The sequence below is a fragment of the Pseudomonas sp. BNK-7 genome (assembly GCF_048072025.1).
In the GTDB taxonomy this organism is placed as follows: Bacteria; Pseudomonadota; Gammaproteobacteria; order Pseudomonadales; family Pseudomonadaceae; genus Aquipseudomonas; species Aquipseudomonas danubii.
In genome coordinates this window covers 4,439,714-4,555,056 of the sequence record NZ_CP182252.1, presented here as the reverse complement: position 1 = coordinate 4,555,056, position 115,343 = coordinate 4,439,714, and the positions used below count along the sequence as shown (strand labels likewise).

Below are 115,343 nucleotides of genomic sequence, written 5' to 3'. Positions count from 1 at the left end.
GTCTGGACGGCAGTGAGTTGCGGGCCTTGCAGGGGCAGATCATGGCCCGTACCGGCAAGACCCTGGCGGACGAAGAACCCCAGCGCCAGGGACTGGGTTGCGAGGATCAACCATAGTCCCGAAACCGGTCTGCATCAGGCCGCAGCGCTCAGGTGCAGGACCGTAAAATAGGCCGCCGTGCCAATCGCCGCGGTGCTGATCAGGCCCAGGCTGTTGCTCAGGGCAATGAGCCCCACCAGCAACAGGGACACCGAGGCTGCCAGGGGCTCGCGGCTCATCTCGCTGAAGGCGATGTACACCGCAAAGTTGATGAACACCGCCACCGGCAGCACCCGCTCCAGGCAACGCTGCAGGCCGGGTTGCAGGCGGATGCTGACGAACGCCGGAATGATCCGTACCAGGCAACTGGTGGCCAGTAGCGCAGCGATGGTGACCCAGGCCGAATCGCTCATAGCTTGGCCCTGGAAAGCAGGACAGTGCTGAGCAGCACACTGGGAATCCAGAAGTACAGGGTGCCCAGGAGCATGATCAATACCAGGGTCACCGCGACACAGAGCGCCACCATCGACAAGACGGCCAGACGACGTTCGTGCGCAAGGCTCAAGCGGCTGCGCAACTGCGCCAGCGACAGGTACATCAGCACCACGCTGGCCGGGTAACCCAGGTTGACCTCGGTGCCGATCCACTGCAGCGGCAGCCATTTGCCCAGCCATGCCCCCAGCACCCCGGCCAGTGCCCAGGTCAGGAAGATCGTTGCGCGTATCACCAGCACCGTGACCGGATTGTCCCGTTCGTGCTCGGTGGCGTAGGCCTCGTCCCCTAGCATATGGGCCGCCCCGGCCTTTTGCAGGAACCCCCGGGGCAACCGTGGGCTGGAAGTGAAGGCAATGGGCAGGTAACGGCTGTTGATCGAAGCCGAGACCAGCAGCAGGGTGAAGAACCCGGCTCCCGACTGGGCCAGGGGCAGGGCGGCGAACTGACCGCTGCCGGTGAATCCCAGCAGCCCCACCAGTGCCACCTCCAGCAGTGACCAGTCGGCGCGACCTGCCAGCAGGCCGAACAGCATGCTCACCGGGACAATGGCCAACGCGGCCGGGGCCACCCTGCGCAGAGCACCTGACGTGCTTTGTGTGAACGGCATCTGTTGCTCGACCTGCATAGGTTTGCTCGCCTTTTGCTCATTACCGACGGAGCGGCGCCCCAGTCATTGGTCGATGGAGTCTAGGAAAGGCAGCGGGACAGCGTCTTGTACGATTGTGCGAGTTTGCCGGGGCTCAGAAGCGGTAGCCGACGTTGACCATCACTGCGGCAGCGCCCAGCACCACCAGCTCGGTGCCCACCGGCCCGTAGTGCACGCCCACCGCCGGAATCAGCACCGGTGCCACGCCAAAGTGGTTCAACGGGATCTTGTCCTTGTAGTCGCCCTTGTAACCCTGGATCAGCCCGCCGCTGAGCTTGGCGTAGACCGGCCAGTCGGCGTGTTCCCAGGCCTTGCCCACGTAGGCGTAGTAGGAGCGCTGGGAGAAGGAGTTGCGAAAGGTGCTCACGCCCCACAATTGACCGTCGGCGTAGTTGCGCTCCAGGCCGATCAGATCCTGGTGGTTGTTGTGGTCGGGATCATTGCTCCAGTGGTTGGTGTAGACGCTGGTCTGCACGTACCAGTAGTCCTGTTGCGCGGCGGCTTGCAGCGTCTGGCTGGCGGCGGCCAGCAGCAGGGCCAGGCCTGCGGCTTGGGTTCGAAGCATTGCTTTCATCAGGGTTCCCTGCCATCGCGGCAGTCGTGCCCCCTCGGAAATCAAGGGGGGGGGAAAGGGGGCAGACGCTAACATCCGGCTATTCAGCGAATCAATGATTGAACTGTTGCTTGATCTATATCGGCTTCGATGCGCTGGATCAGGTAGGGGAAGAACGGGTTGGCGGTCAGGCGCATCAGCTCCTCCATGGGCACCACCAGCACGCCGCGTTCACCGCGGGCGGCGATGGTGCCCAGGTGCACGCCGAAGTCTTCTCCGGGAGCGGGCTGGGTCCCGTACAAGCCGTCGTCCACAGGGAACGGCAAGGCCACGTGGGACAAGGAAAACACCCCCGCCGGATAGGCCAGGTCCAGGGGCCGTCGCTGGCTGTCCAGGCTCAGGGCGGGGGTGCTGACTTCGGCCAGGGTCGCGCCGCCGCTGCCTTCATTGGTCAGCACCCGGGTGCTGTAGTTGCGCGGCGCTGCCGGCAGCAGGCTGGCCAGGGAGGTGAGGCTGGCGGGGTCCAGCAGGCCTTCGAAGTCCCGGTCCCGGTTGAGGTCGAAAATCACCAGTTCACTGCCGTTGGCCGGCAGTTGCCGGTACAGGCCGGTGACCAGGGCAGGGGTACTGACCGTGGCATCGGTCAATGACTGGAAGCTGAGGATCGGCGGTAACCGGTTCAGGCGCGGGTCGCCCACCAGGGCCAGCAACTGGCTTTGCAGGGCATCGGTCAGCAGCCACGACTGGCGCGCGGCATTGACCGGAAACGAGTTGTACTTGAACGGGTTGTACTCAGGGCGCAGGTTCAGCCAGGCCGCCTTGCTGAAGGCCGGAAACACCGCCGGCCAGCCGGCCACACCGGCAAAGCGCGCCGACGGGGCCACGCCGATCATCGGCGAAATCAGCACCAGGCGCTGGGCCTGGGGCAACTGCGGATTGTCCAGGGCGTCCAGGGCGTACTTGACCGCCAGGGCACCACCGTTGGAGTAACCGACCACATGCAAGGGTGCCGGCGCCGGGACTTCGGCTCGAGCGGCACGCAGGGCCAGGCGGGTGGCGGCCAGCCAGTCCTGCCAGTGGGCGTCGGTCAGGCCGGCCGGCACGGTGCCGTGGCCGGGCAGGCGCAGGCCGATGGCCAGGTAACCGTGCTCGACGTAGCGCCGGGCAACGTGGCGCAAGCTGTAGGGCGAGTCGGTCAAACCATGCAGCAGCACCACCACGCCCCGTGGTGTGCCTGAGGGCCGCAGCAGGTAGGAGCGGTTCCAGTCAGTGGCAAAGCGGGGCGGGTAGACCCGGCTGTCCACACGATAACGGTTGAAGGGCGGGACCTGGGTCGGGTCCAGGCGGTCGCTGACTTCACGCCGGACTTCGGCAAACAAACGCTCCTCGGCCTGCAGCCAGACCGCCCAATCGGCGCTATCGATCTGTTCGATGCTCAGTTCATGGGGCACCCGCAGGTGCCAGGGTTGCAGCGCCGGACCCCGCTCGCTGTCGTAGGCACGCCAGGCCAGCAGGGTGAGTGCGGCAACGCCGAGGATCAGCGCGCCACCCTTGAGCAGGCGCGACAGGGTCGGGGCGATCACGGGCAGGGACTCGGTTGGAGGGCGCTGATGCGATAAACGCAGCGTCGACCGCCAGTGATCAGGTGCTCCACGCGCTGCACCTGCCCAAGGTCGCCTATGGCGGCCTGGAACACTTGCAGTTCGGAGCGGCAGAAGCCCTGGCACTGCTGGGCCGCGACACAGATCGGACAGTGGCTCTCGATCAACAGCCAGCCCTCGCCGTCGGCCTCGACACTGGCCATGTAGCCGGCGACTTCACGGATCTGCGCCAGGGCCCGGACCCGTTCTTCCAGGGTCGGTAGCGGCGCGCAGACGTCGAGGTACTGCGCGGTGTTGACCCGCTCCATGTCAGTGACGATGCGTTCCACGCCGTCGGCCCCATAGACCGCGCGAATCGAATCGATCAGTTGCAGGGTCAGGTGGGCATGGGTGTCGGGAAAACGGGCCTGGGCCTGCTCGGTCAACACCCATTTCTGCGACGGCCGCCCAGCGCCCTGGGCCGGCATCATCTGCCCGGCGATCAGTTCAGCGTCCAGCAGTTTCTGTAGCTGCTGGCGGGTGGCTTCCAGGGACACCTTGAGCAGCGGGGCCAGGTCGGCGGTTTTCAAGGGGCCGCGGGTTTTCAGCAGAAACAGAATTCGCTCGGCGGTGGCGCCGGGGTTCTTCTTCTCGGCAGGGGAGGATATCGAGGACATGCTGGGCCATTAACCAATGTGTAAGTGGGGTATCGAGAGCGTGCAGGACGCGGCTTACTGCGCAAGCATAACAGGCTCCGGCCAAGGGGCCCGGCGATTGTCGCGCTTTGAACGGCGGATTGGGCAAGAGAGCGAGACAATGAAAAATTAATTATCAAAGTGTTTGCTTGTGTAATACAGTGCGGCTTTATCGAACACCCTAAGGGAGCAAGGCATGGCTTCGACAAGCGGATGGTCAGCACTGTTACTGGGCAAGAACGGACTGCGCTCGGCAGCCCTGGCCGGTGGCGTGGCGCTGCATGCAATCAATGTGTACCTGGTCACCACGCTGTTGCCTTCGGTGGTCAAGGATATCGGCGGCCTGGACTACTACGCCTGGAATACCACCTTGTTCGTGGTGGCCTCGATCATAGGTTCGGTGCTGTCCACCCGGGCCCTGGGGATACTGGGGCCGAAGCTCGCCTATGCCCTGGCCGGCCTGGTGTTCATGCTCGGTTGCGGCCTGTGTGCCCTGGCCCCGGACATGGGCTGGCTGATCATCGGGCGCAGTGTTCAGGGCCTGGGCGGAGGGCTGCTGTTCGCCTTGCCCTACGCGATGATCCGCCTGGTGTTCGACGAGCCGCTGTGGCCCCGGGCGATGGCGCTGATTTCCGCCATGTGGGGCGCGGCCACCCTGATCGGCCCTGCCGTGGGCGGGGTCTTCGCCGAACACGGAGCCTGGCGTGCGGCGTTCTGGGTGCTTGTGCCCTGCACCTTGCTGTTCATGCTGCTGGCGATCGCCCTGTTACCGGGCAAAAGCCGCGAAACGGCGCCGCGCAGTCCTATTCCCGGGCTGCAACTGGTGTTGCTGACCGCAGTGGTGCTGGCGATCTCCATCGGCAGCATCACAACTTCGCCCGGGTACAACGTCCTGGGGCTGGGCGTCGGTCTGGGCCTGTTGCTGCTGGTGGTGGTGCTGGAGAACCGTTCCGGCAAACGTCTCTTGCCCCGCGACAGCCTGAAGTCCGGCAGCCCCTTGCTGGCGCTGTACATCTCCATGGCGCTGCTGGTGGTGGGCATGACCAGCGAGGTCTTTGTGCCGCTGTTCCTGCAAGAGCTGCATCAGCAGACGCCCTTGCTGGCGGGTTACATCGCCGCGCTGATGGCGGCCGGCTGGACCCTGGGGGCGATCTTCAGCTCCGGCCTGAGCCCCCGGGGCGCGGCCCGGGCCATCGCCAGCGGGCCGTTTCTGGTGGTGGCCGGCCTGCTCCTGGCCTGTCTGTTCATGCCTGCCACGGCCACGCCGCTGCTGAGCCTGGGGGCGGTGTGCCTGGCCATGTTGCTGGTGGGCACAGGGATCGGCCTGGCGTGGCCCCATCTGTTGTCCCGAGTCCTGGAAAACGCGGCCGATGACCAGAAGGAGTTGGCGGGCGCTTCGATCACCACGGTGCAACTGGTGGCCACGGCCCTGGGCGCGGCGCTGGCGGGGATGATTGTCAACCTGGCCGGACTCAGCTCCAGCGCCGGTGTTGCCGGTGCAGCCCAGGCCGCGGCCTGGTTGTTCGGTCTCTACGCCGGGGTATCGGCCCTGTTGTTTATCAGCATGCGTCAGGTCCGGCGCCACCATACCCGGGCGCTGGCCGAGGCCTGAGGCCTGCCTGACTCATCACACTTCAAGGACATACAGATGAACAGCCTCAATACCGCTTGCCAGGAACAGGGCTTCCTTTTCGATCCGGGAGTCGCCCCATTGTTCGCGCACCTGGACCTTCGCCTGCTGGGGGGGCGCGCCATCGGCATTGCCGACAATCAGTTCACCGATCTGCTCAGCGTCCTCGGCGGCCCCGGCTGCGGGGTGTGCAATGGCAACCCCCGGGACCTGCGCCGGGAGAACCTGCGCCAGTTCAGTTATCGCCTGGACGGTTCGGGCGAACTCAGCAGCGCTACGCCGGTGCTGCGGGAACTGCCCCGGCAGTTGCATCAGCGACTGGCGCCCGGCGCAGGTGTTGCGCCGCTGGAGCTTGGCTTGCAACCCTGGCGCCTGGGGCCCCACAGCCCCTATGGATTCCTGCCCCTAGGCCAGACCCACAGACGATCCAATATCTCCCTGGATTCCATCGACAATCCGGCCACCGTGCTGACCCTGTCCCATTGGCCGGCCAACAAGACCCCCAGCGCCTACAAGGCCAACCTGTCCACCACCAGCGCCCTGATCTTTCTCCAACAAGGGCTGAGGGTGGAACAGGCGCAGGTGATCACCAGCGATCATTTCGATCTTGACGGGCTAGCCTCGGTCTACGCCTTCCTGGCCCCCGAGCAGGCCCTGCGGCACCGTCAATTGCTGATCGATATCGCACGACTCGGCGACTTCACCCGGGGCACTTCGCCCCAGGCCCTGCACTGCGCCTTTACCCTGCATGCCCTGGCCGCCCGGGTGCGCAGCGACAGCCAGGGTGGCAACGACCGGCAACTCATGGCGCGTTTCACCGCACTGCTGCCGCAACTGGCCGATGTGCTGGATAACACCCGGCGTTACGCCGAACTGTACGACCCGGCCATGCAGGAGCTGCAGCGCAGCACGGCGCTGGTGGAGCATGCCGCCACACGGATCGAAGAGTACCCGGGCATCGATCTGGCGATCTTTCGCCTGCCTGACGGCGCATGGCAGGGCGAGGGCGAGTACTTCGGCCTGTCGCCGGTGGCGTTGCACAATCGCACCCGCTGTGCGGTGCTGGCCATCGTCAATCAGGGGCGTATCGAAATCCGCCAGCGTTATGAAAGCTGGGTCGAGCGCAGCAGCGGCATTCCCCGGGCCCGTCGGGACCTGGCGATCTTCGCCCGGGCCTTGCAGGAAACGGAGCGCACTCCTGGGCAGTGGCACTACGACGGGGTGCAGGCAATCATGCCGGGCCTGAGGTTTGTCGCCGACCGGCCCAGCAGCCATTCCAGCGACAAGCTGCTGGCCGAACTGCGTCAGTTCCTCGGCCAGGCCCCGGTGGCCTGGGATGCCAACGGCCAGGCCACATAACGCCGTACCGCCAACTTCGCTTTGCCTGGCGCCCTTGTGCTGTAATCCGCGGCCACCAAACAGCACAAGGAAGCCTGTGGATGCACGAATCCGCACGTCACATCGTCGATCTGTACCAGCGTCATGCCCAGGCTTGGGACCAGGCGCGCCGGGTCAACACCCAGGCATTTCACAGTGAACAAGCCTGGTTCGAACGCTTTCGCCAGGTCATGGGGGCTGGCCGGCAGGTACTGGACCTGGGGTGTGGCGGTGGCGAGCCGGTAGCGCGCTATCTGGTGGAACATGGATACGCGGTCACGGGCGTCGACAGCAGCGCCGCCTTGCTGGATCAGTGTCGCCAGCGCTTTCCCGAGCAGCAGTGGATCAATGCCGACATGCGCGGTCTGGCCCTGGATCAGGACTTTGCCGGCATTCTGGCGTGGAACAGCCTGTTCCACCTGAGCCCGGACGATCAGCGCGCCATGTTCGCCGTGTTCGAACGCCATGCCGGCCCAGGCTGCGCCCTGATGTTCACCAGCGGACCTGCAGCAGGGGAGGCCATCGGCGAGTTCGAAGGCGAGGCCCTGTACCACGCGAGCCTGGACCCGGGGGAATACTGCACCTTGCTCGATACCCACGGTTTCGAGGTGGTGCAGCAGGTCAGTGAAGACCCGGAGTGCTGCGGGCTGACGGTGTGGTTGGCGCGGGGGATTTACTGAGGCTCAAAGCGCCTTGAGGTTTTTGGCGATATCCAGCAGGCAGATGCCCAGAGCACGTTTTTCAACGTCATACGGGGCGAAACCAAGGATGAACAACGGACGTATCATCAACTTTTCAAGGACATCATCACTTTCCTCCAGGATCTGGATGCGCTGGAGCATGTCGTTCATTTCGGCGCGATGCCATTGATAACGCTCTTGCAGGCGAAAGAATTCGGCGAAATTCTGCCAGGCGCCATCGCCGGTGACACTCAGTCCGAGCTCTTCATCAGTGAGTCCGTGTATTCCCAGTGCGGAGCCCTCCACCTTGAAACTCATCCTGAGAGCGGAATCGTCGAATGGGTGCGGAATCGTCTGCTTGGGGTCCTTGGCGCCCTTGATCGTCGTGGAGTTGCAGCGGTCACAACAGGGGATGAGGTTGTACAGCGAAACGGCCAGGTACGGGTAGATCGATTGAGGCAGGAAATGATCCAGAGGTGGGCGCAGCTCCAGCTCCCCTGAGTTCTTTGCCCGTTGTTCGTGGTAGTTCACATGGTTCATATGGCAATAAGGGCAGATACGGAGAGAGTGCTGAGCTACCAGCTTGTAGGCATTCCATCCGTCATCCTTATCGTCGAATTTCGCGTAGTTGAATAGTTCATTGAGCTTCTTAATCAGAAGCTCCATTTGCGGATGATCTTTCCTTTTCTTGCCTCGAGGACGCTTTACTAAATACTTCAATAGATCTGGCGCATCGTCTTCGACTTGATCAATCACACTCCGGAGTTCCTGCACGCCGCCGATGAGAATATCCCGGCGCCTGTCTTTCAACCTTTCGCGCAATTTAGTGGCACAGGCCGGGTAGTCGTCGAGTTCCGTCCAGTGATTGAGTACCTCGTCGAAACGTTTTCCCAGGGTTTTCAAGTGCAGCTCTTCGACCTCGCGAGAGAGGGCCTTAAACTTGAGCATCTGATTTCATCCCCAGCACCAACAGTTGATCCATGACGTGGGATTGCAGCGTTTCACTGGCCAGGGTTTTGGTGATACTCAAGGCCCTGTTCATTTGCTGGGAGTCGAGCCTGCCCCGGTTGAGGAGGCTGGACAATTCGCTCAGTCGCTGGGCGTTGCAGGAACCGGTGAAACTGTCGACCTTAAACACCTTCGTCAGGGTCTGCTTGGCGGTGTACCCGAACGCATTGTCCAATCGCTTGCAGTCCAGGTCGAAGAGGCGATTGGCGGGGGTGTCCGCTACAACAAGCAACGAGTGGGTTGAAATGAACAGGTGGGTGCGTTTGGCAACGCTTGCGAACTGCTGAATGAATTCCAGCAAATCGTGAACGTAAAGGCTCTGCCATTTGGGGTGCATGAACAACTCGGCTTCATCCAGGCATAACACCAGGCTGCTGGCTTCAGACTGGAGCTCGAACTCACCGATGGCCTTGGCCACCGAACAGTAGAGGGACATCATGCTGGCCTGGCCGCAGCTCAGTGCTTCAAAGGAGAGCTCCAGCAGACCGAGTGCCGCGACTTCAGAAAGCAGGCCTTCATGCCGGCGGATCTGCCGACCGATCTGTCGATTCAGGTATGACAGGCTTGCTCTGCGGTTCCATTGGCGAAGACCGTCAAAGAGTTTCGCGACCACCTCCAGGGCCTGTTGTGCCTCGAATAACAGTTCCATCAGCAATGGGTCGTTCGAAAGCAGGTTGAGCTGCTCGAGGTTGGATGTCAGGTGATCATCCAACCAAGGCTGGTTTTCTCGGATCATCGTTACCAACGCATCTATCAACTCATGACGTTGATGTTCATAAAACCTGTCGGCAGCCCTCAACAGGGTAAAGGACAAGATGAACTTGGTTGCGAGCGAAGCGCTTCGATCCAACTCTTTCATATAGGACTTGAGTTCTGGCTGCAGATCGCTGTACGTCCGAGTACCGCGCCTGCCGTAGGTCCTGAGCGCTTCTACCAGAGAGATCGGCTTGACCGTTATGTTGACCTGGGTCTTGGAAACAAAATCGGCTCGCCCCTTGAGGTAGGGATAGGCACTGAATGCTGCGATCGGGTCCGATTGCCTGGCCTGCCACGCTTGGGTGCTGAGGTTCTTGACTCCCCGCGCCTTCAAACGATTCAGTCTGGCTCTTTCAAAAGGAGAGGTCGTATAGAAGGCCGTGAAAAAATCAGGCATCGCGGATCTGTTGAGCTCTTTCATCACCTCACCAGCTTGCAGTTCGACGCCTTGAAGCGAGGTGCCTTTTGCCAGGTGCAGGCCAGTCCGGTCCTCCCAAAGCACACTGATGTTCGAGTCGTTACTCCAGTTGACCAGGCCCTCGCACAACTCAAGCAGCATCGCGGTTTTGCCACTGCCATTTTCGCCGTAAAGCGTGGTGAATGACGCAACGCTCAATTCGGCAGAGACTGCCGGCGTCGACCGCCGAGCAATCTGCAGGCAGTAAGAAGGCTGGTCGGTGATCGGAGATGTTTTTTCAAAAGCCACTTCATAGTCGTCGGTGAGCGGCAACACCACCGGTTGCCCTGGCTTATCGGCGAAAAAAAGCACATGAATCACTGTGCGGTCTGGCGACATATCGAATCCTTGATGGTGCTTGCCCAGGTCGTGGCGTGCTCGATGATCGATCGGGTCAACACGGGGAAATGGCTTTTAGCCATGTTTTTTGGCGAGTGGCGCGTAGAGTGGCATACGGATCGGCGTGGGGAAATAGCTCCGCGCGGTTGAGATCCAGGCAAAAAAAAGCCGCGCTTGCTGTCTCTGGCGCGGCTTGTTTATGGCCCGGGGGCCTGTGTTTCAGCTCACTTTAGTGCTTCATCATGCCGTGATCCGGCGCATTCAGCGCCCGGGCTTGGGCTTGGACCTTGATCGACTCCTTCTCGCCCTGGGCGTTTTCCACGATCAGGGTCAGAGGCACGGTGTCGCCGGCCTTGATCTGGCCGGTGAGCTCCATGAGCATCACGTGATAGCCGTGGCTGTCCAGGCTGACCTTCTTCCCGGCCGGCAGGGCGATGGCGTCTACTTGCTGCATGCTCATCACGTCGTTGTGCATGCTCGACTGATGGATCTGCACGTTCTTGGCCACGGGCGACTGCACTTCAACCAGCTTGCTGTCGCTGCTGGCGGTGAGGTCCATGAAGGCGCCGCTGGCGTGCTGGCCAGGGACGGTGGCGCGGACCCAGGCGTTGTCCACTTGGGTCGCGGCGCTGGCGGTGCCGGCCAGGCCCAGCAGGGAGAGCATCAGCAGGGCGGATTTGATCCGGGATGGGCGACGTTGCGAGTTCATTAACAGACCTCCATGACGGTGAGCAGATCTTCCGCGCACTCTTGGGCGTTGAGGGACTGGGACAGACCCAGGCGCAAGGTGCCCCGGGAGTCGTAGACGAAACTGGTGGCGGTGTGGGACAGGGTGTAGGTCGAGCCGCTGGGGATCTTTTCGTAGAACACGCCAAATTCCTTGGCGGTGGCCGCAGTCTCTTCCAGGCTGCCGTACAGCGCCTCGAAGCTCGGGTCGAAGGCCTTGACGTAGGCGTCCAGCACCTCGGGCGTGTCGCGCTCGGGGTCCAGGGTGATGAACACCACTTTCAGGCGGTCGCCGTCGCGGCCCATGAGTTTCTTGGCCTGGGCGGCGCGGGCCAGGGTGGTGGGGCAGACCGCCGGGCACTGGGTGAAGCCGAAGAAGATCATCGGCATCAGGCCACGGTAGCTGGACAGCGACTTGGTTTCGCCCTGGGAATCGGTGAGTTTGAAGGTGCGGCCGAGAATCTGATTGCTCAGGTCCTTGCCATATTTGAAGGACAGTCGGGGACTGTTGTCGCAACCGGCGAGCAGGCCCAGGCCGAGCACCCCGGCGCTGGTAAGCAGGGTGCGGCGAGTCAGCAAAACACTCATGAAATAACGCCCTTTGAACAGCCAGACAGGCAAAAACCTGCGCATGGTAGCAAACAGACGAAAGCAGCGGCGGGCTAATTAGACCAATGCCTGCGGCCATCGGTCGCAGTCTGGGTGGTGGATCGAGCCGGACTCACAGCCAAGTGTCGAGCGCTGCCCGGAGGCGGGTCCTGCGGTTGCAGCCATGCCCCGGACGATCAACCTCTGGGCCTTGGGTGATATGCGCGTTCAATCTTCCAGCGCCGCGATCTGCACCAGCGCCCGCACGGCAGCGCGGGTGGCCAGGGTCAGGGGCTTGGGCAACCGGTCCAGCTCGAACCAGGCGATGTCGCTGTGCTTGTGCGGCTCGTTGTTACGCGGCGCCATGGCCGGGGCGGAGGCCAGGTACACCGGGCAAACCCAATGTTCCTGCCGTTCGGCGTCGATCTGGTCTGCCACGCATAACAGGCTGACGCCTTGCAGGGTCAGTCCGAGCGCTTCGAGGATTTCACGGCGCATGGCCTGCTCCACCGGCTCCAGCCAATCGACCTTGCCTCCGGGCAAGCCCCAGCAACCGGCCTCGGGGTCCCGCAGGCGCTTGACCAGCAGTAACTGGCCATCGCGGACGATAGCGGCGCCGCATCCCAGGCGAGGCTGTTGTGGCATGGCTGTACTCCTGTGCGTTGGGGAGAAGGGCAAGCCCCGTGGTCCTGCCCGGCAGTTGCTGTGGGCTTCGCACACTATCGACTGTCAAGGATGACAACCGCGTGTTGCTTTGTTGTTTATTTGTAACTTTCAACGTGCAGGACGGCCGTCGATCTAGTGCCCGGTTCAAAACCTGACTCAAGTGCCCGGCTCAGTGGCGCAACAAGGTGGCCGCGATCACGGCCAGTGCCATGAGGATCAGGATCACCCCGGTGATTCGTTCCAGCCAGGGCAGGGCGCGGGAGAAGCGCCGCCGCACCCGGTTATTGCCAATGGCCAGCGCCACCAATACATCCCACAGCAGCACCACGCTGAACATCCATACGCCATAGACCAGCTTCCAGGCGGTGCTGGTCTGGGCGCCCACCAGGGACGCCAGGCTGACATAGAACAGGGCGTTCTTCGGGTTGAGCAGGCCCGAAAGCAGACCCGCGCCCAGGCCGCGCCACCAGGTGGCCCGGTGCAGCGCCAGGCTGTCGTCCTGGGCAGCCACCGCAGCCAGGGAACGGGTGCCAGCGTGACGGATGAACAGCCAGCCCAGGTAAAGCAGGTAGCCACAACCGGCCAGTTGGATCGCCAGGAACAGCCAGCTGTCGGGGCGCAATACCGAGACCCCGCCAAAGGCCAGGACAATGAACAGACCGTTGGCCAGGGCGATGCCCAGGCAGGCGCCGGTGGCCGGTTTCCAGCCGCTGGCCATGGACAGGCGCGCCACCAGGAAGAAGTCCGGTCCAGGGGAGAGCAGGGCGAGAAAATGCGCGGCGGCGACCAGCAGGAACTGTTGAATCATGAAGGCAGACTTCCAGAGGCGAGAAGGGGCTGGAAGTCTGCCGGGCGTCAGCACTGGGGTATTGAAGAAAATTGCGCGACCTTCAGCGCTTGTACAAACCCGGGGTGACCCCGACGTGGGCCTTGAACACCCGCTGGAAGTGCGCTTGATCGGCAAAGCCCAAACGCTGGGCCAGGGCCGCCGGGGCCTCGCCGGCCTGCAGCGAGGTGCGGGCCTGGATGATGCGCTGGTTCAATTGGTAGGCGTGGGGCGTCATCCCGGTAGCAGCGCGAAAGGCCCGGATCAGTTGGTAGCGGCTGAGGCCTGCCAGCGTTGCCAGGCGCTGCAGCGGGTGAGCCTGTTGCGCCTCCTGTTGCAGGAATTGCATGACCCGCCGGACCCCGGCGCCGGCCAGGCCCGGATCGGCGGCCAGGGCAATCACCGGCTGCCCCTGCAGCGGAAAGTCGCCAATGAACTCGATCAGCGCAGCTTCCTTGTCTTGCCAACTGGCGGTGGAGAACAGCAGGTCGTTGAGGCGGCAAAAGCACTGGTACAGATCCCCGTCGTGACTCAACAGCACCTGGCCAGGCGCCAATGCCGCCTGCTGCTGTGCTTCCAGGCGCACGCCTTCGACCCAGCGCGGCTCCAGGTGCAGCATCTGGTAGCTCCAGGCCGTGTCGGGCTGGGGATTGCAGGCATGGGCGCAATGGGCCGGGACGAACACCACGCTGCCGGCCTGGATCAGGGTGGGTCCCTCGGCGCCGCCACTGAACAGGCTGATGCCACGGTCCACGGCGCCGATGGACACTGTCGGGTGGCTGTGGGCCCTGTAGTTGGCGCGGCTGTCACAGGCTCGGCGGCTTTCTACGTAAGGCAGGTTCGGGTCGCGCCAGAATTGCGCTGAGGGCGTCATGCTGCAGCTCTGTGGTAAGGGGACGGATGAGCAGGCTAACAGGGTGGATTGCAAGGGTGCCAGTTTGCGCTGAGCGCGGATGCCGGACGGGAGCGCGCGCCAGGGCTGCCTATACTGCACTCGGGTTTTGCTCAACCGCGCCACGACCTGCAACAGGAGCTGCCATGAACTTCAAGGAAATCGCCTACGAGCAGCACGGACCCGTAGTGGTCATCCGCTTCAATCGCCCCGAGCAGCGCAACTGCATCGGCCCTGTGACCCACCTTGAATTGATCGACGCCTGGACGCGTTTTCGCGACGATGACACGGCCCTGGTAGCGATCATTACCGGCACCGGCGATCGGGCCTTTTGTGCCGGCGGCGACCTCAAGGCCGCCGCGCAACTGGTGCCGTCGAGCGCCGAGGAAATGGCCGCCCATGATCGTGGCGAACGCCCCGGAATCATCGGCCCCAGCCGTTGGGTCGACGTCTATAAACCGGTGATCGCGGCCGTCAATGGCGTGGCCTATGCCGGTGGCCTGGAGTGGGCCTGTTTTGCCGATATGCGCATTGCCGAAGAGCATGCCTCGTTCGGCGTTACCTGCCGCCGCTGGAACATCGGCCTGGCGGACGGCGGCACCCAGCGCCTGCCGCGGATTGTCGGCATGGGCCGGGCCATGGAATTGATTCTGACCGGCAAGGTGATTGATGCCCAAGAGGCCTACCGTATCGGTCTGGTCAACGAAATAGTGCCCAGCGGACGCTCCCTCAAGCGCGCGCTGGAATTGGCCCAGGTGCTGGCCGGTCTGCCGCAACCGGCGATGCGCTCGGACAAGGAAGCGGCTATCCGCGGTTACGGATTGCCCTTGGCCGAAGGTTTGAAGATAGAAGCCCAGTGCTTCAATCGCTCAATCCATGCCCCTGAAACCCAGGAAGGACTGCGCCGCTTCATCGAGCGCGATCACCCTGATCGTGGAGGCCGCCCCGCGACAGGCATGGTCAAGCACTGAGCCCCGTCCAGCCCCGGGACTCAGGCCTGGCCGCGCAATGGCCGGCAGGCTTCTTCCAGGGCGGCGCGCAACGCCTGGCACAGACGCTGGGGATCGCCGCCCTGGCGAAACCCCGCGACCTGGCGTTGTAGTTCGGCGAAACACCGGCCCTCGGCACTGCGGGCCAGGCTCAGGCGCGGATCGGGCTGGACGTAGCGCGGATCGTCCGGCGCCAGGTACAGGCCGTTGAGGTTCTGGTAATCGGCGTCGATCCAGGCATACAGGTGATGTTCGAATCTTTCGGCAAACCGATAGCGGCCAAAGTCCATCACCTGCAGTTGCAACGGCGCCACGCTGGACACCCCCGCCAGTTGCACATTGACCCCATCGATCAGTAACGGCACCCCCCGGTTGGCGCTCAACAAGCGGTGCAGCGTCTCGGCCACCTGAGCACTGACCGCCAGCCTTTGCTCATCGCGCCTGACTTGCAGTCCGCCGTTCTCCTGGCACAGGTGAAAGCGCACCGCGCCGCAGCTGCTGGCGGTCAAGCCATAACGCCGCAGCAGAAGCTCGGCCTGCATCAGGGCCCCGGCCAGTTCGGGGCCCTGCCAGTAGCGCTGCCACTGGCAGCGCGGACGGGTGCAGGCCCGACGCAACAGCAGCACCGCCGGTTCCGCCGCACGCCCGTCATGCCACAAGGCATCGAAGCCCAGGTCGATCAGGGCATAGGCCGGCAATGGCGTGATCGCCGCGCCGGCGTGGTTCATGGCGGCGAACACCAGGTGCTCCATCAGTACTTCATGCACCGCCTCGGCCAGGGTCAGCAAACCGTTGGAATGGGGCAACTGCGGGGCTTCGTCCGGCGGCACGCCAATGCCCTTGATGTCGAACAGCACCTGCTCGCTGGCCGGCGCGCACAGCACCGCGGCGCGCCCATAACGCGGCGGACGCCAGGCCGTTACCCGCCGGTCGTCCAGGGTAATCGGGGTGTTGATGCCCTGGGCCGCTGCCTGGCTGGTGGATATAAAAGCCGCGTGGTCCAGCAGCCAGCGATCGATGGCCGCCTCCGTGGCTCCCTCCCAGGGCGCGTCGAAGTCGGCGCGCAGCACCGGGTAGTTGGCGAACAGCACCCGCGCACCGGCCACCCCGAGCAGTTGTTCCGTGCTCAGCGTCTGACCGCTCTGGGCGTAGTCGGCCAGTTGTTGCACCCGTGGGCCCGGGGCAAAAGGCTGGTTCAGATCGTGCTGGGGTTGCCAGGCGGCGGGACTGTTCATCGAGTGTCTCCGGCCCAGGCATCCAGGCGCCCGGGGTAGTCGAGGGCGGCGATCGGGTCCAGCAGGACCCAGTTGCGGCGCAGTTCCAGGCTGGCTTGCGGCCCCTGGGCCACCTCGCCACGGCCGCGCAGCATGGGCAGCTCCCGCAGCGCGCCAGGCGCCGGGGCGCAGACTCCCAATGCGTCGGCATGGGGGCTGTGGCGCAGGCGCTCGAACAACTGCGGTTCGCGGGTGCGGATCGCCAGGTATTGACCGTTGGGCGGCGCCGATCCGGCCGGTGCCCAGGGCTCAAGGCCGGCATCGCGCAAGCGCGCCAGCAGCCCGGGCATCTGCTGCCGCAGGCGCTGGCTACGGGCCTGGGCCCTGGCGACAGCAGGCATCAGCGCCGGCAGGGCATGAATCGACAGGGCCGGGCTCAAGGCCGGGCAGGCGCGGGAACGCTGGCCGGGCGACCAGACGTCGATGTCGCCATCCACCGGCAGATCGCCGAACAGCGCGCCACCGCCGCCAATGTCCAGGGCCTTGCCGTGGCCCAGGGAGGTGACCACCAGCGATGCGCCGGGACAGCACAGATCCCAGGCTCCGGCGCTGTCCTCGATGATGGGCAGGCGCGGGCCCAGTAACTGGCGCAAGGCCGGGATGTCGCAAGGCAAGCCGTATTGATGGACCGCGATCACCGCGTCCAGGCCATGGATATGGGGCGCCAGCGCCTCGCTGCTGAGCAGCAGGTCGGCAGCGTTTTCGATAATCACCGGTATCGCGCCGGCATTGAGGACGGCGGCCACCACTTGATGGCAGGTGGCGGCGGGAACCGCGACCCGCCAGGTGGCGGTGACCCCCAGTTGGCGCAACGCCAGTTCCAGCGCCGCGGTGCCGGAACCGACCAAGGCACCGTGGCGCCGCTGATAAAACTGCGCGAGCCAGGACGAGCACGGCAGCCGATCGGCCTCCCGTGCCCGCCACTGGCCATCGGCAGGACCTGGAACTACTTGCACTTGTCCATGGCGCAAGCGGTCAGGGCTTCGACTTTGCACTTGTCCATGGCGCAGGCTGTCAAGGCTTCGACCTTGCATTTATCCATGGCACAGGCGGTCAGGGCCTCGGCCCGAGGGCCGCCAATGCGCCAGCTGGTGAACTTGCTCTCCGGCAGCGCGCCGCGCTTGACCACATCCAGGTGCAGGGTGCGGGCTTCATGGTCGTTGCATTCGAGCAGGATCTCGTCCTCGGCGACCGCGAAGTGATCGTGCAGCAGGCAGAGTCCGAAGCGATCCAGGTTGCCGTGGCGCTCCAGTAGCTCATGCAGGTCATTGATGAATTGCGCATCAGACACCCCCAGTGGCATGGCTTCGTCAAAGGAGGGATTGGTGTGTCCGTTCATGTGGTGTACTCCAATAGGTTTGATTTAAAGCGGTCATCTTCATCAACAGTGCGCGGTAGTGGTGGCCTCATGCACCTCCTTGTTCCGGTGGAACCTTGCTTGCGGATACCCAGAGGGTTTCGATGCTCAGCAGCGGTGGCTGGTTGTCCGCGGCCACCGCCCCTTGCGCCAGTTGTGCCGGATCGTCGGCGCTGAAGGCCCGCAGGGTCAGGTCGACCCGGGCGTTGCCCTGCACCGTGACCTGTTCGGCCAGGCGCCAGCGATCGATGGCCTGGCTGAAGGCGCTGGTGAAGGCCGGTGGACTGTTCAGCGAAGTCGCCACCGGCAACAGCAGCGCCGCCGGCAGCACGGTGCGCGCGACTACGCCGGGCGCGGCGACCTCGTAGCTGTAGCGGCCCTCCATGCCGACCTGCACCGTGGTGCCGTTGCTGCCGGCGCCCAGGGCGGCGAAAAACACCTCCAGGTAGTCGTCCAGGCTGGCGTTCGGCACCTGCAGGTTGTCCAGGGAGAAGGCGCCTTGGTTGATGTGCGGGCTGATGCTTTCGACAAAGCGCACCACCGGCGTCGAGAAGCGGAACAGCGGGTTGGTCTGCAGGGTGCCGATGTCCGCCGCGGGGAACAGGATGCGGTTGCGCTCCACCGACAGCGAGGCCCAGGCGTTCTGGTGGTCGAACAGGTTGAGGGCCGGCAGGCTGGTGCGGCGCTCGTCGATCAGCAGTGCATCCGCGTAGTCGAGCCACACGGCTGGCTGGCTGCCCTTGAGTCGGTAGCGGTAGGCGATCAGCCCCGGGTTGCTCGGATCGACCACGCTCACCGCGTCGTACTGTTGCGGGGCGATCTGCACCAGCGGCAAGGGCAGGCTGACCTTGCCGAGCTGGGGCAGGGTGGCGCTGATCTGCCCGCTGGCCGCATCGTAGCTGGCCGCCACCTGATTGATGCTGACATCCAGCAGCAGGGTTTCGGCCCGCTCCTGGCCATCCACCGTCACCGGTGCCAGTACCTGGCTGAAGCTGCAGGTCAGGGCCTGGGGCGCGACAAACGCCGCCGCGCTGCGCAGCAGCGGCCGGGCCCAGGCATCGTAGGCCTCGGTGACCTCCTGGACGATGTAGACGAAGGCCTCCACCGCCTGTTGCGCCGCGGCAATCTGCACCGCGGTGGGCTCGCCGAAGTTGATCGCGCTGAGGTTGTCCTGCATCGCCACTTCAATGCTCGGGTACACGCTGACGAATTGCGCCAGGGCGGTGACCAGGCTCTTGTTGGCACTGCGCAGCGCGCCATCGACGGTTGGCGTGTTGAGGGCGATGGCCACGTTCAGGCTGTCCTGGGCCGTGCCACGCACCAGCGAGTCGAAGGCGTAGGTCCATTTGCTCAGGTCCGAGACCTGCTGCGGCACCGGGGCCCAGGCCGTCGCGGTCTGCCCCTGGATGGTCGGCGGCTCGGGCAGGGCCCGCAGCAGCACCGGCAGGTTCAGGGTCTGGCCGTCGGCCAGGGGCACCCGCAAGGGGCCGGAGATCAGCGAGATCCAGTTCGACTGGGTGTAGCCGCTGATGCCCGGCACGTTGCGCACGTCATGCTCCAGGTGGCTGATCTGCAGCTCCAGGTCCAGCGGCACGTAGCTTCTTGCCGCCTCGTTGCGCGAGTTGAAGACAAACGCCAGGGCGCTTTCCCCAGGGGTGTCGGGCAGGGCGATGCGCCCGCTGCCAAAGGCGTAGTTGTCGTTGCCGGCCACCGCTGGGTCGCTGGTGCGCGCCGCAGGTGCGGCGCTCGTCACCGTCGGCTGGCCGTACAGCGACAGGGGCTCGCCGGTGGCGCTGCCTTGCACCGAGAAGCCGACGATGGCGGTGGTGCTGTAGGCCGAATACAGCTGGTTGAGCAGGGTCTGGCGCAGCTTCTCGCCCGCGGCGGCTCGCGCCGGGCCATCCTGCGGGCCTGCCGAGAGCACCGGCTTGATGGTCGATGCAATGGCGTCGGCCAGGGTCTGCTTGGCACTGAGGATTTTCCCCAGGTTGCCGTCCTTGAGCGGGTCCTTGCTGCCCAGCAGGGTGTCGAGCAGAAACACCGAGGGCGCGTAGGTCGGCGCGAGGAAGCCGTCGATGGCCTTGAGGGCGGTTTCGAACCACAGGTTCTGATCGACCCCGGTGAGGGTCAGGATCACGGGATCGCCGCTCGGGAATGGCTGGTCCGGCTGGTAGTTGGGGTAGATCTGCACGCTGTCGGAGGTCAGGCTGCGGGCGATCGGCTGGGCGGCGAAGTAGCCCGGGGCCGGATCGATGCGGTAACGGATGCCGTCGTTGCCGTCGCTCAGGGCAAAACGCGCGGCCCACAGGGTCTGGCTGCGGCCGTCCGGGGTGCTGCCCGGGTCCGCGGTGCCGCTGCCGACCCGGGTCATCCAGGCCCCGGCCCGCTGGAACAGGGCCTCGAAGGCCCGGGCGAACTGGCTGTAGCCGCTGGTGCTGGCGCTCAGCGCGTCGGGGACCGGCAGCAGGGTGCTGGTCACCGCCACACCACCTTCCAGGCCGGCGACATCCGGCTCCACCAGCGCCGCCACCCGGCGCAGGCTGAGGGTCAGGCTCAGGGGCAGGATCGAGCCCGGGGCCATGGCGTCGATGTCCACCGCCAGCTTCAGTTGCACCGTGGCCGGCGCGGCGGGGCGGGTGCCCTGGACCACTTGGGCGAGGTACAGGATCACCCCGTTGACATAGTCCAGCAGTGGCTGCGCCTGGTTGTCATCAAGTCGGCTCAGGGGCTGGGCGAACAGGCTGTTGACCAGCTCCACGCTGACTGCGCGGCCCTGGCACCAGGGCAACTGCAGATCCTTGTAGGACTGGTTCAGCTGGTAGTAGATCAGTTTGAACATCGCCAGGTCCTTCTTGGCCTGCTCCTTGACCTTGTCACCGCCGGCCGGGTCATAGCTGGAAGTGTCGAGGCTCAGGCTGATCACCAGTTGCGCGCCGCCGGTAACGGCTTCGTAGGTATAGAAACTGCGGGTGTTGGGCCAGGCCGACAGGGCGATCAGCCGGTCGCAGTAACGCAGCGGCAGCGGCGGGTGATTGAGGCTGCCGGGATACCCGGGCGCGGGGGCCTGGAAGGGGGTGACGGTGATGTTGCCGAAGATGTCCAGCCAGGTCAGGTTGACCTGGGCGAAGCTGCCCACGCCACGGTAGGGGTTGTCCTCCGCGCTCGGCAGCCCGGGCCGGGCCGGCGTCGGTGCGGCATTGCTGGTGGCGCGCCGGGCCAGGCCAAGGGTCTGCTGGTAGCTGTACTGGCTGTCCTCGGCCAGGTCGTTGAGGGCCCGGGCGCGGCTTTGCGGATCGCGCATGGCCCGCCGGCGGGCCTGGGCCTCGGGCGAGTCGACGCCACTGTCCGGCCGCTGCGGGCCGAAGGGCAGGGCCAGCTCGCTGGCGCTGAACCAGGGCGAACCGTCGAGCCCGGCGGACAGCACCGAGTACAGGTTGTACAGGTAGGCGCTGGCGTAGCCGTCCGGGTCCTGGCTTGGCGAATCCACCGGCGGTGGGTTGTTGCGCAGCACACTGAAGGCTGCGTTGCCCTGTTTGAACACCGCCTGCAGATCGAAGGTCTGGGTGTCGATGCTCAGGCTGCTGCCGACACTGAACAGCCCGGTGACCTGCGCGGCGCCCACCGCCAGGGCGTCCAGGTCAAGGCCGTAGTAGGTAGCCAGGGATTGCAGGCTGTTGCCCGGCGCCAGGCTGGCGTCGACGACATAGGTCAGGGCCGGGATGAACAGCGCCACGCCGTTGGCGGCGCTGACCCCGGGGTTGAGGTTGGCGATCTGCGTGGCGCTGATCGGTTGCAGCGCGCCCATCGAGTAGTAGCGCGCCAGGTTGTCGAGAATGCTCGCGCTCTGGCCGTTGCCGGCGCTGGCCTCGGCCGGGGTCACCAGGTGGATGATGCCGTCCACCGGCACCTGCGCCGCCTTGCTCAGCGTGACGGCGGCATTGAGCTCGGCGATGCGTCCAGTGCCGATGCCGTAGAAGGCCGCGAGGCTGTCCAGGCTGTCGCCGGCGCTGGTCGGTTGGCTGCGGTCGGCGGTGGCGGCCGAGCGCAGGGTCATGTGGCTGCCTTGCTGGATCACCGTGTCGGTGCTGACGAAGGCGTTGACGAAGTTGCCCAGGCGGCCGTCGAGGGCGTCGCGGGGGTAGGTCACCACCAGGGTCAGGGTGGCGGTGCCGCTGTCGTCGAAGATGCTGTCGGGCAGGCCGGCGGTGGCGATCGCATCGTAGTAGCTCAGGTAGTAGCCGCCGGAACGCACGGTGGACAGTTCCCAGAGCAGCTTGACCACTTCCTCGGGCGGATTGAGGATGCCCCGCGGCCCGGCTTCTTCGGCCAGGCGTGCGGCCATCAAGGCCGGCGGCGGGTTGGTTTCGGTGGACAGGTTGGTCTGGGTCAGGAAGGCCAGGAAGTCGCTGGCGGCCTGGCTCAGCAGGTTGCTGGCCTTGGCGTTGCCCTGGGGCATCAGCAGGAACTGGCCGCTGATGATCGCGCTGCCCAGCTCGCTGACCGCGATCAGCAGGCGTTCCAGCAACTGCGCGTCGGTGGCCGAAGGGCCGAGCAGTTCATAGGTGTAGGACAGGTTGCTGCCGCTGCCGGCGATGGCCCCGGGTTCGGCCTGGGGCAGGCGCTTGATGGTGAAGTCGACCCGGGTCGCGTAGCTGTAGGCCGGGATCTCGCGGCTGGTGGTTTCCAGGGTCGCCGGGTCGGTGGACACCTCGCACGGGGTGAACGCCGGCAGGTAGGGTATTTGCTGCGCCAGCTGCGGCAACTGCCGGGCGAGGTTGCCGACTCGCTGGTTGATCAGCTGGATCAGGCCGTCGGGCAGGGACCAGAGCATGGGCTGCACGCTGGCGCCGCCCTCGCTGCTGGCCCGCAGCCCCGGCTGGCAGAGGTCGCGCAACTGCTGCAGGTCGGCGGTCGACCACAGGGACACGCTTTTCACCGCGTAGTCTTTCGGGCTGCGGGCCACGGTGGGCAACAGGTCGATGCGCGGCGCCGGCTGGAACTTGCCTTGCCGGGCGTAGGCCAGTACCCCGCAGAGGTTGCTGTAGGCCTGGTTCAGGTTCATCGAGCCGCTGCTGGCCCCGGCGATCTGCACGAACGACAGGTCGACCCCGTGGCTGGTGGCGGCCCGGCTCAGGCTGATGGGCAAATCGCTGCCGGACAATTGGCCGGCCGGGGTCGGGAACTGCTGCCCGGTCAGTTGGTACAGGCCATAGGCGTTCTGCTTGGCGGGGTAGAGAAACGCCGGGCTCAGGCTCAGGCCGCCCATGCCCGCCGGGTTCGCCGGCAGGCGCAGGCCGTAGGCCAGAAAGCGCGAGAGCATGCCCGCCAGTTGCGACAGCTGGTCGGTGGTCACCAGCAGATTCCACAGGTCCTCGGTGTACAGGCTGTTGAGTGAGGTCAGGGTGATCTGCGGCGTGGCGAACAGGGGCGCCACCCCGAAGTTGGCCGATGCCGGGTCGCTGAACAGGGTCATGGCACTGACGCCGAAGCGCGCGCCGGCGCTGTTGAGGCTGTCGCCGGCGGTGCGGTACGCCAGGTTCGGCAGCAGCAGCGGCTGGCCGGCAAGCAATAGCCCGGGCATGGCGTACAGCGCACTGTCCTGGGCCAGTTGCGCCAGCGTCACGCCCAGGGCCCGGGCCAGGCTGTTGAAGGTTTCCCCGGGGCCGGTGGTGTACTGATGGATGTCGTTGCCCACCGGCAGGCTGATCACCTGATTGGCGGCGATCACCAACGAATTGCCGTTGGCCAGGATCAGCCCCGAGGCGCTGGTGCTCCAGCGCGCCGGCACGCCGCTGTCGGACCAGGCCGCGGCGACCTTGGCCAGGGTGTCGCTGCTCTGCAGGGTGTAGGCCGGCAGCGGGATATCCAGGGTCAGGCCGTCGCTCAGGGCGACTTCGGCGTTGGGCCGGACGATATCGTCCAGGGTCAGGTTGTTGCCGCGCTGGTCGTTGGTCCAGCTCAGGATGGTGCTGATGGAGTTACCGTTGGCCGTGGCATAGGCGTAGTCGTCAAAGGCATTCAACGCGACCTGCAACAGTTGCCGGCCGATGACCATGAAGGCGTCGGTGAAGATCACCGCGGCCATGGATTCGCTGTCGTCCGCCGCGGCCCGCAGTGTCGGTGTCGGCGTTTCCTCGTCGGTCACCAGCGCGGCCAGCTCCTTGAACATCTGCGCGACATTGCTGCGGTAGGTGCTGTTGGTGCCCACGTAGTGGGCGAAATCCACGGTCGCGCTGCCGGCATTGGCCAGGGGCACGCTCAGGGACAGACCGTCGAATACCGGGAACAGCACCGAGCCGGCTTGCAGTACCTGCTGGATCTGCGCCTGATTGGAGGCGTCGGGCAGGGTGATGCTGACCTCGAAGGACGACAGGAAGGTCAGCAGCTCGCTGATGCCGAACGGCGGGTTGGCCAGGTCGGCCAGGCGTCTGATGTCCTCCACAAGCATGGCCTTGTCCACCAGGGTGCCGAGGATGTCGGCCAGGGTGTCCTGGTCGCTGCTGGCCGAGCCCAGGCTGCCCACGAGCCAGGGCAGGTAGTCGGCGCACAGGCGTTCGAAGCTGCTGTTGCCGGCGCTGTCGGCCGAGGCCCGGGTCGGCGAGGGCGCGTCCATGGTCAGCAGGAACACGAAGGCTCCTTGCTGGTCGGCGTAGTCGCTGGCGCCCTCGTTGCACAGCACGGTGAATTGCGGCGTGGCGTAGACGTTCAGCAGCGGTTTGCCGGCGGCGCGCAGCAGGGTCATCGGTTGCGGCGTGGTGGCCCGCCGCGCACTGGCCAGCTGGACATGGCGGGCCTGGCGCGCCAGCAGCAGGCCGGGTTCGGCCCAGGGCGCCGGGCCGCTCTCGATGGCGTTGATCTCGAAGCGCGCCGAGACGTCGGCATGGAAGGAAAAACTGATGCTGAAGCTGAACAGGCCGAGGTCGATCTTGACCTTGACGCTGACCTCCACCGTGGCCCGGGCGGCAATCGGAATCGGCTTGTAGCTCTCGTAGGTCAGGGACAGCGACAGGGTGATGCGCACGTTGACCGCGGCCGAGATGATGGCGAAGTCGATGCTGCCGTAGAGCAGGCCGATGACCCCGACCGTGCCCTGGATCTTGAAGTAGTAGTCGTCCTGCACGCTCTTGCCGGCCGGCACCAGGGCGGTGGACGGGTGATAGGCGTGGAAGGCGGCGATGGTGCCTTCCAGAATGCCGAACACGGTCAGGGCGAAACCGGCCTTGAGCGGCCCCTTGACGAAGTCGTAGCCCAGGCCCAACTGCAGACCGAGGCCGAAGACAATCACCGGGTCGAAGGTGCCCTGGGTGGTTTTCGGCACCTGGGTGGCGGTCACCGACGACAGCTTGCCCAGGTAGAAGCCGCCGGCACCGAGCACCGGCACGCCGTAGACGATCGCGGAAATCGAGAACGAGCGGGTGAAGTCCAGGTTGTAGGGAAAACCGATGTCGATGAGAAAGTCGCCGTTGGTGTAGATCTTCACCCCGATCTCCGGCAGCACCACGGACACCGCACCGAAGTTGAGGTTGCGGATGCTGTCGGGGAAGGTCCATTCGATCTGGTACACGCCGACGTCGTCGGTGATCTTCTTGTACAGGATGTCCAGCACCAGGTTGCCCAGGGCCTTGGCTTTCTCCCCGGCCAGGGCCAGGCGCAGGCCATAGAGGTTGGGGTCGTTGAACACCAGCATCAGGTCGACGGTCCAGTCCTTGCCGGTCTTGAGCAGCAACAGTTGCCCGGCGATCAGCCAGTCGCTGTTGCGGTTGTAGTAGGGCACGCCCTTGCTGCCGCTGTCGCTGGGGTTCAGCGGGTTGCTGGAACCGGTAGTCGACGGCACGTCCTTCAGGGCGTCGATCACCGCCTTGGTGTTGGCAAAGCTGTCGTAGCCGCTGATGGCCACCCGCTGGCCGAGGACCAGCAGCGGCAGGCTGAAGTAGTCCGTGCCCTGGCCCGGCACCGTAGGCAGCTTGTCCACTGGCTGGCCTTTGCTCGGGTCCAGCAGGTTGCTCCAGTCCTGCTGCTCCTGGGGGTTGTTGCCCTTGAACACCGAAGAGCCGTCGATGCCCAGGGTGATCTTGTCCACGCCATTGACCTTTTTGCGCTCGAACACCAGGCCGTCGATGCTCATGAACCCCAGGTCGATCTTGCTCGCCAGGGTGTACTTGGCGCTGATGCTCGGCACGCTACTGCCGCTGCTGTTTTCCAGGTTGATGATCAGCGACAGGCCGTCGAGGGAAATCTGGTTGAGCACGTCCCAGGGCGAGCTCAGGGTGAAATACGGGTCGCTCAGCGATTGCATGAGTTTCTGGATCAGCCGGCCCAGGCTCCAGTTCTTCAGGGTGAAGGTCAGGGTCTTCTTGTCGACCTGATAGATCGCCGTCAGGCCTTCCCAGGACAGGGTCAGCTGGGCGTTGCTGCCCTGGTTGTCGGGGGCGAAGCTGTAGCCCAGCAGCACGCTGTCGTTGAGAAAGCTGAAATCCCACAGGGTGGTGGCGCTGCCGCTGTACTGCTGGTTCGCCGGCTTGCTGGCGTCGTAGCTCAGGCTCAGGGTGGCCAGGGTATCGACGCTGAAGGCCTGGCCCAGGTTGAAGGTCCAGCGCAGGCTGCCGGCCACCGTGTAGCTGTCGAGCGGGGTGTTGCCGGTGCTCAGGCTGGCGTCCACCTCCAGGGTGTTGACCAGCAGTTGGCCGGGCAGGAAATCCGGGAAGGTGAAGGTCCCGCCGAAGCTGAGGAACTGGCTGACCAGCTGCTGCACGTCCACCGGCTGCGCCAGTTGCGCGGCGACTTGCCAGGTGGCCGGGGTCTTGCTGCCGTCGTAGTCGAGGCTGGCATTGGCGAAATACGGACCGATGCCCACCAGCCCACCGATCCCCGCCTGGTAGGTGGTCACCGCCGGGGCGTTGGTGCCGCTGGCGGCGGTGGGGGTGGTGGCCTTGATGTACAGCTGGCCGTCGGTGACCGAGAGAATCGGCTGGCCAGCGAAGGTGAACAGGTTCAGGTCGAGCTCGAAACCGGCGTTGAAGGCGTAGCTCTTGGCGCCGACGTCCAGGCTCAGGCCGACGTCGGACAGCGAGGCGTCGACGAAACTCTTGGGGATGCGAATCAACTGAGCGGTCAGGGTGGCGATCAGGTCATTGAGGTTGGCCGTGCCGTCGAAGCGCGCCAGCAGTTGCAGGTCGGAATTGAACTGGACGAAGAACAGGCCGTTTTCGTCGGCGGTCTTGCCTTTGAACACCTCGGGCAACAGCAGGAAGCGGGTCTGGAACAGAAAGCTCTGGGCGTTGCCCTCGGGCAGGAAGTTGATCCCCCACACCAGTTCGAAATCGGTGACGCCGAACACCAGCTGGTTGGTCGGGTCCTGCAGGGGCACCCAGGGATGCTCGACATTGATCACCGTGGGGTCGGCGCCCAGGGTCACGCTGGCGGTGCTCAGGGCCAGTTTCGGGCGGGTGACGCCACTCAGGGCGAGGCTGCGCAGGCCGATTCCGGAGAGGAACTGTTGCAACACCGGTGGCGTGCCGCTGAAGAAACTGCCGTTGTTGTCCAGCAGGCCGATGATGGTTGCCGGGGTCAGCAGGGCGCTGCCGTCATCGCTGTGGCCGAGGTAGAAATTGAAGGCGCTGCCGTTGTTGATCTGGGCCAGGGCGCGCATCTGGTAGTCGACGGACTGGCCGTTCTGGTCGGTGAGGCTCAGGTTGAGGCCGAAATACAGGCTGACCTGCTGGTCGTAGAAGGCTTCGGCCGGGTCTTCGCCGTCCTGCAGTTCCGGCGGGCCGATGATCAGGCCGAACACCGGGGTATCGACGTTCAGGTACAGCAGCTTCAGGCCGCCGCTGACGTTGAGGAACGGCGCCTGCAAGGTGGTGGTGGGCATGAACACCTCGACCCCGTCGACCTTGGCGAAGTCCATGCTGCCGGTGAAGGGCAGGGCCAGGGTCGGGAACCCCAGGTTCTGCACCACCGCGACCGCGGTGCTGAGCTGGGGCGGCGGCGTCAGCTGGGCGGCGAAGCCCTGGCGCGGGCCCTGGCTGGCCTTGAAGGTGAAGACCGCGTTGCTGATTGCGGTCCACTTGAAGGGAATGCCGGTGGCGAAGCTCGACAGGTCGGCCCAGGTCCAGCTGGCCGGGGTGGTGACGATTTCCAGGCTCAGGCTCTGGGCCCCGGCAGCGCCCGTGAGGCCGAAGGTCAGGACCAGCCCCTGCTGGATGTCCTGTTGCAGGAAGCGCGCGCTGACCCCGGTGACCTTGAAGGTCTGGGTGGCGGGATTCAGCGGCTGCACGCTCTGCGCCGTGAGGTTGACCGTGAGCCCGGCGACCGGCGACTGGAAGGCCGCCTTGAGGTCGTTGTCCAGGGTGGCGGACACGTTGACCGTGGCGTCCGCCAGGCCGGCGATCAGGTAGTCGCGGGTGAGGACGATCGGCGCGCCGGCATCGCCGGTCAGGGCCGCGGCGAGGTTGCTCAGGGGGCTGTTGGCCATCTGTCTTCTCCTTGTTCAGACCGTCACAAACAGGGCCAGGTGATCGCTGGTGGAGCGGATGTGCCCCAGGTTGCGCCAGCCGCGGTAGCGTTGCCGATCGCCCGCGGCGAATGCCGGGGCGGGGGCGGGGGGCGCCGGGACCCAGGCGGGCGGCGGGGCCTGGAAATCGCTGGCCATGGCCACCAGGCCCATGGGCGCACCGCCGGGCGCGGGGTTGACCACGTTCAGCGGCACCCCGACCACGCTATTGGCGATGGTGAAGTTGCCCGCCGCGCCGCCGCGCACCAGGATGTTGTCGATGGAATACAGGCTGCTGCTGTTGGATGAACCGATGTAGCGGTAGCCCGGATAGGGCACGGCCCCGGCGTTGGTTGACCAGAAAATGCTCGCGTTGCGACTGCGCAGGTGGGTGGCGAAGTAGCCGGTGTAGGCCTCCAGCGCCGGCGGTGGAGCCAGGGCCGGCGCTTGCAGTTGCAAGCCGTAGCCCAGGGCGGTGAGGGCGCCATAGCGCCCCGGATCGTTGCCGTTCTGGCTCAACAGATTGACGTTGAAGTCGCCGGTGATGATCCGGGTTTCCAGCGCCCCCAGGGCGGCGCTGATGTCGCGCACATTGGCCAGGGCGTTGAGGTAGGCATTGGCCGCGACATATTGCGGTGGCGAGTGGATGGCAAACAGCGTGAGGTTGCGCTGCACCACCACTGGCGGGCCGTCGACGGTTTCGCAGAAGGTCACCATGTAGGGTTCGCGCAAGCCGCCGTAGTTGATCGCCGCGCCGAAATTGTCGACGAACGCGACCCGCGCCGCGCAGCGGCTCTCGTTGAGGTTGCCCGGGTTCAGCGCCGTGGCCGGAATGGCCCGATTGGGCACGCTGAAGCAGGTCTGGGTCTGCAGCAGCGGGTAGTTGCCAGCGGCCGGCGGGGCCGCCGCGTGGGGGTTGAAGCTGATGCCATTGCCCGCCGGCGACCAGGCGTTGGGGCCGGTGAACAGGCGCTTGCCCGCCGCCACGCCGCCGCCCGCCGGGATCACCGGTTTGTAGAACACCGCGACGCCCTCGGCGCGCCCGGCCTGGCCGACCACCAGGGGCGGCACCAGGTTCCAGGGCACGCCGGTCTGGTTGCGGATGCGCAGCAGCAGTTCGGCGCAGCCCTGCCAGCCGCCGGTGGGGGAGATCAGCGATCCGGGGCCGTGGCTCGGACCGCTGGCCGTCTCCACCACGACGAAGATGTCCGGGTTGAACGCGGTGATATGGGCCAGGATCAGGGCCAGGCGGTCGGCGGCGTCGAGGTCGGGAATGAAGGCACCGTTGCGATCGCGCTTGGTGCTCAGCGGGCGGATCTTGTTGTAGCCGAAGCTCTCGATGTTCCAGTACAGGACCCGAGTCATGGCGTCACCTCCGATGGTCCGGACAATGCCGGTTGCGTGGACTGGCCCGACTCCATCGCTAGCAGGTTGGCGGACTTGCTCTGCGGGTCTTTGACGTAGGCGGCGTACCAGCCCAGGCTGCCGGAGGACTGCGGGTCGCCGAACAGGAAGAACTGCAGGGTGGCGCCCGGCGGCAACTTGGCGATGCCGAGGATCTTGATGCCGATATCGGTCAGTTGCAGGTTGAAGAACCTGGCCTGGGTGTCGGTCTGACCGGGGATGGTCTGGTACAGCAGTTTGATCGGCCCGGTGGAGACCTTGATGATGCCCTGCAGGGAAAACACGCTGGCCGACGGCGCGGCGCCGGGCAGGCTGAGGCCGACAAACAGCATTGGGCTGGCGTCGCTGCTCTTGCTGCCGGGCGACCAGGCGATCAGCAGGTCGGACTCGAAACCGGTGCCCGACACCAGGGACCCGGGGGAGCCCATGGTGACCTTGTAGACGATGCCCGACCAGGCGCCCGACAGCGCCTTGAGCGCCAGGTTCTGCGGCAGCACCGGGAGGAAGCCATAGTCCGCGGGCTTTTTCTGCGCCGGTGCCTGGATGAACTGCTTGAGCTGCAGGGTGAAGCCCTTGTACAGACTCTGTCCGCGCACCTGGCTGGTGGCCGGGTCGAACCCGAGGTTGTCGGGGTTGAAGGCAAAGCCCACGGCATTGGGCGTGGCGCTGGGAAAGGCCATGGCGATTTCCAGGTTGGTGTAGGCCAGGCCCTGGTTGCTCGGGCTGCCGTCGGCGCTGCCGTCGGCGCTGCCGAAGGACAGCAGATCGAATGGCCCGTCCGCGGTCTTGAGCAGGGTGAAATCCAGCTTGCCCCACAGCAGGAAGCGGCTGGCGGTGGTGACACCGCCGTCCGGGCTGCCCAGGGTGTTGAACTGAATGCGGTTGACCGAGGCGGCCGGCAGCACGTTGCTGTCGAGGTTGAACAGGTAGCTCTGGCTCTGCTCGAACACGTAGGTGGTGGTGTCGTTCTGTTGCAGGGCGCTGCCGTCCAGGACCATGGCGTTCACCGCGCTGGGCTGGCCGGCGCGCAGGGTGGCGCGGATCGGCGAGCCGAACAGCAGGTCCAGGCTCAGCTGGATGCGACTGTTGAAGGTCACCAGGCGGGATTGGCGGAACAGCGCCTGCAGCTGCAGGACACTGAAGGCGTAACCGTTGCTGGTGCTCAGGGCCACCGGCATGTCCGGGGCCGCGCCATTGGCCTGGGCCTGCTCATAGGCGGGGTTCTGGTAGTCGATCAGGCCGAACAGGGTGGAGATGCCCTGGATATCCAGGGTGTCGCCCTGTTGGCTGATGCGGCTGACACTGGCGCCAAAGTGGTGGGCCAGGAAGCGGCTGTAGTCGATGCCGGCGGCGATGCCCGCCAGTTGCTCGGGCAGGCTGTCCAGGGGCAGGTCGGCGTTGAGCACCATGAAGCCGTTCCAGGCCGGGTCGCTGACTTGGGCCACGAAGTCGGCGTAGAGGCTGTCGGGGCTGGCCGCGGCCTTGGCCTCGGCGACAGCGATGAAGTCCTGCAGCCACTGGGACAAACCGGTGTAGGCCAGGGTTTCCAGGCCCGGCGCCAGGTCCGCGGTCTTGGAGAACGTCTCGGGCATGGTCCAGCGATTGGGGTTGTCGATGCGCTCCTTCAGGCTGCCGGCGCAGTACTTCATGATCAGCACATTGCGGTAGCTGGTGGTTTGCACGCCGACGCCGATGTTGGCGATAAAGCGCCAGTCGGCGATGTCCATGCGGTTGCTGAAGCTGGCGCCCTGGGTGAAGAACGGCTGCGGATTGACCCCCACCAGAAACAGCTGGTTGGTCTGCAAGGCCTCGTGCAGGGCCTCGCTGGGCTGCACGAAGGCAAAGTCCAGCGGTCCTTGGGTGGATGGCGAGCGGGCCAGCAGCACCTTGGCGTAGCCGATGCCGTCGGCGTCCAGGTCCACCAGCAGGCCTTGCGGGGTGGTCGCCCGATTGGGTGGTGCCGCGTCGGTGGTCAGCAGCCGTTGCAGGCGCCGGGCCCGCGCCGCTTGTTTGCCCGGCAGGGTCGCGGCGCTGATCAGGCTTTTGCGCGAGGCGGCGAGGATCTCGCTTTCGAATTGGGTCAGGTTGAGGCTGGCATTGCTACTCACCCCCGCATACGGCACCAGCGGGAAGGCAAACCCGGCGTCCTGGGGCAGCGGGGTGCTCGGCGCGGCCGGAGCCAGCAGCGGTGTGGCGCCGTTGCCGCGGCCCTGGCCATAGAGCGGGCTGCCATCGGGCTGGGCGCTGTAGGCCGGGGTGGAGGCGCCGGCCACCAGGCTGCACCAGGAGGTCCGGTGCTCGCCGTTGAGCAGGGCGCTGACCGCGCCACTGGTGGGCGTGACCAGGCTGCTGGCCTGGAACGGAAACACCGGTGCATAGGCCGGTTGCGCGGCGAGCAGGCGTAAGCGGTCGTTGTCCTGCGGGCCCAAGGAGCTGTTGTAGGGGCTGAAGCTCAGCCATTCGGTGCCAAAGATCCCGCACAGCAGGGTCTGCCCGGCGCCGGCAGCCGGCAGGCTCAAGCCAAAGTCGCCGGCCAGGGTCAGGCTGTAACTGCCGCCTTGGGCAGAGAACACCAGGCTGGCCGCGTAGGGCCGGGGCCAACCGTTGGCGTCCAGGCCATTGAGCGGTATCAGGCTGATCGGGTTGCCGGCGGTGCTGCGCCACTGGCTGGGCAACGCGGTCGTGCCGGTGTTGGCGAAGCTGATGGCAGTGCGGATCAGTCCGGCGGCCAGTTGCGCCGCGGCGATGTTCTGATTGAGCGGGTCCAGCGGGTCGAGCACGCCACCCATGGTCAGTTTGGCGGGCATGCCGCTGGGGTTGAACACCGGGTAATTGAGCACGCTCTGGCCGCCTGTGGTGTTGGCCACATAGGTAAAGCCGGTCGGGAAATACTTGAGGGCGGGCTGGCTGCTGTAGGTCAAGGCGTAGGTCAGGCTGCCGGCCTGATTGCCGTCCAGGGGCACGTAGGCCAGGGGCTGTTGCGGCGGTGTCAGTTGCAGGCCGCTGTCGGCCTGCAGCTTGTCGCTCAAGCCCATGGTGATGCCGGTAGTGGATTTCAGGCGCAGGGCGTTGAAGTCCGGGTCGTATTTGACATAGGTGCCGAAGTTGACGAAGAACGTCAGGCGATCGCCAAGCCGCAGGTTGAGGTTGTTCTGCACCTGGCTGGGGGCCGCCACACTGATGCGCAGGCCGTAGCTGTTGAAGGCCTGGGGCGCCGGCAGGCTGGACCCGGGCAACCACAGCAACGCGCGGCCGACGAAGTTGCGCTGGTCGACGGCGAACAGAAAGTCGTACAGGGCGTTGATGAAGGCCGTGGGGTCGCTGCGCAGGGCGGCCGGTTCGCTGGGGGCGAACAGGTAATGGCCGGCATATTTGTCGAAGGCATCGGCCGGGCTCAGGCTGGCCGGCAGGCTGCCGGGCGCGGTGCCTTTGGGCATGACATAACCGCGCCAGCCATAGCCGCTGGCATCCGGCAGGGCGTAGGCGGCGCTGTGGGCGATCTGCTGGTAGTCGGACGTGCTGGTCATGTCTATCCCCTGCAATTGTCGGCGCGGCCACGGATCCACGACCAGTCGGCGACACTGCCGACGTAGTGGTTCGGTGGGTTGTGACCGGACTGGAAAGTGCCATCCAGGCTGAGCTGCCCTTGCTGCTCCTGGGTGGCGGGACGAAAGTCCAGGAGTCCGCCCTCGATGCGCACCGGTCCGACGCTGGACTGACGCAGGCTCACCGGGGTGGCGGTGGCCATGAGGGTGTAGCGGTCGATCAGATCGCTGGCGTAATAGAAGCTCACCTGGGCGGTCAGCGCGTTGCTGCTGTCGGCCTTGTAAGGGTCCAGCAGTTCCACGGTCACCTGCAGGTCCGGCAGCAAGGGCTGGCGGTAGCGGGCCAGGACACTGGTGGTCGGGCTCTGCCAGCGGATCAGGTCGCCACGATAGGCCTGGGTCACGGATTTGCCGCTGTCGCGCAGGTTCTCGATGGTGAAGTCGGCCAGCAGGTGCGAAGTGTTGGGTGGTGCGCAGAAAAAGGCGCCCAGGCTGCCCCAGACCCGCTGGCCATCGCCGTTGGCCAGATCGAAGTCGGCGGTGGGAGCGGCGGCGGTCATGTTCAAGCCGGTCAGGGCGGCGTTGCCCAGGGAAACCTGGGCATTGACCCGGGCTTCGTGGCTGTCCACCACCAGCACGAACATCACCGGACCGACCTGGCGATTGACCTTCATCCCGGGTAGCAGCACGGGGCCCGGTACGCAAGGATCATTGGCGGCGGCAGAGGAGGAGGGCGAGAGGTCGACGCAATCCGCGGCGGGCGAGGTGGCATCGGTGCTGGAAAGGACTTGCTCGTGGCCGTCGCTGGACACCACTGGCGCACGGCTGCCGGTGGTCATCAACCACGCTGCAGTCGCCAGGATCGCGCCGAGGGTTGCCCAGAGAATCCGGGTGTAGAGCATCCGTTGCCTGGTCACGCGAGGGTACCGTCCATGTCCCGTATTGCATGAAGCGAAGCCGGCGTTGCCGGCCTCGCAAATGGGCTCCGGCCTAGGAGCCCGAGTCGATCACGACAGGGTGAAGGTCCCGATGTTGGTGTTGTTGAACGGTGTTTCCGAGCCGCTGTCGACGATCTCCCCGGTGAACAGGATGCTGAACGCCGAACCCACGTTCTGCAGCTTGACCTGGGCACCCTTGCGCAGGATGACCGGACCGGCGGAGGAGTCGGCGCTGAGAGTCTGGACAGTTGCGGTGTTGTTGACCTGGGTGGCCCACAGCAGGTTGTTCTGATAGCTGAAGGTCACTTTGGTGGTCTGGTTGGGGTCGCCGTTGTAGGTCGCGGTGGACTGGCTGTTGATGGTCAGGGGGGTGGTGACGGTGTTTACCGAGGTGAAGGCGGTCATGTTGAATATCCTTTTCGTGTGTTGGGCATGATTCAGCTGGCTGAATCGGGTGAGAGTCTAGGTGTGCTTCCTGGTCTGTCGAGGTCGCTGACCCAGCGTTCGAAAGGCGTTTTTGACCCTCTGGCGATGCTCCGGACACACCGCGTTTAGCGCTGTAGACCGCATAACTTAAAGGCTCTTGGCCTGAATGCGAGTTCGAGGAACAAGGCCTCTAATAGCGTTTTGTTATCACTGTTAATACAAAATAGTTGGACACTCCCGAGTTCTGCGTTGGCGTCCCGCACGGGCAGGGTGAAACATCAACTAAGCAGAGAGTTTCGGGATGAGGGGACATGTAGGGAATAGGAGATATTGTTAACTCAACTAAACAACCATTTAGTTGAGTTAACCCATAACCGTGCTCAGAGTAGGAGGGCAGTATTAGCCAAATGCCAAAGTGGCTGCATTTAACGCGCTATCGACAGTATTGAGTAGTTGCCGGTGATCGAATTCACGTTTGTCATGGTGATGACTACGTTGCATTACGCGTTCAATCGCATAACGATCGACATCCAACCAGTAATGGTCATCAACATGCTCGGCATGTACCATCTTTGCGGCATATTTGCCGGCTTCACCATCAGCTTTCAAATGATGGAAAACACTGCAGAAATCTACCAGTTTTTTGTCTTTGGTGGCTATCCAACAGTCTTGTTGAACTCCATCAAGTCCGTTCTGATCCGTTATATTGGCGGCATGCAGGAGGCGTATATCAGAGGCTCCGTTGAAGGCAATCGCCTTTACATCCGCCACGGTTGTCGGCAGTTTCTCTTCACTAGTTTTGAGGAAGTTATTTCTGACCTTGCGCCGTAACTCAATGGTTTCCCGGGAATGTGCGTCGGGCTCTGCGAAGCAGTATTTGGCGATTTCTATTTCAGTGGCGCTCAGAATATCGACATGCGCCTCAAGGTTATCGATGAACCATTTGAACTTGTCGAAGGGCTTCAACTTCATTCGATCGGCAACGTTCAGATAAATCAGACTGGCATACGGTACTGCAAGCGTAACCTTGGCGTCAGACGACAAGTCGTCATAACCGTAATCTTTTTTTTTGCCTTGGAACAAGGTGTGAACTGCATTCGGCGTATCAATGAACTGAGGCAGGTGTTGGGCGCAGAAAAGCTCATAGGCGTCACTTGCTTGACGTGCCAGCTCTGGGGGCATTTCGCTAAGGGCCAGTCCAGGTGACAAGCAAACACTTTGAGGCGGGCAACGATGCAATAGCTTCACTAGATTCTGCAGGCCTTGTTTTTTGACAGACGCCCATTTGTTGCCATGCTTGACGACTTTTTCCATGCTGATGAGCATGTTGGTGTCCAGCGAGATAGTCGTCTCGACATTCGCCGACTTGTTACGGGCAATGTGAACGGGATCGAGCGTCGACTCAGTGATACGGCTGGCTTTGATGAACAGGGTTCTGGCTTCCATGATCAATCCTTGGTCGGGGCCTGTATTCCTGGTTTCTACCAGAGCAACGTAGGTCAGTCGATTTAATACTATGATGCGCATAATGTATATTATGTTAAATCATATGCCACTGAATCGCCCCGGATTCTCTAGACACCTTGCAAACTCATTGCGTAACGCTTTCAAACTCCCCCGGCGACAGCTGATCGTTGAAGCCATGCCGACGTTTTACGTTGTAGAACATCTCGATGTAGTTGCCTCGGCGACTATCACCTCTTGCTTAGGTTTACGCCTCCAAACCGCCATCGCCACACGATGATGACCACAATCCTCACCGACCTCGCGCAGATCGTCATGGATTTTGCGATAGCCATAAACGCCGCCGCTCTCCAGCCAGGAATGTTTGATCAAACCCAGTAATCGCTGATCGTCTTTAGCGCGTGCAGATTGCGGATCAGACAACCAAGTACGCGGCGGCCTTCAGTGACGCGCTTGAGTTCTGGTCGCAGACGACGCAGTTCAGCGTGTTGATCATCGTGACGAGTTCTTTGCACTCAAAAAGTCCTGGGAACAGCAAAGACCCTTACAGATTCCTCAGAGCAAACGGCGTCATGAAATCTACTTTCATAAAAATCAAAAGCAGTTTCTACCCCGTAGTTGGAAAAATACCTTTTTACTTGCTGCAACTCCCATGACTCAAGATCTCCATTATTTTCTCGTATTTTTTCCAAAAAACCGACTGAGGCCGGCTTTGGATAAATAAATATATTAGGTATGAGAATGCCTTGTTCCTCCAATCCCGCAAAGTCTGTAAAGGTCACGGCAAAAAACACACTTTCACTTCTAGATACTTCTAACAATCTTAAAGTATTCAAAAGAAACACAGCGAGCCCTGTCAGAAAGTTAGAAGCCCCGCTGTCGCCCAGCTCATCCTTTAAGAGCTTTAAGCGACTGTATCTTGACACAAGTGGAATTTCTTCAAAGCTTTCATAGCTCTCGAAGAATACATCCATGTCGTTGTACGGTTCTTCGCTGATTATTTTACTGTAGATATCTGTAAGCTTCATTTTCAGGAGGGGCTCCATCCGTACTTGTTAAGTTATTAATTTATTTTCTTTTGCCCTGCTATAGAACTTTGAAAGCTTTTAATGAAGAGCGAACTTATATTAGGAACGTAAGTGCCACTCACCCCGTCACCGCCTGATAAACCACCCGATGCGCCTCGGTCGGCAGCGGCACTTCCCACTTGAACAACATGCGGCGGATATCTTCGTTGCGCAGTGAGGTGTCGCGCTTCTGGTTGCGCCGCATGATCTCGTCCTCGGGCCGTTCCAGGTAAAGAATTTCCACCTCGGCGCCGTAGCCATAGAGCAAGTCCAGGGTGCGGTTGCGCATCTGCGCCGACAGGTGCGTGGAGTTCCACACAAAGGGTTTGTGCTCGCGCAACAAGGCCTTGGCCCGGTCGATGGCGTAATGCGCAGCGGCGCCTTCGTTCTGTCCGTGGCGCAGGCCCAGGGCCTGGCGCGCGTCGTCGAACGACACCACCGGCAGCTCCGGGTAATGTTGCGCGGTCCAGGTGTCCTTGCCGCTGGCCGGCAGGCCCGAGAGCATCACCACCGAGGAGCCCTGCGGCGGGTGCAGCGGGTAGTCGGGATGTACCCGGGCGCCACGCAGGTACTGAATGCGTGTGTAGTCGTCGACAAAGGCCCGCGGCCCGTGCAGGCAGCCCTCCTCCCGCGCCAGTTCGCGCCACAGTTCGATGGCGTCCAGTACATCGGCCTTGCCGGCGTAGTTGCGACCCTGCATATCGGCCTCGGCCACGGCACAGAGCATCCACAGCGGCAGTTCCCAGGACAGTTTGTGCAACAGGAACTCAGCGCTGCGGCCGCTGCGATCACCCTGCAGGGCGAAGAACGGCACCTGGTGCACGGCGATGATGCGGCAGATCTGCTCGCGCAACTCGAACGGCACACCGGCGCGCCAGAACAGCAGCCGCGCGTCCACTGCGCCCCGGCGTGAATGACCGGGCTGGCCGATACGCCCGGTATCCGGGTCGATCACCGTGGTATCGGGCTTGGCGATGTCGTGCAACAGGGCGGCGAAGAACAGCACAAAGCGCTGCTCGGCGCTGGCCTGCTGGTAGGCGGGTTGGGCCAGCAAGGCTTCGACTACCAGACGGGTATGAATCCACACATCGCCCTCGGCGTGGTAGGTCGGGTCTTGCGGTGTATCGGCCAGGCGCGCCAGGGCCGGGATGGCCGCCAGGCAGGCGGCGGCGTCCATATCGCGCCCCGGCTCGGGGACCAGTTGTTGCAGTTGTCGAATATCCATATCGGGATGCTCCTTCAATAGCCGTGGCGCGGGCCCTGCCAGTCCATGGACAGGCGCGGGGCATAGAGGTCGACGCCGTCGGCCAGTTGATTGGGGATGAAGGGTTGGTTGGCATGGTGCTGGTCGGCATCAATGATGGCCTGGACGAAGTCCTGGCGTACCCACTTGAGCCGGCCGAGGGTCTGCTGCTCGTCCTCGAGCTTCAGATACAGGCCTTCCATGCGGCTGGATCGGTCGCACTGGCGCCAGGCACGGGCCAGGTCGAGGCCTTCGCGGCGCACCACCTGCTCGAACACCTCGCGCCAGCGCTCGGTCTTGGCCAGCGAATCGCCCACCAGCGCCATCAGCTCGGCATGCCGGCGCGGCGCCGGGCCTTCGTACAGCACCGGCACCGACAGCACCGGCCCTCCCTCGAGCAGGCACCGGCGCGCCGCGGTGGAGAGGAACAGCCCTGTGGCGCGGTCCCACACATCGAACTCGCAGAAATAATGTGGCAAGCGGTCGTAGAACACCGAGTGCTTCTTGTGCAGCCATTCGCCATACAGCACGAAGCGATCTTCCAGGCGCTCCAGCAACCAGTGTTCGTGAGCCACGGCCCACTGCTTGAACAGATTGAACTGGCGCTCGCGCCCACCGCCGGTGAGGTAGTGACCGCGAGATTGCAGGCGCAACTCGCCGCTTGCGCTGAAGCTGATGCCGGCGTTGGCGCCATCGAGTTTTTCTTCCACCACCAGCCACTGCCCGGCCAGGGCGGCATAGCGCACCTGGCCAGTGTCAGTGTCGCCATCTTGCAGGCGCGAGCCTTGCAGATGGGGCGTGCGGGGGTATTTGAGCAGTTCCAGGTTGTGCGCGGTGGCACGAATATCCATGTGCATGGGTTTGTCCTCGAAAACAGAGAAAAACCAACGACAGGATCAGGCAGGCATGGCAATCAAGCGCCGCCGCGCATAGGCACGGGCAGCCATCAGGCAGGATGGACCGTCGTCGGTATCAGGCGTGTTGGCTGGCGTAGGGCACTGGCTTCACCACTTGGAGAAAAGGTTGCAGAGGCTTTAGGGCGCGCATTCAACAGCAGATAGCGGCATCAGGTCAAGTCCCGAAAGGGCAAAACCCCCGCGGCCCTGTTTGCGCGCAACACCCGAGCTTTTGTCATGAAAAAAACCGCCTGGTGCTCATAGGGTGCAGCCAGTCATAACCCCGATAAGGAATCGATCATGAAACTTTCAAGCGTGCTGATGGCTGGCGTCATTGGCCTGGCCCTTGCACCTTTGGCCCAGGCCTCGTCCACATCGGACAGCGAAGAAAAAGCCCAGTTACGCAAACTCTTCTGCGAGTCGAAGGGCGGCGCCGATATCACGGCGCTGGGTGAGTTGAAGAAGTCCGACGACGTCGGCGCCGTGGTGGTGTGCAAGCTCCCGCCGTCGCCCACCACCGTGGTGGAAAACCAGGCGGCATCGAGCCTTGCCGCCCTGCCATTGACGCCCGTCACGGCAACGCTTGCGCCACCGTCCGGGGTCTACAAGCTCGCCCCAGGCGCCAGCAGCGTCAACACGTCCTGCTCGGCCAACCTGGCCATCGCCAAATGGGCAGGCTTTCCCAGTACCAGCAACGGCAACGCCACCTTGAACTGTCGCGGATACAACGCCGGCGCAGCAGGCGGCACGCTGGGGTGCAAGATCGAATGGACCGGGCCGACCCAGGTCGCCATCGGGGTCACCCCTTACGGCGGCCAGGTGGCGGTGAACTTCAGTTGCCAGGCCCTGTACTTCGGCTCCGTCGGCACGGTGATGGATTTCAGCTACGCCGATCCGACTTATCCGCGTATCCGCTACGGCTCGGTCCAGGCCACCAGCAGCATGACCATCACCCAGTAAGGCCGTGCCGGCTCGGCTGAACTTCGGTCAAGCGCCGGCGGGGTCGCTCCCTGCCGGCCGCCCTCCTCTGCATCACTGCTTGCCGCGCATGCTGTTGCGCCATATGCGGTAGGCCCTGATCCCCGAACGCACCGAACTGAACAGCAACTGGCGGTCCATTTCCCGGGTCATCCCCGAGCGTTCCAGCATCGTCAGGAAAGTACCGCGAGCACGGGCGATCGCGAAGTAGATGCCCTGGGCGGCCAGGGTTTCGCGGATTTCCCGCAGCACCGCGATGCCGCTGACATCGATATCGGTCACCGCCTCGGCATTGAACAGCACCACCTCGGGCTGGCTCTCGCGCTGCACGGTGTCGAGCAGGCGCATCTTGAAGTAGTCGGCGTTGAAGAACAGGATCGCGTCGTCGAAGCGATACACCACCAGGCCGGGCACGGTGTGGGCTTGCGGGTACTGGCGGATGTCCACCTGGCCTTCGATGCCCGGCATCCAGCCCAGCACCGCGTCGGTGGGTTGGTAGATGCTGTACAGCAGGCGCAGGATGGCCAGGGTCACGGCGAAGATGATGCCCGGCAGCACGCCCAGGCCCAGCACGCTGACAGTGGTCAGCAGGCACAGCCAGAACTCGAAGCGGCTCAGGCGGTAGATTTGCTTCAGGGACTTGACGTCGAGCAGGCCCCAGCCCGCCATCAACAGCACCGCGCCCAGGGCCGGCTGCGGAATCCACGCCATGGGCGCGGTGAAAAACAGCAGAATCAGCGCAATCGCCAGGGCAGCGATGATGCCCACCAACTGGCTCTTGCCTCCGGCCATGTCATTGACCGCGGTACGCGAATCCGCGCCGCTGATGGCAAAGCCCTGGGAGGCTCCGGCCGCCAGGTTGCTCAGGCCCAGGGCGATGAATTCATGGTTGGCGTTGATCGCGTAGCCATGGCGCGCGGCGAAGCTGCGGGCAGTGAGCATGGCGCTGCAAAAACTCACGGTGGCGATGCCCAGCGCGTCGCGCAGCAGGCTCTTGCTTTCCTCCAGGCTGGTCTTGGGCCAGGACAACTCGGGAATCCCGGCCGGCACAGGGCCGAGGATCGCCACCCCGAAGCGGTCGAAGCCCAAGAGCCCGGCCAGCAAGGTGAACAGCGCCACCGTCAGCAGCGCTGCCGGCAGCCGCGGGTAGCGTCGCGGCAGCCAGATCAAAAGGCCCAGGCTGGCCAGGCCAACGGCCAGGGTCAGGCCATGGATCTCCCCCAGTCGCTGGAGAAAGTCCGCCAATCCCAGAATGAAGCCGTCGCCTTCGATCTTGAAGCCCACCACCTTGCCCATTTGCCCGGCGATCAGGCTCAGACCGATGCCGTTGAGGTAGCCGATGAGGATCGGCCGCGAGAAGAAGCTGGCGATAAAACCCGCTCGGGCGATCCCGGCGGCGATCAGCATCAGGCCCACCAGCACGGTGACGATCATCGACAACTCGACGGTACGCTGCAGGTCGCCCATGGCCAAAGGCGCTACGGCCCCGCCGAGCATGGCGCAAGTGGCAGCATCGGGGCCGACCATCAGTTGCCGCGAGCTGCCGATCAAGGCATAGACAATCATCGGCAGCACACAGGCGTAGAGCCCGTACTGTGGCGGCAGGCCGACAATCTGCGCATAGGCGATGGCGATCGGGATCTGGATAGCCGCCACGGACAACCCGGCCCGCAGGTCGGCGCGAAACCATTCGCGGCGGTAGTGCAACAAGTTGGACAGGCCAGATAGACAGCGCGATAACGACATGCCGGGTCCTTTCGAAGTATTGCGTTCTTGTGTTTGGTTGCGCTCCGGCGGCCCTCTTATTTGGCCAGGCGATGCGGGCGCGTATTCAAGCGAATCGGGCCACTGGGCGCCATGAGCTGGAGCAGCTTTTGCGTCGATCGAAAGGGTTATGCACTTTCACAAGTAATTTCAGCAACCCCTAGGTATGCTCCGCTTTTTATTGCTGATCACTGATACCGGGATGCCAGCCCAAGCCTCTGCTGCGCAGGCGCAGCTCATGGAGCCGTATCCTCAAGGATGTTTGAACGATGAGTACCCCCGCGCTGGATATCGCCAGCCTCACGCCACTGCCTTACCACCAGCAGGTGGTCGACTACCTGAAAACCAGTGAACCTGCGGTGTGGGCTTGGGCCTCGTCGCTGGGCGTTCAGCAGGAACACGCCCAGGATGTGCGCGCCCAATTGCTGCGAGACACCTATCGCCTGAGCCCGGAAACTCACTCGCAGGCCTATCAGGCCTGTGAGACGGCGTTGCAACGCCTGCAGATCGAGGCCCCCGCGACCCTCTACCAGGCCGGCGATGGCACCATGAATGCCAGCCTGTATTACCTGGCCGGTGAGGTGCATGTGGTGTTCTACGGGCCGATCCTTGAACGGCTCGATGCTCAGGAGCTGCTGGCGTTGCTGGGGCATGAACTGGCGCATTACCGCTTGTGGTCGGAGCACGAGGGCGACTACCTCACCGCCGAGCGGATTCTCAATCACGCGATGGCCGATGTGTATACGCCTGCGAGCCTGGAACAGACCGCACGTTTATATAGCCTGCACACCGAAATCTACGCCGACCGCGGGGCGGCGCTGGCGGCTGGCTGTGCGCAAGCCTCCATCACCTCGCTGGTCAAGGTCCACACCGGGATTCTCAGCGTCGATGCCGCCAGCTATCTGCAGCAGGCCCGCGAACTGGATGGCAAGGATGCGCCGTTGTCCCAGGGCGTTTCCCATCCGGAGACTTTTCTGCGTTCCCAAGCGGTGGAAAGCTGGTGGCGACAGCTCCCGGATACCGACGCCTGGCTGCACCGCCGATTGCGCGGGCCCTTGTCGCTCAACCGTCTGGACGTGACCGACCAGGTCGAGTTGACCGCCCTCACCCGCGGCTTCATCGCCCGCTTCATCGGCAACACGGTGTTGCAGTCCGAGGCGGTGCTCAATCAGGTGCGCGGCTTCTTTCCCGACTGGAAGGCGCCTGAAACACCGCTGGACCTCGGCACGCTGAATGCCGAGCGCATCGACGCGAGCATTCACGAATACCTGCACTACATCATGCTCGACCTGTGCCTGGTCGACCGTGACCTGCGGGATGAAGCCTTGCTGCATGCCGCGCGCACGGCGAAAAAACTCGGCAGCGCCGACGACTTCATCAACGTGCTCAAGCGCGATATCAAATTCCCCAAACGTGAGCTCGACCCGATTGTTCGTGCGCTCAAGGCGGAGGTCGACACATGGACCCAATAACTCAACCGCTGAACTTCGCTCAATTGCTGCAGAGTCACGATGGCGCCGCCGTGCCCATCGACGATGTGCTGTTCCTGGCGCTGCCGCTGCTGCGCCAGGTGGCGCAATTGCATGAGCGGGGGCATGTCGCCCAGCTCAGTTACCTGGATGTGGTGCTAGGCCCGGAACGCACCCTGCAACTGCGCCACCCCGACGGCCAGTCGCCGCGCCTGGCGCTGGAGGCGATCAGGCAGGTGCAGCCCAATCCAGAGTCGGCGCTGAATATCGTCGGCAAGGTCCGCCTGACCCGGGATTCGGAAACCGGCGTGGCCATTACCGACCTGCAAGTCCAGGAAGACCCGCAACAGCCCATCAACCATCCGGTGTTCCTCACGGACTTGCACAGTTGGGAACATCGGCTCGGGCATCACGACGAAATCACTGATATTTTCCAGCTCGGTCAGTTGCTCGCGTGCCTGGCCTGCGGCTTGGATTTTGCCGACATCAACGACCTCAAGTCGTTTGCCGCGCACCGGCGCAACCTGTTCCAGCTCAATGGCCGGCTCAACCCGGTGCTGGCCAACTTGATCGTCGAGATGACCGAGCTCAACCGCCATGAACGCGCCACTGATGTGGGCTCGCTGGCACGCCGCTTGGAGTCCTGGCGCGAACAGCCGGCCAGCCTCGATGTCGAGCGTGTGTTGGCCCAGGCCGAAGGCCCGGCTTCGCGACGCACTGTGGTGCTGGAACATCTGCGCAACCGCTTGTTTGACCTTTCGCGTCGCAATCGCCTGCTGTATTTCCGGCCGACCCAGACCAGCGTCAACTTGACCGTGGCCAGCGTTCCGTTGGTGATGCGCATTGAAAGTATCCGGCCCGAAGCGCTGTGTACCTGGCAACCCACCTTCGGCGGATTCTGCGAACAAGTGCTGGGCGGCAAACCTGTCGGCCTGCAGCAATGGCTACGGTTCGAAGACCAGACCTGGCTGCAGGCGTCGCTGGAGCGCATCATCCAGGAAACCCGTCGCGACCGCGCCGAATTCGGCTTCAGCAACCTTCGCCTGGTGGTGGCGTTCATGCGCTGGCACAACCTCAAGGACACGCCGGAAGAACGCATCGTCACCCCGCTGCTGTGGTTGCCGGTAGAGTTGAGTCGCAAAAAAGGGGTGCGTGACCAGTTCGTGTTGCAGTGCGACGAAACCGAGGCCGAATTCAACCCGGTACTGCGTCATCAATTGCGTCAGCTCTACGACATCCAGTTGCCGGAAACCGTCGACCTGCAAAAGACTTCGGTGGAAGACATCCACGCCGATATTGCGCGCCAGATCAAACTGACCGAACCCGGCGTCGAGTTACACCTGCAAAGCAAACCGCAAATCGAACTGATCCACCAAAAAGCCGTGCAGCATCTGCACCACTTCCAGCGCCGTCGTGCCCGCCAGCGCATGTCGACGCCTTTGGTGAAGCCGGATTTCAGCTACGACCGCGAAGATTTCCGTCCGCTGGGCCTGCAGTTGTTCCAGCAAAAGGTGCTGCCCAGCGAGTTGCCGCTGCGTCTGGCCATAGGCGCCAAGCCCGTTCTGCGCAACCAACACCCTCAGATGGTTGCCAGCAGCGCCGAAAACAGCACCTTCGCCATGCCCGAGAACCAGGGGCATCGCTACGCCTGGGACATAGACCTGACCCAGGTGACCCTGGCCAACTTCAATTATCGAAAGATGTCGCTGGTGCGTGACTATGCGCAGTTGATCGACGAACCGGCGCAGAACGAAGCCTTTGACCGGATGTTCTCCATCGAGCCTCGGGACGTCGAGGTCCAGGCCCCCGAGCCGACCCCGTTGTCCGAACAGTGGAACGTGGTGGCGGGCGACGCCACGCAGAATGCTGCCGTCAGCCTGGCCCGTACCGGGCGTAACTTCATCATCCAGGGACCGCCAGGCACCGGCAAATCCCAGACCATCACCAACCTGATCGCGGACTACGCCGCTCGTGGCCTGCGCGTGCTGTTTGTCTGTGAAAAGCGTGCAGCGCTGGACGTTGTGTTCCATCGCCTGCAACAAAGTCAACTGGGTGAGTTGTGCTGCCTGATTCATGATTCCCAGACCGACAAGAAGGCCTTCGTGAGCAACCTGCGCGAGTGCTATGAGCGCTGGATCGCCGGTGATGCGCAGTCGTCGCAATTGCAAGCCCGGCGCGACGCCTTGCTGGCTGGCCTGAGTCAACAGCTGGGGTTGATCGAGCGTTTTGAACAGGCAATGCGTGGGGCGCCGGAGTCCTTGGCATGTTCGGTACGCGAGCTGGTACGGCATCTGATCGAACTGCCGCCCGTTGCTGCCAAGCTGCCCCCCGAAGCCTTGGAACGTTTACCCGAATGGCGTCAGTGGCAGGCACAAAGCGAGCTGACGGGGCGCGTGTATCAGGCGATCAAAGAACGTTTCGGCCTCGACAGCTTCGCACGTCATCCTTTCAGCCATTTGGCCTCAAGCCTGATTACCCACGAACATGCCTACGGCCAACTCAAGGCGTTCCTGGATGAAGCCAGTGGGCTGATGGACAGCGTCGAGCAGTTTCTGGAGTCATCGTCGAGCCTGTTGTCCGGGGACACCCGCCTGGCGGATGCGTGCGTGCTGACCCAGGCCGCCGAACAATTGACCAGCGCCAACCTGGCAGCGCACCTCGACCTGCTGGAACCGGGCTCATCCGGCGCCCAAGCGCTGCACGCCGAGCAGGCCGCGATGCACGCACTGGCCGTACAGCAACACAACGCCCGTGAATCCACCCACCACTGGCGTGAAAAACTCGCGCCCCAGGACACCCAGGCTGCCATCGATCTGGTACAGCGGCTGGAAGGCTCGCTGCTGCGTTGGCTGCAACCGGCCTGGTGGCGGCTGCGCGGTGAATTGCAACGACGCTACGACTTCAGTCAGCACGCGATTCGACCCAGTTTCGGGAGCGTGCTAGACAACCTGGCCCGCGAGCATCGCGTCACTGCCGAGCTGCACGCCGAGCAGCAACGCTTGCAAGCGCGTTACGGCATCCCGGATGTCGACCTGTTCCTGCACAACCTGCAAGCCTTGCTCCAGCAACTGAGCGCATCACCGCTGTTGCGCCAATGGGTTGAGGGCCTGCGGGGTGATCCCGACGCTCTGTCCGGTGTACGCCAGGAAGCCAGCCTGCGCCAGCCGGTGGCGCGCTTGGCCGAGCTGGTCGCGCAACATTGTGTGTTCGACCCGGCGCTGAGCCTGGTCGAGTTGGCCGAGTACCTGCGCGATCTGCGTGAAGAACTCGACGAGCTGCCCGACACCCTGCCCCTGCTCAATGAGCTGCACCAAGCCGATCCTGTCTGCCTGGCGGTCGTGCAACAGTACGCCTTGGCGCAACGCGCACTGGACGGTTTGATTGCCCAGGAAAACCTGACCCGCCTGTACCGCGCCAATCCGCAGCTGGCGCGCTTCGACGGCCCGGCCTTGAGTCTGGCCGCGCGCGAGGTCAGCCAGGCTGAATGCAACCTGCTCAAAAGCAACGCGCAGGTGCTTAGCGCCACGTTGCACCAGCGTTTTCTGGAGCATGTGAAGCAATCGGCGATGTCGGTGACTCAACTCGACGCCCAGGCCCGGGAGTTCAAGAAAGCCTACGCCAAAGGCCGACGTGAACTGGAACATGAACTGGGCAAGACCATGCGCTATCGCTCCATTCGCGAAATGGCGAGTGGCGACAGTGGCCGCGTGATCAACGACCTCAAACCCATCTGGTTGATGAGCCCGCTGTCAGTGTCCGACACCCTGCCTTTGACCCCGGACCTGTTTGACGTGGTGATTTTCGACGAAGCCAGTCAGATCCCCAGCGAAGAAGCCGTGCCGGCACTGAGCCGTGCGCAGCAGGTGATTGTGGTCGGTGACGAGATGCAATTACCACCGACCAACTTCTTCTCCAGTGCCGGCGACCAGGACGACAACGAACTGATTGCCATGGAGGATGGTGAGCAGATCGCAATCAACCTTGATGCCGACAGCCTGCTGAGCCAAGCCGCGCGAAACTTGCCGGCAACCCTCCTGGCCTGGCACTACCGCAGCCGCCACGAAGCCTTGATCAGCTTTTCTAACGCGGCGTTCTACGAAGGCCGGCTGATCACCATTCCCGACCGTCGTATCGAGCGCCCTGCCCCGGCCCAAACCGCACTGGACTCCACGGACGCCCAGGCCGTCATCCGCGGCGCCGACGCGCTGCAGGACAGCCCGATCAGCTTCTTGAAGATGACCGACGGTGTCTACCTCAGCCGCAGCAACCTGGCCGAAGCGCGGTACATCGCCAACCTGGTACGGGAGCTGCTGCAACGGGAAACGGGTCTGAGCCTGGGTATCGTGGCCTTTTCCGAGGCCCAGCAAGGCGCCATCGAGCAGGCCCTAGAAGACTTGGCCAGCGGCGACTCGGCCTTTGCCACACGGCTTGAGCGCGAGTACGTGCGTGAAGATGCCGGGCAATTCAATGGCCTGTTCGTCAAGAACCTGGAAAACGTCCAGGGGGATGAGCGTGATGTGATCATCCTGAGCATCTGTTACGCGCCAGGACCGAACGGCAAGATGCTGATGAACTTCGGCCCGATCAACCAGCGTGGTGGGGAAAAACGCCTCAATGTGATCTTCAGTCGCGCCCGCAAGCGCATGGCGATTGTCTCCAGCATAGAGTCCGAAGCCATCACCAACACCCACAACGATGGTGCCGCCGCACTGCGCGCGTTCCTGCAGTTCGCCCAGGCCAGCGCCAGCGGGGATGCGCCGCGCTCCCAGGGTATCCTCGCCAACCTCAATCCAGGCGCCAAGCAGTCCTTTGCCGTCAGCCTGCCCAAGGATCACCTGCGCGGTGCCCTCGCTGCCGCGTTGCGAAAGCGCGGGCATTCGGTTCAGGAATATGTCGGACGTTCGCAGTTCCGTTGCGACCTCGCGATCAGTGACGCCAGTGGTGAACACTTCAGCCTCGGCGTACTGCTGGACAGTGATACCGCGGCCGCCCCTGACGTACGTGAGCGCTACATTTTCCGCCCGACGGTGCTGCGCAGCTTTGGTTGGAAGATCATCGACGTGCTCAGTAATGACTGGCTGCGCGACCAAGAAGAGGTGCTCAATCGCATCGAAGCGTTACTCAGGGGCGAGGAAGCCGTTGCACTTCCAGAACCGCAACAGCCAGAGGAAACCATCGAGATCCAAGCCCAGCCGCCAGTCACCGCTGAAGCGACACCCTTGATGCGCGAGTTCACCTTTGGTGAGGGCAATTCCAACAAGTTCTGGCGTATCGGCGTCGCCGAGGCTGAGGTGACGGTGAATTTCGGCCGTATCGGCACCAAGGGCCAGACCCTGATCAAGTCCCTCGACAGTCCCGAACGCGCTTTGCGTGAAGCAGAAAAGCTGATCGCGGAGAAACTGCGCAAAGGCTATCAAGAGCAGGCAGGGTCAATCACCCAGGGGTGAGCTGCGTCGGTCTAGCACGAATGAGACAAGCGCATTCAATCTGCACGCGCTGCAGCGGCCCGAAAAAAGCGACCCGAAAAAGAGGCCGCCCCATAGGGAGCTGAATGCTCATGAACATCAATTCATGAGCATTCAGCTCCACAGTTTGAGCAAGGCGCCGGACGCTGCGCTATTTCATCACCCCCAGGGCGCAAATCAAAAGTGCTTGCCCGCCTTATTCAATGGATCAGACATGCTTAGAGTGATTGGTGAAGAGCAAGATATCCGTTCAGCGATCAACAGCTTCAATTCCTCCTACCATGAGGACTTCTTTCGGGTTAGGGAGGTCTCCAAGGCCTACCTGGCGACACTTACACCGCATAACGCCGAATTATTAGCCGACGAGCTTCGAAATGCTTTGTTGAACTGGGGCGCTGGCTCGCGCAAAGCCCCAATACTGCATCTGCCGGCTGAAGCCGCAGCCGGGCTTTGCAATCCGAACCTGCACGCCAAGCTTGTCCGTTTTGATACTCATCCACTGGGGGCATTCGCGCTGTCATCCGAAGATCGACGGATCTTCACCACCGAGGGGATGTATCCGTCAGCGGTTCACTTTGATGTAGAGCTGCTCGGGGTCTTGAGGATGTTGGCAGACGCGCTGTTCGCTAATAACACCAATGTCACCTACCCCATGAAAGCATTACTCCTCATAACGGGATTCATGCCAGCACTGGATAGCCAGGTCAGGAATGGATTGAAGCACGCGGGCTTTCGAGGATTCAGTAGCACTCAGTACCTGCTCCCCAGCGACACCCTCAAAGCTGCCGGTCAAAAGCTCTGCAGACTGCCCTTCTCGCTTGGCCACTGTTGGGGGCAAAACAAGGAGTTATTGATCAAGGCCGTTCAGAAGAGCGATCACCCTGCCCTTCAAGTCGAACCGGGTCGGGTTTTCGACATCCTGCTCTTTATGCAGCAAGACCCGAGCAGGAAGCTGATCGCCCTCTGAAGTGTAAAGGCGTACTTCAGCCGCACGCCTTGGATTCGATACTGCCATCAGCACCACCGCACCTGCCGCAGCATAGTGCGGATGACTGCGGTGTCGCCCCGAAGGGCGAACTCGGCGGGCTTAGCCCTTGGCTATGCAGCATGAGTTGACGAACGTTGCGGTGTGCTGCAAGGACTGACGTATATCCGGCTTGGCGATTCCATGGCTGTTGGCAAACTGCTCGACCGCCGCCGTATCAAAACGAGTGGTCTGGATAAAGTCCAAGGCTTCGGGTTTTGTATTCATAAACCGGGCAACGGGAGGAATGCTCAGCAGCAACTTCAGCAATCGCAGCGGAATGTGATGCCTGGGAGGCTTCAAGCCCAAAGGTTGTGCCACCTGTACCAGCAGCTCTCGCAAGTTGGGCGTTTGCTCATCCAGCGCCAGCAGTTCCTGGCCCACCATGGCAGGATCAAAAGCACTCACCACCATCAGCTCAACCAGGTAATCCACGGTGACCAGCGGCAGCCAGTGCTTGGCGGTACCGGGCACGGCACTCGGTCAGCAGGACTCAGACCGAGGTTGTCCCGCTCCAGATCGCCAGCTACGGCAAATACCCGGGCTGCACTCCCTCCCAATTTGACCACTTGCTCGCGCAATTCGGTCAGTCGCTCTGGGCGCCGCACAACACCCGAACGGTGTGACCTTTTGCACTCAGATGAGCCACCAGATGCTGGCCGATAAAGCCGGTACCCCCCGTGACAAAGCACTCCACGCTCATTTCCCCGTTCCTTGTTTAAGGTAAGAAATCAAGCGCAAACTATCGACCCAACTCTACAGTCAAGGGATGTTTTATGAAGATTGGTGAAATCGAGGCCCGCAGTGGCGCCAGTCGCCATACGCTGCGTTACTACGAGCAAATCGGCCTGATCTCATCGCAGCGGCGAACGAACAACTATCGCGTTTACACAGCGCAAACCCTGCAAGATCTGGACTTTATCCAGCGCGCGCAAAGCATGGGGTTTTCCCTGGGGGAAATAGGCGAGATTCTGGATGCACAACGCAACAAGCAGATCGACTGTGCTGAAGGCGCTAAGTTAATCGAAAAGAAGATGGCAGAAATCACACAGAAGATCGCCAACCTCCAGAGCATTTATCAGTATCTGGATGAAGAGCGTGCCAACCTCGAAGCCAGTGCCGCCAGGCAACTTGAGCTTCAGCGATTGAGCAACGCTTGCAACTGAACGCTAGGTAGTGAGCAAACCTTCCACATCAGCTAGCGAAGGAGCATGGGCTCCGGCATGGCGGCAGGATATGGATGCGCAAGCCGCTGAAAATCGCAGGCGCTCTCTCAAGCCGGCGATCCCCAACAACTCTGCAGCCAGCCAACCGGCCATACAAGCGTCCCCTGCTCCAACCGTGTCTTGCACGTTCACGGCAATAGCCGGCTGATCGAGTTGGCTGTCCGGGGTGTGGAGGGTCATCCCGTGTTCCCCACGGGTCAACAATATCTGCGCCTGAGGATTAAGCGCGCGAAGCTCATGCATTGCCTGCTGTTCGCTCAGCCCTGGATAAATGTGCCGCAGGTCTTCGTCGGACAGCTTGATCATGTCAGCAAGGCTGGTCATGGTCGGGAAGGTCTGCTCCCGATAATGACTACCCATTAAATTGCGCCAGTTCGGATCATAGCTAACCCGTTTACCGGCTGCTTTGGCCTGCTGAGCAATGTTAACCAGCGTATCTGCAAGTGGCTGCCGAGCTAAACTGATGCAGCTGAAATGACACAGCTCTGCTTGCTCGAGCCATCCTTCGGGCATCAGATCCGGATCAAAAAACAGATCGGCCTCTCCAGCAAAAAAGTACCTTGGAGGACGGCTCGATGGAACGATGGCAACCAGAGGATCTCGATCGACTCGTTGGATAAAGCGCCTATCCAATCCTGCCGCTTCCGACTGCAAAACGATCTCGTCACCCAACGAATCCAAGCTCACCGACCCAGCAAAAGCGCTGCTGACACCCAAGCGACTTAAGGCTCGTGCAACGTTCCAGGGGGCACCACCAGGGTAACCCTTCCACTGTCCAGGCGTGCCTTGGACAAGGTCGATCAGGGCTTCGCCAAATATGACCGCGCGAGGCAATACCATCTCATTTCCTCAATGTTTTGGTACCGGGATAACTGCTGGCTGATCAGTTCCGACCGGTAGTTTCTTACTCAGTGCAACAACAGCCGGCAGATGCACTGAAGGCATGTTTGCCGGCGCGTTCAACTATTAAAACCAGGTTTCCATTTGTACGCCGTATTGCCATACACCGCCGGCGTTGAAGTCCGTCTTGCCGAAGGCGTCTGAGGTACTGTACTTGTCCAGATCTGACGACCAATTCATGTAGCTTGCGAACACGCGCATTTCCGGACGTGTGAGAAGGTCTCCAACGTCAAGCTTGAATGTCGGGGCGACGGTGAATTTCCAGAAGTTACCGTCGACCGCATTACGTTGTAGATAGCCCTTGGGGTCGAGGTCCATGGTTTGCCAGCTCAGTTCGTAGGCCATCTCGAAGTTGCTGTTGATGGTGTTGGCCAAGCGCATGTTCAGGGTCAGCCAGCGGTAGTCGTCACCCTTGACGTATCTATCCTTGCTCTGCTCGGCCAGCAAGCTGGGGCCGATGCGCCAGTCAGGCGCAATCGGGGTCTCGCCGTAAAGAGCAAGACGCAGAGCCCGGGCCTCGTCAATCAGTTCACCATCCGAACCCAGGTTCTTGACCTCTGCCCCCAGACCTTGCCCATAGAGCAGTGCCGTTTTGAAGAAGCCTTCTCTGCCGAAAAAGTTTTTCTGGTGATTGGCCAGCATGCTGTGCAAGCCGGAATCCGCAGGCGTCAAACCCGCTTTATTGGTGCGGGTACCGAAATCGTTTTTCTTTGCGCCGATGCCATTGAACATCCACTGCCACTGACCCTCCTCGAAGAACTGGTTGGAGGTCAGGATGTAACTCGCCACATCGGCATTGAGCCCCCCTTGACTGAAATCCCCGTAGCTACGCCCGATCAAGGAGTAATTCGAGCGCCAATCCTTGTTCATCTGCACGTCGTAGATTCCACCGCCGGTACCGGCCAGGTAGACGACGTCCGAGTCCATCCAGTGGATATCGAAGTTATCCCGGTCAAATTGCTTGCCTGCCCACAGGGTGGCGTTCTCGAACACGGGATTGCCCTTGAACGCAGCAATATGGTCGAGCGTTGTGAACACCTGGCGCACGTTCAGTTTGCTTTCGTCGGCGGTCCAGTCGTTGGAGCTTTCCACTCCGTCGGCGATGGAGACCGTGAATTTGGAACGGGTGCCATTCTGCGCATAGATTTCTTTCGACAGGTCTATGCGCATGTAGGTGTCGTCTTCGTTACCGAGCCGCCCGACTGCTCCCCCCACCGATCCGGCCGGAGTTGTATAAGGGCCGCCGCGGCCACCACCAAGCCCCTCGTCGATCAGCAATCCGGAACGGGCGTAGCCGTTGAAGCTGAATCCATCAGCCAGGTTTGAAGTGCTGGCCTGCTTTTCCATGCTTTGCTGGCGGGCTTCGAGTTTTGCCAGTCGGGTGTCCACAACGGGATTCGTGGCCTGGGATGCAGTGGATGCTGCGGGCTGCAAAGCGGAGGTGGCGAGCTTGATCTGTTGCAATTCTCTGGCGAGTGCCTGGGTTTGCTGTTCGGCTGCGGCTGCGCGCTTTTCCGCTGCACTGGCGCGGGCCTCGAACGCGGCCATGCGCTCTTCCAGAGTCGCGGCCTGAGAGGTCGCCGCCGAGCTGCTGAGCACGCCTGCAAGTAGCCATCTTGATGCTTTCTGCATGTGGATTTCCCTGTTTTATTTTTATTGTTTTGTTCCAGCGACAGAGCGCTTTTTCGCGAGTGGTGAGGGTCCAAATCGACAAAAAAGATGCCTTATCGAAAATGTGCTGTTACATTTGCCGTGTTAACGTTAACTTCTCTAAAAACAAAAATAAAGAGGCCTTCATGAAACAGCTGAAATCTCTCCTTCCGGCAGTGCTGCTCACCCTCGGTGCCGGACTTGTGTCTGTCTCCAGCGCAGCTGATTTGACGATCTCGTGCGGTGCGGTAGGTGCAGAGTTGCAACTCTGCAAGGAGGCAGTCGAAGCGTGGTCGAAGCAGACCGGCAACCACGTCGAGGTGGTTTCCACGCCCAACTCGGCGACCGAGAGGTTGTCGTTCTACCAACAGATCCTCAGTGCGCAGTCCACCGACATCGACATCATTCAAATCGATATGGTGTGGCCGGGGATGCTGGCCAAACATCTGATGGATCTGCGCGAGGGGCTCCCAGCCGACGCGACCCAGGGCTACTTCCAGGCCCAGATTGATAACGCCACGGTCAACGGACGACTGGTGACCATGCCGTGGTTCACCGACTCGGGCCTGCTGTATTACCGCAAGGACTTGCTCGAGAAGTACAACAAGCAGGTTCCTCAGACGTGGGAGGAAATGACCGCTACCGCCAGAGATGTGCAACAGGCCGAGCGCAATGCCGGCAACCCCAATGTGTGGGGCTACATATTTCAGGGACGCGCCTACGAAGGGCTGACGTGCAATGCGCTGGAGTGGATCAGCAGCCAGCCGGGAGGCGGACTGGTCAATCCACGAGGAGACATCATCGTTAACACCCAGGCCTCAAAAGCTGCCTTGACCCTGGCCAAAAGCTGGGTAGGAGACATCTCCCCGCGTGGCGTGCTCAATTACACCGAGGAAGAAGGACGTGGCGTATTCCAGTCGGGAAATGCGCTGTTCATGCGTAACTGGCCTTATGTCTGGGCCCTGGTGCAAAGCCAGGACAGTGCCGTAAAAGACAAGGTTGGGGTCGCTCCCCTGCCCCGAGGCGGCGAGACCGGCAACCATGCATCCACCCTCGGCGGGTGGGGCCTGGCGGTATCGCGCTACAGCGCCCAGCCCAAACTGGCCGCAGAGCTGGTGAGCTACCTGACCAGCGCCCAACAGCAAAAACACCGTGCCCTGATAGGCGCCTATAACCCGGTGATCGAGTCGCTGTATCAGGATCCCGAACTGCTCGCGGCCATGCCTTACTACGCTCAGCTGCACAGTATCCTCAACGATGGGGTCATGCGCCCCGCCGCCATAACCGCCGATCGCTATCCACGGGTCTCCAATGCGTTCTTCGATCGCGTGCATGGCGTGCTGGCGGGCGAATTGCCTGTCGACCAGGCACTGGCCGAACTGGAAAGCGAACTCACACGCATCAAACGTCGGAACTGGTAAGCCACAGGGAAGGAAATCACCATGTCTGTCTCTACTACCCACGTCTCCAGTGACGCGCTCCTGCTCACCCGGGAGACGCCCCTACAGCGTCGCCGAGTACGCGCCGCATGGCTGTTTCTGACACCAATGCTGCTGTGTCTGGCCCTGGTGGCGGCCTGGCCGCTGTTGCGCACATTCTGGTTCAGCCTGACCGACGCCAACCTGGCAGACACCGCTGGCGGCACCTTTGTCGGCTTGAGCAATTATCTGTTCCACGACGGTTCCAACTGGTCGGGCATCCTGGTCGATCCACAGTGGTGGAACGCTGTGCGCAACACGTTGTATTTCACCCTGGTGTCGGTGGGACTGGAAGTCGTCCTGGGGCTGCTGGTGGCGTTGCTGCTGAACATCCAGTTCACAGGCCGTTCCCTGATGCGTGCGCTGATCCTGATTCCATGGGCGATTCCTACCATTGTCTCAGCCAAGATCTGGTCATGGATGCTCAATGACCAGTTCGGCATCATCAATCACCTGATGCTCAGCCTCGGGCTGATAGACGCTCCTCTGGCCTGGACCGCAGATGCGGATCTGTCGATGTGGGCAGTGATCATCGTCGACGTCTGGAAGACCTTGCCTTTTGTCACGCTGCTGATGCTGGCGGCCTTGCAGATGTTGCCGAGCGATTGCTACGAAGCCGCCAGGGTCGATGGGATTCATCCGCTGAAAGTGTTCTGGCGCGTCACGCTGCCACTGTTGATGCCGGCACTGTTGGTGGCCGCGATTTTCCGCCTCCTCGACTCCCTGCGGGTATTCGATGTCATCTATGTACTGACCTCGAATTCGTCCAGCACCATGAGCATGTCGGTCTATGCCCGCCAACACCTGGTGGAGTTCCAGGATGTTGGCTATGGCAGCGCGGCCTCGACTCTGCTGTTTCTGGTCGTGGCGCTCATCGCCACGCTTTACCTGTACCTCGGACGCCGTCAGATGGAGGTTCGAGCATGAGCCCGCGCCTCCTCAAAAAAGCGCTGTTGCGCTGCGGATTCTGGTGCCTGATCGGGGTGCTGTTGCTGTATGCGGTGTTCCCTTTCTATTACGCCATCCTGACCTCACTCAAGCCATCCAGTGCCTTGTTCGCAGTCAGCTACTGGATCGACAGCCCCGACTTCTCCCACTACGCGGCGGTACTTCACCAAGCCTCATTCCTGCGGGCGATCGGCAACTCGCTGATGGTCGCACTGTGCGTGGTGACCCTGGCGCTGTTCCTCAGTGTGACGGCCGCCTATGCCTTGGGAAGGGTGAAGTTCCGTGGCCGCGGCACGGTATTGATGATGGTGCTCGGCGTGTCGATGTTTCCCCAAGTCGCTGTACTGTCGGGGCTGTTCGAAGTGATCCGCGCCCTGGGTCTGTACAACACCTCTTGGGCGTTGATCCTGAGCTACACCATCTTCACCCTGCCCTTCACGGTCTGGGTGCTGACCACGTTCATGGGGCAACTCCCTCACGAACTGGAAGAAGCGGCAATCATGGATGGCGCTTCGCCCTGGGTCGCGCTGACTCGTGTGCTGCTGCCGCTGCTCTGGCCGGCACTGGTCACCACGGGCTTATTGGCCTTTATCGCCGCGTGGAACGAGTTCCTGTTTGCCCTGACCTTCACCCTCACCGATACCCAGCGCACGGTGCCGGTCGCCATCGCCCTGATTTCCGGCGGGAGTCCCCATGAGCTGCCTTGGGGACTGTTGATGGCCGCATCCGTGCTGGTCACCGTGCCCCTGGTGATTCTGGTGCTGATCTTCCAGCGCCGAATCGTTTCCGGTCTCACGGCCGGGGCGCTCAAGGGTTGATGCCCAACAACTACAAGGAACAGCATCGTGATCAAACTGAAGCTAGACAACGTGAACAAACAACTGGGCGGCGTGCGGATTCTTCGTGATGTCAGCCTGGAGATCGCTGCGGGTGAATTCGTGGTCTTCGTTGGCCCTTCGGGCTGTGGAAAGTCGACCCTGCTGCGACTGGTCGCAGGACTGGATTCGATCTGCGCCGGCGACCTGCTGATCGATGGGCGACGGGTCAACGACCTGGAGCCGCGCGAGCGTGGCGTCGGCATGGTGTTTCAGTCCTATGCGCTATACCCGCACATGAGCGTCTACGACAACATCAGTTTTGGTCTCAAACTGGCCAAGACTGAAAAGAGCAGCTTGCGCGAGCGGGTGCTGAAAACGGCGCACATCCTGCAATTGGACAAACTGCTGCAACGCAAGCCCAAAGAACTGTCTGGAGGGCAACGTCAGCGTGTGGCCATGGGCAGAGCCATGGCGCGGGAACCGGACATCCTGTTGTTCGATGAGCCACTTTCCAACCTGGATGCGTCCTTGCGGGTACAGATGCGCAACGAGATCGCCCGCCTGCATGCTCGACTGGGCTCGACCATCATCTACGTCACCCACGATCAGGTGGAAGCCATGACCCTGGCCGACAAAATTGTCGTGCTCAACGGCGGTCGCGTAGAGCAGGTCGGTTCACCGCGCGAACTCTATGAACGTCCGGCCAGTCGCTTCGTCGCCGGCTTTCTCGGCTCGCCCAGAATGAACTTTCTGGCGGCGCACCTGCATACACCTAGTCAAACCAGCCTGGTCGACACCCCCGTTTGGGGTATGCGCTCCCTGCCCTTCGACAGTTCGAACCTGGCGGCAGGCACGCCGCTGAGCCTGGGGATTCGCCCGGAGCACATTTCGCTCAAAGCGGCTGAGGGAGCCGCCGGCATCGTCGTGGCCGGGGTCGAATACCTGGGCAGCGAAACCTATGTGCACCTCGAAACAGGTCAGGACGAGCCCCTGGTCTGTCGTTGTGAGGTGAGTGCCGGATGGCAGGCGGGTGATCGGGTCGAACTGCAGCTGGAAGTCGACAACCTGCATCTGTTCGACGCCGACGGCACGGCCTTGAAGCGCCACCCACAAGCTGTTGAAAACCTGCCGCATGCGGTGCCGCTAGTAGATCATGAGAGTGCCGGGCTCCTCGCGAAACACCGGCACTCAGTGACGTGATGTAACCCTGCCTGGAGAAAGCATCCCGTCGGCCGGCAATGTAGCACGCAGGCTTTGCCGGCCTGATGTGCGACAACCTGCCATAGGGCGACGGTCACCTCCAGACGGATCGCCCAACCGAGCACTCGCCGCCGGCACCTGCGGCTGGCTGTCGCAGTGGGTGCGTAAGAATCCCCTCCCTACACTGCCTCGATCGCGCACCTGCACGACAACCTGATGATAAGAACACGATGAGGACCGTCATGAAGACCCTATTGGCCGCCGCCTGTTTACTCGCATTCACCAGTGCTCACGCCGCCCAGGACCCACAGGCAGTGTTCAACCGCGCCTGCACCGCCTGCCACAGCGGGCAGTTGCCCATGGCGCCGAAAAAAGGCGATCAGCAAGCCTGGAAGCCGCGCCTGGCTCAAGGCACTGAGGTATTGGTCAAGCACGTGACCGAAGGCTTCAATGCCATGCCGCCCCGTGGCTTGTGCATGGATTGCAGCGCCGAGGATTACCAAGCAGTGATCAGCTGGATGTCGAAGTAAGGCGCCGCGCGCCCTGCCCTGTTCTGCGCTTGCCGCGCAGCCCGGGATGGCGCTTGCGAGTCGCTTGACCGAGCGCTGGCCGCAAAAATCGGCCAGCGCTGCATCCGTTTGCCGATGCGCACCGTACATTCAGCACCCTCATCAGGAGGGCCGAATAATCGAGGAGCTGCATCATGCAAACCTTTAGCAAACGCCTGGCCGCTGTCTGCTTCGCCGTATTCTCCGTCGCTGCCCCCCTCAGCGCTTTTGCCGCCGATACGGTGATGGTCGGTGGCGCTGCGATGTACCCCAGCAAAACCATCGTGGAGAACGCGGTCAACTCCAAGGACCACACCACCCTGGTCACGGCGGTCAAGGCCGCGGGGCTGGTGGACACCCTCAACAGCAAAGGCCCGTTCACCGTGTTTGCGCCCACCAACGAGGCGTTCGCCAAGCTGCCGGCCGGCACGGTCGAGACCCTGGTCAAGCCTGAGCACAAGGCCGACCTGACGAAGATCCTGACCTACCATGTGGTGCCCGGAACCCAAACCGCCGGGCAACTGATGGCCGAGGCCAAGCAAAATGGCGGACAGGTCACGCTCAAGACCGTCCAGGGCGAAGCGCTGACCGTCAAACCCTATGAAGGCAAGCTCTGGGTCATCGATGCCAAAGGCGCCAAGGCTGCGATCAGCATCGCCGATGTCATGCAGTCCAATGGGGTGATTCATGTGGTGGACAGCGTGCTGCTGCCGCAGTAATGCAAGGACCCCGGCAGACCTTGCGTCTGCCGGGAGTCAGCGCTTGCGCCAAGGCCGCTCAGCAAGCACCGCAAGGCGTTGGACCGATGCCGGGCTCAGGGAATCGGCAACCAGCGCCGGAAACCCGAGCCCCCTTTGGCGCTTAACGGGCACCAGGCAAAGTCCCAAGGCACCGGCGGATATTCTTCCGGCTCGCCATTGCCCGCCGGCACCGAACGCGATGCCACCTTCCAGTCAAACACCCAGTCCGGTGACTCGCGCCAGGCCAGCACCAGGCCGCGTGCCTGACTGTCGTCGGTGTTGATCCAGCGCGCAGCCGCTGCGCTCATGAACGCCTCTATGTGCTCCTCGTTGATCCGCGCTTGGTAGCGTGAACCCAGCAGCCAGCGGCACAGGCTCAGGTAATAGGTCCAGTTCAGCGGCGGATGATTGCGATAGGCCCAGGTCATGAACCCGCGGAAGATATTCAAGCCATCCGGAGGATCAAGCTTGAGCAGCCCCGGACAGACATCGAACAGGGTGTGCCAGTACGGCAACAGGCGCGCATCCAGGTGCACGAAGCTGCGAGCGTTGCTCGGGTAATCGGGAAACGGCAGCAGAAAGTCGCCGTGGTTATTTACCCGTGTGCTTTTACTCACCAGACGGGAGGCGCCAGAAGGGATTGCTAGTGCGCGCATGTCAGCCTCCAGCGGCGCTTGCCCGCTTTGCGGGCTACAGGCAGCAGGCGCTGTTGCCAACCTTGAATGATTCGAGGCATCTCGTGCTCCTTTCCATCTCAGCCATAACCATGCACAGGTCCTCGGCCCATTGACCGGGGGACGTGCGATTAACAAAGGTCATGCGCAAGCGTGGGGAGAAGCCCTGGGGTTGGCCGAAGGCCAGGAATAGCGCGGGTGCGCCTTGCAGCGCGGTTCGAGTGTACGGCGCCGGAGCTGGCCGATACGCAGCAGCCAGCTCAGGCAAAACAGCAGGACCAGACTGAGCGCGGCTCCCGAACAGACCGGGCAGGAAAAACTGCCGGCCCAGGTACTGGCACTCTGGTCGCTGAAGTCGGATGTCTGCACCGGGGCCTTGCTGCCCAGGGAGGAGCAGAACTGCCCGCCCACGCCGTTGAGGGCAAAGCCCATCATCTGGCCGTGCCCCAAACCGCAGGCGAACACATTGAACAGGACACAAAAATACAGAGTCCAGGCAATGAGCGAACGGTCGGGTCGGGACAATTTCATGGCGGCGACTTTAACATCGAACAACACAACGGATGAAGCAGGGCTTCAATGGCGTAAGCGCCCTCGCGGCAAAAATTTACTGAAACTTTATAGCGCTCCAGGCACAGATATCCGATGCTGCGCGGTTATCACTCAGCAGGCTGGTTTTTATGTCCATCGCGGCAATGCGACTTATCGGTTTTATCTTGGGTATTTTTCTGATCACCCTGGCCATCAGCATGGCTATTCCGATGATCACGTTACTGATCCATGACCGCAACGAGGAGCTGTCCGCGTTCCTCTGGTCCAGCATGATTACCTTTGTCACGGGCCTGTTGCTGGTTATGCAGCGCAGCCGCGAAGGCACTCAACTGCGGCCCCGCGACATGTACCTGCTGACCACAGGCAGTTGGCTGGTTGTGTGTATCTTTGCCGCATTGCCCATGGTGTTCATTCACCACATCAGCTACACCGATGCCTTCTTCGAAACGATGTCTGGTATCACGACCACAGGCTCGACCGTCCTTACCGGGCTGGACTCGGCCTCGCCTGGTCTGCTGATCTGGCGCTCCATGCTGCACTGGCTGGGCGGTATCGGTTTCATCGGCATGGCAGTGGCGGTGCTGCCATTGTTACGGGTCGGGGGCATGCGCTTGTTCCAGACCGAATCCTCGGACTGGTCGGAAAAGGTTGCGCCTCGCTCCCACGTTGCAGCCAAGTCGATCCTGCTGGTCTATCTGGGGCTCACCGGCTTGGCCACCCTGGCGCTGTGGATTGCCGGGATGACGCCTTTCGAAGCGGTCAATCACGCCATGTCACTGATTTCAACTGGAGGTTTTTCGACTTCCGATGCTTCGCTCGGACATTGGACTCAACCGGCCATACACTGGATCGCGGTGGTCATCATGATCCTCGGCAGCCTGCCCTTCACGCTCTATGTGGCGACGTTGCGAGGCAATCGGCGTGCACTGTTCAAGGATCATCAGGTCCGTGGCTTCCTGGGTTTCCTCATCGTCATCTCCCTGGCGGTGGGAACCTGGCTGTCCTGGCACAGCGATTACGGATGGTGGGACGCACTGCGGATTGTGGCGATCAATGTGACGTCAGTGGTCACCACCACCGGCATCGCCGTGGGTGACTACACCACGTGGGGTAGTTTTGCAGTGTTGCTGTTCTTTTACCTGACCTTTGTCGGCGGCTGCTCGGGCTCCACGGCTGGTGGTTTGAAGATTTTCCGTTTCCAGGTCGCTGCAAGTCTGCTGATCAGCAGTCTGAAGCAGTTGATTCACCCACGGGCGGTGATTCAGAAAAAGTACAACGGCCATCCCATCGACGAGGATATTGTGCGCTCGCTGCTGACGTTCTCGTTCTTCTTCACCATCACCATCGCACTACTGGCCCTGGGGCTTGGCCTGATCGGCCTTGACTGGATGACGGCATTGAGCGGCGCTGCAACCGCAGTGTGCAACGTCGGCCCCGGGGTGGGCAGCATCATCGGGCCTGCCGGCAACTTCTCATCGCTGCCTGATGCGGCGAAATGGCTGCTGACCATCGGCATGCTTCTGGGGCGCCTGGAGATCCTGACGGTGCTGGTACTGATTACCCCGGTTTTCTGGCGCTATTGAATGCTGCGGTTCCTGGCGTCCTGGCGAAGTTCAATGACAGTCCCCAGCCGCCGCGGCAACGAGCCAGCGAAAATACACCGTTGTGTTTAATCAGCTACCCAGCGAGTTGGGTAGCTTTTTCAACTTTACTGATGACACCTGGTGGTTAGCGCGGCCCCCACTCTCCCTCTTCCACCGCCAACCGCTCCAACAATCGACAATACTCCCCAAAGATCGCCTCCCCCTGCGCCGCCGCCAGGCGATCAGTCGCCAGATCCCAATGGATCAACAAGGCCCCTGGCGTCTCGATGCTCAGATTGTCCAGCGCCACGCCGTGGGTGCGGCTTGCACTGTCAACCAGGGTCACGCCTTCGGGCAGGTCCAGTGGTCCTTGTGGGTTGAGTCGGGTAAACACCACCGGGAAATCCAGGGTGCGTGGGTGCTGCTTGTCCGTTGCAACCTTGCGCAGTGCCTGCAAGCCGCTGATGGCGCTGTGTTGTTGATCCTCGGTGAAGATCCGATCGCAACGGCGGGCTTGTTCGATGAACGTCAGGGCTTGGCTGTTGAAGTCGATCCAGCTCAAGGTGGTGAAGTCGCCGACCAGTGCGTCGATCTGTGGGTGGACGGGGGGGCGTTTCCAGCCTGGGGCCACCAGGGTGAAGGCTGGCAGTGCGCAGTGTTTTGCCAGGCAAAAGGCATAGACGCTGATCAGTAAGGCATCGGCGCTGATGCCCGCATGTTCGATGCGTTTGCGCAGCAGTGGCCAGCAGTCGAGGCGATGCTCGTATTTCAGGTACAGGCCGTTGACGTCGCGGTTGGCGTTGAGTTGCGGTCCCTGAGGCAGGCGGCGGAATTTTTCCTGCCAGTAAAGCGCAGCGTCTTGCGCCGCTGGGCTGCGTTTGTGCTGTCCGAGTGCTGCGATGTAATCCGCGAAGTGGATGGTCAGCGCGGGCAGTGTTGCGCCCTGGTAGAGCTTGAGCAGTTGCCGGATCAACAGGTCTCGGCTGGGCAGGTCGACAAGCAGCAGGTCAACGGCCAGATGCACCAGGCTCTGACCTGCGTCGGCGCTGCTGACCTTGAGCACGGCATAGGGCCAGTCACCCAGTGCAGTCACCCGGCCGAGCAGCTCTTCGGCGACTTGGGCGGGGCTGACACCCTGCCCCAGCGTTTCCAGTTGCCCTCCTGGCGGGCTTTGCATGATCTGTTGGGTGCCGTTGGCCAGAACCCGCGTGCGCAGCAGCGGATGGTGAGCCTGCAATTGCTGCCAGGCCCGGGCCAGTCGAGCAACATCCAGGGCTGGGATGCTCAAGGCCAGGTAGAGCTGTGAACCGCCCTGTCCTGGGTGCAGCGAGCGGCTGAAGGCGTATGCCTGCTGTTGATCCGTCAGTGCAAAGGGCTGGGTTGGCTCCGCGCTGGAGGCCAGCTGAACAGGCGCCACAGGGAGCAGATCGGCGGAGTTCAATGCCTGCCAGTGATCGTCAGCGTCCGCCAACCGGCACAGCAGCTGGCAATAGTCGGTAAACAGCTGCTCGATCAGGCCGTCGGGATAGCAGTCGATGGCCACGTCCCAGCTCAGGCTCAGTGCGCCGCCACGCTCGCGCAGTTGGTGATCAAGGTTGATCTGTGGGGTTTGGGTCACACAGTAGTGCTGGGCATCGCCGAAGCTCGGGGCAGCGTCGAGCACCGGGTTGTTGAGCATCGAGGTGAAGACCACCTCGCCGCCTTTGAAAGATTGCGATGGCTCGCCACGTCGACGGATTTCCCGCAGCGCCGCGACGCCGCCGACGCTGGCATGGTCAAGGTCCTCCAGCAACTGGCGCTGCACCCCTTGAACCCATTCCCCCAGGCTTTGTTCCCGGGCTGCGGCAAAGGCAAAGAACTGGGTCGAGATCAGGGGGCCAACCAGACGCTCAATGTCCGGGTGCAGGGGCAACCGGCCATAGCTGGTGGTGATCAAGGAGAACGCCTGGCCGGCATGGGCCCGTTGCAGGATCAGGCCAAACAGGCTGAGCAACAGTGCCGTGCCTGAAACCTGCAGGGCCGCCCCCCGCTCTTTCAGGCGCTGCCAGCGGCTCGGCTCCAGGGTCGAGGTCAGCCGTTGGCGCTGGCGGCCGGCCGGGCGCGGTGCCTTGGGCAAGTACAGGCCCGGCGGCGCCGCCGCCAGTTTGTCGAGCCAGTACTGCAGGTCGCGCCGGTAGCGCGGTGAGTCTTTGCAAGACTCCAGCGCCCGTTGATAGTCACGCAACGACACCCCCTGATCCGCCAGCGTGGCATCAGGCTCCCGGTACCACATCAACCACTGCTGCAGCAGCACCTCCAGGGACGTGGCATCGACAATCCACTCGTCGATGCTCAAGTGCACCCGGCTGTGTTGTCGATCCAGCAGCGACACGGCGACTTCAAAGAGCCTGTCGTCGCCGGCCAGATACACCTTGTGCGACATCGATCCGCGCAGCGCCGCCAGGGAACGTTCGCGGTCCTGGGGATCGCAGCGGCGCAGGTCACGGATGTTGAAGCCATAAGGCTTGGCTTCGCCGACCTGTTGCCGGCCGTCATCCAGCACCCGGAGCCGCAGCGCATCGTGCTGCAGCAACAGCCGATTCCACGCCTGATTGAGCCGGTAGACATCCAGTTCCGGCCAGTCGAATTCCAGGTAGATATGGCAACCGACCCGTTCAGACTCAGCCAGCAGCGTGCGTCCCGAGAGGAACGATTGCTGGATGTCGTTGAGTGCAAAAGGTTGATGGGCAGCGTCGGGGGCCGGCTGCAATACCGGTCCGGCTTGAGCATCCGCATGAGGTTCGCGGGCCGCCAGAGTGGCTTCGACCTCGGCGAGACTCAAGTACGGGCTCAGTTGTGCCAGGCAGAGCGACACCTGCAGTTGCTGTTCCAGCCTGGCCTTGAGGCCCACCGCGCCCAGGGAGTTGAGGCCCAGGCTGGCCAGGCTCCGTGACTCGCAACCTGCCAGGCTCTGCGGATCACAACCCAGCACTTGGGCCAGGACCTGGCGCAAGCTGTTCGCTGACGGCGCGGTGCCGGGGTCAGCCGGCTGATGGGGGGCAATCCGTCGCGGCGCCAACCAATGGCGCTGTCGGGCAAAGGGGTAGCCCGGAAGGCCAATGCGCCGGGGCTGCCCCTGGCGCGCCAGACTGTGCCAATCCAGCGTCCCCCCCTGTCGCCAGTATTCGGCCAATGCCGGCCAGTCCGGTTGTGCCAGTGCCTGGGCCAGTGCGCCGTCAACAGCGCTCGCCGGTTCGTCAACCTGCACCAGGTCGTCGCGCAAACCTTGGGCCAGCTCAGAAAGCTGCTGTTGCAGAGCTGCGACGCTGTCCACCAGGCAGGTCCAGCGGCATGCCATTGCTGTGCGCCCCACTTGCAAGGTGTAGGCGATGTCGGCCAGGCACACTGGCGCCAGCTGATCGATAGCCTGACTCAAGCGCCCCGCCTGCTCCCGCAGCCGTTGTGCATCTTGTGCCGACAACAGGATCAGTTGCAGCCCGGTCACCGCAGGCGTCTGTCGGGGCTGGGCGATAAACTCTTCCACCACCAGATGGGCGCTGACGCCGCCAAAGCCATAGCTGTTGATGCTGGCCCGGCGTGGCAATGCCTGCCCCTGCCCGTCCTTGAGGGCCGGCCATGGCCGGTTCTCGGGAGCAAGGGACAGTTGCTGCGGGTCGAGCCTGATGGCCGGGCCCAGTTGTTGCAACCCCGGGATTCCCGGCAGATAGCGCTGTTGCACGGCATCGATCACCTTGAACAAGGCCGCCATGCCAGAGGCCAGCTCGCAATGCCCGATCAGCGGTTTCAAGGTACTGATGTTCCAGGGCGTGCCGGCTTGCTCGCCAGCACTTAGTTGACGGCGTGCCGCCTGGATCGCGTCGACCTCGATGGCATCGCCCATCGCCGAGCCGGTGCCATGGGCCTCCACATAGCTGACGCTGTCGGGCGTCACCCCGGCGCTGCGGTAAGCGGCAACCATTGCCGCTTGCAGGCCGTCGTGATCGGGGGCGGTCAGCGAAAGCCCGCGCCCACCATGGCCGATTCCGCTGCCCTTGATCTGCAGATGAATCCGGTCACCGTCACGCAGGGCATCGGCCAGTGGCTTGAGCAACAACACGCCCACGCCCTCGGACCGCACATAACCATCGGCCCCGGCCTGGAATGAGCGGGTTTGCGCCTGTTCGCTGAGAAATCCCATCTGCCGGTAGCCGGCCGTTTCATCAGGCGACAGCAGCAGGTTGACCGCGCCCACCAGCGCCTGTCGGCACTCGCCGGCCCGGATCGCCTGCATGGCCCGATGCAGCGCCACCAGCACCGACGAGCAGGCAGTGTTGCAATATTCGCTGGGCCCGCGCAGGTCGAGAAACCAGGAAATCCGGTTGGCATACATGCACGGCGAAGACGACGTCAGCAGAAACGGGCTGGTGCCGGGCAGCTCGACGACCTCGCGGTACTCGCTCGGCGCTGCTGCGACAAATACCCCCGTGGGGTGGCGGGCAAAGTCAGGCGCCGCGATGGCGGCATCCTCCAGCGCCAACCAGGCATGCTGCAACAGCAAGCGCTGCTGCGGGTCCATCAGCGCCGCTTCTGCCGCCGAGACGGCGAAAAAACCATGATCGAAACACTCGATCCCATCGATGTAGCCCGCCACCGGTCCGGCCATGGCGCGCTCGCCGGGCACCGGGCGGATCTGCCCGAGGCTATTGCGAATCGCCCCCCAGAACTCCTGCAGCTCTCCACCGGGGAATACCCCGCTGATGCCGATCACCGCAAAGTCCGGGTCCAGGCCGGTGGGCGTTGGCGGCGCGGTTTCGCCTGGGGCTGCCTGAGTGTCGATGGGCGACGGCCCCTGGGGGGCGCGGCGTTCTTGCAGCGCGGCGATGATTGTTTCCACGTTGTTGTGGCGAAAGAAGAAGCTGGGCTCCAGGGGCAGTCCCAAGGTCATGCCCAACTGTTCACTGAGCCCTAGCAGGTCGGCTGAGTCCAGCCCCAGTTCCATCAGGCTGTGGCGCGGCGACACCCGGCTGTCCCGGGCGTGCCCCAGGCAATGATTGATGCTCTGGCGCACGGCGTCGTCGATGGCGATGGTTGGCTGAGCGACCATGGCGGTGAGCGCTGCAGCCTTCTGGGGCTGACGGCGCGCCAGGTCGTAGCGCACCAGAACCCCATGCCCACCATTGTCGGCATCGGCGGGACGATACCCGGCCACCAGGCGCTCGATACCGGCACCGTGCAACTCGTGGAAACGCAGCACCGGGTCCAGCAGCTCGCCGCGCGCGTCACGGCTGTGGATGTAGTCCGCCAGGGCCAGATGGCGGTACTTGGGATAGTCCTTGCAGCGAGTCACGCCGACCACGGTGTCGACGCCATGGCGCAGGGTGCAATATTGCAGCATGAACTCCAGCAATTGATCGCCGTAGCCGCTGTACTGATGCGCCGGGAGAATGTTCAGGCTCTGGATCTGGACGGTGCTGCCCTTGCCGTGAAACAGCTGGTCGACGCTGGCGAAATCCACCGTGAACAAGCCGTCGCTATGGGCGATGCGCTGGGAATAGATCACCCCCACCAACTCGCCCCTGAACTCCAATGCCAGTTGCCCGGCGGGGTCCTGACTCAAGCGGCGCCGGAGGATGGCTTCATCGACCCGGCCGCCTTCGGGCCAGCAGGCGCGTTCGAGGGTCAGCAGCGCGGGCATGTCCGCGAGCGTCACGTGGCGCACCTGATAATCACGCGCCCTGTAGCAGCCACTGCTGGCCACGCAATCGACGCCGCCCTGGAGCTGCGTGTGCAGCATGCCCGGATCGGCAAACAACCCGGCCCCTGCCAGGGCCATCAGGTACTGCGCCGCCTCAACCGGGTAGTAACAGGCAAAGTGATCCGCCACTGGCCCGTCCGGGCGCCAGTGACGTTCGCTGAGCACCAGCGGTTGATCGCCGATCAACGCGGCCAGTGCTTTGGCCGAATGCTGCAGATTGCCCAGCACCGTGGCGCCCGGCACCGCTGAGCCGTCGAAACCCAGGTAGAAGCGCTGCGCAGGCACTGGCAGCTGTGGCGTCGAGAGCGCTTCCAGCGGTTGCAGATTCTGCTGGCCGATAGCCAGCCACATCACCCGATCAGTGGCCGCGACACCCGCGTCGCGCAGACGCTGGCGCAGGGACTGCGGGTCGCCCGCCAGCCCGTCCTCCAGCACCAGCCAGCGCAGCGGCTGGCTGTCCAGCACCTGGCCCCGGGCGCTGTGTTGTCGCAACCATTGCCACAGCTCACTCAAGCAAACCCCGGGATGGCGGCCGAAGCCGATTATCCAGTCCGGCTGCGAGGACAAAGGCTGCGCATCGAAGATCTCGCCCAGCAGCCGCTCAAGCGCCGGCCGATCCCCCGGCCAGAGCTGCAGTTCCCCTGCCCCCTTGAGCCATTGCAATACCTCTGCCCATGGCTGGCCCTGACTGAACAGCAAGTCTTCGAGGATCGCCGGCAGGCTGGCGTAGTAAGCCAGGAAAGGCTCGCTCAGCCGCTCTGCCAGGCAGGCTTGATGCTGCGGGTTCAGCACCAGGTGCCGCTCCTGGCGGCGAATCCACTGTTGGCGGCGCAGAAAGTCACTCAACAGGCGAATACCATCGGGGTCGACCGGCTCATGGTCGATGCGCCGCAGATCAACCCGTCCGCTGTCGAGGTCAATCGCCCCGTGCAGTTGCAAGCGGCGTAACAGCACCAGCGACAGCAACTGGTTCAGCCCATGAACAAACCCGGGACAGTGCAGATTCCAGTCCAGCGCCGACAGCGCCAGCCAACGCCGCAGGCACGGCAGGTCATCCCCATGTGGCAATCGCTGCGGCGCCAACCAGGAAAACAGTTCGATCACCTGCGCGGGCAGCGCGCCGATAGCCGAGGCCCGGCCATTGAAGAAATACTGCTCGGCACTGGGCTGGCTCAACCAGCCAAACGCTTTCAGGCCATCAAAGGTCACCCGCAGCGGCCCGGGATTGACCGCAGCCGCGGCGACAAAAGGCGCAAAGTCGAACGGCTGGTTGATGGCCTGGCGCGAGATCAACTGCCGGCTTTCCAGGCTCAGCACACTGGCGATGACAAACAACTGATCGGTGAAACTGGCGTTCATAGTCCTTTCCATGACAAGGCGTCCATTGGCGAGTGCTGTCACGAAAAGGCGGCGGTGTTTTGCACGCTCTTGACCAGCTTGGTCAACACCTCGCCCGGCCCGAGCTCCTCGCATTCGAAGGTCCCTTGGCGCATCAGGTACTGCACGGTGTCGAGCCAGCGCACCGAGCCGCAGATTTGCCGGGTCAGGTTGGCCACCAGGTCCTGGTCCCGATACGGCGCGGCGTTGATGTTGGCGATCACCGGGGTGTGCAGCGGCGAATAGTCGAACGTCGCGAGGTAATCGCCAAAGGCGCCCATTGCGCTGTGCATGTAGCGGGAGTGGAACGGCGCGCTGACCGGCAGTACCACAAAGGTAATATCCAGCGCCTGGAAGATTTCCCGCGCATGGCTGAGTGCCTCGACGGGCCCGGCCAGTACCACCTGGGACGCCGAGTTGTAGTTGGCGACGTCCAGAGCGCCGAGGCCGTGCTGCACCAGCAGCGAATTGACCTCCTCAGGGCTGAGGCCAATCACCGCCGCCATGCCGCCGCCGCTGGCAAGTGCCATCAGTTCGCCGCGTTTTTTCACCAGCTTCAACCCGGTTTCGAAAGAGAAAGCCCCCGCGGCAAACAGCGCGCAGTATTCCCCCAGGCTGTGACCGGCGAGAAAGTCGGCTTTGCGCGGGTCGGCCTGCTGTTTGGCCAGGAACGCCAGGGCACTGACGGTGTAGAGCGCCGGTTGCGTGAAGCGGGTGTTGGACAGTTGTTGCTCGGGGTCTTCCAGGCACAGGGTTTTCAGCGAATAGCCCAGAATGCGGTCCGCTTGCGCCACCTGTTCGGGGAACTGCTCGAACAGCTCGGCGCCCATGCCCAGCCGCTGGGAGCCCTGCCCAGGAAACACATAGACCCGCTTGGGCCCGGACGCCAATGGCGCCGAGGGACGCTGTACCAGGCGGCTCGGCTGCTGCACCTCAAAGACCGCCTGCGCGGCTGCCTGTAGCGGCGCCGCAACCGGACTCGGCTGGAGGGCCACCACTGGCGGCACTGGCACGGCTATCGCCTCGGCCTTGGCCGGCAGCGGCTGCAAGGCCCGGCCCAGGGTCAGCACCTCGTCGAATTTTTCCAGGTCGCGCCCGAACGGGCTCAGCACCGCGTGGATCGTCGGCAAGGCGCGGTCACGAATATTCTGCTTGATCAGGTTGGCCAGTGTGCCGCTGGGGCCGAGGTCAAGGTAGATCATCGATTGGCCACGCTCGGCGGCCTCAGCCTCGATCCGTTGCAGTGTCTGGGAAAAGCGGATCGGCTGGCGGATGCTCTGCCAGTAGTGGTCGCGGTCCAACACCTGCAAGGTCTGGGTGTTCAGGCAGGAAATCACCGGGATCTGTGCCGGCTGCAGGCGAATCTGGCTCAACAGCGCCTCGACTGGCGGCTTGAGCACATCGATATGACGCGAATGAAAGGCCTGATTCACCGGCAGACGCTGGAACACGATGTCCTGCGCATTGAGCTGGCGCTCGGCTTCGGCGACGCGGCTGGACGGGCCGGCCACGACAATCAGCGACGGCGCATTGTAAGCCGCGATGTCACAGTGTTCGTGCAGCACCGGCATCTGCTGGTACAGCGCCTGCGAGGCCAGGATCGCCAGCATCGCGCCCTCTCCGCTCGGCGCCTGGTGTTGATGAAACAGTTGCCCCTGGCGCACCACCAGGCGAATCGCCTCAGGCAGCGTCATCACCCCGGCCAGCGCCGCGGCGGCCAGTTCGCCAAGGCTGGCGCCCAGCAGGTAATCGGGGGTGATCCCATGTTCGATCAGGGTCTTGCCCAGGGCGTACTCGATCATGAAGATCGCCGGGTGACTCAGGCGAATGTCATTGAACACCTGCGAGCGCGGGTTGTTGTCGTGGTAGATCCCGGCGATCACCGACTGGCCCAGTTCGGCGCGAATCAGCGTATCGAGCTCGTTCATCCAGCGTTGGAACACGGCATTGTTCTGATAGAGCTCGCGGCCCATCTGATAGAACTGGCAACCCTGGCCAGGAAACATGAACACCACGCAAGACGTCTGTCCCTGAAAAAGATACGGCATAAATTTCGTCCTGAAATGGATGGCTGAGGTGACGGCTCGCAGTATAGGAGCCGATCTGAAAGGGCCTGCGACATCGACAAAAAAATCTTCCGGGGCCAGGCCTTGCGCCCGCTATGCTCCTCGAGCATCCCCATTTGGGTTTTCTTACACGGAGGTAGACATGACGACACCAGCACCCGAAACCGTATCGCCGATCAGTCAGTGGTACGACATGATGACCCGGATGTTCCCCGACCAACGCCTGACCTTCCTCAACTACGGCTACCTGGCCCAAGACAGCGACTTCGACTGGATCAACGACGCAGACCTTGAGCAAAAATGTTCGGTCAACCTGATTCGCACGCTGTTGGGCGATAGCGACCTGCGCGGCAAGAAGGTCCTTGAAATCGGCTCGGGCCGGGGCGGCAATTGCTCCTACCTTGCCCGCTACACCGGCGCGGCGTCGGTAACCGGCCTGGACTTCTGCCCGGCCCATATCGAGCTGTGCAACCGGGTGCACGCTTTGCCCGGGCTGAGCTTCGTCGGTGGCGACGCGATGGCCCTGCCGTTTGCCGATAACGAATTCGACGTCGTGATCAACATCGAGTCGTCCCATTGCTACCCCGACCTCAACACCTTTGGTGCAGAGGTGCAGCGGGTGTTGAAGCAGGACGGGCGCTTTTTTTATGCCGACACCATGAAAGGCGACAACACCAGCGCCCTGTCCGAGCCTGACAGCATCGGCGTCGACTTCTTCAGCAACGTGCTGGCCCAGCACCAGGCCATGATTGAGCACGCCCGTTTCAAGGTGGAAGAACACCGTGACATTTCCGACGGCGTGATCAGGGCCTTCGAAAGCCAGGACGGCCACCTCAAGCACCTGCTCAGAAGCCTGGTAGAGGAGAAAAAGCAGCAGCGTGAGCCGCTGCCGCCCGAGGTCTGGCACGCGTTCGATACCCTGTTCCACTTCTTCGACGACAGCGGCATCAAGGCTTATAAAAACGGCCATCTGGCGTACAAGTACTGGCGTTTGCAAAAGGCCGCCTGAACCCTTGCGCCAGCCCGTGGAGAAGCCGTTCGGGAGACTAGCCAACGGCATTCTCCACACGCCTTTGGCCATACAGGGCCGCGCAAAATTGCGCGATCACCCTGAACACCTCCGGCTGGGTCAATAACGTCATGTGGTTGGCCGAAGCCACCTCGATCATCTCGAAGTTCGGCAATTGCCGCTGCCACTCCTGCCAGTAGTCGGCATGGTTGAAGGCGGCAAACTCCTGACTGTCGGTGGAGAAAAACGGCTCCAGGTCCCCCATCCACAAACCGCTGGCGTTGCGAAAGTAATAGCAGGCCACCTCTGCGGCCCTGGGCAGGGGCTGAATCCGATAATGCTCGACCTGATACGCCTGCTGGATCTGCGTCACTTGCGCCAGCAACTGCTGCAAGCGCTGGTCACTGGTCTTCAGGCCGCGCTGTCGGGCCAGGTCGGTCAACTGCTGCAGATAGTCCGCTGGCGACAGTGCCAGATCGATCTCGTCGCGGTGGATCAGCACCTCGGCGAAGCGCTCCGGCGTCGGCCCGAGGGTCATCTGCAAGGACATGTTGACGGTCTGCAACAGGCGGGTCTTGTCGGCCAGGCGTGCGCAACGTTCACCGGTCACGTCCGGTGAGTCGAGCATCACCAGGCTGCTGACGGTCTCCCCCAGTTCCTGCAACTGTCGGGTCACTTCGTAGGCCAGCATGCCGCCCAGGGAATAGCCGCCCAGGTCATAGGGCCCCTGTGGCTGCACCGACTGGATGACCTGGACGTAGTAGGCCGCCATGGCCTGAATCCCCTGCAAAGGCGCCCGATCGGTCATCCAGCCTCTGGCCTGCAGCCCGAAAAATGGCCGCTGAATATGCTGGGCCAGGCCCTGATAGATCTCACTGCCCCCCAGGGCGCCATGGAACCAGAACACCGGCCGCCCCTGTTGCACCGGGTTGAGCCGTTGCAACTCCGGGAAGCGCGTCGTCGAGCCGCTGAGCAAACCGAGGATGTGCGCGGGCAGTACCGACTCCGCCACGCTGGCCGGCGTGGCGTCCCGGCTCAGCCGTTGCAGGACATCCCCCAGGGTCTGGCACTGCTGGATGTCAGCCAGGGCCAAGCCGGGATCAATCTGCGCCTGGACCTGCATGGCCCACTGCAACATCACGATGGAATCGGCGCCATAAGCGCTCAGGGGTTTGCTCGGCGACAAGTCCTGGGGCTGCATTCCCAGCAAGTCGGCCAGCAGCTGGCGCCCCTGCTCGGCAGCCGTCGGCGGTTTTTGGCCAACCACATGGGGCGTACTGGCGGCCGCCGTGAGCGGCTCGTGCAGCGCCTTGACCGCCGAGGGCTGCTCCAGCCAGTAACGCTGCTTGTCGAAGGCATAGGTGGGCAGCGGGATCAGCACCGCGCCGGTGTTGTGCCCCAATGCGTGCCAGGGGATCTCGCCGCCCTGGGTCCAGAGCAGCGCCAGTTGCTGCAGGTCAGCGGCGGCAATCAGGCCTGCACTGAGGGCCGCGGCACCTGGGCCGGACAACAGGCTGGCCAGGGCCGCCGGCACCTCGTCGACATTGCCCAGGGCCAGCGGCAAATCCGCGCTGTCCAGGCTGGCCAGGGCCTGGCCCTGCTGCAGCCGCTGCAGGATCTCGGCCAACAGCCCGCGCAATTGCGCCGTGCTGCTCACCCGCAACGCCAGCCGCAGCGGCATCGCTTCACGACCGTTCTGCAGGGTATGGGCCAGGTCCTGGAGTCGAACCTGCGGATGCCGATCCAGGTGCCGCGCCAACCGCTCCAGCCCCTGCTGCAAGGCTGCGCTGCTGTGGGCCGACAGCGGCACGATCTGCAGCAGGTCCGGCTCTGACGCTGCCAGGTCCGGAGTCGCTGCCCTCGGGTACTCCTCGATGATCAGGTGGGCGTTGGAGCCCCCGGCACCAAAGGCACTGAGGCATGCCCGACGCGGCACCGGCTGCTCCACGCCGTCGATTTCCAGCACCGGCTGCGGCCACTCGGCCAGGGTGCGTTGCAGCACGAACGGCGAGTGAGCAAAGTCCAGCTTCGGATTCAGCTCACCCAGCAGCAGCGACGGCGCTAACTGCCGGTGTTGCAACTGCAGCACCAGCTTGCTCAGCGCCGACATGCCCGAAGCTGCCTCGGCATGCCCGATGTTGGATTTCACCGAGCCGATGGCGCAGGACTGAGGGGCGACTCCCGCTGCGCTGAACACACGGCTCAAGGCACTCAGCTCGATGGCATCGCCCATCGCCGAACCATTGGCCGCCGACTCGACGTAGCTCAGGGTGCGCGGGTCGATCCCGGCGCGCTTGAAGTTGCTGTCGATCAGCGCCGCCTGCAGTTTTGCACTCGGCACCGAGAAGCCATGGGTGTGGCCGCCATGGTTGACCGCGGTGGACTTGATCACCGCCAGAATCGGATCGCCGTCGCGTTCGGCGTCGGCCAGGGTCTTGAGCAATACCGCGCCGACGCCTTCAGCCGGCAGATAACCATCGCCATCGGCAAAGCTGCGGCTGCCGGCGTGGCTGCCCAACACCTGACCGACGCTCAGGCCGATGTACTTTTTCGGGTGCAGGGTCAGGTTGACGCCGCCGGCAATCGCCAGCCGGCAGTCGCCATTGCGCAGCGCCTCGCCCGCGGCATGAATCGCCGAGATCGACGACGAGCACATGGTGTCGATCGCCAGGCTCGGCCCTTGAAAATCGAAGAAATACGACACCCGGTTGGCAATGGCACTGTAGGACGTCACTGACACCAGCGACTCCCGGACCAGATCCGACTCGAACGCCTGGTATTGCTGGTACATCACCCCGACAAACACACCCACTTGCTGCTGATAGCGTTGCTGGATCTGTTGCCGGGTGAGCCCGGCACTTTCCAGCAGGTTCCAGCAGGTTTCCAGGAACAGCCGGTCATTGGGGTTGATGATGTGGGCCTCCCGGGGCGAGAGGTTGAAAAACAACGGATCGAAGTCCTCGACCCCGTCAAGAAAGCCCCCCCATTTGCAGTAGGTCTTGTCGAAGCGGTCACGGGCCGGGTCAAAGTACGCCTGGTGATCCCAGCGCGCGCTCGGCACTTCGCTGATCAGGTCTTCCCCACCCGCCAGCTTGTGCCAGAACGTTTCCAGGTCTGCGGCGCCGGGGTAGCGACCGCTGATACCGATGATCGCCAGATCGCGACTGTTGCCGGCCACGGCGGGCGTCTCGCATTGTTGCCGGTTACGCGCACGCTGGCGGACCGGGGCCTGGGCAATCAGGCTGGTTTCTTCGCGGGGTGCGCTGGCCTTGGTCCCCTCGGGCCTCAGCCACTGCTCCAGCCTCTGGGCATGCTGGCCGATGAAGTAGGCGCTCAGCTCGCGCACCGTCTGGTACTCGTACAACAAGGTGTTGGGCAGCGAGCCAAACAGGCGCTCCAGCTGCCGGGTCAGCTCGGCGAGCATGATCGAGTCGGCCCCGTAGCGCTCGAACGACGCATCGCTGTCGATCTTCTCCAACGGCCGCTTGAGGGTGGCCGACAGCAGTTGCTTGAAGTAGCGGATCGCCAGCGCCTGCAGATCGCCCTCCGCGCCCTCCGCGCTCGCTACCAAAGGTGTCGATGGCGCCAGGGCTGTCGCTGCAGGCATCTCCTGCGGCGCTGGTGGCGCCTCGAACCTGTCCGGCTGCCACTGCCCGGCGATAAACCGCTTGATCTTCGCAATGTCGCCTTCCAGCACCATCCAGCGTTCGGCGTCGCTGGCCTGGGCCAGCGCCTGCTGCAGAAACCCCAGGCCGCCGCTGTCACTCAAGGGTTCAATCCCGGTCAGCTCGATCATCTGCTGCTGGCGTTGCCCATCGATCTGCAGACCACCGTTGCGCCACAGCGGCCAGTTGATCGCCAGCGTGCGGCCCTGACGGCGGCCGGCCCGCACCTGGGCCCCACGCCAGCCGGCCCACTCGTCCAGGTACGCATTGGCCAGGGCGTAGTCGCCCTGGCCCGGATTGCCGATCACCGCACTCACCGACGAATACAGCACAAAGCAGTCCAGGGGCAGATGGGCGCTGGCCCGATCCAGGTTCAGCACCCCCGCCACCTTGGGCGCCAGGACGGCCGCCAGATCGGTCGCGCTCTTGTGCTGCAGCAGGCTGTCGCGGGTGATTCCGGCGCAGTGGAAAATCCCGTTGAGGGTGCCCCATTCTTGCTCGCATTGGGCAATCAAGGCCTCGACCGCGCCGCGGTCGGCGATGTCCAGCGCGTGCAGTTGCACTTGGGCCCCCAAGGCCCTGATCGCGGCGACCCGCTGACTGGCCTCGGGTGAGAGTTGCCCGGCCGAACGGCTGGCCAGGATCAACCTGACGCCCTGCGCTTGTCGGGCCAGCTGTTCGGCCAGCAACAAGCCCAGGCCGCCGCTGCCACCGCTCAGCAGGTAAACCCCGTCTTCGCGCCACGGTAGCGCGGTGCCCTGGGCCAGCTGGGTTTCCTGCCAGGACGCCACCTGACGCTGACCATCGCGGTACCGAACCCGCTCGTCGTCCTGCAAGGCATTGTCCACCAGCCACTGCGGCTGCAGGCTGCCCTGCAGCTCGATGCACTGCGCGGCGTCGATCAGGCCTTCGTTTTTTGCCGTCTTCAACAGGGCCAGCAACGAGGCGAAGACCGGGCCGGCGTGCTCGAGGTCGGCCAGCACCAGTTGCACCTGGCTGTTTGCCGGGCTTTTCTGCACAAGCTCGATCACAAACCCGGCCAAGGCCGGCAGCGCAATGGCCGGGTCCTGCGTCACCACCGGCAAAGGCACAACGTGGATCTGCCGACGGTTCCCCACCAGGGCCTGACAGTGCTGGGTCAACAGGTCCAGGTCCTGGGATTGAGCGCCGGCCAGCACAATCAGTTGCCGGGCAAGGCTGCGCTGCGGCGGGTCGATCAGGGCTTTGTCGCGCCAGACCGGGGTCATCGCCAGCATGGACGGGGGTGCCGCCGCTAGTTTTCGCGACGAGAAACCTTGCAGGCGCAGTGCGATGCGGCCCTGCTCGTCGCAGATGTCCAGGTCCAGCTTGTTGAGGCGTCCCGGCTGATGATCGGCGCTGTAGCGCACCCAGGCCTGGCAGGGCTGCTTGAGCAGATCCAGCTCGCCCAACACCACCCGGTCCAGGGCGAAGGGCACCAAAGGCTGGTGCTCCCGCTGCGCCTGGAGCGGCTCCAGCAACGCCAGCCCCAGCGCCGCCTGCAAGGCAGAATCAAGCAGGCCCGGCGGCAGTTCGCAGCCCGGGGCTCGCTCGCCAGGCAGCAAGCTGGCCAGTACCTGGCCGTTGCCCGCCTGCAGGGTGTTGATCCGGCGAAAGGACTCGCCATAGGCCAGTCCCATCTCGCCGAAAACCTGGTAGCACTGCTCTGGGGTCAGTCGCTGCTGGTTGGTCACGCCAGCGATGGAGCCCAGGTCCAGCGGCACCAGGCGTTCGGCGCTGCCAACCAGGGCGACGCCGGTGCAATAGCTCGGGCCATCGGCCGCGCTGCCACGAATCTCGAAGCGGATCTGGCCCTCGCCCTGCTCCACCAGCTCGATGTCGATGTCCAGGTCGCCGCCGTCGTGGACCATGGGTTGGCGCCAGGCGACATGCTTCAGGGCCACCACAGCGTCGGCATCGACCATTGAGCGCTCCACGGCCGCCCTGGCCATTTCCAGGTAAGCCACACCGGGCAGGACCTTGCGGCCGTTGACCCGGTGCCCGCTGAAAAACCATTCATTGCCGTCAAACCGGCTGCTGAAACGCTGTCCTGCCAGGTCCGAAGTATTGCGCTGCACCAGAGGATGCAACGAGGCGGCGCCCGTGGGTAAGGCGGCGGGAGCTTCGCTGATCCAGTAGCGCTCGCGGCTGAAGGGATAGGTCGGCAGCGAGATTCGCCGTGGCCGTGGTTGTTCATAGAGCTGCCGCCAGTCCAGGGTCGCGCCCTGCTGCCACAGGCTGAGCAAGGTGCCCAGATCCCGCTGTTGCAGGGCCCGTTGCAATGGCTCCGGCGCGATCTTGCCGGCAGGCGGGGCCCCCTCCCCGGCGCCGCTGTCGCGCAGCTGGCTCAAGAGGCTGTCGCGGCTGTGGGCGACGAACCCGCACCGGTACTCCATCGCCTCTCGGCCCAGTTGCAGGCTGACGGCCAGCTCCGCCAACTGCAGTTGCGGCTGGCGCTGCACAAAGTCGATCAACTGATCGATCCGCGACTGCAGCGCTTCAGGGGTCTTGGCCGACAGCACAAAGACCGACGCCGCCCCCTGCGCCTCGTTCCCCGGGATCACCGGCTCAACCGCTTCGAGCACCACATGGGCATTGGCGCCGCCAAAGCCGAAGGAGCTGACCCCGGCCCGGCGTGGCAGCGCTTGCCCCTGGCGGTCGGACACTTGCGGCCATTCCCGCCCGGCCTGCAACACCGCGAACGGACTGCCGGCCAGGTCGATGTAGGGATTGAGCTGTTCGCTGTGCAGGCTCTTGGGCAGATAGCCCTGCTTGAGGACCAGCAAGGTCTTGATCACTCCGGCAATCCCGGCGGCGGATTCAAGGTGGCCGATGTTGGTTTTCACCGAGCCCAGGTAACAGCGCTGTTCAGGGTCGGCCCCCAGCTCGGCAAAGGCCTGTTTGAGCCCGCTGATTTCGATCGGGTCCCCCAGGCGTGTGCCGGTGCCGTGAACCTCGATGTAACCGATGCTGTTGATATCGATGCCGCGGCAGGCCTGTTTGATCAGGTCGGCCTGGGCTCTGGGGTTGGGCGCCGTCAGCGAGTTGGCATGGCCGCCGTGGTTTTCCGCCGAGCCGATGATCGCCGCGACAATATTGTCGCCGTCGACCAGGGCCTGCTGATAGTCCTTGAGGATCAGCACACCGACGCCTTCGCCGCGAACATAGCCGTCGGCATCGGCGGCAAAGGCCTTGCAGCGCCCCGTGGGGCTGAGCATGCCGGCCTTGAGCGCACCGATGAACACCATGGGCTCGAAGCACAGATTGACCCCGCCGGCGACTGCCACCGTGCAATCGCCATTGAGGATCGACTGCGCCGCCCTGTGTACCGCCACCAGCGAACTGGAGCAGGCGGTGTCGATGGGGGCGCTGGGGCCGTGAAAATCGAACATAAAAGAGATGCGGTTGGCGATGATCGAGTGGGCATTGCCCGTGGCGTCGTGGGCCCCGGCCTCGGAACGGGCCAACAGGCCGTTGTAGTCGGCGGACGAGATTCCGATGAATACCCCGGTGTTGCTGCCGCGCAGCTCGTGCGGACAGATGGCGGCGTCCTCGAACGCCGCCCAGGTCTGCTCCAGCACCAGCCGATGCTGCGGGTCCATGGCCTCGGCCTCACGGGCGGAAATCTTGAAGAAGTCGGCGTCGAAAGCGCTGGGGTCGTTGATGAAGCCGCCCGGGCAGCTGAATGTTTCGCGCAGTTGCACACGCTCGGCAATGCCCGGCAGATGCCAGTACGGCAACTCGCTGATGGACGAACGCTCCTCCAGCAGCAACTGCCAGAACTGCTCGGCGGTGTCGGCGCCGGGAAAACGCCCGGAGAAGCCGACAATCGCCACCCTGGGAGGCTGCACGGGCGCCGCTACGGCGCCTTGAGGCCCCGCGCCGATCTGCCGCCGCGGCCTGGGTGCCTGGGTGTGCGGCGGTTGCTGAGTGGGCCGCTGATTAGGCAGGCGGATGTCCTGTGTATCGTTCAACGTCGTGTTATCCATTGTTCTGAATGCCCTTACCGTCCTGGTTTACCCGGCGGCCTGGCCAGCCGGGTCAATTCTTCAGATCAATGCAATGGTTCCTGGACCGCTTGCAGTTTTGCCGCCAGCTCGCCCAACTGCTGCTTTTCATAGAACAGGTCCGGCATCAGCCGGGTGCCGAAGTGTTTGTTCAGGCTGTCCGTCAGCTGCATCACCATGATCGAATCCAGCCCCAGGTCATGGACCTGCGCCGACTCGCCGATCTCCTGCGGCGCAAACCCCAGCTTGTGCTGCAACTGGTGCTGGATAAACGCCAGAATCTGCGTGCCGAAGGCGGCTTCAGCCTGGCCATCCTGCGCCGGGGGCGTGGTGGCCACGGGCTGCGGCCTGGGAGCGACCGGCACGCCGGCGTCGTTGGCAAGCGCCCCCGCCAGCCAGGGGTGATCCCGATGGACATGCGCCCGCTCCTGTTCGCCAAGGTGCAAGCTGACCCGATCGGCCTTGAGGCAGATCCGCGCCTGCTGATCGAGCACCAGCACGCTGAACCCCAGGGCGTCGCCGCTGAGGTCGATCTGCGTCAGCACCACCGAAAACGGCCCGGCGGGCGGCTCGTAGCAACACAGCTGCTCGATGTTGCGCACGATGACCCGAGCCTGTGGCAGTCCCAGTTCTTCGAGCAGCAGATAAAGCGCTTTGTCGAGGGTGGTCGCCAGGTAGGGCGACAGCTGCAGGTTGTCGGCATGGTGATTGTGCCGATTGATCGGTGGCCGGCCCTCCAGCAGCAAGCCGCTGCGGCTGATGGCCCCCCTGCCCTGGTGATCGAGGTAAGGCGCAAAGTCGTAACCGGCCTGGGCCAGTCGCTGGCTGATATCGGCGTCGCTCAAGCTGGCGTCAGCCTGCGTCTGGTTCAGCAACTCACTGGCAGCGTCCAGCAGCGACTGGGCCAGTGCCGGTTCGTTGCCGGTCAGCGGGTTGATCAGGGCAAACCCCAGGTTGAGTGACGGTTGCCCCGGACGTTGCACATCGAACTCGAGCTCCAACTGCCCTTCATCGATTTCCAGCAAGCGATACGCGAGCCCGCTGACGCTTGCCCAGTCGGCGACGAAGTGCTCGAACGCACAGGACACCGACAGGGTGCAGCCGGCAAACCCTGACACCAGCGCCGGCATCGCCAGGGCCACATCGGCAAAGTTGAAGGCGCTGATGCGTTGCCCACCGGGTGCCTGGTACAGGTAATCGAGCAATTGCGCCGGGACGAAGTCGGTGCGAAACAGTGCGCCGGGCTGGGTTGTCGAGCAGTTCTCGGCCACCAGGGGGTGCAGTTTTCCGGTGAACATCAGCGGATTGATGATGGCCGACTCGTAGTCCGGTTCGGTGTACCAGCAGCGGTTTTTTTCGAACGCGTAGGCCGGCAGGCTGATGCGCTGAGGCTGGCGCTGATACAGGCTGGCCCAATCGACCTGATTGTCTCCCCCCAGCCACTGCTTCAAGCGTGAAGTCAAAGGCCCGTCGCCCTCGGGCAGCTGCGCCGCAGCGGTTTCCTGGAAGCGGTAGAAGATGTTGCCGCCGTACTGCCCGTCGATGCAGGCGGTCAGCGCCTCCAGCAGCGCCTGGCGGCTGTCGCACCGGATCACCAGGCGGTTGCGCAGGTTGTTCTTGCCAACCTGCAGCGTGTAGGCGATCTGTGCCAGCGAGGCGTCGCTGCTGGCCAGCCAGTCGCGCAGACGGCTGAGGTTTTCCACCAGTAGCGACAGCTTGTGCACCGAGAACACAAACGCCAGGTGCTCCTCGGCGATCTGCCCGGCGGCGTCTGCCGGCTGCGGGTATTCCTCGACGATCAGGTGAGCGTTCATGCCCCCGGCGGCAATCGAGGTCAATCCGGCCCGCCGTGGAAAGCGCTGCAGTTCACCATTGATCAGCCGCTCCGGGCGACGCCATTGGGTCAACTGCTGCGGCACCATGAAGGGCGTATCGGCAAAGTCGATGTCCTGGTTGAGCACACCGGAATGGATCGACGGCGCAATGTGCCCATGCTTGAGTTGCAGCAGGGTCTTGGTCAGCCCGGCCACGCCCGAGGCGGCCAACAGGTGGCCGATGTTCGACTTGATCGAACCCAGGTAACAGAACTGCTTATCGTCGGTGTCGACGGCAAAGGCATTCTTGAGCCCCAGCACCTCGATCGGGTCCCCCAGGCGGGTGCCGGAACCGTGGCCCTCGACATAGGAAATCGACGCCGGGTGCACCTTGGCCTGCTCCATTGCCTGACGAATCGCCAGGGTCTGCAGGTCGGGGTTGGGCACATTGAAGCCGTTGCGTTCGCCGGCGTTGGTGATCGCCGAGCCCTTGATCACCCCGTAGATCTGATCGCGGTCGGCGATCGCCCGGTCCAGGCGCTTGAGCAGCACCGCTCCCACCCCTTCGCCAATCACCGTGCCGTCCGCGCCCACCCCATAACTGTTGACCGATTGCGAGGTGATCGAGGTGAAGTTGCCCTGTGAGGTGTTGACCACCGTGTAGGGGTGGTACATCAGGTTCAGGCCACCGGCCAGCACCATCATGGTCTCGTCGTGGCGCAGCATCTGGAAGGCGCTATGAATGCAGGTCGAGGACGACGAGCACATGGTGTCGATAAACAGGCTGGGGCCGGTCAGGCCGTAGAAATACGACACCGTCATCGGGATGGTGGCCATGCCCGAGCCGGACGCGATCGAACCGCCGGACAGATTGTGTTCGAAACCGTAGTAGTGGTAGTCGTTGCTCATGGCACCGAGCAACACGCCGACGTTGCCGCCATAGCGGCTTTGCAGGGTTTCGCGCGAATAACCGGCGTCTTCGAAGGTGTGCACCGCCGTCTGCAGGAACAGTCGCACTTCCGGCGACATGTGATCGGCATAGACCTTGGGCATCTTGAAGTAGCTGTAGTCGAACTTGTCCACGTCCTTGATGAAGGAACCGTTGAGGCAGGTGCTCTTGCCCAGCACATCACGGTTCTTGTAGTAGAGCTTGCGGTGATCCCAGCGCTCGGCGGGGAACTCGCTCATGCAATCGACACCGTTGGCCAGGTTCTGCCACAGCTGGTCGATGCTGTCCGCACCGGGGTAATAGCCGCCCAGGCCGATCACCGCGACGTACTGCGCCAGGTCACTGTCCTCCACCGGCTCTGGGGCGGGCGAGGTGGCCGTGCTGCTGGCAACGGCGAAACGCTTGCCAGCCAGTGGCTGCGCTGAAGGCGCCGCAGGGCCGGCGGCCGGCAGCGGTTGCTGCTCATCTGCCAGCAGCGCGGCAAAGCGCTGGCGATACTTGACCGCGAAGTGCTCCACCATGCCGGCAATGTTGACGTGTTCGAACAACAGGGTCTTGGGCAGTGAGCCCAGGTGTTTTTCCAGTTCATGGGTCACCCCCACGGCCATGATCGAATCAAAGCCGTAGACCTCGAACTTTTCTGCCGGATGGATTTTCGCCTCATCGATCTGAGTCACCTTGGCGATGATCCGGGTGACAAAAGCCGCGATGTAGGTGCGCAGCTCGCTGTCGCTCAACTGCGCCGCGCCGCTGGCCGGCTGCGGTGCAGGCTGGTGCGCAGCCGGCGCCGGGACAGCGGGCGTCAGGCCAATGCCCGCCAGCCGCGACAACTGGCCATACACCACCCAGGCCTGAGGGTGGACCGACTGGCTCAACAGCTGGCGCAAACTGTCGAGGCCCTCGGCCTGTGGCATCGGCACGATGCCCAACTGTTCGCGCAGCTGTTGTTCGATCACCGGCGCAAGGCCCATGCCGCCGTCGCGCCACAACGGCCAGTTGATGCTCAGCGAGCGTCCTTTGCGCTTGCCATCGGCGGCCAGGTTCTGCCGGTAATGCATGTAGGCGTCCATCCAGGCATTGGCGCTGGCATAGTCCGCTTGCCCCAGGTTGCCCATTGCCGCCTGGGACGAACAGCAGAGCATAAAGTCCAGCGGTCGCTCGCCGATGGCCTGATCCAGGTTCTCGATACCGGCGACTTTCGCCGCCAGCACCTGGGCAAAGTCGCTGGCGGACTTGTGCATGATCAGGCTGTCGCGGATGACCCCCGCGCTGTGGATCAGCCCGTGCAACTGGCCCTGTTCAGCGTAAATGCCGTCCATCCACTGGCTGACCGCCGCGGCGTCGCTGACGTCCAGCGACCGGTACACAACCCGGGCACCGAGCGCCTGCAGTTGCTCGAACATCCCTTGAGCCGCCGCACTGGGTTGGGAACGCCCCGCCAGGTACAGCACCGGGTTGCGGCAACTGCTGGCGATCTGCCTAGCGAAGACCAGGCCCAGGCCGCCGGCCCCTCCGGTGATGGCATAGACCCCGCCATCGCGAAATGCCCCGGGTTCATCGGCGTGCGCCGGCTGCACGGCCAGTTCGCGCCATTGATGGGCGTAGAGGCTGCCGCTGGCGAAGACCCGCACCCGTTGCCCGCAATGAAAGCGACTCTGCCGGGCGATGACCTGGCTCATGGCCGCGTCGCCCATGTCAGGGTCCACCGCCACCAGCCGGGCCTTGAGTTCGCAGTTTTCAATCATTGCCGTACTCAGCAACGCGTCCAGGGCCGTCAGGCGCAGGTCGTCCTGACCCTGGCCGACATAAAGTTGCAGGTAATCTCCAGTCCCGGCGCGGCGTTGCTGCAAGCACTCAAGCAGGGCCAGTGCCGCTGTCTGGTAGTGCGCCGCGCCGCTCGCCCCCGGTGCACCGGGCAATACGCTGACTTGCGGGCCGAACTGACGCCGCACATCCGCTACGACCGCGTCCGGCAGCCCCAACAGCAGCAGTTGGGGCCGGGCATCGCTGGGCAGCGCTTGACCTGGATTGTCGAGGGGTTGCCAGTACGGGGTGCGGATCAAACGGCCGAGTGCTTCGCCGCTCGCCGGCGGCGCCAATGTGGATACCGCCGGGGCGTCAACGCCGGTGCGCCGCGAACTGAAGCCCTCCAGGTGCAGCAGGCATGCGCCGGCATGGTTGCAAATCTGCAGATCCACCTTGTCCACCGCCGCGCCATCCGGCATGGCGCGGCGGCTGGCGATCACCGTCAACGGCGCCAGGCGCAGGGATTGTTCGAGCGAGCCGTACAGACGCAGGCTTTCCAGGGCAAAGGGCAGTGCCGCAGCGGCCGCCTGTTGCCCGGCACCCAGGGTCGTGGCGATATGCAGCGCACTGTCGAGTATCCCCGGGGGCAAGGGCACGCCATCCATCTGCGGATCAAGGGCTGCGCTGGACAACTGGCCGAGCACCCGGTTCTGGCCAATGAGGATCTGCCCGGCCGCCCGGAAGCTGCTGCCGTAATGCACACCCATGGACTCGAAGTCGCGATACAACGCGTCATGGCTACGCTCGCCGAGGTTGCACTCAGCGGCCAGTTGCGACAGATCCAGCGCCGCCGGCATGGGGGGGCAACATCGGCCAGCAGCGCGTCGCCCTGGGCATGCAACTGCTGCACCGAGCCGTCGAGGCTGTAGATCCTGAATGACAGGCTGTCCCCCGAGCTGAGCGTCAACTCACAGAACAGCTCGACTTCGCCAGCGCCTGCGCCCTGGGCAAAGGCCAGCGGCCGCAACCACACCAGGTTGCGCAGCGTGACCTGCTGCATGGGCCGCTCGCTGGCCCGGACAATCGCTTCGCGAGCCATTTCCAGGTACGCGGCGCCGGGGAAAATCAGCTGATCGCCCATTCGGTGATCCGCCAGAAAGCGCTCCCGACCGCTGAAACGGCTGACAAAACACTGGCGCGCCAGGGTTGAGACATTGCGCTGCAGCAGTGGGTGCAGGTGCTCTTTGGCCTGCCCGGCAGCGGCGGCCGAACGCGGGCGCGCCTGGGGCCAGTAGCGCACGCGGGCAAACGGATAACCGGGCAGCGAAACCCGAGTGGGCGGCGCCGCAAACAGGCGCCGGCCGTCGATCTCATAACCTTGGCGGTAGCAGTCCGCCAGCCCCGACAACAGTTCGCGCAGCTCGTCGTCATGGCAGGTCAGGCTGTCGTCCAGCAACTGCTCGATGTAGCGCACCACGGTTTTGCGCGGGGCAAAGTCGCGTTCCACTTCACCGGCAAACAGGTTGGGCCGTTTCTCGCCGGCCAGGTAGCACTGCAGGCCGTAGCGGGTTTCTTCCAGATCCGCGGCCACCAGTGCCAGGCGATAGCGAAAGTGATGCCGCCCTTCGTGCAAGGTATGGCTGATTGCAGGCATCTGCGCATCCTGGTAACCGCCCTGCTCCAGCGCAACATTCAGTTGTGCGGCTTTTTCCTCCAGGGCCTCGGCGGTCTTGGCCGACAGCACCAGCACGTAGCAGGGACGCCGCAGTGCCGCGTCGTCGGCGCGCTGACTGTAGCTTTGCACAACCACGTGGGCGTTCGTGCCGCTCATGCCGAAGGCACTGACCGCGCCAAGGCGTTCGCGGTCGCGTCCGGCCTGGGGCCAGGGTTTGTTGGCCTTGTTGACGTAGAACGGGCTCTGTTGCCACTGGATGTAGTGGTTTTCCTGCTCGCAATGCAGGCTGGCCGGAATGGTTTCGTGGCGCAGCGCCTGCAACAGGCTGATGACGCTGACCAGCCCCGATGCGGCGAAGGTATGGCCCAGGTTGGTCTTGGTCGAGGTCAGGGCGCAATGGCCGGGGCTGTTGCCGCCAAAGGCATCGTTGAGGGCGTTGATCTCCACCGGATCGCCCAACTGGGTGCCGGTGCCGTGGGTGACGATGTAGTCCACCGCCTGGGTATCAATCCCGGCGCGGCGATAAACCTCTTCCAGCAAACGCTGCTGGGACACTCCGCTGGGGGCGGTAATGCCGTTGGTCTTGCCATCGTAGTTGAGGCCGCTGGCGCGCAATGTGCCGTAGATCCGGTCGCCATCGGCCTCGGCGCGGGCCAGGGGCTTGAGCAGCACGCAGCACACCGCTTCCCCCGGCACCATGCCGTTGGCCCGATGATCGAAGGCAAAGCACTTGCCATCCGGCGAGAGCATCCCGGCCTGGGTCATGCCGATAAAGGCATCCGCGGAAAAGATCAGGTTGACGCCGGCCGCGATGGCCATCTCGCATTCCTGGTTGCGCAGGCTGGAGGCCGCCTGATGCAAGGCCACCAAAGCCGACGAGCAGGCGGTGTTGATGGCCATGGTGGGCCCGGTGAGGTTGAGAAAGTACGCCAGCCTGGAGGCCAGAATGCCGTTATGGCTGGAGGTCAGGCTCTCTTCGCCTGCCAGGCGCTGGAAGTCGCCCTCCTCGACCCCGACGAACATGCCGACGCGCTGGGTTGCCAGCTGACGCGGGCCGATGCCGGCGTCCTCCAGGACATTCCAGGACTCCTGCAACAGCAGGCGCTGCCTGGGGTCGAGGTGGGTGGCCTCGCGGGGTGAAATCTCGAAAAACAGCGGATCGAACTCGTCGATCCCCGGCACGCTGCCCATCCAGATGCAGCGGGTCTTGGTCGGGTTTTCCCGGGGGTCGCCATAATGCTCGCGCCAGTCATAACGCTCGGGCGGAATCTCGCCGACCATGTCACGGCCCTCGGCCAGCACCTGCCACAACTCATCGGTTGTGCGGGCACCGGGAAAGCGGCCGCTGATGCCAATGATGGCCATGGCCTCGGTGGCCGGGGCGGAGGCGCTGGCAGAGCTCGTCAGTGCTGCCGGTTGTGCTTCGGGTTGTGGTTCTGGCTGTGTTTCTAGCTGTGCTTCTGCTTGTGCTTCTGGCTCGGCTTGCGGGCCAGACGCGGGGTGCAGGTAGCAGGCTTCAACCGCCTGGCGGTGCTGCGCCAGCAAGTGCGCGGCGAGCTTGGCCAGGGTCGAATGGCTGAAAAACACTTCCGGGGTCAACGTCAGGCCGAAGTGACGGTTCAACAGCCCGGCATATTCGGCCAGGCTGATGGAGTCGAAACCGAAGTCGGCGAGGTTGCACGCCTCCCCCAGGCTCTGCCGTTCGGCCTGCAGCGGCCGGCTTGCCAGTTCCCGCAGGTCCCAGGCCAGGGCTTGTTCCAGGCTCAAGCCCTTGAGTTCGGGGCGACTGTGGGCCGGGGCGCGTGGCAGAACGGCGGCCGGGCGGCCAGCCGCGGCTTTGGCCGCCGGTTGATTGATCCCCTCCAGCAGCTGTTGCAAGCGCGCCGGTTGGCCTGCCAGCACCAGGACCTGCGGCATATCGCTGCCGACAATCTGGCGCAGCAATGCCAGGCCCTCGGCGCTTTCCAGCATGCGCTGGCCGCTGGACTTGAGGTAGAACTCGGTGGACTCGCGCTCGCCCAGCGCCATGCCGCCCTCGCGCCACAGCGGCCAGTTGATCGCCACCACCCGCCGGGCACGCCCACGCTGTACGTAACGGGCATAGGCCTGCTGGAAACGGTTGGCCATTGCGTAGCTGCACGCGCCCATATCCCCCAGCAACGCCGAGCTGGAGGAGAAATGACAGATCAACGCCAGGGGTTGCTCCGCCAGCACCTGGTCCAGCACCTGAGTGGCCCCGATCTTGGCATTGAGCACTGCGGCGAATGCCTCTGGCGAACTGGCCAGAACACTGCCACTGGCCTGCAGACCGGCCGCATGAATCAGGCCATCGATCGGCCCGCTCTGCGCCAGTACCGGGGCCAATGCCGCCGTCAGCGCCGAGCGATCCGCGCAATCGGCCTGGACATGGAACACCCGGCAGTGCTCATGGCTCAGTGCGTCGATCCGTGCCCGGGTGGTGGCCGACAGTGGCGAGCGACCGTTAAGCAACAACTGCAATCGACCGTCAGTGCGCAGTCGTGCGCGGTTCGACAGCTCGCCCGCCAGCAACAAGCCCAGTTCGCCGAGGCCGCCGGTGATCAGCAGGGTATTGAGTGGGTCCAGGGCCAGCGGCTCGGCGGCAGCTTCCACGGGGGCCGCTATCAGGACCGGGCGCTGGGACCGCGTGCCGCGGTACAGCCGGCTACCCGCCGGCTGGCCGCTCAGTTGCCGCCACAGGCGCTGCAACCAGCGACGCTCGTCGGCACCCGCGCCGGGCACGTCGATGGCCACCTCGACGGCGCACGCCATGAGGCTGCCCAGGGAGCGTTCAAAGCCGATCCAGGACTCCAGGTGACAACGCTCAAGGCCATTGCTGGCCCGGCCTGCCAGCAACAGTCGCGCCACCGGCGCGGCGGTGACAGCCATGGCCTTGAGCAAGGCGACAATCGGGCTGCTGTCGCTGATCCAGCGGCGATCGTCCATGCCCCACAGATACAGGACCCGGGTCGCAACGGCGCTGCCCAGCACCTGCTGCAGCCCTTGCTGCAGCAGGTGCGGGTGATGCACCGCCACCCGGTAATGGCCCTCCTGGTCACGTTCATTGAGCGGGCCGGGCGCGACGAACAGCAGCTCGGTGTCCGGGCTCAGGGCCTGGACCTCATCGGCCAGTTGCCGACGCAGACCTGGCTCGGCCAACAGGCAGATCAGCCGCTTGATCCCGGCGCCGCCAATGGGTTCCTCGACGTCCTGCCACTGTTCGCTGCAGGTGAGCAGCGAGGTCTCAGGCGTCGTGGTTGCGCCGGTGGGTGTCGGCGCTTCCAGCCAGTAACGGTCTTTGGCAAAGGCGTAGCCCGGCAGGCCGATGCGCGCGGGACGGCGTCCGCTGCCATAGAGCTGCGCCCAGTCGATGCCGTTCTCAGTGTCTGCCCCCGCGAGCCACAGCGCCGCCAGTTGCCCCAAGTCAGCCGCAGCCAGGGCCTGTTCGCAGGTCATCAGCGGCACGGCTGGCGGGTCGGCGCGCTGGCCATCGATCCAGGCTTGCAGTTGCTGTTGCAGTTGCTCCTGGCTGTCCACGCTGAAAATCGCCCGGGCCGCCATGGCTTCGCGCCCGGTTTGCAGGGTGTAGGCCAGCGCGGCGAGGTCAGGGCTGTGTTGCTTGAGGTAGTCGAGCAGGCGCACCACCTGCTGCTGCAGACGCTGTTCATTGCGCGCGGACAAGGGCACCAGCACCGTCTGTCCCTGGTGCGTGGCGAACGTGCGTTGCTCGCGATACTCCTCCAGCACCGCATGGGCGTTGGTCCCGGAAAAACCGAATGAACTGACGCCCGCGCGCCGCGGCGTGGCTTGTTCCGGCCAGTCGCAGCCCTGGGTGTCGATCAACAGCGGCGAGTCTTCGAGCTTGATATGGGGGTTGTGCTGCTGGAAATGCCCCAGTGCCGGCAGCTTTTTGTGTTTCATCTGCAGCAGCACCTTGAGCACCCCGGCAATGCCGGCAGCGCCCTCGGTATGGCCGATGTTGGCCTTCACTGAACCGATATGGCAGAAACCCCGGTCGCTGGTGTAGCGGGCAAAGGCGCGCTTGAGCGCGTTGATCTCGATCGGGTCGCCGAGCCGGGTGCCGGTGCCGTGGGCCTCGATGTAACTCAGGGTGCGCGGATCGATCGCGGCGTTCTGCCAGGCCTGGACGATGACGTTTTCCTCCCCGGCCACGCTCGGCGCGGTGAGCGAGGGGGTGTAGCCGCCATGCAGGGCCGCCGAGCCCTTGATCACGCCATGGATCGGATCGCCATCGGCCAGTGCCTGTGCCAGTGGCTTGAGCAACAGCGTGGCGACGCACTCACCGGGCACATAGCCATCGGCGCGCGCGTCGAAGGTGTGGCAGCGGCCGGTTGGCGACAGCGCCCGGATCGCCGAAAAGTAGCGATAGTGCCAGGACGACAGCAGCAAGTTGCTGCCGCCGACCAAGGCCATCCCGCACTCGCCGTTGCGCAATGCCATGCAGGCGGCATGCAACGCCACCAGCGACGAGGAGCAGGCGGTGTTGAACATCAGGCTCGGCCCCTTGAAGTCGAACCAGAACGAGATCCGGTTGGCGGCGATGGTGCCGCTGCCGGTGGCGATGTAGGGGTCCATCGGCAGACCCAGTTCGCTGATCTTGTCGAGGTATTCGTTGAAGCAAGAGCCGATGAACACCCCGGTGTTGCTGCCGCGCAGCCCCGCAATCACCCCGGCATGTTCGGCGCAGGTGTAGGCGCTCTGCAGCAGCAGCCGCACTTGCGGGTCCATCCACTGGGCTTCGCGGCGCGACAGGTTGAAAAAGCCGGCGTCGAACTGGTCGACGTCGGCGATGAAGCTGCCCCAGCGCGAATAGGTCCGGTCCTGGGCCTCGGGATCGGCGTCGAACCAGGGCTCGATGTCCCAGTGATCTGCCGGCACCGGCTTGATCAGCTCCAGGTCCTGCCAGAGGTTGCGCCAGAACTGATCCAGATCCCCGGCTTCGGCGAACTGCCCGTGCAGGCCGATGATGGCGATATCGCTCTGGGGCAGCTTGCCCGCCTGGGGCGTGGCCTGGGTTTGGCTGATCACGTCGGGCCCCGTCACAGGCTGCGCTGGCCAGTCGACCTGCACTTGCACCGCCGCCCCGCTCTGCTCCTCCAGCAGCCTGATGAACGCCGTGGGGTGTTCCTGCCAGAGAAACGTCGCCAGTTCGGCGAGGCTCGGGTACTCAAAGAACACCGTGGCTTCCAGTTCGATCTGCGCCGCGCTGGCGATGCACTGCGCCAACTGCACCAGTTGCACGGATTCGAGCCCCAGGTCCATCAGGTTGCGCAGGCGTTGCTGCTTGCCCACCTGGTTCGCGCCAATGCCGTGCAACTGAGCCAGCAGATAGTCTTCCACCGCGGCGGCACTGCCGGTCCGGTGCGGCGCTTGAGGGGCAACCAGGTCGGCGCTGCGCAGGCGCTTGAGCGAGCAGCCCTTGAACTGGGCAATCAATGCGCCGTCGTCGCTGTACAAGTCAGCGTCGAACAACAGCAGTTCGCCGGAGTTCTTCAGCAAACGGGCATGAATCCAACCGCTGGCCGGGGCCTGGTGCCGATGAAACGTCAGGGACTTGATCCCCAGGGGAATGTAATGACTGGCCAGTTGCTCCGCGGCCAACAGGGGAATGAGGGTCATGAAGGCGCTGTTGATCAGCAATGGATGCAAGGCGTAGTGGCGCTCATCCTTGAGCAGCACCCGCGCCACCGCCTCACGGCCGTTGGCTTGCAGGTAGAGCGCTTGCAGGGTGCGATAGCTCTGGCCAATGTGCAGTTGCTCGCTGATCCGGTAGATCGACTCCAGTTCCACCGCGGTCATGCCGGCGCGCAGCTCAGCTGGCGGCACTGACGGGGAGCTCATTGGCAGGGACGCCGCCGCGACCGCCAACAATTCGCCACTGGCCACCACCTGCCAGGGCTCCAGCGGCGTGCGCCGGCACACGGCCTCGAACCCGGGCTGCCCGGCACGGATCGCCACTTCAAGCTGTTCGCCTGCGGCCAGGGCCATGGGTGCAGCAAACGTCAGCTTCTGCAACTGCAGCACCTGGCCCTCGCTGAGCTGGCCCAGCCCGTGCTCCAGCGCCAGGCTGGCGTAGGTCAGCCCCAGGAGTATCTGCTGGTGATTGAACTGGTGATCGCGCAGGCACGGTTCATCGTAGTGATACACGGCGGCGGCGCTGAGCTCGGCATTGGCCGGTGGCGCTTCGATCCGTCGTGGCGCCGGCTCTTGCAGCGCCTGGGCCCTTAGCCTTTCGAACTCCAGCGCCGCTTGTTCGACACTGATTTCCTGCCGTTGGATCTTGCCATGCAGAACCCTGATTTTACTGTCCACTGCTCTCTCCAATCCTTGGTTCTGATAGTGCTCGCAATACGAAATCGACTCTGCGCCTTGCCGCCTCAGGCGCCGCTGAAGTCGAGGAAGGCTTTGTTCGAAGGCCGCAGGAACGGCAGGTAGGCCGGTGGCGGCATCTTGCCCACCAGGCGCGGCACGTTGCCCTTGGGCCCCAGCTCCCGGGCCAGCATGGCGATAAACAGGGTGATCTCCAGCGCCGCCACATGGCGCCCGAGGCAGGCATGGGGGCCGCCGCCGAACTGGCAGGTTTCCACCTGATTCAGCGCACGGTCCAGGCCCAGCCAACGCTCCGGTCGCCAGCTGTCGGGGTCCGGGTAGCGTTCGGGATTGCGGGAAACGTGCAGCAGGCTGACCCCGGCCATGACCCCGGCGGGAATCCTCTGCCCGAGCAACTCGAACTCGGTGTGCACCTTGCGCATTTCAAAGGGCGCCGGTGGGTACAGGCGCATGGTTTCACGGAATATCCCTTCAGCCAGCGGCACTTGCCTGACCAGTTCCTCGTGGGTCACCGGCAGGCTCTCCAGCCCGGCGACCTGCTCGCACAGCTGCTGCCAGACATCCGGATGCTGCGACAGCATCAGCGCCGACCAGGCCATCACCGCCGCGGTGGTTTCCGAACCGGCAAACCCCAGCCCGAGAATGTTGTGCACCAGTTCGACTTCGGACAGGCCGTTGCCCTGTTCATCGCGGCCCAGGATCATCGCCCCCACCAGGCTGTCGTGATCATTGTTGGCCCGTGTGGTGGCGACAATCTGCGCCACTCGCTGCTCCAGCCAGCCCCGCGCCTTGCGACAGCGCCACGCCGGAAAACCGGGCAGATTGATCTTCAACGGAATCATGCCGAGGAAGAACTCCTCGTACTGGTGACGCCACAACTCCAGCTCGTGGGTTGCAATCCCCAGAATCCGGAATACCACTTCCAGGGCGATGTCCTTGGTCTGGGGAAAAATCGCCAGCTGGTTTTCCCGGCTCCAGTGCTTGAGCCGCTGATCGATGGTTTCCACGATGAACTGGCCCACCTTGGCGCGGGTCAGGCCCTTGGGGGTGAAGGCATCGGTGCTGGCCTTGCGTGCATTGCGGTGGCGCGGGCCATCGAAGGCGTTCATCGCCTCCCCGGTAATCACCGGCATCTGTTCACGCAGGAATGAATTGTCGGTGTACTTGTTCTGCAGGATCGCCAGCCCCGCCTCGTCGACGATTTGCAGCACCGGCAACTGGCTGCCGAAATAGGTCCAGAACATCGGCCCGCACGCGGCCTCGGCCTGACGCAACTCGCCGAGGGCGTCCTTACCAATCTTGTGCACGTGCCCGAGAAAGGGGATCTTGCCGGGCATCACCGGGAATCCGTCCTTGATCTTGATGCTGGCCGCCAGTGGTCGGGCAGCCTTGAGCCGCGGCTGGGCAGCGTCGGCCGTGCTCTGCGCGGTTGCGGTGGTGTCTTCAATCTGGCTCATAACCTTCCCTGTTCAGTGGTGGTGCCGGTGAGCAACTGGGCAAACTGCGCGGCGTCCAGCTCACCGCCGCTGATGCGCCGGTACAGATCACTGGAGAACAACGCGCTGGGCGCCGTGGCCGACTGGGGCGGCGCCGGTGGATGCTCAAACTCATAACCGGGCAGTTGCATTCGATTGCCGCCCTGGGGAAACAGCGCCGAAGTATCCAGTTCGGCGCCGCGACACCAGGCTTCGCCCTTTTGCGCCAGTGATCCGCTGGCGATTTGCGGCTCAGCCTCTTCAATGCCATCCAGCGGTGATAGCCAGCAGCCGTTATCCGGCGTGCCGGCCAACAACAATGTCAGGCGTGCCCGCAATTGCTGGCAGTCATCCACCACCAAGGCGGCGCGATGAGCCAGACGCTGTTCGCGCAGGGCTAAACTGTAGGCCAGATCTGACAGATCGATAGGCCGATTCCCATCGATTAATCCCTGAAGTTTGTTCAGATAGGCCAAGAGGCTGCCCCGGCTGGCTGCGGCGACGATCAGCAGTTGCTCGCCGGGCATGGGGCTCAGTGCTGGTCGCGCTGGCTGATACTCCTCCAGCACCAGACTGGCGTAGGTGCCGCCTGCGCCAAAGGAGTTGATCAGGCAGCGGCGCGGCTGGCCGCTGTCATCCGTGGCCCAGGACGACGCCTGTTGTTGCAGGTAAAAGGCGCTGCCGTCCAGACGGATATGCGGGTTCAACGGCTCGGCATTGATCGAGGGCGCCAACATTTGATGCTGCAGTTGCAGCAGCACCTTGGTCAGCTGGGAGATCCCCGAGGCGGCCTCAAGGTGACCGATGTTCGACTTCAGCGTGCCCAGCGCGCAGCTGCCCGGCGCCAGTTCGGCAAAGACTTTTTTCAACGCTGCCACTTCAATCGGGTCGCCGAGTTCCGAACCATTGGCCGCCGCTTCCACGTAGTTGATCTGCGCCGGCTGCAAGCCTGCGCGCTGGATGGTCTGGGCGATCAGGCGGGCTTGCTGGCGGGTATTGGGGGCCGAGTACTGCAGCTTGCCGCCACCATGATTGACGCCGGTGCTCTTGATCACCCCATGGATTCGGTCGCCATCGGCCACGGCCGCTGCCAATGGTTTGAGCAGCACGGCGCCGGCTCCCTCCCCCGGCAGCATGCCGTCGCTCTGGCCAAAGCCGCGACACGATTGGCCACTGCCCAGCAGATTGGCCAGCTTGAGGGTCTGGTAGCGGGACGGATCGAGGATCAGGTTGACGCCACCGGCCATGGCCATCGCGCATTCGCCCTGCAACAGACTCTGGCAAGCCAGATGTATCGCCGACATGGAACTGGCGCATGCGCTGTTGACCGCCAGGCTCGGGCCCTTGAGATCGAACGCGTGGGAAATCCGGTTGGGCAACTGCCAGTCGGTGACATTGGCCTTGATCGCCGCCTGTGCAGCTGGGTCCTCGCGCAGCGAGGACGGGTTGTACATCGAGCCGATGAACACCCCGATGGCCTGCGTGTCGTCCTGCTGGAACCGGGCCAGGGCATCGCTGTTGTATCCGGCGCTCTCGAAGGTCAGCCAGGCCACTTCGAGCATCTGCCGCAGCGGCGGCGAGCAGTGCTGCGCCTCGGCGTCGGAAATCGCGAACAGCTGGTGATCAAAGGCCTCGACCTGGTCCAGGAAGCCGCCGTAGTAGCGTTGATCGCCATTCAAGGCCGCTGACCAACGCTGAGCGCCGGCCTCGCTGATACAGTCGCGACCGTTGCGCAGGTTGTCCCAGAACCCGTCCAGATCAGCCGCCATCGGATAGCGCCCATTGACCCCGATAATCGCGATGTCGCGGCTCCCAGCCCGAGGCTCGACCCTGCCTGAGGCATGCGGCGCGGGCCGCAGCTGGGTGTGACCACGGGCCGGCAGCGGCACCTCGGCCCGTGCCAGCGGTGCCGGGCGTTCGGCCAGTTGCGGGGCAAAATGACGGGTCAGCGCCGGCCGGTGTTCGGCCACCAGGTAGCGGGTCAGCTGATTGATGGTGTTGTGTTCGAACAAGAGGGTGCGCGACAGCTCGCCGGCGCTTTTTTCCAGCGCCTGGATCAGGCTGATCTGCAGGATGGAATCGATGCCATAGCGATCAAACGCGGTGTCGCGTTGCAAACGCTCGGGCGCCATGTTCACCAGCTTGGCCAGCACCTCGGTGATCAGTTGCCGGCAGTGTCCGGCCAGTACCTCTTCTTCCATCTCGGCCTCGGGGCCGGGGTTTGGCGCCTGGGGCGCGACCGGCAGCGGCGCGACGTCGACCCGGGCCGGCAGGCAGACCACGCCATCGCTGGCGGCAACGATGATCTGCTGGCCCAGGGAATGGCTGGCCGAGGCCGGAAAGGCAACGTCCTCAAAACCTTGGTCCCGCAGCAGTTGCCGCCAACGTTCGGGGTACACACCAGGGCAGCCGGGAATGCGCAGCGCCGTGTCGTTGTGCAGCCACCAGCCTTCGAGCAGGCCGAACGTCAGGTGGGTGAACAGCGAACGGTCGCTGATTTCATTGAGCACCAGCAGCCCGCCCCGGCGCAGCGCGGTCTTGGCGTTTTGCAGGGTGCGCCGCAGGTCGGGGGTGGCGTGCAGCACATTGGTGGCGATCACCAGGTCATAGTGCTGCAGGCGGATGCCTTGCTCGGCGCAGGGTTTGCCCACATCGAAAATCGCCGTGCGCAGGTAAGGCGCCCGCGGCGCGAAATGCGTTTGGGCATGGTTCAGGAACGCCTGGGACAGGTCGGTGTAGCAGTATTCGGCAATGCCCTGCTGCCACGGGCCCAGGCTGTTTATCAGCCCCGCAGTGGTGCCGCCGGTGCCGGCGCCGATTTCCAGAATCCGCAGCGGCTGGCCGTTAGCGGCCTGACGGCGGGCGACATCAACGACCACCTGGCCCAGCACGGCATTGAAGTAATCGCAGACCCGATTGTTTTTATAGATGCCCTCCACCAGGTCCATCGAGCCGTTGGGGAACATCACTGCGGTAGCCAACTGCTCACCGCGCAGAATGCCCGGCAATGCCCGGACAAAGGTCTGCAACAGTTGCACTTGCGCCTGCAGGTCGGCGTCTTGGCACCATTGTTCACTGGCCAGCTGCCATTGCGCCGACAACGCCGCCTGATCAGGCAGGGCCGACAACAACTGCCCCTGCTCATCGATATCAGCGTTTTGCACCAACCAATCCAGACTTTCGCGCAGCCAGCGGCGATAGAACGGCTGGGCCCGCAGATTGGCCGCCACCGCCGGATCGGCCGCGATCCGTTGCTCGGTCAGCGGCCCGCCGGCGGCCAGGGCGCCGAGGCAGGCGAAGATGTGAGCCAGCAACAGCCGGTTCATCTCGTTGGCCGCCGGATGATGTTGCGGCGCCGGGCCCGCGCCCTGGGCAACCTGCACCCAGTCGGCGCCCGCCAGTACGGCTTGCGCCGGGTAGCAATCGAGCTGCCAGTGGCCGTTGATGCCGGCAATCGCCCGGGGCTCCAGCAACTTGACCAGCCCCAATTGCGGCAAGGGGCTGGCCAGCAACCGCTGCAGCGCCGCCATGCCTTCCTGGGGTTCGATGGAACCCAGGCCCTGGGCGGTCATGAGCGCCCGGTAGCCCGGATCGGCCACCACCCCCACGGAACCCCAATAACCCCAGTTGATGACCTTGACCGGGCAGCCGCCGCGCTGCCTGAGCTGGGCTGCCAAGGCATCGGTAAAGGCGCAGCCGGCGGCGTAGTTGCTCTGACCGGCAGCGCGGCTGAAGGCGATCATGGATGAGAAAAACAGCACGAAATCCAGCGCCGGGTTGTCCACCGCGGCACAGACCTGCGCCAGGGCGCTGCTGCTCAGGCGCTTGGCATCGAACACCGCGCTGAACTGCGCTTCGTCCATCTGCGCCAGACGTCCATCGTCCAGTACCAGGGCCGAATGCACCCAGCCATTGATCGGCCCGCAGGCCTCGAGCACATGCTGCCGGGCCTGGGTCAATTGCCCGATGTCCGTGGCGTCGGCCTGGATGTACAGCGGCGGCGCGGCGTTGTGTTGCCGGGCCAACCGTGCCAGTTGCTCCAATGAGTGCTTGATCCTGTCGTCAGCGGTGCGGCGGCCGAGCCAGACCACCCGGGCCCGCCAATGGCTGATCAGATGCCGGGTCCACACTTGGCCAATGCCTCCGGCGCCGCCGATCACCACATACACGCCACCTTCGCGGTACTGCACGGCGCCCGCTTCGGCCGGCTCGCGCTCGGCCAGTGGCAACAAGCGTTGGCAGAACCATTGGCCGTCACGCCAGGCCAGGCATTCCCCGGCCACTTCGGGCTCAGGCAGCGTCTGTGGCAGTGCCTGGCCGTGGGCCGGCAGGTCCATCAGTTCCACCCGCCACAGCGTTTGCTCCTTGGCCAGGGACCCGGCCAGCCCGTGGCAGGCGGCCTGTTCCGGCGCCAGGGGTTCATCGCGGTGCACGGCAACACTGGTGTTGAAGATCAGTTGCAGCTGCAAGGCCTGTTGCGCAAACCCCGACTGCAGCAGGGCCTTGATCAAGCGGAACAGCATCAGCGTGCTCTGCTGCGCCGGAGCCAGCCAGATCAGGCGCTGGAACGGTGCACAAGCGGCCAGTTGAGCACTGAGCGCCTCAAGGGTGGACGCCTGGGTCGGCATGAACTGAATCTGTGGATGCAGCCCGGCCAGCCAGTCGCGCTGATCACCGGACGCACCAATGGCCAGCGTCGGCAAGGCTTGCATCACCTTGGCCGGGCTGTCGGCGATCAGCCATTGCGGGGCCAGCAGGCTCAAGCCTGCCGGCAGCACGGGCTCGCTGTCCTGCGCCAGCGGCTGTCCGCGGCCATCGCGCATGGGCCGGGAACTGAAACCGCGCAGCGCCACGGCCACCTGGCCCTGGGCGTCGCACAGTTGGATGTCGATCCGCTGCACGGCGCTGCCCGGGTGACGGCTGTCGAGGCTGATCAGTGCCCACATCTGCGCTTGGCACCGGGCAAACACCTGCACGTGCTCAAGGGCGAAAGGCAGCAGCGTCTGGCCTGTGCCCTGGTGGTCTTGCAACAGACCGATGGAGGCCTGGACCGCCGAATCGAGCATGCCCGGATGCAACACCCAATCCCCCGCAAAACCCTCTGCCGCCAGCTCCAGGCGGGCCAGCACCCTGCCCTCGCCCAACCACAGCTGGGACACACCGCGATGGCCAGGGCCGTAGTCAATGCCCATCGCCGCAAACAGCGGATACAGCTCGTGCGCTTCCAGGCTGCGCTGCCAGGACGCCGCGCACAGCGTGGCCAGATCCAGCGCCGGCACCTGGGCTGCGGCAATCACCTGGGCACTGCCCTTGCAGTGTTCAAGCACCCCGCCCTCGGCGTCCGAATAAATCCTGAAGTCGATCTTGTGCTGCTCCAGTGTCAGTGCGACATGCAGCTCGCTGTGCTCCGCTGTCGGCGTATAGGGCGTCAACCAGACGACGTTGTTCAATTGCAGCGTGCCGCTCTGCGCTGCCTGCCGATCCAGCGAGCGCTCCACCGCGGCCCGGGCCATTTCCAGATAGCCGACGCCGGGCATGGTGTTGCACTGGTTGACCCGATGGTCGACGAACCAGCCCTCGTCGCCCTGCCAGCGGCTGCTGAAACGCTGCTGGTAGAAGTCCGAGGTGTTGCGCTCAAGCATCGGGTGCAGCCACGCCGCCGGCGCCCCACGGCCGGGCACTGCAGCGCCGGCCAGGTCTGTGACCCAGTGGCGCTCCTGGGCGAAGGGATAGCCCGGCAGACTCAGGCGCCGCAGCGGGCGATTGCTTGGATAGAGCTGACGCCAGTCGATCTGCAGGCCCTGCACCCACAGTTCCAGCAACTTGGGGTACTTGCGTTTGTCGATCCAGGCCGCCAGTGCACCGGCCATGTCCTCGTCCTGGCGAAACAGTGCCAGGGCCGGGTTGTCGCTCTCGGAGACGCCGCGATACAGGGCTTTGCCGGTCGCCGCAAAGTCATCGAGCTGGCGTTGCAGATCGCTCAGGGAATCGCTCAACAGCGCCACCCGCTCCTGCATCGCGTCGCGGCCCACTTGCAGGGTATAAGCCAGATCATCGAGGTAGGCCTGGCTTTCGAGCGGCTCCTGATGCGCTCGTGCGCCGATGAACGCTGCCAGGCGACGGGCAGCCTCACGCAGCCGCTCCGGGGTTCTGGCCGACAGCACAAACGCTCGCGCGCCGGTTGCCAGCAGCGGGCGCTCCACCTGCGGTGCGCGGTACTCCTCCAGCAGGACATGGGCATTGGCACCGCCAAAACCGAAGGAGCTGACCCCCGCCCGCCGCGGCAGTTGGTTGCCCTGGCGGTCCTGGATGGCCGCCCATGGACGATTGTGCTGCACCACGTAAAACGGGCTGTTGTCGAGTTCGATGTAAGGGTTGAGCTGTTCACAATGCAGGCTCTTGAACAGGGTCTTGTGCTTGAGTTGCAACAGCACCTTGATCACCCCGGCGATCCCGGCCGCCAGCTCCAGGTGCCCCATGTTCGACTTCACCGAGCCTACGCCGCAGTAGCCCTGCGCCAACGCCTCGTTGCCCAGCTCTTGGTTGAGTTCGCGGAAGGCCATTTTCAGGCCGTTGATTTCAATCGGGTCGCCCAACTCGGTGCCGGTGCCATGGGCCTCGATGTAGCCGACGCTGCGCGGATCGACGCCGGCCTTGCGGTAGGCCGACTTCAACAGCTCGGCCTGGGCCCGCGGGTTGGGCGCCGTCAGTGAGTTGGCCTTGCCGCCGTGGTTTTCCGCGGTGCTGCGGATCAGCGCGTAGATGTTGTCGCCATCGGCCTCGGCCTGGGCCCGTTTTTTCAGCACGATCATCCCCACGCCTTCGCCACGGGCATAGCCGTTGGCCTGGGCCGAAAAGGTCTTGCTGCGCCCGTCCAGGGCCAACATCCCGGCCTTGCTGAAGCTGATTTGCGCCTCGGGGGCGATCAGGGTATTGACCCCACCGACCACCGCCATGGCGCAGTCGCCACTGTGGATCGCCTGAACGGCGCGGTGGATCGCCACCAGGGACGAGGAACAGGCGGTTTCCACGGGCTCGCTCGGGCCGTGAAAATCCAGCAGGAAGCTCATGCGGTTGGGGCCGACCGAAGGCACCATCGCCGTGGCGCTGTAGCCCTCCACCGGTATCCCGGCCTTGGCGATCAGGCTGCTGTAGCCGGTCACGCCGGTGCCGACGAAGATCCCGGTGTCACTGCCCGCCAGATCGGCGCTGGCGTAGCCCGCGTCTTCAATGGCCAGCCAGACATAGGTCATCAGCAGCCGCTGCTGCGGGTCCATCAACTGCGCTTCCCGTGGCGAAATGGCGAAGAACAGCGGGTCGAAGTGATCGACGCCGTGGATGAAACCGCCCCACTTGACGTTGGTCTTGTCGACTTCGCGATGAGGATCGCCGTAGTACTCGCGCCAGTCCCAACGGTTGGCGGGAATCTCGCTGATGCAGTCGCGCCCGTCCTTGAGGTTATGGAAAAACTGCTCGACGTCCTCGGCCATGGGAAAGCGGCCACTGATACCGATCACCGCGATCTCGTCATCGATGCGGTTTGCCGGTGGCGTTTGCCTGACTCCGCTGACGCCGTCCCCTGGCCCCGGGGCCATCGTTGGCAGCGCTTGCTGCCGGGGCTGGGCCGCGGCGGCTGGCGCTGCGCTGGCCTGCGGCGCGAATCGTGGAGCCAGCGCCGCCTGATGCTCGCGCTCCAGGTACGCGCAGAAACGGCCGACTGTGGCGTGTTCAAAAAAGATCGTCGGCGCCAGGTTGAGTCGCCATTGCTGTTTCAGGGTATTGGCCAGGGTGGTCAGGCTGATCGAGTCGAAGCCGTATTGGCTGAACTCGACATCCAGACGGATATCGCCAGCGGGAATCTTCATCTGCGCCGACACCTGTTCGATCAGCGCCCGCTGCAAGGCTTCAGTCAGCGGCGCCGCCTGCTGCGCTGCAGCCGACAACGATGCCGGCTGCGCTGAGAGCGCTTGTGGCTGTGGCTCCGGCATTGCCGCGGCGGTGGCCGCGTTGACCAGCGCGGTCATCGGCTCGCGCCGGCCGTGCATCACCAGCACCTGGGGCAAGGCCAGCGCCACGCACTGGCGCAAGGCGTGAATCCCGGCGTTGCTCGGCATGGCCACCATGCCGGTACTCTGGGCCATGTGCTGCGCGGTGGCGGCATCGACCTGCATGCCGCCCTCTTTCCACAGCGGCCAGTTGATCGCCAGGCTCTGGCCCTGGCGCAGGCCCTGGGCGGTGAGCTGTTGGCGGTAAGCGGCGTAGTGATCGACAAAGGCGTTGGCGGCCGCGTAGTCCGCCTGGCCGACGTTGCCGACGACACCGGTCCCGGAGGAAAAGCAGATCCAGAAATCCAGCGCCAGCCCAGCGCTGGCAAGGTCCAGGTTGCGGCTGCCGGCGACCTTGGCCGCCAGCACCTGGCGCAGTTCGTCATCCTGCTTGTTGATCAGCAGGCTGTCGCGGATCACCCCGGCGCAGTGCAGCACGCCGTCGAGGCCGTGGTGCTCGGCGACAATCCCGTCGATCAACCGCTGTACCGCCTGGGCGTCGCTGACATCCAGCGACTGGTAGTGAACCCGGTTGCGGCCCGCATCAATCCCGGCCAAGCCGCCTGCGGCCAATGCCGAGCGGCCGGTGAGAATCAGCGTGGCGTCGCTGACACGGGCAGCGATGGCCTGGGCAAACAGCCGGCCGAGGCCGCCGAGGCCACCGGTAATCAGGTACACCCCGCGGTCCTTCCACGGCGCGTCGATCGCCAGGTCGACCGGCGGGCATGGCCGCCAACACTGAACCTGGCGCCGGCCTTCCCGGTAGCGGATGGCGACATCGCCGGCGGCGATATTTTCCGCCAGCCGTTGTGCCAGTGACGATGGTTGATCCAGCTCGATCAGTTGGCCGCGCACCTGCGGCGCCTCCAGCTGCAAGCTGCGCAGCATTGCCGCCAGGCCGCCGCTCATCCGCTCGCCGCGCGGGTTATGCACCGCCAGCTGGAGCAGGCGGCGTCCGCCACCGCCGGCCAGCAGCCCACGGATCTGCTGCAACAGCGCCAGGGCCAGCTGTTGATAGTCCACCGCGCAGTCCTGATCGGGAGCCTCCAGCACCGTGCACTGGCAAGCGCCGTCCTGGGTGCTCAGTTGCTGCTGCACCTGGGCGGCCAACTGCGGATCAAAGCCACTGAGCAGGATCAGGCGCTGGCCAAGGATCGGCGCGGGCAGCGTCGGAGCCGCCTGCTCCAGCCACTGGGGCTGGAACAACAGGGTTTCCAGCAACTCAGGCTCGGCGCCTGGTGCTTCGCTCGGGGCGCTCAGCACCCTTGAAGTAAAGCCCTGCATCAAGACGCAGAGGGTGCCTTGGGCATCGAACAGCTCGATGTTCAGACGCTGCAAACCGCTATCGGCCTGCTGATCGTCGCGGCGTTCGGCGTAGCTGACCCGAGCCCACATCCGTTCGCTGCTGGGTTGCAGAATCTGCAAGCCTTCCAGGGCAAACGGCAGGGTTGGTCGGGTCAACGGCGGCAAGTGCTGCCGCTGGTCCTCACTCAGCACCACGTCGGCCCCCAGACTCAGGGCGATGGCCGCTTGCAGCGCCGAGTCCATGAGCGACGGATGCAGCACATAGTCCTCAAAACCAACGCGCTGACAGGCGGGCAATCGCAGTTGCGCCAGCACTTCACCCTGCCCGAGGTGCACCGACTCCAGGCCCTGATAGGCCGGGCCGTGGGCAAAGCTCATGGCCCGGTAGGCCTCGTAACACTGCTCGGCGCTCAACTGGCCGCCGTTCATCCGCGCCTTGAGCGCCGCCAGATCCACCTGCCGGGCTGGCGGCGAAGTGAAAGCGGCCAGGCCCTGGCTGTGCAGCAACGCCTGTGCAGTGGCTTGTCCGGTGAGCGGATCGAGTTCGCGGCTGGAGATCTCGAAGCGGATCGCCCCGTCCTCATCCTGGATCAGTTCGATATCCACCTGGCGCGGCTGGGCGCCGACGATCAAGGGCCGCAGCCACACCACCTGAGTCAGGGTTGGCTGTTGCCCTGGCGTGGCCATCGCCACCGCCGCCCGGGCCATTTCCAGATGGGCGACACCAGGAAAAATCCGTTGCCCGCCCACCACGTGCTGTTTGAGGAAAAACTCCTCGCCATCAAAGCGGCTGGTAAAGCGCTGACGCTGCAGGTCCGAGGTGTTGCGCGCCAGGAATGGATGCAACTGGCGCGGGACGCAAGAGCCCTCGGCGCTGACCGTGCCCGCCGCCGCGCCCCGTTGCGCCGGCGCTATCCAGAAATTCTGCCGGGCAAAGGGATAGACCGGCACGTGCACTCGGCGGGCGTCGCCCCGGTGTTGGCGATTGAAGCTGTCCCAGTCGAGCTTGCCTCCCGCGGCCCAGGCTTGAGCCAGGGCTTGCAGGCGCTGTGGCTCGGCGCTGTCCGGCAGCTCGATGTCGCCCCCCTCTGCGGTGTCGATCTGCCCGCAATAGACGTCGCGGGAGGCGTGGCCGTCCAGCCAGTCATTGAGTTGCTGGCGCAGTTGCTCCTTGTCCGAGCAGAGGATGATCAAGCGGTGGGCATGGGCCTGCCGCCCGGTTTGCAGGGTGTACGCCAGATCCACCAGGCGCAGCGCCGGATCTCGCAGGGCCTGGCGCACACGCCGGGCATAGCGCTTGAGGCTGTCGGCGGTGCGTGCCGACAACGGCAGCAGGCACAGGCGCGGCTCGTGGCCGAGCGGCGCGGCCGCAGGCTTAGGGGCTTGTCGGATGACCATGTGCACGTTGGTGCCGCTGTGGCCAAAGGAGTTGAGCGCCGCCATTTTCGGCGCCTCGGCCAGCCATTCCCGGGGCTCGGGGTGGATATGGAACGCCGACCCCGCCAGTTCGATCCGCGGGTTGAGCTGCTGGAAATTCAACAGCCCCGGCAACTGGCCATGCTTCATCGACAGCAGGATCTTGATCAGGCTGACCACCCCGGCCGCCGCCGACGCATGGCCGATGTGCGCCTTGGCGCTGCCCAGGGCGCAATAGCCGGTGTCGGTGGTGAACTGACGGAACGCCCGGACCAGGGCATTGACCTCCACCGGATCACCCAGGGGCGTGCCGGTGCCATGGGCCTCGACGTAGCTGATCTGCCGGGGATCGATGGCAAAACGCCGATACAGCTCGCAGATCAAGCGCTCCTGGGCCTGGCCACTGGGGGCGGTTATGCCGTTGCTGGCACCGTCCTGGTTCATTCCCGAGGCGCAAATCACCCCGTAGATCGGGTCGCCATCGGCCAGGGCCTGGGAAAGACGCTTGAGGGTCACCATGCCCACCGCCTCGGACAGAACAATGCCGTCGCTGCGCTGATCGAAGGTATGGCAGCGCCCGGTGGGCGAAAGCATGTCCATTTGCGCCAGGCTGATCAGCCCGGGTTCGCCCAGGGTGGCGAAGACCCCTCCGGCCAGGGCCAGATCGGCTTGCTGGTTGCGCAGGCTTTCACAGGCCAGGTGGATGGCCGTGGCCGAGGATGAGCAACCGGTGTTGACCACCAGCGCCGGCCCCTTGAAATCCAGGAAGTAGGACAGCCGCGAGGCAATGATCGCGTCGGAGGCGCCGATGAAGGTTTCGTGGAAATAGCCGGTCGGCTCCGCCCCGACAAAGATGCCCACCGCCTGGTCGCGAAAGCTTTTCGGGTTGTAGCCGGCGTCTTCCAGGGCCTTCCAGCTCTCCTGCAGGATCAGCCGCTGATGGGGGTTCATCGACTCCGCATCCCGGGGCGAGATGTTGAAGAACAGCGGGTCGAAGTCGTCGCGTTCGGCCAGCACACCGCCCCATTTGCAGTAGGTCTTGCCGGGCTGGCGCTCGGCCGAATAGCTGCGTTGCAGGTCCAGGTAACGCTCGCCCAACTCGACCACGCCATCGGCGCCGGTGCTCAGGTTGTGCCAGAAGCGTTCGACGTTCTCGGCGCCGGGAAACTGCCCCGACATGCCGATCACGGCAATGTCGTCGTGCAGCTGCGGCGGCACCGTCGCGGGTGTTTCGGCGCGGGCCTCGGTGCTGGTTTCGGCGCTGGCCTTGAGCTGTTGCAGCAGTTGCCGGGCCTGTTCAGCGCTGATCTGGCGCTGTTGCAGCCGGGCGATGATGGAGTGAAATGCTTGGCTGCTCATGATTGTCCTTTACCGGCCGTAGCCTGGGCTGCGTCGTGGTGTGCGCTAGTGCTGTGGTTGACCAGTTGCAGCAATTCATCGATGGCCAGTTCTCCGCAGAGAAAGGCCGCTTCCAGTTGCCCCACCGATGGCGCCGGTTCGCTTGCCGCCGCTGGCGCGGCATCACCGACCAAGGCCGCGCACTGCGCCGGGTATTGAGCGAGCAGGTAATCCACCAGGCTCTCCAGCGATGGGTAGTCGAACAGCAAGGCGGTGTTGAGCTCGATGCCCAGGGCCGCGCCGATGTGGCTGACAAAGCTCACGCCCAGGATCGAATCGATGCCGTAGTCGGCAAACGGCTGATCCACCTGAATCCGCCCCGGTTCCAGCTGCAGGGTCTTGGCCAGGCCGTCCAGCGCCAACGCGGTCAGCGCCCCGCGGCCGCCGCCATTGGCTGCAGGCGCCGATGGCAGGGGCTCGGAGGCCACAGTCGCGGCCAGTGGCCGTGTGGCAAGCGGCACAGGTTGGGGCTGGTGCTGGGGCTTTTCGTCGGGCACGAACAGCGCCGCCGGGGCCACGCCGTTGCGCTGCGCCACGACGATCTGCTGGCCAAGGCCGTGGGCGCATTGCGCCGGAAAGGCCACGCTGTGGAAACCGCTCTCGCCCAGCACCCGGGCCCAGCTCTGCGGGTACAGGGCCGGGGTGCCGGGGATGCGCAGTTCGGGGTCTTCGTACAGCCACCAGCCCTTGAGCAAGCCGAACGTCAGGTGAGCGAACAGCGACCGGTCACTGATTTCATTGAGCAGCACGATGCCGTCGCGCCGCAGCAATGCCGCGGCATGGGCCAGGGTGCGACGAATGCTGCCGGTGGCGTGCAGCACATTGGCGGCAATCACGATGTCATAGCCGCCCAGTTCCAGGCCTTGGGCCTGCGGCGGCTGTTCGACGTTCCACAGCTGATAAGTGAGGAACGGGTTGGCCGCACCGTAAGTGTTCCTGGCGTACATCAGGAACGCCTGGGAGATGTCGCTGTAGCAATATTCAGCCATCCGTTCGCGCCAGGGCTGCAGAGCCGGCAGCACGATGGAACTGGTGCCGCCGGTGCCCGCACCGATTTCCAGAATGCGGATCTGCCGTTGCGGCTCACGGATCGACAGCCCCTCCAGGTGCTGTTGCACCACCCCGGCGAGCACCTGATTGAAGTAGTCGGACAAGGCGTTGTGACGATAAACCCCTTCGACTTTGTGCATCGAACCCTGGGGGAACATCACGTCGGTGGCCTGGGTCCGTGCGCCGAGTATGGCCGGCAGCTGTTGCAGGCAAGCATCGACCAGTTCCACCTGGGCCTTGCGTTGTGGCTCGGCGAGCAACTGATCCCTGAGCTGGCACCAGTGCTGCTCCAGTGCCTGCAGATCCACCGGCGCGGTCAGTGCGACCTGCGTGCCACGGCGTTCCAGCAGTCCCTGCTGTTGCAGCATTTCCAGGCTGGTGGCCCACCAGCGAGCGTACTGCTCGCCGATACCGGCCTGGCGCCGCAGCCCGTCACTGTCGGCGAACTGCCCCGGCTGGCTGAATAGGCCCATGCGACACAGCTGCACCAGGGTCATGGCCGCCATGGCACGGTCAAACGGCGCCGGGTCATGGGCCGCAAGCAACGGCGCCGCCGCCTGGCGATAACGCTCGAAGCCGTCGTCCGCCGCGTGCCCGGCGCTCTGGCCCAGGACGATGGGCTCAGGTTGCAACTGCATCAACTGCTGGACCGGCGCCGAAGCGGCCATGCACAGCAGCTGATCGAGCTGGCCCTGGCTCAGGGCATCGATAAAGCGGGCAAAGCACTCGAAACCCTCGCGGTCCTGCAGAGCCCCGGCGTGGCGGCTCATGGGTTGCGCCGTCGGGTCCGCGGCCTGTTGTTCGGTCAGCGATGACAGCCAAAACCCCCAATTGATCGCCCCCACCGGGAACGCCGACTGTTGTCGCAGGCTGCGCACCAGGGTGTCGCCGAAGGTGATGCCCGCGGCATAGGCGCCCAGCCGCGCCGCACCCGAGAAGGCAAAGCTCTGCCCGGAGGAGAAGTAGCACATGAAATCCAGCGGTTCGTCGGCCAGGGCCCGGTAGAACTCGATGCCGCCCCGGCTTTTCACCTGCAGGATGGCGTCGAACTGCGCCTCGGGGATGCGGGTGATCGGGTCTTCATGGTTGAACACCACGGCGGAGAAAATCGCCCCGTTGATCGCCCCATGGTGCTGTTTGATCCAGGCCACGGCCCGTTGCAGCGAGGCCGGATCGTTGGCGTCGGCTTGCAGGTAGTGCAACTGCGACGGCTGCACGCTGCCCTGAACCCGTTGCACACAGCTGGCGAGCCGCTGCTGCACCTTGGGGTCGTCGGCGCTGCTGCGACCGAGCCAGATGACCCGGGCCTGATAATCGGCCAGCAGATAACGACTGATAATGCTGCCCACCGTGCCGCTGCCGCCGAGAATCACATAGACGCCCCCCTGCTTGAGCGCCGGGGTGACAAAACCGCCGTCGACTGCCGAGGGTTGCGCTTGCCAGCTCAACCTGAAAAGGCGCTGGCGATAGGCCTTGCCGTCCCGCAGGGCCAACACCTCTCCCCGAGCCAACCCGGCCTCACTCTGCAACTGGTGCAACAAGCGCGGGCGGCGTCGGCTGTCGGCCAGCTCGCGGCTGGCGACATCCAGGTTGCGCACCCGGAACCGGTGTTCGCCCTGGGCAATCGCATAGGCCATGCCCGTCAGGCCGCCCCCCATGGCACTCACCGCCTCGCCACTGATGTCGAAGTTGTCCTGGCTGATGATGTAACTGTCGATGGCCTGGCAAGGGCTGTGCTGCTTGAGCCATTTGATCAAGCGCAGCAGCAGGATTTCGTGGTTCTGCGGGCTGTCGAGCTGCGCTTGCCAGTCGGCGGCCGCGGCGTGGCCAGCGAAGAAATACAGGCAATCGATGGCCGGCACCGCCCCCAGGCATTGCTCCAGCGCTTGCGGATCAGTGGCATCCAGCGCCCAGTGATCCGCTGCCAGACAGGCCGTGTGCCTGCCCGGTTCCAGGCGTATCACCCGGCCGGCGCCGGTGGCAAAACCGGCGCTGAGCAGGTAGTTCGCGGTGATCGCCTCCGCCACCGGCCGCAGCGCAGCCTCGGCGACAATCAGCACGCAGCGCTGTTGCACAGGCGCGGGCTCGACGCTCGACGCTTCAGCGCCCTGCCCCACGGCCTGCCAGCGCGCCAGGTAGCTCAGGCCATCACTGGCTGCGGCAGCCGGCGCCGGGGCCGCTGGCGTATGCGTGACCGCGCTGGCCCCAGGCTGCACAGCCGGCAACCAGTACCTTTCCCGGGCAAAGGGGTAGACCGGCGCGCTGATCCGGTACGGCAGCGCTCCGCTGCGCCGGGCCTGCAGCAGCGACCAGTCGATGACCGCGCCCTTGACCCACGACTGCAGCAACTGGTGCAACTGGCCGCTCTCGACCCACTGGCTGACCTGCGTGGCCGCTTCGGCATCGGCCTGGGCCGCCGGGCGCTTGCCCTGCAGGTCGCCGCGATGAAAATCGGCATCCGCCGTGGTGTCCTGGTCGATAAAGCGGCGCAGCCGGGTCGCCAGCGTGGCGACACTATCAACGATCAGTCCAAGCCGCGCCGCCATCATTTCCCGACCCTGCTGCAGGGTGTACGCCAGGTTTGCCAGGTCGGCACCCGACAGCCCCGGACGTGCCTCTATATAGGCCAGCAGGGCCTGGGCGTAGTCCCGCAGGCGGTCCGCGTCGCGGGCGGAAAGCAGGATCACTTCGGCGTCACTGGCGTGCGGCATCGGCCGGTATTCGTCGTGTTCCTGGAGCAGCACATGGGCGTTGGCACCGCCAGCACCGAAGGATGAGACCCCGGCGATCCGCGGTCCGGCGTTGGCCGGATGCCAATCGTCCAGGGTCTGCTGCAGGTAAAACGGCGTGGCGTCCAGCCGCAGGTTGGGGTTGAGGGTGGCCGCGTGCAGGCTTGGCACCAGTTGCCGATGCTTGAGCTGCAGAATCACCTTGCTGACCCCGGCGATCCCGGCAGCAGCCTCCAGATGGCCAATGTTGGCCTTGACCGAACCCAGCGCGCAGTGGCCCAGGGCTACATGGTCAAGGGCAAAAGCCTGGGTCAGGCCGCTGACTTCAATCGGGTCGCCCAGCTCGGTGCCGGTGCCATGGGCTTCGATGTAGCTGATCTGGCTGGCGTCGAGCCCGGCCTGATCGATGGCCAGGCGGATCACCTTGGCCTGGGCCTGGGGGTTAGGCACGGTGTAACCGTTGGTTTTACCGCCATGATTGACCGCCACGGCGCGGATCACCCCGTGGATGTTGTCGCGGTCCGCCAGGGCCTGGGACAAGGGCTTGAGCAATAAGGAACCGACGCCCTCGCCCGGCACGAAGCCATTGCCGCCTTCACCGAAGCTGCGGCAGCGACCATCCTTGGAAAGCATCTGCCCGGCGCTCAACTCAACGTAATTGGAGGGGTGCAGGTACAGATTGACGCCGCCGGCAAAAGCCATGCGGCACTCGCCGCGGCGCAGGCTTTCACAGGCCCGGTGCAGCGCGGTCAACGACGACGAACACATGGTGTCCACCGGCTCGCTCGGTCCGTTGAGGTCCAGAACGTAGGAAACCCGATTGGCGGTGGAGCCGAACGAGGTGCGCGGAAAGACCAGTTGCCCCTGCTCGCGCAGCGCCGGCCCGTACAGGCCGTAACCGGTCTTGGTGATCCCGGCAAAGACCCCGACATTGCCCTGATACTTCGTCGCCAGATCCGCCTTGGTGATCCCGGCATCTTCCAGGGACTGCCAGCAGGACTGCAGGAACAGCCGCTCCTGGGGGTCCATGTTGACCGCCTCACGGGGCGAGATATTGAAGAACAGCGGATCGAAATCGGCAAAACCGTCGATAAGACCGCCCCATTTGCTGTAGCTGCGAGCCTGCTTCAGGGCCTCGGCGACCGAGTCCACGTAGAAGCCTTCAAGCGGCCAGCGCTGCGGCGCGATCTCGGTGATGCTGTCGCGCCCCGCCTTGAGGTTGCGCCAGTATTCGTCGAGGTTGGCGGCCTGCGGATAACGCCCGCTGATGCCGATGATGGCGATGGGTTCGGCGGCGGCCATGGCCATCGACGCAGGCACTGGGCTGGCCTGGCCAACGGCCGGCGCCGCGATTGGCGCCTCCTCGGCCAGGCCGCTCCATATCAGGCAGGCACGCTGATGTTCGGCCACCAGGTAGGCGCTCAGGGCGTCGAGGCTGGGGTACTCGAAAAACAGCGTTTTCGACAACAGGCGCTCGGCCGGACGCAACTGCGTCATCGCCGAGAACCGCTCCTCCAGCGCTCGGTTGAGACGAATGATCATGATCGAGTCGATGCCGTAATGCTCCAGCGGGGCGTCGCATTCGACCCGGGCCGGCGGCAGCTTGGTGACGGCGCAGAACACCGCCTTGAGGCGTTCCAGAACCGCCGCCGACAGCTGCGCAGGGTCAACCGTCACCCGGGGCAAGCCAGGCGCCGGTGGTGCTTCGACCGGCTCAGCAGCGCCAAACTGACCACGAATCTGCGCCAGATCCCCTTCGATCACCAACAGCCGCGCCAGGCCGGCGCTTAGCCCCAGTTGCAACGCCTGGATGCCATGCACCGACTGCATCGGCACCATGCCGGTCTGTTGGCGGATGTGCGCCTGGTCGGCGCCGCTGATCTGCATGCCGCCATCGCGCCAGAGGGGAAAGTTGAGCGACAGCGTGTGGCCGAAGCGCAGGCCCTGCTCGACGCGCAGGTTGCGCAGCTCGGCAAACTGATCGATGAACGCGTTGGCCGCGGCGTAATCGGCCTGCCCGACGCTGCCAAGCACCGCCGAACAGGATGAAAACAGCACGAAAAAGTCCAGGTACAACCGGCGGCAGGCGCGGTCCAGCAGATCGGTGCCTAGCACTTTGGCGGCAAACACCTCCACCACGTCCTGCGGGGTTTTCTGGGCCAGCAGCCGATCGCGGTTGATCCCGGCGGCGTGGAGCACGCCGTCGAGGCCTCCGTGGGCCGTGCAGATCTGTGCGATCAGCCGCTCCAGCCCTTGGCCGTCGGTCAGGTCCAGTGGCTGGTAAACCACCGTGGCGCCCAGGTCGCGAATGGCCTGCAACTGCGCCTGCTGGCGTGAATCAAGGTGCGAGCGGCCAACCAGAATCAGGGTGACATCCCGGCATTGCTCGGCAATCGTCCGGGCAAAGATCAGCCCCAGGCCACCCGCGCCGCCGGTAATCAGGTACACCCCGCGGTCTTTCCATAGGGGGCGATCGCTTGTGCGACCGGCGGCGACATCGTCCGCCAGCTCTTGCCACTGCAGTTCCTGGTGCTGGCCTTGCAGGTCGAGGCGCTGCAACACCGAGCGGGCGCGCAGACGGCGGGCCCCCAGTAGCCCAGGCAACAGGGCCAGTTGCGCGGCCGCCAACGGCTGCTCGTCCTCGGTGTTGACCAGCAGGCACCTGGCACTGAGGGCCGGTTGTTCCAGGCAGGCGCTTTTGAGCAGGCCTTCGAGGCCGGCGTACAGACGGTCCTCCGGTGTCTGTTCGGCGATCATCAGCTCCAGGTGAACCCGGCCCTTGAGGGCCTGCAAACGCTGCAGCAGCGCAATCGCCAGCGCCTGATAACAGGCTGCCGGGCCGCTGTTGGCGCACGCCAGCACCTCGCCGCTGACGCCTGCGGCGGCGCTCAGGGCTTGCAACTGTGCCACTTGGGCGTCGTTGAAGCCGACCCACAGCAGCAAAGACTGGCCCAGCTCAGCACTTGCATCAGCGCCGCTACTGAGCGGCTCCTGCCACACCGGACGCGCCAGAAACAGCCCGGTGGCAGGCGACTCCAGCCGCTGCGCCACGGCGGGCTGGACCAGGGGAGTCGGCGTCTGCTCGGCCCAGTAGCGCTCCTTGGCAAACTGGTACCCCGGCAGATGAATACGCCGGGCCGAACCGGCCGGCCACAGGGCCGCCCAGTCAATAGAGCCGCCGGCCAGCCAGTCCCGAGCCAATCGCCCGCTGTCGTCGCTGGCCATCGCCGGGGTGTCGCCGTTGGCCAGCCGGGTCAGTTGCGTGCGCAACTGGTCCAGGTCGCTGACGACCAATGCGGCCCTCACCGCCATCGGTTCCCTGGCGGTCTGCAAGGTAAAGGCAATATGGCTCAGTGGCGCTTCGCTCCTGTCCAGCCAGCGCGCCAGGGCGCGGACGTTGTCGCCCAGGCTTTCGACGGTTTTGGCCGACAGCACTATGACCCGGCTGACAACGTCTGCTGCGGTACTGGGCACAGGGGACGGCAGCTCCGGGTATTCGGCAATCACCAGGTGTGCGTTGGTGCCGCTATGGCCAAAGGAATTGAGCGCCGCGACCCGTCGCTGGCCGCCACTGGCTTGCCAGGCCTGTGCTTGGCGGTTGATGTAGAACGGTGAGTGTTCGAGCTCGATCAGCGGGTTGATCCGCTCAAACCCCGGCATGGCCGGCAAGGTGCGGTGGCGGATCGACAGCAGCACCTTGATCAGGCCGATCACACCGGCTGCGGCGGCGGCATGGCCGAGGTTGGCCTTGGCGCTGCCCAGCACGCAGTAGCCCTGGGCGTCGGTGAAACCGCGGAACGCCCGGATCAACGCATTGGCCTCGACCGGGTCCCCCAGGCGGGTGCCGGTGCCATGGGCTTCGACATAGCTGATGTGCCCGGGGTCGACACCAAACCTGCGCCAGGTGTCGCGCAGCAGTTGCTCTTGTGCATCGCCGTTGGGCGCGGTGATGCCGTTGCTGACCCCGTCCTGGTTGACTCCCGAGGCCTCGATGACCGCGTAGATCGGGTCGCCCTCGGCTTCGGCGTCTTCCAGGCGCTTGAGCACGACCATGGCGACCCCCTCGGAAATCACCGTGCCGTCGGCGGCGGCATCGAAGGCGTGGCACTGGCCGCTGGGGCTGAGCATGTCGATGGCCGACAGGCTGATCAGCCCCCGTTGGTCCAGCAATGCATAGACCCCGCCCGCCAGGGCCATGCGGCTTTCACCGTGGCGCAGGCTTTCACAGGCCTGGTGGATCGCCACCGCCGAGGACGAGCAACCGGTGTTGACCACCATGGCCGGGCCCTTGAGGTCGAGGAAGTAGGACAGTCGCGAGGCGATGATGGCCTCGGAGCTGCCGGTAAAGGAGTCATGGTGATAGCCACCGGGCTCGGCACCGACGTACAGGCTGACCGCCTGCCCCGCCAGGGTCATCGGGTTGTACCCGGCATCTTCCAGCGCCTTCCAGCTTTCCTGCAGCACCAGGCGCTGATGGGGCGTCATGGATTCGGCTTCATGGGGCGTGAGGTTGAAGAACAGCGGATCGAAGCAGTCGCGGTCCTTGAGGATGCCGGCGCGATTGCAATAGCTCTTGCCCGGCTGCCGGTCGGCGCTGTAGGCCTCGGGTTGCAGGTAGTCCGGCCCCAGCGCCTGGACGCTGTGCTGTCCGGCCAGCAGGTTGTCCCACAGGGCGTCGACGTCAGCGGCGCCGGGAAACTGCCCGGCCATGCCGATCACGGCAATCGCACCGAGTCCGCTGCGCCCGGGCTGGCTCGCGGGTTGATTGCCCGCCAGTGCTGCGGCCAGTACCGGGTTGCTCGGTACGGCTGGCGGGACGGCTGGCGCCTCCCCTGCCTGTTCGCTGCTCGCCTCACTGTTCGGGATTGCCGCCAGCGCCTGCGCGATCTGCGGGCCGTGGGCCTGTTGCAGGTAATGCTGGAGCTTGCTCACGGTGGCGTGCTCGAACAGCAGCGCGCTGTTGAGCTTGATCTGCAGCTGCTGGCCCAGCTGCTTGATGAAGCCGACCCCGAGAATCGAGTCGACGCCGTAGTCGGAAAACGGCGTACGCAGGCCGATGCTCTGCTCATCGGCCTTGAGGGTCCGGGCCAGGGCCTGGATGATCACCTGCTGCAATCTGTCGGCAACAGGTGCTGCGGTGGCTGTCGCGCTTACAGGATACTCGTTCAATCCAGACTCCTTGTCTTCTGCGGCGGTACTCGGCAGCGGTGGCGCAACGCTGTGCAGGGTCAGGGCGTCGCCATGGGCGGTGATGATCTGTTGGCCCAGGGCGAGTGGTTCCGGCAGATGCAGATCGACCTGTTCAAAGCCGCTGCTCCACAGCAACTCAAGCCAGGTCTGCTCGGCGATCAGTGGCGAGCCGGGGATGCGCACCCCGGGGTCCTCGTACAGCCACCAGCCATCGAGCAGGCCGAAGGTCACGGTGGCGGCG

54 protein-coding genes and 3 pseudogenes (2 of these 57 running past the window's edge) are annotated in these 115,343 nt (G+C 64.0%); 18 read left to right on the top strand and 39 right to left on the bottom strand.

The features are described 5' to 3' along the window. Positions 1–116: the 3' end of a hypothetical protein gene (locus tag ACMGF8_RS20660; RefSeq protein ID WP_207165843.1), read on the top strand. The gene continues 355 nt to the left of window position 1, outside the view; the window shows 116 of its 471 coding nt (coding positions 356–471); the start codon falls outside the window, past its left edge; the stop codon is at positions 114–116. Between the two features lie 18 nt (positions 117–134). Here ACMGF8_RS20660 and ACMGF8_RS20655 read toward each other — a convergent pair whose 3' ends face one another. From ACMGF8_RS20655 to ACMGF8_RS20635, 5 genes are all read right to left on the bottom strand, one after another. Then, positions 135–452, bottom strand: coding sequence for a hypothetical protein (locus ACMGF8_RS20655; protein ID WP_102864996.1), 318 nt, complete (start codon positions 450–452; stop codon positions 135–137). Continuing rightward, positions 449–1,141, bottom strand: a complete 693-nt coding sequence (locus tag ACMGF8_RS20650; protein WP_207165842.1) for an AzlC family ABC transporter permease — start codon at positions 1,139–1,141, stop codon at positions 449–451. Before ACMGF8_RS20650 ends, ACMGF8_RS20655 begins: the two co-directional genes overlap by 4 nt. Before the next feature lie 133 nt (positions 1,142–1,274). Beyond that, a complete protein-coding gene (locus ACMGF8_RS20645; RefSeq protein WP_207168058.1) occupies positions 1,275–1,745 on the bottom strand; it encodes a sn-glycerol-3-phosphate transporter in 471 nt (156 codons plus the stop codon). A 92-nt stretch (positions 1,746–1,837) separates the two neighbouring features. Further along, positions 1,838–3,322, bottom strand: a complete 1,485-nt coding sequence (locus ACMGF8_RS20640; protein WP_207168057.1) for an alpha/beta hydrolase — start codon at positions 3,320–3,322, stop codon at positions 1,838–1,840. Then, the gene (locus ACMGF8_RS20635) at positions 3,313–3,990 is read right to left on the bottom strand and encodes a helix-turn-helix transcriptional regulator (RefSeq protein WP_162884049.1); all 678 of its coding nucleotides are present in this window, start codon (positions 3,988–3,990) and stop codon (positions 3,313–3,315) included. The genes ACMGF8_RS20640 and ACMGF8_RS20635 overlap by 10 nt, the downstream gene beginning before the upstream one ends. A 214-nt stretch (positions 3,991–4,204) precedes the next feature. On the opposite strand from ACMGF8_RS20635, the gene ACMGF8_RS20630 reads away from it, so the two are divergent. From ACMGF8_RS20630 to ACMGF8_RS20620, 3 genes are all read left to right on the top strand, one after another. After that, a complete protein-coding gene (locus ACMGF8_RS20630) occupies positions 4,205–5,620 on the top strand; it encodes an MFS transporter (protein ID WP_416757035.1) in 1,416 nt (471 codons plus the stop codon). Between the two features lie 36 nt (positions 5,621–5,656). Then, entirely contained in the window at positions 5,657–6,997 is a 1,341-nt protein-coding gene (locus ACMGF8_RS20625; RefSeq protein WP_207165840.1) for a DUF6687 family protein, read from the top strand. Positions 6,998–7,077: 80 nt separating this feature from the next. Beyond that, positions 7,078–7,695: a class I SAM-dependent methyltransferase gene (locus tag ACMGF8_RS20620; RefSeq protein ID WP_207165839.1), complete on the top strand. Its 618-nt coding sequence runs from the start codon at positions 7,078–7,080 to the stop codon at positions 7,693–7,695. Positions 7,696–7,698: 3 nt separating this feature from the next. On the opposite strand, the gene ACMGF8_RS20615 is transcribed toward ACMGF8_RS20620, so the two are convergent. The 7 genes from ACMGF8_RS20615 to ACMGF8_RS20585 form a co-directional block, all read right to left on the bottom strand. Continuing rightward, positions 7,699–8,643: a hypothetical protein gene (locus ACMGF8_RS20615; protein WP_416757034.1), complete on the bottom strand. Its 945-nt coding sequence runs from the start codon at positions 8,641–8,643 to the stop codon at positions 7,699–7,701. Continuing rightward, positions 8,630–10,255: an AAA family ATPase gene (locus tag ACMGF8_RS20610; RefSeq protein ID WP_416757033.1), complete on the bottom strand. Its 1,626-nt coding sequence runs from the start codon at positions 10,253–10,255 to the stop codon at positions 8,630–8,632. Before ACMGF8_RS20610 ends, ACMGF8_RS20615 begins: the two co-directional genes overlap by 14 nt. 229 nt (positions 10,256–10,484) lie before the next feature. Then, entirely contained in the window at positions 10,485–10,964 is a 480-nt protein-coding gene (locus ACMGF8_RS20605; protein ID WP_207165836.1) for a copper chaperone PCu(A)C, read from the bottom strand. Next, positions 10,964–11,569: an SCO family protein gene (locus ACMGF8_RS20600; protein WP_102865242.1), complete on the bottom strand. Its 606-nt coding sequence runs from the start codon at positions 11,567–11,569 to the stop codon at positions 10,964–10,966. Before ACMGF8_RS20600 ends, ACMGF8_RS20605 begins: the two co-directional genes overlap by 1 nt. A gap of 228 nt (positions 11,570–11,797) precedes the next feature. After that, positions 11,798–12,214 carry an NUDIX hydrolase gene (locus ACMGF8_RS20595; RefSeq protein WP_207816471.1) on the bottom strand — a complete coding sequence of 139 codons (417 nt, stop codon included), beginning with the start codon at positions 12,212–12,214 and terminating at the stop codon, positions 11,798–11,800. Between the two features lie 190 nt (positions 12,215–12,404). Then, positions 12,405–13,040, bottom strand: a complete 636-nt coding sequence (locus ACMGF8_RS20590; protein WP_416760345.1) for a LysE family translocator — start codon at positions 13,038–13,040, stop codon at positions 12,405–12,407. Between the two features lie 85 nt (positions 13,041–13,125). Beyond that, entirely contained in the window at positions 13,126–13,935 is an 810-nt protein-coding gene (locus ACMGF8_RS20585; RefSeq protein ID WP_416757032.1) for a helix-turn-helix domain-containing protein, read from the bottom strand. Positions 13,936–14,099: 164 nt separating this feature from the next. Between ACMGF8_RS20585 and ACMGF8_RS20580 the strand changes: the two genes are divergently transcribed. Next, on the top strand, positions 14,100–14,924 hold the full coding sequence (locus ACMGF8_RS20580; protein ID WP_102865006.1) for an enoyl-CoA hydratase/isomerase family protein: 825 nt from the start codon (positions 14,100–14,102) through the stop codon (positions 14,922–14,924). A gap of 20 nt (positions 14,925–14,944) precedes the next feature. Here ACMGF8_RS20580 and ACMGF8_RS20575 read toward each other — a convergent pair whose 3' ends face one another. The 13 genes and pseudogenes from ACMGF8_RS20575 to ACMGF8_RS20515 form a co-directional block, all read right to left on the bottom strand. After that, a complete protein-coding gene (locus ACMGF8_RS20575) occupies positions 14,945–16,177 on the bottom strand; it encodes a hypothetical protein (protein WP_416757031.1) in 1,233 nt (410 codons plus the stop codon). Continuing rightward, positions 16,174–17,172 carry a DegT/DnrJ/EryC1/StrS family aminotransferase gene (locus tag ACMGF8_RS20570; protein WP_305949479.1) on the bottom strand — a complete coding sequence of 333 codons (999 nt, stop codon included), beginning with the start codon at positions 17,170–17,172 and terminating at the stop codon, positions 16,174–16,176. The genes ACMGF8_RS20575 and ACMGF8_RS20570 overlap by 4 nt, the downstream gene beginning before the upstream one ends. After that, a complete protein-coding gene (locus tag ACMGF8_RS20565) occupies positions 17,163–17,555 on the bottom strand; it encodes a hypothetical protein (protein WP_272753993.1) in 393 nt (130 codons plus the stop codon). Before ACMGF8_RS20565 ends, ACMGF8_RS20570 begins: the two co-directional genes overlap by 10 nt. Before the next feature lie 67 nt (positions 17,556–17,622). Next, positions 17,623–28,047, bottom strand: a complete 10,425-nt coding sequence (locus tag ACMGF8_RS20560) for a LysM peptidoglycan-binding domain-containing protein (protein WP_416757030.1) — start codon at positions 28,045–28,047, stop codon at positions 17,623–17,625. 15 nt (positions 28,048–28,062) lie between these two features. Next, positions 28,063–29,430 carry a hypothetical protein gene (locus ACMGF8_RS20555; protein ID WP_102865011.1) on the bottom strand — a complete coding sequence of 456 codons (1,368 nt, stop codon included), beginning with the start codon at positions 29,428–29,430 and terminating at the stop codon, positions 28,063–28,065. After that, positions 29,427–32,996, bottom strand: coding sequence for a hypothetical protein (locus ACMGF8_RS20550; protein ID WP_416757029.1), 3,570 nt, complete (start codon positions 32,994–32,996; stop codon positions 29,427–29,429). Before ACMGF8_RS20550 ends, ACMGF8_RS20555 begins: the two co-directional genes overlap by 4 nt. A 2-nt stretch (positions 32,997–32,998) precedes the next feature. After that, a complete protein-coding gene (locus ACMGF8_RS20545) occupies positions 32,999–33,931 on the bottom strand; it encodes a hypothetical protein (RefSeq protein ID WP_416757028.1) in 933 nt (310 codons plus the stop codon). Positions 33,932–34,021: 90 nt separating this feature from the next. Further along, positions 34,022–34,357 (bottom strand): hypothetical protein, encoded by a 336-nt coding sequence (locus ACMGF8_RS20540; RefSeq protein ID WP_416757027.1) that lies wholly within the window; start codon positions 34,355–34,357, stop codon positions 34,022–34,024. 420 nt (positions 34,358–34,777) lie between these two features. Beyond that, positions 34,778–35,824 (bottom strand): hypothetical protein, encoded by a 1,047-nt coding sequence (locus ACMGF8_RS20535; RefSeq protein ID WP_180988626.1) that lies wholly within the window; start codon positions 35,822–35,824, stop codon positions 34,778–34,780. Positions 35,825–36,109: 285 nt separating this feature from the next. Further along, positions 36,110–36,268, bottom strand: a pseudogene (locus ACMGF8_RS20530) (IS3 family transposase); the annotation flags it as partial. A gap of 89 nt (positions 36,269–36,357) precedes the next feature. Beyond that, on the bottom strand, positions 36,358–36,870 hold the full coding sequence (locus ACMGF8_RS20525) for an Imm15 family immunity protein (RefSeq protein ID WP_242553934.1): 513 nt from the start codon (positions 36,868–36,870) through the stop codon (positions 36,358–36,360). Between the two features lie 118 nt (positions 36,871–36,988). Continuing rightward, positions 36,989–38,134 carry an AAA family ATPase gene (locus ACMGF8_RS20520; protein WP_416757026.1) on the bottom strand — a complete coding sequence of 382 codons (1,146 nt, stop codon included), beginning with the start codon at positions 38,132–38,134 and terminating at the stop codon, positions 36,989–36,991. Between the two features lie 14 nt (positions 38,135–38,148). Further along, complete coding sequence (locus tag ACMGF8_RS20515) at positions 38,149–39,009, bottom strand: RNA ligase family protein (RefSeq protein ID WP_060839258.1); 861 nt, start codon at positions 39,007–39,009, stop codon at positions 38,149–38,151. Between the two features lie 339 nt (positions 39,010–39,348). On the opposite strand from ACMGF8_RS20515, the gene ACMGF8_RS20510 reads away from it, so the two are divergent. Next, positions 39,349–40,008, top strand: coding sequence for a hypothetical protein (locus tag ACMGF8_RS20510; protein ID WP_207167950.1), 660 nt, complete (start codon positions 39,349–39,351; stop codon positions 40,006–40,008). Positions 40,009–40,080: 72 nt separating this feature from the next. On the opposite strand, the gene ACMGF8_RS20505 is transcribed toward ACMGF8_RS20510, so the two are convergent. Then, a complete protein-coding gene (locus tag ACMGF8_RS20505; protein ID WP_207167948.1) occupies positions 40,081–41,772 on the bottom strand; it encodes a SulP family inorganic anion transporter in 1,692 nt (563 codons plus the stop codon). Positions 41,773–42,059: 287 nt separating this feature from the next. Between ACMGF8_RS20505 and ACMGF8_RS20500 the strand changes: the two genes are divergently transcribed. From ACMGF8_RS20500 to ACMGF8_RS20490, 3 genes are all read left to right on the top strand, one after another. After that, the gene (locus ACMGF8_RS20500) at positions 42,060–43,262 is read left to right on the top strand and encodes a M48 family metalloprotease (protein WP_102865023.1); all 1,203 of its coding nucleotides are present in this window, start codon (positions 42,060–42,062) and stop codon (positions 43,260–43,262) included. After that, a complete protein-coding gene (locus tag ACMGF8_RS20495) occupies positions 43,250–48,706 on the top strand; it encodes a WGR domain-containing protein (RefSeq protein ID WP_416757025.1) in 5,457 nt (1,818 codons plus the stop codon). The genes ACMGF8_RS20500 and ACMGF8_RS20495 overlap by 13 nt, the downstream gene beginning before the upstream one ends. A 124-nt stretch (positions 48,707–48,830) precedes the next feature. Then, positions 48,831–49,691, top strand: coding sequence for a hypothetical protein (locus ACMGF8_RS20490; RefSeq protein ID WP_102865025.1), 861 nt, complete (start codon positions 48,831–48,833; stop codon positions 49,689–49,691). Positions 49,692–49,811: 120 nt separating this feature from the next. On the opposite strand, the pseudogene ACMGF8_RS20485 reads toward ACMGF8_RS20490, so the two are convergent. Next, positions 49,812–50,451: pseudogene (locus ACMGF8_RS20485) on the bottom strand (SDR family oxidoreductase). 73 nt (positions 50,452–50,524) lie between these two features. Between ACMGF8_RS20485 and ACMGF8_RS20480 the strand changes: the two are divergent. Further along, a complete protein-coding gene (locus ACMGF8_RS20480) occupies positions 50,525–50,914 on the top strand; it encodes a MerR family transcriptional regulator (protein WP_115580041.1) in 390 nt (129 codons plus the stop codon). A 3-nt stretch (positions 50,915–50,917) separates the two neighbouring features. Here ACMGF8_RS20480 and ACMGF8_RS20475 read toward each other — a convergent pair whose 3' ends face one another. Both ACMGF8_RS20475 and ACMGF8_RS20470 read right to left on the bottom strand, forming a co-directional pair. Next, positions 50,918–51,814, bottom strand: a complete 897-nt coding sequence (locus ACMGF8_RS20475) for a carbohydrate kinase family protein (protein WP_207815185.1) — start codon at positions 51,812–51,814, stop codon at positions 50,918–50,920. Positions 51,815–51,940: 126 nt separating this feature from the next. Further along, positions 51,941–53,506, bottom strand: coding sequence for a carbohydrate porin (locus tag ACMGF8_RS20470; protein WP_416757024.1), 1,566 nt, complete (start codon positions 53,504–53,506; stop codon positions 51,941–51,943). A 164-nt stretch (positions 53,507–53,670) separates the two neighbouring features. On the opposite strand from ACMGF8_RS20470, the gene ACMGF8_RS20465 reads away from it, so the two are divergent. The 6 genes from ACMGF8_RS20465 (at position 53,671) to ACMGF8_RS20440 (ending at position 59,235) form a co-directional block, all read left to right on the top strand. Beyond that, positions 53,671–54,945 carry an ABC transporter substrate-binding protein gene (locus ACMGF8_RS20465; protein WP_416757023.1) on the top strand — a complete coding sequence of 425 codons (1,275 nt, stop codon included), beginning with the start codon at positions 53,671–53,673 and terminating at the stop codon, positions 54,943–54,945. Between the two features lie 21 nt (positions 54,946–54,966). After that, positions 54,967–55,929 carry a carbohydrate ABC transporter permease gene (locus ACMGF8_RS20460; RefSeq protein WP_416757022.1) on the top strand — a complete coding sequence of 321 codons (963 nt, stop codon included), beginning with the start codon at positions 54,967–54,969 and terminating at the stop codon, positions 55,927–55,929. Beyond that, positions 55,926–56,768, top strand: coding sequence for a carbohydrate ABC transporter permease (locus tag ACMGF8_RS20455; RefSeq protein ID WP_102865031.1), 843 nt, complete (start codon positions 55,926–55,928; stop codon positions 56,766–56,768). The genes ACMGF8_RS20460 and ACMGF8_RS20455 overlap by 4 nt, the downstream gene beginning before the upstream one ends. A gap of 27 nt (positions 56,769–56,795) precedes the next feature. Continuing rightward, positions 56,796–57,968 carry an ABC transporter ATP-binding protein gene (locus ACMGF8_RS20450; protein WP_416757021.1) on the top strand — a complete coding sequence of 391 codons (1,173 nt, stop codon included), beginning with the start codon at positions 56,796–56,798 and terminating at the stop codon, positions 57,966–57,968. Between the two features lie 242 nt (positions 57,969–58,210). Continuing rightward, positions 58,211–58,498 carry a c-type cytochrome gene (locus tag ACMGF8_RS20445; RefSeq protein WP_115580028.1) on the top strand — a complete coding sequence of 96 codons (288 nt, stop codon included), beginning with the start codon at positions 58,211–58,213 and terminating at the stop codon, positions 58,496–58,498. Positions 58,499–58,671: 173 nt separating this feature from the next. Continuing rightward, positions 58,672–59,235 (top strand): fasciclin domain-containing protein, encoded by a 564-nt coding sequence (locus ACMGF8_RS20440; RefSeq protein WP_102879360.1) that lies wholly within the window; start codon positions 58,672–58,674, stop codon positions 59,233–59,235. A gap of 95 nt (positions 59,236–59,330) precedes the next feature. On the opposite strand, the gene ACMGF8_RS20435 is transcribed toward ACMGF8_RS20440, so the two are convergent. Next, positions 59,331–59,912: a putative natural product biosynthesis protein gene (locus tag ACMGF8_RS20435; protein ID WP_207167937.1), complete on the bottom strand. Its 582-nt coding sequence runs from the start codon at positions 59,910–59,912 to the stop codon at positions 59,331–59,333. Positions 59,913–60,071: 159 nt separating this feature from the next. Next, a complete protein-coding gene (locus ACMGF8_RS20430; protein WP_416757020.1) occupies positions 60,072–60,461 on the bottom strand; it encodes a DUF2946 domain-containing protein in 390 nt (129 codons plus the stop codon). A gap of 149 nt (positions 60,462–60,610) precedes the next feature. Here ACMGF8_RS20430 and ACMGF8_RS20425 point away from each other — a divergent pair, with 149 nt between their 5' ends. Continuing rightward, the gene (locus ACMGF8_RS20425; RefSeq protein ID WP_207167935.1) at positions 60,611–62,065 is read left to right on the top strand and encodes a TrkH family potassium uptake protein; all 1,455 of its coding nucleotides are present in this window, start codon (positions 60,611–60,613) and stop codon (positions 62,063–62,065) included. Between the two features lie 145 nt (positions 62,066–62,210). On the opposite strand, the gene ACMGF8_RS20420 is transcribed toward ACMGF8_RS20425, so the two are convergent. Together ACMGF8_RS20420 and fabD are read right to left on the bottom strand one after the other, a co-directional pair. After that, positions 62,211–69,158 (bottom strand): beta-ketoacyl synthase N-terminal-like domain-containing protein, encoded by a 6,948-nt coding sequence (locus ACMGF8_RS20420; protein WP_416757019.1) that lies wholly within the window; start codon positions 69,156–69,158, stop codon positions 62,211–62,213. A gap of 38 nt (positions 69,159–69,196) precedes the next feature. Continuing rightward, entirely contained in the window at positions 69,197–71,224 is a 2,028-nt protein-coding gene (gene fabD / locus ACMGF8_RS20415) for an ACP S-malonyltransferase (protein WP_416757018.1), read from the bottom strand. Positions 71,225–71,384: 160 nt separating this feature from the next. Here fabD and ACMGF8_RS20410 point away from each other — a divergent pair, with 160 nt between their 5' ends. After that, on the top strand, positions 71,385–72,251 hold the full coding sequence (locus tag ACMGF8_RS20410) for a class I SAM-dependent methyltransferase (protein WP_102865044.1): 867 nt from the start codon (positions 71,385–71,387) through the stop codon (positions 72,249–72,251). Between the two features lie 37 nt (positions 72,252–72,288). On the opposite strand, the gene ACMGF8_RS20405 is transcribed toward ACMGF8_RS20410, so the two are convergent. The 6 genes and pseudogenes from ACMGF8_RS20405 to ACMGF8_RS20380 form a co-directional block, all read right to left on the bottom strand. Then, positions 72,289–79,908 (bottom strand): SDR family NAD(P)-dependent oxidoreductase, encoded by a 7,620-nt coding sequence (locus ACMGF8_RS20405; protein ID WP_416757017.1) that lies wholly within the window; start codon positions 79,906–79,908, stop codon positions 72,289–72,291. Between the two features lie 80 nt (positions 79,909–79,988). Next, on the bottom strand, positions 79,989–85,307 hold the full coding sequence (locus ACMGF8_RS20400; RefSeq protein WP_416757016.1) for an SDR family NAD(P)-dependent oxidoreductase: 5,319 nt from the start codon (positions 85,305–85,307) through the stop codon (positions 79,989–79,991). A 125-nt stretch (positions 85,308–85,432) separates the two neighbouring features. Then, positions 85,433–91,963 (bottom strand): annotated as a pseudogene (locus tag ACMGF8_RS20395) (SDR family NAD(P)-dependent oxidoreductase); the annotation flags it as partial. Positions 91,964–92,541: 578 nt separating this feature from the next. Then, a complete protein-coding gene (locus ACMGF8_RS20390) occupies positions 92,542–93,951 on the bottom strand; it encodes a cytochrome P450 (RefSeq protein WP_102865047.1) in 1,410 nt (469 codons plus the stop codon). Beyond that, positions 93,948–106,094 (bottom strand): SDR family NAD(P)-dependent oxidoreductase, encoded by a 12,147-nt coding sequence (locus ACMGF8_RS20385; RefSeq protein ID WP_416757015.1) that lies wholly within the window; start codon positions 106,092–106,094, stop codon positions 93,948–93,950. Before ACMGF8_RS20385 ends, ACMGF8_RS20390 begins: the two co-directional genes overlap by 4 nt. Continuing rightward, a protein-coding gene (locus tag ACMGF8_RS20380) for an SDR family NAD(P)-dependent oxidoreductase (RefSeq protein ID WP_416757014.1) crosses the window boundary here: on the bottom strand, positions 106,091–115,343 show its 3' portion. Its footprint extends 5,687 nt past the window's final position; the window shows 9,253 of its 14,940 coding nt (coding positions 5,688–14,940); its start codon lies off the right edge, out of view — the gene reads right to left on this strand; the stop codon is at positions 106,091–106,093. Before ACMGF8_RS20380 ends, ACMGF8_RS20385 begins: the two co-directional genes overlap by 4 nt.

Excerpts from the sequence above, each read along its gene's own strand:
- ACMGF8_RS20615 (WP_416757034.1), bottom strand. The coding sequence starts at position 8,643 with ATGCTCAAGTTTAAGGCCCTCTCTCGCGAGGTCGAAGAGCTGCACTTG.
- ACMGF8_RS20600 (WP_102865242.1), bottom strand. The coding sequence starts at position 11,569 with ATGAGTGTTTTGCTGACTCGCCGCACCCTGCTTACCAGCGCCGGGGTG.
- ACMGF8_RS20520 (WP_416757026.1), bottom strand. The coding sequence starts at position 38,134 with ATGGATATTCGACAACTGCAACAACTGGTCCCCGAGCCGGGGCGCGAT.
- ACMGF8_RS20580 (WP_102865006.1), top strand. The coding sequence starts at position 14,100 with ATGAACTTCAAGGAAATCGCCTACGAGCAGCACGGACCCGTAGTGGTC.
- ACMGF8_RS20610 (WP_416757033.1), bottom strand. The coding sequence starts at position 10,255 with ATGTCGCCAGACCGCACAGTGATTCATGTGCTTTTTTTCGCCGATAAG.
- ACMGF8_RS20645 (WP_207168058.1), bottom strand. The coding sequence starts at position 1,745 with ATGCTTCGAACCCAAGCCGCAGGCCTGGCCCTGCTGCTGGCCGCCGCC.
- ACMGF8_RS20535 (WP_180988626.1), bottom strand. The coding sequence starts at position 35,824 with ATGGAAGCCAGAACCCTGTTCATCAAAGCCAGCCGTATCACTGAGTCG.
- ACMGF8_RS20465 (WP_416757023.1), top strand. The coding sequence starts at position 53,671 with ATGAAACAGCTGAAATCTCTCCTTCCGGCAGTGCTGCTCACCCTCGGT.
- ACMGF8_RS20445 (WP_115580028.1), top strand. The coding sequence starts at position 58,211 with ATGAAGACCCTATTGGCCGCCGCCTGTTTACTCGCATTCACCAGTGCT.
- ACMGF8_RS20565 (WP_272753993.1), bottom strand. The coding sequence starts at position 17,555 with ATGAACGGACACACCAATCCCTCCTTTGACGAAGCCATGCCACTGGGG.
- ACMGF8_RS20620 (WP_207165839.1), top strand. The coding sequence starts at position 7,078 with ATGCACGAATCCGCACGTCACATCGTCGATCTGTACCAGCGTCATGCC.
- ACMGF8_RS20495 (WP_416757025.1), top strand. The coding sequence starts at position 43,250 with ATGGACCCAATAACTCAACCGCTGAACTTCGCTCAATTGCTGCAGAGT.
- ACMGF8_RS20540 (WP_416757027.1), bottom strand. The coding sequence starts at position 34,357 with ATGACCGCCTTCACCTCGGTAAACACCGTCACCACCCCCCTGACCATC.
- ACMGF8_RS20625 (WP_207165840.1), top strand. The coding sequence starts at position 5,657 with ATGAACAGCCTCAATACCGCTTGCCAGGAACAGGGCTTCCTTTTCGAT.
- ACMGF8_RS20455 (WP_102865031.1), top strand. The coding sequence starts at position 55,926 with ATGAGCCCGCGCCTCCTCAAAAAAGCGCTGTTGCGCTGCGGATTCTGG.
- ACMGF8_RS20400 (WP_416757016.1), bottom strand. The coding sequence starts at position 85,307 with ATGCCGGCGGCGCTGGATCTGTCGCAACTGGCCGCTGAGTGCAACCTC.
- ACMGF8_RS20555 (WP_102865011.1), bottom strand. The coding sequence starts at position 29,430 with ATGACTCGGGTCCTGTACTGGAACATCGAGAGCTTCGGCTACAACAAG.
- ACMGF8_RS20510 (WP_207167950.1), top strand. The coding sequence starts at position 39,349 with ATGAAACTTTCAAGCGTGCTGATGGCTGGCGTCATTGGCCTGGCCCTT.
- ACMGF8_RS20440 (WP_102879360.1), top strand. The coding sequence starts at position 58,672 with ATGCAAACCTTTAGCAAACGCCTGGCCGCTGTCTGCTTCGCCGTATTC.
- ACMGF8_RS20525 (WP_242553934.1), bottom strand. The coding sequence starts at position 36,870 with ATGAAGCTTACAGATATCTACAGTAAAATAATCAGCGAAGAACCGTAC.
- ACMGF8_RS20630 (WP_416757035.1), top strand. The coding sequence starts at position 4,205 with ATGGCTTCGACAAGCGGATGGTCAGCACTGTTACTGGGCAAGAACGGA.
- ACMGF8_RS20420 (WP_416757019.1), bottom strand. The coding sequence starts at position 69,158 with ATGAACGCCAGTTTCACCGATCAGTTGTTTGTCATCGCCAGTGTGCTG.
- ACMGF8_RS20575 (WP_416757031.1), bottom strand. The coding sequence starts at position 16,177 with ATGAACAGTCCCGCCGCCTGGCAACCCCAGCACGATCTGAACCAGCCT.
- ACMGF8_RS20385 (WP_416757015.1), bottom strand. The coding sequence starts at position 106,094 with ATGAGCAGCCAAGCATTTCACTCCATCATCGCCCGGCTGCAACAGCGC.
- ACMGF8_RS20655 (WP_102864996.1), bottom strand. The coding sequence starts at position 452 with ATGAGCGATTCGGCCTGGGTCACCATCGCTGCGCTACTGGCCACCAGT.
- ACMGF8_RS20550 (WP_416757029.1), bottom strand. The coding sequence starts at position 32,996 with ATGACCAGCACGTCCGACTACCAGCAGATCGCCCACAGCGCCGCCTAC.
- ACMGF8_RS20435 (WP_207167937.1), bottom strand. The coding sequence starts at position 59,912 with ATGCGCGCACTAGCAATCCCTTCTGGCGCCTCCCGTCTGGTGAGTAAA.
- ACMGF8_RS20390 (WP_102865047.1), bottom strand. The coding sequence starts at position 93,951 with ATGAGCCAGATTGAAGACACCACCGCAACCGCGCAGAGCACGGCCGAC.
- ACMGF8_RS20410 (WP_102865044.1), top strand. The coding sequence starts at position 71,385 with ATGACGACACCAGCACCCGAAACCGTATCGCCGATCAGTCAGTGGTAC.
- ACMGF8_RS20505 (WP_207167948.1), bottom strand. The coding sequence starts at position 41,772 with ATGTCGTTATCGCGCTGTCTATCTGGCCTGTCCAACTTGTTGCACTAC.
- ACMGF8_RS20480 (WP_115580041.1), top strand. The coding sequence starts at position 50,525 with ATGAAGATTGGTGAAATCGAGGCCCGCAGTGGCGCCAGTCGCCATACG.
- fabD (WP_416757018.1), bottom strand. The coding sequence starts at position 71,224 with ATGCCGTATCTTTTTCAGGGACAGACGTCTTGCGTGGTGTTCATGTTT.
- ACMGF8_RS20605 (WP_207165836.1), bottom strand. The coding sequence starts at position 10,964 with ATGAACTCGCAACGTCGCCCATCCCGGATCAAATCCGCCCTGCTGATG.
- ACMGF8_RS20475 (WP_207815185.1), bottom strand. The coding sequence starts at position 51,814 with ATGGTATTGCCTCGCGCGGTCATATTTGGCGAAGCCCTGATCGACCTT.
- ACMGF8_RS20595 (WP_207816471.1), bottom strand. The coding sequence starts at position 12,214 with ATGCCACAACAGCCTCGCCTGGGATGCGGCGCCGCTATCGTCCGCGAT.
- ACMGF8_RS20470 (WP_416757024.1), bottom strand. The coding sequence starts at position 53,506 with ATGCAGAAAGCATCAAGATGGCTACTTGCAGGCGTGCTCAGCAGCTCG.
- ACMGF8_RS20650 (WP_207165842.1), bottom strand. The coding sequence starts at position 1,141 with ATGCCGTTCACACAAAGCACGTCAGGTGCTCTGCGCAGGGTGGCCCCG.
- ACMGF8_RS20500 (WP_102865023.1), top strand. The coding sequence starts at position 42,060 with ATGAGTACCCCCGCGCTGGATATCGCCAGCCTCACGCCACTGCCTTAC.
- ACMGF8_RS20425 (WP_207167935.1), top strand. The coding sequence starts at position 60,611 with ATGTCCATCGCGGCAATGCGACTTATCGGTTTTATCTTGGGTATTTTT.
- ACMGF8_RS20430 (WP_416757020.1), bottom strand. The coding sequence starts at position 60,461 with ATGAAATTGTCCCGACCCGACCGTTCGCTCATTGCCTGGACTCTGTAT.
- ACMGF8_RS20585 (WP_416757032.1), bottom strand. The coding sequence starts at position 13,935 with ATGACGCCCTCAGCGCAATTCTGGCGCGACCCGAACCTGCCTTACGTA.
- ACMGF8_RS20490 (WP_102865025.1), top strand. The coding sequence starts at position 48,831 with ATGAGCATTCAGCTCCACAGTTTGAGCAAGGCGCCGGACGCTGCGCTA.
- ACMGF8_RS20515 (WP_060839258.1), bottom strand. The coding sequence starts at position 39,009 with ATGCACATGGATATTCGTGCCACCGCGCACAACCTGGAACTGCTCAAA.
- ACMGF8_RS20460 (WP_416757022.1), top strand. The coding sequence starts at position 54,967 with ATGTCTGTCTCTACTACCCACGTCTCCAGTGACGCGCTCCTGCTCACC.
- ACMGF8_RS20560 (WP_416757030.1), bottom strand. The coding sequence starts at position 28,047 with ATGGCCAACAGCCCCCTGAGCAACCTCGCCGCGGCCCTGACCGGCGAT.
- ACMGF8_RS20635 (WP_162884049.1), bottom strand. The coding sequence starts at position 3,990 with ATGTCCTCGATATCCTCCCCTGCCGAGAAGAAGAACCCCGGCGCCACC.